This is a genomic window from Streptomyces sp. NPDC096193, assembly GCF_040302905.1.
GTDB lineage: Bacteria > Actinomycetota > Actinomycetes > Streptomycetales > Streptomycetaceae > Streptomyces.
The window spans coordinates 96537-210008 of sequence record NZ_JBEOSJ010000013.1; the positions used below are offsets into that span (position 1 = coordinate 96537).

General features: G+C 71.7%; 96 protein-coding genes, 1 other RNA gene and 5 pseudogenes (2 of these 102 running past the window's edge). 55 read left to right on the forward strand and 47 right to left on the reverse strand.

The genetic code is table 11. From position 1 onward, the window contains the following. The 3 genes from ABTX78_RS20135 to ABTX78_RS20145 all read left to right on the forward strand — a co-directional run. Positions 1–2149, forward strand: partial view of an acyl-CoA dehydrogenase family protein gene (locus ABTX78_RS20135; protein WP_352208133.1) — the 3' portion only. The gene continues 17 nt to the left of window position 1, outside the view; only the last 2149 of its 2166 coding nucleotides appear in the window; the start codon falls outside the window, past its left edge; the stop codon is at positions 2147–2149. Between the two features lie 11 nt (positions 2150–2160). After that, positions 2161–3351, forward strand: coding sequence for a thiolase C-terminal domain-containing protein (locus tag ABTX78_RS20140; protein WP_352208134.1), 1191 nt, complete (start codon positions 2161–2163; stop codon positions 3349–3351). Between the two features lie 95 nt (positions 3352–3446). Then, on the forward strand, positions 3447–4874 hold the full coding sequence (locus ABTX78_RS20145; protein ID WP_352208227.1) for an MFS transporter: 1428 nt from the start codon (positions 3447–3449) through the stop codon (positions 4872–4874). Between the two features lie 52 nt (positions 4875–4926). Here the strand turns inward: ABTX78_RS20145 and ABTX78_RS20150 are convergent, their stop codons facing one another. Then, positions 4927–5559, reverse strand: a complete 633-nt coding sequence (locus ABTX78_RS20150) for a response regulator (RefSeq protein ID WP_352208228.1) — start codon at positions 5557–5559, stop codon at positions 4927–4929. 470 nt (positions 5560–6029) lie between these two features. After that, complete coding sequence (locus ABTX78_RS20155) at positions 6030–6224, reverse strand: hypothetical protein (protein ID WP_352208135.1); 195 nt, start codon at positions 6222–6224, stop codon at positions 6030–6032. A 184-nt stretch (positions 6225–6408) separates the two neighbouring features. Between ABTX78_RS20155 and ABTX78_RS20160 the strand changes: the two are divergent. From ABTX78_RS20160 to ABTX78_RS20170, 3 genes and pseudogenes are all read left to right on the forward strand, one after another. Further along, positions 6409–6663 (forward strand): annotated as a pseudogene (locus ABTX78_RS20160) (hypothetical protein). After that, positions 6635–7150 (forward strand): DUF6879 family protein, encoded by a 516-nt coding sequence (locus ABTX78_RS20165; protein WP_352208136.1) that lies wholly within the window; start codon positions 6635–6637, stop codon positions 7148–7150. The pseudogene ABTX78_RS20160 and the gene ABTX78_RS20165 overlap by 29 nt, the downstream one beginning before the upstream one ends. A 14-nt stretch (positions 7151–7164) precedes the next feature. After that, positions 7165–8013, forward strand: coding sequence for a helix-turn-helix domain-containing protein (locus ABTX78_RS20170; protein WP_352208137.1), 849 nt, complete (start codon positions 7165–7167; stop codon positions 8011–8013). Between the two features lie 151 nt (positions 8014–8164). On the opposite strand, the gene ABTX78_RS20175 is transcribed toward ABTX78_RS20170, so the two are convergent. After that, the gene (locus ABTX78_RS20175) at positions 8165–9364 is read right to left on the reverse strand and encodes a sensor histidine kinase (protein ID WP_352208138.1); all 1200 of its coding nucleotides are present in this window, start codon (positions 9362–9364) and stop codon (positions 8165–8167) included. 403 nt (positions 9365–9767) lie between these two features. Between ABTX78_RS20175 and chsH3 the strand changes: the two genes are divergently transcribed. From chsH3 to ABTX78_RS20190, 3 genes are read left to right on the forward strand one after another with little or no spacing between them, the layout of a single operon-like run. Continuing rightward, positions 9768–10631 carry an enoyl-CoA hydratase ChsH3 gene (gene chsH3 / locus ABTX78_RS20180; protein ID WP_352208139.1) on the forward strand — a complete coding sequence of 288 codons (864 nt, stop codon included), beginning with the start codon at positions 9768–9770 and terminating at the stop codon, positions 10629–10631. Positions 10632–10663: 32 nt separating this feature from the next. Continuing rightward, positions 10664–11740, forward strand: coding sequence for a Zn-dependent alcohol dehydrogenase (locus ABTX78_RS20185; protein ID WP_352208140.1), 1077 nt, complete (start codon positions 10664–10666; stop codon positions 11738–11740). 33 nt (positions 11741–11773) lie between these two features. Then, complete coding sequence (locus ABTX78_RS20190) at positions 11774–12736, forward strand: 3-oxoacyl-ACP reductase (RefSeq protein WP_352208141.1); 963 nt, start codon at positions 11774–11776, stop codon at positions 12734–12736. A gap of 225 nt (positions 12737–12961) precedes the next feature. Here ABTX78_RS20190 and ABTX78_RS20195 read toward each other — a convergent pair whose 3' ends face one another. Together ABTX78_RS20195 and ABTX78_RS20200 are read right to left on the reverse strand one after the other, a co-directional pair. Further along, on the reverse strand, positions 12962–13120 hold the full coding sequence (locus tag ABTX78_RS20195; RefSeq protein ID WP_352208142.1) for a hypothetical protein: 159 nt from the start codon (positions 13118–13120) through the stop codon (positions 12962–12964). 75 nt (positions 13121–13195) lie between these two features. Then, positions 13196–14341, reverse strand: a complete 1146-nt coding sequence (locus ABTX78_RS20200) for a hypothetical protein (RefSeq protein ID WP_352208143.1) — start codon at positions 14339–14341, stop codon at positions 13196–13198. Positions 14342–14560: 219 nt separating this feature from the next. On the opposite strand from ABTX78_RS20200, the pseudogene ABTX78_RS20205 reads away from it, so the two are divergent. The 5 genes and pseudogenes from ABTX78_RS20205 to ABTX78_RS20225 all read left to right on the forward strand — a co-directional run bounded on the left by ABTX78_RS20205 (position 14561) and on the right by ABTX78_RS20225 (position 19576). After that, positions 14561–15594: pseudogene (locus ABTX78_RS20205) on the forward strand (ABC transporter substrate-binding protein). Positions 15595–15898: 304 nt separating this feature from the next. Then, positions 15899–16738, forward strand: coding sequence for a Nif3-like dinuclear metal center hexameric protein (locus tag ABTX78_RS20210; RefSeq protein ID WP_352208145.1), 840 nt, complete (start codon positions 15899–15901; stop codon positions 16736–16738). Then, positions 16735–17478, forward strand: a complete 744-nt coding sequence (locus tag ABTX78_RS20215) for a zinc ribbon domain-containing protein (protein WP_352208229.1) — start codon at positions 16735–16737, stop codon at positions 17476–17478. Before ABTX78_RS20210 ends, ABTX78_RS20215 begins: the two co-directional genes overlap by 4 nt. Beyond that, on the forward strand, positions 17478–18728 hold the full coding sequence (locus ABTX78_RS20220) for a bifunctional RNase H/acid phosphatase (protein ID WP_352208146.1): 1251 nt from the start codon (positions 17478–17480) through the stop codon (positions 18726–18728). Before ABTX78_RS20215 ends, ABTX78_RS20220 begins: the two co-directional genes overlap by 1 nt. Then, complete coding sequence (locus ABTX78_RS20225; protein ID WP_352208147.1) at positions 18725–19576, forward strand: GNAT family N-acetyltransferase; 852 nt, start codon at positions 18725–18727, stop codon at positions 19574–19576. The genes ABTX78_RS20220 and ABTX78_RS20225 overlap by 4 nt, the downstream gene beginning before the upstream one ends. Positions 19577–19785: 209 nt before the next feature. Here ABTX78_RS20225 and eda read toward each other — a convergent pair whose 3' ends face one another. Beyond that, positions 19786–20403 (reverse strand): bifunctional 4-hydroxy-2-oxoglutarate aldolase/2-dehydro-3-deoxy-phosphogluconate aldolase, encoded by a 618-nt coding sequence (gene eda, locus ABTX78_RS20230; RefSeq protein WP_352208148.1) that lies wholly within the window; start codon positions 20401–20403, stop codon positions 19786–19788. 105 nt (positions 20404–20508) lie between these two features. Continuing rightward, positions 20509–21309, reverse strand: coding sequence for a peroxide stress protein YaaA (yaaA, locus tag ABTX78_RS20235; protein ID WP_352208149.1), 801 nt, complete (start codon positions 21307–21309; stop codon positions 20509–20511). 102 nt (positions 21310–21411) lie between these two features. On the opposite strand from yaaA, the gene ABTX78_RS20240 reads away from it, so the two are divergent. After that, on the forward strand, positions 21412–22854 hold the full coding sequence (locus ABTX78_RS20240; RefSeq protein ID WP_352208150.1) for an RNB domain-containing ribonuclease: 1443 nt from the start codon (positions 21412–21414) through the stop codon (positions 22852–22854). On the opposite strand, the gene ABTX78_RS20245 is transcribed toward ABTX78_RS20240, so the two are convergent. Both ABTX78_RS20245 and ABTX78_RS20250 read right to left on the reverse strand, forming a co-directional pair. Continuing rightward, the gene (locus tag ABTX78_RS20245; protein ID WP_352208151.1) at positions 22799–23434 is read right to left on the reverse strand and encodes a hypothetical protein; all 636 of its coding nucleotides are present in this window, start codon (positions 23432–23434) and stop codon (positions 22799–22801) included. The two genes, ABTX78_RS20240 and ABTX78_RS20245, sit on opposite strands and share 56 nt — an antisense overlap. After that, the gene (locus ABTX78_RS20250; protein WP_352208152.1) at positions 23431–24213 is read right to left on the reverse strand and encodes a MerR family transcriptional regulator; all 783 of its coding nucleotides are present in this window, start codon (positions 24211–24213) and stop codon (positions 23431–23433) included. The genes ABTX78_RS20245 and ABTX78_RS20250 overlap by 4 nt, the downstream gene beginning before the upstream one ends. 161 nt (positions 24214–24374) lie before the next feature. On the opposite strand from ABTX78_RS20250, the gene rnpB reads away from it, so the two are divergent. Together rnpB and ABTX78_RS20260 are read left to right on the forward strand one after the other, a co-directional pair. Next, positions 24375–24784, forward strand: an RNA gene (rnpB, locus tag ABTX78_RS20255) — RNase P RNA component class A. A gap of 41 nt (positions 24785–24825) precedes the next feature. Then, positions 24826–25701 (forward strand): 3'-5' exonuclease family protein, encoded by an 876-nt coding sequence (locus ABTX78_RS20260; protein WP_352208153.1) that lies wholly within the window; start codon positions 24826–24828, stop codon positions 25699–25701. A gap of 38 nt (positions 25702–25739) precedes the next feature. Here ABTX78_RS20260 and ABTX78_RS20265 read toward each other — a convergent pair whose 3' ends face one another. Continuing rightward, a complete protein-coding gene (locus ABTX78_RS20265) occupies positions 25740–26078 on the reverse strand; it encodes a MazG-like family protein (RefSeq protein WP_352208154.1) in 339 nt (112 codons plus the stop codon). 166 nt (positions 26079–26244) lie between these two features. Between ABTX78_RS20265 and ABTX78_RS20270 the strand changes: the two genes are divergently transcribed. From ABTX78_RS20270 to ABTX78_RS20280, 3 genes are all read left to right on the forward strand, one after another. Beyond that, a complete protein-coding gene (locus ABTX78_RS20270) occupies positions 26245–26568 on the forward strand; it encodes a nuclear transport factor 2 family protein (RefSeq protein WP_352208155.1) in 324 nt (107 codons plus the stop codon). A gap of 200 nt (positions 26569–26768) precedes the next feature. Continuing rightward, complete coding sequence (locus ABTX78_RS20275) at positions 26769–27782, forward strand: aldo/keto reductase (RefSeq protein WP_502993908.1); 1014 nt, start codon at positions 26769–26771, stop codon at positions 27780–27782. Then, positions 27782–29065, forward strand: a complete 1284-nt coding sequence (locus ABTX78_RS20280; protein ID WP_352208156.1) for a cytochrome P450 — start codon at positions 27782–27784, stop codon at positions 29063–29065. The genes ABTX78_RS20275 and ABTX78_RS20280 overlap by 1 nt, the downstream gene beginning before the upstream one ends. Positions 29066–29244: 179 nt before the next feature. Here ABTX78_RS20280 and ABTX78_RS20285 read toward each other — a convergent pair whose 3' ends face one another. After that, entirely contained in the window at positions 29245–29997 is a 753-nt protein-coding gene (locus tag ABTX78_RS20285) for an SDR family oxidoreductase (protein ID WP_352208157.1), read from the reverse strand. Positions 29998–30130: 133 nt separating this feature from the next. Here ABTX78_RS20285 and ABTX78_RS20290 point away from each other — a divergent pair, with 133 nt between their 5' ends. After that, positions 30131–31753, forward strand: a complete 1623-nt coding sequence (locus tag ABTX78_RS20290) for an alkaline phosphatase D family protein (RefSeq protein WP_352208158.1) — start codon at positions 30131–30133, stop codon at positions 31751–31753. A gap of 7 nt (positions 31754–31760) precedes the next feature. Here the strand turns inward: ABTX78_RS20290 and ABTX78_RS20295 are convergent, their stop codons facing one another. Then, positions 31761–32750: a Gfo/Idh/MocA family protein gene (locus tag ABTX78_RS20295; protein WP_352208159.1), complete on the reverse strand. Its 990-nt coding sequence runs from the start codon at positions 32748–32750 to the stop codon at positions 31761–31763. Between the two features lie 79 nt (positions 32751–32829). Between ABTX78_RS20295 and ABTX78_RS20300 the strand changes: the two genes are divergently transcribed. Then, positions 32830–34161 (forward strand): Bcr/CflA family multidrug efflux MFS transporter, encoded by a 1332-nt coding sequence (locus ABTX78_RS20300; RefSeq protein WP_352208160.1) that lies wholly within the window; start codon positions 32830–32832, stop codon positions 34159–34161. A gap of 49 nt (positions 34162–34210) precedes the next feature. Here the strand turns inward: ABTX78_RS20300 and ABTX78_RS20305 are convergent, their stop codons facing one another. Further along, entirely contained in the window at positions 34211–35524 is a 1314-nt protein-coding gene (locus ABTX78_RS20305; RefSeq protein WP_352208161.1) for a hypothetical protein, read from the reverse strand. A 172-nt stretch (positions 35525–35696) separates the two neighbouring features. Between ABTX78_RS20305 and ABTX78_RS20310 the strand changes: the two genes are divergently transcribed. Further along, on the forward strand, positions 35697–36695 hold the full coding sequence (locus tag ABTX78_RS20310; RefSeq protein ID WP_352208162.1) for a small ribosomal subunit Rsm22 family protein: 999 nt from the start codon (positions 35697–35699) through the stop codon (positions 36693–36695). Between the two features lie 2 nt (positions 36696–36697). Here the strand turns inward: ABTX78_RS20310 and ddaH are convergent, their stop codons facing one another. After that, complete coding sequence (gene ddaH / locus ABTX78_RS20315; protein WP_352208163.1) at positions 36698–37522, reverse strand: dimethylargininase; 825 nt, start codon at positions 37520–37522, stop codon at positions 36698–36700. Between the two features lie 232 nt (positions 37523–37754). On the opposite strand from ddaH, the gene ABTX78_RS20320 reads away from it, so the two are divergent. After that, on the forward strand, positions 37755–38360 hold the full coding sequence (locus tag ABTX78_RS20320; RefSeq protein ID WP_352208164.1) for a TetR/AcrR family transcriptional regulator: 606 nt from the start codon (positions 37755–37757) through the stop codon (positions 38358–38360). A gap of 116 nt (positions 38361–38476) precedes the next feature. After that, positions 38477–39241, forward strand: a complete 765-nt coding sequence (locus ABTX78_RS20325; protein ID WP_352208165.1) for a bifunctional DNA primase/polymerase — start codon at positions 38477–38479, stop codon at positions 39239–39241. A gap of 91 nt (positions 39242–39332) precedes the next feature. Here the strand turns inward: ABTX78_RS20325 and ABTX78_RS20330 are convergent, their stop codons facing one another. The 7 genes from ABTX78_RS20330 to ABTX78_RS20360 all read right to left on the reverse strand — a co-directional run bounded on the left by ABTX78_RS20330 (position 39333) and on the right by ABTX78_RS20360 (position 47165). Further along, the gene (locus ABTX78_RS20330) at positions 39333–40277 is read right to left on the reverse strand and encodes an SCO2278 family lipoprotein (RefSeq protein WP_352208166.1); all 945 of its coding nucleotides are present in this window, start codon (positions 40275–40277) and stop codon (positions 39333–39335) included. Continuing rightward, on the reverse strand, positions 40195–41178 hold the full coding sequence (efeU, locus tag ABTX78_RS20335; protein ID WP_352208167.1) for an iron uptake transporter permease EfeU: 984 nt from the start codon (positions 41176–41178) through the stop codon (positions 40195–40197). Before efeU ends, ABTX78_RS20330 begins: the two co-directional genes overlap by 83 nt. 16 nt (positions 41179–41194) lie before the next feature. Continuing rightward, positions 41195–42493 (reverse strand): iron uptake transporter deferrochelatase/peroxidase subunit, encoded by a 1299-nt coding sequence (efeB, locus tag ABTX78_RS20340; protein ID WP_352208168.1) that lies wholly within the window; start codon positions 42491–42493, stop codon positions 41195–41197. A gap of 11 nt (positions 42494–42504) precedes the next feature. Further along, positions 42505–43644, reverse strand: a complete 1140-nt coding sequence (gene efeO / locus ABTX78_RS20345) for an iron uptake system protein EfeO (RefSeq protein WP_352208169.1) — start codon at positions 43642–43644, stop codon at positions 42505–42507. 184 nt (positions 43645–43828) lie between these two features. Then, positions 43829–44668, reverse strand: a complete 840-nt coding sequence (locus tag ABTX78_RS20350) for a heme ABC transporter ATP-binding protein (protein ID WP_352208170.1) — start codon at positions 44666–44668, stop codon at positions 43829–43831. Further along, positions 44665–45702, reverse strand: a complete 1038-nt coding sequence (locus ABTX78_RS20355; protein WP_352208231.1) for a FecCD family ABC transporter permease — start codon at positions 45700–45702, stop codon at positions 44665–44667. Before ABTX78_RS20355 ends, ABTX78_RS20350 begins: the two co-directional genes overlap by 4 nt. Positions 45703–46154: 452 nt before the next feature. After that, a complete protein-coding gene (locus tag ABTX78_RS20360; protein ID WP_352208171.1) occupies positions 46155–47165 on the reverse strand; it encodes a heme/hemin ABC transporter substrate-binding protein in 1011 nt (336 codons plus the stop codon). Positions 47166–47892: 727 nt separating this feature from the next. Here ABTX78_RS20360 and ABTX78_RS20365 point away from each other — a divergent pair. Then, positions 47893–48585 carry a PhzF family phenazine biosynthesis protein gene (locus ABTX78_RS20365; protein ID WP_352208172.1) on the forward strand — a complete coding sequence of 231 codons (693 nt, stop codon included), beginning with the start codon at positions 47893–47895 and terminating at the stop codon, positions 48583–48585. Here the strand turns inward: ABTX78_RS20365 and ABTX78_RS20370 are convergent. Beyond that, positions 48575–49225, reverse strand: a complete 651-nt coding sequence (locus ABTX78_RS20370) for a biliverdin-producing heme oxygenase (RefSeq protein WP_352208173.1) — start codon at positions 49223–49225, stop codon at positions 48575–48577. The two genes, ABTX78_RS20365 and ABTX78_RS20370, sit on opposite strands and share 11 nt — an antisense overlap. Before the next feature lie 121 nt (positions 49226–49346). Next, positions 49347–50204, reverse strand: coding sequence for a type I methionyl aminopeptidase (gene map / locus ABTX78_RS20375; protein WP_352208174.1), 858 nt, complete (start codon positions 50202–50204; stop codon positions 49347–49349). 88 nt (positions 50205–50292) lie between these two features. Between map and ABTX78_RS20380 the strand changes: the two genes are divergently transcribed. After that, on the forward strand, positions 50293–50514 hold the full coding sequence (locus ABTX78_RS20380; RefSeq protein WP_352208175.1) for a hypothetical protein: 222 nt from the start codon (positions 50293–50295) through the stop codon (positions 50512–50514). A 334-nt stretch (positions 50515–50848) separates the two neighbouring features. On the opposite strand, the gene ABTX78_RS20385 is transcribed toward ABTX78_RS20380, so the two are convergent. Both ABTX78_RS20385 and ABTX78_RS20390 read right to left on the reverse strand, forming a co-directional pair. Beyond that, on the reverse strand, positions 50849–52129 hold the full coding sequence (locus ABTX78_RS20385; protein WP_352208176.1) for an MFS transporter: 1281 nt from the start codon (positions 52127–52129) through the stop codon (positions 50849–50851). Between the two features lie 92 nt (positions 52130–52221). Next, the gene (locus ABTX78_RS20390; protein ID WP_352208177.1) at positions 52222–52827 is read right to left on the reverse strand and encodes a hypothetical protein; all 606 of its coding nucleotides are present in this window, start codon (positions 52825–52827) and stop codon (positions 52222–52224) included. Positions 52828–52923: 96 nt separating this feature from the next. On the opposite strand from ABTX78_RS20390, the gene npdG reads away from it, so the two are divergent. Both npdG and ABTX78_RS20400 read left to right on the forward strand, forming a co-directional pair. Next, positions 52924–53637: an NADPH-dependent F420 reductase gene (npdG, locus tag ABTX78_RS20395; RefSeq protein ID WP_313946682.1), complete on the forward strand. Its 714-nt coding sequence runs from the start codon at positions 52924–52926 to the stop codon at positions 53635–53637. Positions 53638–53700: 63 nt separating this feature from the next. After that, positions 53701–53877, forward strand: a complete 177-nt coding sequence (locus ABTX78_RS20400) for a hypothetical protein (RefSeq protein ID WP_352208178.1) — start codon at positions 53701–53703, stop codon at positions 53875–53877. Positions 53878–53943: 66 nt separating this feature from the next. Here the strand turns inward: ABTX78_RS20400 and ABTX78_RS20405 are convergent, their stop codons facing one another. Further along, positions 53944–54738, reverse strand: a complete 795-nt coding sequence (locus ABTX78_RS20405) for a site-2 protease family protein (protein WP_352208179.1) — start codon at positions 54736–54738, stop codon at positions 53944–53946. A 125-nt stretch (positions 54739–54863) separates the two neighbouring features. Between ABTX78_RS20405 and ABTX78_RS20410 the strand changes: the two genes are divergently transcribed. Continuing rightward, positions 54864–58226, forward strand: a complete 3363-nt coding sequence (locus ABTX78_RS20410; protein WP_352208180.1) for an AfsR/SARP family transcriptional regulator — start codon at positions 54864–54866, stop codon at positions 58224–58226. 27 nt (positions 58227–58253) lie between these two features. On the opposite strand, the gene ABTX78_RS20415 is transcribed toward ABTX78_RS20410, so the two are convergent. The 4 genes from ABTX78_RS20415 to panB all read right to left on the reverse strand — a co-directional run bounded on the left by ABTX78_RS20415 (position 58254) and on the right by panB (position 61570). After that, positions 58254–59102, reverse strand: coding sequence for an ABC transporter permease (locus ABTX78_RS20415; protein WP_502993910.1), 849 nt, complete (start codon positions 59100–59102; stop codon positions 58254–58256). Further along, positions 59099–60112 carry an ATP-binding cassette domain-containing protein gene (locus ABTX78_RS20420; RefSeq protein ID WP_352208181.1) on the reverse strand — a complete coding sequence of 338 codons (1014 nt, stop codon included), beginning with the start codon at positions 60110–60112 and terminating at the stop codon, positions 59099–59101. The genes ABTX78_RS20415 and ABTX78_RS20420 overlap by 4 nt, the downstream gene beginning before the upstream one ends. Before the next feature lie 89 nt (positions 60113–60201). Beyond that, positions 60202–60567 carry a cupin domain-containing protein gene (locus ABTX78_RS20425; protein WP_352208182.1) on the reverse strand — a complete coding sequence of 122 codons (366 nt, stop codon included), beginning with the start codon at positions 60565–60567 and terminating at the stop codon, positions 60202–60204. 142 nt (positions 60568–60709) lie between these two features. Continuing rightward, positions 60710–61570, reverse strand: a complete 861-nt coding sequence (panB, locus tag ABTX78_RS20430; RefSeq protein ID WP_352208183.1) for a 3-methyl-2-oxobutanoate hydroxymethyltransferase — start codon at positions 61568–61570, stop codon at positions 60710–60712. A 159-nt stretch (positions 61571–61729) separates the two neighbouring features. Between panB and ABTX78_RS20435 the strand changes: the two genes are divergently transcribed. From ABTX78_RS20435 to ABTX78_RS20450, 4 genes are all read left to right on the forward strand, one after another. Next, entirely contained in the window at positions 61730–63328 is a 1599-nt protein-coding gene (locus tag ABTX78_RS20435; RefSeq protein ID WP_352208184.1) for an MFS transporter, read from the forward strand. A 176-nt stretch (positions 63329–63504) separates the two neighbouring features. Continuing rightward, positions 63505–64191, forward strand: coding sequence for a TetR/AcrR family transcriptional regulator (locus tag ABTX78_RS20440; RefSeq protein ID WP_502993912.1), 687 nt, complete (start codon positions 63505–63507; stop codon positions 64189–64191). 196 nt (positions 64192–64387) lie between these two features. After that, the gene (locus tag ABTX78_RS20445) at positions 64388–65410 is read left to right on the forward strand and encodes an endonuclease/exonuclease/phosphatase family protein (protein ID WP_352208186.1); all 1023 of its coding nucleotides are present in this window, start codon (positions 64388–64390) and stop codon (positions 65408–65410) included. 128 nt (positions 65411–65538) lie between these two features. Next, positions 65539–66771: an MFS transporter gene (locus ABTX78_RS20450; RefSeq protein ID WP_352208187.1), complete on the forward strand. Its 1233-nt coding sequence runs from the start codon at positions 65539–65541 to the stop codon at positions 66769–66771. Here the strand turns inward: ABTX78_RS20450 and ABTX78_RS20455 are convergent. Further along, the gene (locus ABTX78_RS20455; protein WP_352208188.1) at positions 66740–68494 is read right to left on the reverse strand and encodes an NAD+ synthase; all 1755 of its coding nucleotides are present in this window, start codon (positions 68492–68494) and stop codon (positions 66740–66742) included. The two genes, ABTX78_RS20450 and ABTX78_RS20455, sit on opposite strands and share 32 nt — an antisense overlap. Before the next feature lie 266 nt (positions 68495–68760). On the opposite strand from ABTX78_RS20455, the gene ABTX78_RS20460 reads away from it, so the two are divergent. Both ABTX78_RS20460 and ABTX78_RS20465 read left to right on the forward strand, forming a co-directional pair. Further along, entirely contained in the window at positions 68761–69603 is an 843-nt protein-coding gene (locus ABTX78_RS20460) for an alpha/beta fold hydrolase (protein ID WP_352208189.1), read from the forward strand. Further along, a complete protein-coding gene (locus ABTX78_RS20465; protein ID WP_352208190.1) occupies positions 69591–70031 on the forward strand; it encodes a DUF5990 family protein in 441 nt (146 codons plus the stop codon). Before ABTX78_RS20460 ends, ABTX78_RS20465 begins: the two co-directional genes overlap by 13 nt. Positions 70032–70361: 330 nt before the next feature. Here the strand turns inward: ABTX78_RS20465 and ABTX78_RS20470 are convergent, their stop codons facing one another. From ABTX78_RS20470 to ABTX78_RS20480, 3 genes are read right to left on the reverse strand one after another with little or no spacing between them, the layout of a single operon-like run. Beyond that, positions 70362–71024 (reverse strand): DUF305 domain-containing protein, encoded by a 663-nt coding sequence (locus tag ABTX78_RS20470; RefSeq protein WP_352208191.1) that lies wholly within the window; start codon positions 71022–71024, stop codon positions 70362–70364. Positions 71025–71029: 5 nt separating this feature from the next. Then, the gene (locus tag ABTX78_RS20475; protein WP_352208192.1) at positions 71030–71671 is read right to left on the reverse strand and encodes a thioredoxin-like domain-containing protein; all 642 of its coding nucleotides are present in this window, start codon (positions 71669–71671) and stop codon (positions 71030–71032) included. A 58-nt stretch (positions 71672–71729) separates the two neighbouring features. After that, positions 71730–72077 (reverse strand): hypothetical protein, encoded by a 348-nt coding sequence (locus ABTX78_RS20480; RefSeq protein ID WP_352208193.1) that lies wholly within the window; start codon positions 72075–72077, stop codon positions 71730–71732. Between the two features lie 268 nt (positions 72078–72345). On the opposite strand from ABTX78_RS20480, the gene glnA2 reads away from it, so the two are divergent. From glnA2 to ABTX78_RS20525, 9 genes are all read left to right on the forward strand, one after another. Then, entirely contained in the window at positions 72346–73707 is a 1362-nt protein-coding gene (gene glnA2 / locus ABTX78_RS20485) for a gamma-glutamylpolyamine synthetase GlnA2 (RefSeq protein ID WP_352208194.1), read from the forward strand. Between the two features lie 72 nt (positions 73708–73779). Continuing rightward, positions 73780–73914: a hypothetical protein gene (locus ABTX78_RS20490; protein ID WP_352208195.1), complete on the forward strand. Its 135-nt coding sequence runs from the start codon at positions 73780–73782 to the stop codon at positions 73912–73914. A 24-nt stretch (positions 73915–73938) separates the two neighbouring features. Beyond that, entirely contained in the window at positions 73939–74445 is a 507-nt protein-coding gene (locus ABTX78_RS20495; RefSeq protein WP_352208196.1) for a hypothetical protein, read from the forward strand. A gap of 295 nt (positions 74446–74740) precedes the next feature. Beyond that, complete coding sequence (locus ABTX78_RS20500; RefSeq protein ID WP_313946699.1) at positions 74741–75082, forward strand: antibiotic biosynthesis monooxygenase family protein; 342 nt, start codon at positions 74741–74743, stop codon at positions 75080–75082. Continuing rightward, on the forward strand, positions 75079–75963 hold the full coding sequence (locus ABTX78_RS20505) for an NAD(P)-dependent oxidoreductase (protein ID WP_352208197.1): 885 nt from the start codon (positions 75079–75081) through the stop codon (positions 75961–75963). The genes ABTX78_RS20500 and ABTX78_RS20505 overlap by 4 nt, the downstream gene beginning before the upstream one ends. Beyond that, positions 75960–76952, forward strand: a complete 993-nt coding sequence (locus ABTX78_RS20510; RefSeq protein WP_352208198.1) for an amidohydrolase family protein — start codon at positions 75960–75962, stop codon at positions 76950–76952. The genes ABTX78_RS20505 and ABTX78_RS20510 overlap by 4 nt, the downstream gene beginning before the upstream one ends. Beyond that, positions 76949–78184 (forward strand): cytochrome P450 family protein, encoded by a 1236-nt coding sequence (locus ABTX78_RS20515; protein WP_352208199.1) that lies wholly within the window; start codon positions 76949–76951, stop codon positions 78182–78184. The genes ABTX78_RS20510 and ABTX78_RS20515 overlap by 4 nt, the downstream gene beginning before the upstream one ends. A gap of 131 nt (positions 78185–78315) precedes the next feature. After that, on the forward strand, positions 78316–78561 hold the full coding sequence (locus tag ABTX78_RS20520) for a hypothetical protein (protein ID WP_352208200.1): 246 nt from the start codon (positions 78316–78318) through the stop codon (positions 78559–78561). Positions 78562–78807: 246 nt separating this feature from the next. After that, positions 78808–79002, forward strand: a complete 195-nt coding sequence (locus tag ABTX78_RS20525; RefSeq protein WP_352208201.1) for an antitoxin — start codon at positions 78808–78810, stop codon at positions 79000–79002. Positions 79003–79272: 270 nt separating this feature from the next. Here ABTX78_RS20525 and ABTX78_RS20530 read toward each other — a convergent pair whose 3' ends face one another. Together ABTX78_RS20530 and ABTX78_RS20535 are read right to left on the reverse strand one after the other, a co-directional pair. Continuing rightward, a complete protein-coding gene (locus ABTX78_RS20530) occupies positions 79273–79707 on the reverse strand; it encodes a VOC family protein (RefSeq protein ID WP_352208202.1) in 435 nt (144 codons plus the stop codon). Positions 79708–79721: 14 nt separating this feature from the next. Further along, the gene (locus tag ABTX78_RS20535) at positions 79722–80234 is read right to left on the reverse strand and encodes a pyridoxamine 5'-phosphate oxidase family protein (protein WP_352208203.1); all 513 of its coding nucleotides are present in this window, start codon (positions 80232–80234) and stop codon (positions 79722–79724) included. Positions 80235–80520: 286 nt separating this feature from the next. On the opposite strand from ABTX78_RS20535, the gene ABTX78_RS20540 reads away from it, so the two are divergent. Further along, positions 80521–83508: a bifunctional [glutamine synthetase] adenylyltransferase/[glutamine synthetase]-adenylyl-L-tyrosine phosphorylase gene (locus ABTX78_RS20540; protein WP_352208204.1), complete on the forward strand. Its 2988-nt coding sequence runs from the start codon at positions 80521–80523 to the stop codon at positions 83506–83508. A gap of 136 nt (positions 83509–83644) precedes the next feature. Here ABTX78_RS20540 and ABTX78_RS20545 read toward each other — a convergent pair whose 3' ends face one another. The 3 genes from ABTX78_RS20545 to ABTX78_RS20555 all read right to left on the reverse strand — a co-directional run bounded on the left by ABTX78_RS20545 (position 83645) and on the right by ABTX78_RS20555 (position 87298). Continuing rightward, entirely contained in the window at positions 83645–84517 is an 873-nt protein-coding gene (locus tag ABTX78_RS20545) for a phosphatase PAP2 family protein (RefSeq protein ID WP_352208205.1), read from the reverse strand. Between the two features lie 86 nt (positions 84518–84603). Continuing rightward, a complete protein-coding gene (locus ABTX78_RS20550; RefSeq protein ID WP_352208206.1) occupies positions 84604–85635 on the reverse strand; it encodes a LacI family DNA-binding transcriptional regulator in 1032 nt (343 codons plus the stop codon). A 25-nt stretch (positions 85636–85660) separates the two neighbouring features. Further along, positions 85661–87298 carry a glycoside hydrolase family 13 protein gene (locus ABTX78_RS20555; protein ID WP_352208207.1) on the reverse strand — a complete coding sequence of 546 codons (1638 nt, stop codon included), beginning with the start codon at positions 87296–87298 and terminating at the stop codon, positions 85661–85663. A gap of 354 nt (positions 87299–87652) precedes the next feature. On the opposite strand from ABTX78_RS20555, the gene ABTX78_RS20560 reads away from it, so the two are divergent. The 8 genes and pseudogenes from ABTX78_RS20560 to ABTX78_RS20595 all read left to right on the forward strand — a co-directional run bounded on the left by ABTX78_RS20560 (position 87653) and on the right by ABTX78_RS20595 (position 102774). Next, positions 87653–88924, forward strand: coding sequence for an extracellular solute-binding protein (locus tag ABTX78_RS20560; RefSeq protein ID WP_352208208.1), 1272 nt, complete (start codon positions 87653–87655; stop codon positions 88922–88924). A 131-nt stretch (positions 88925–89055) separates the two neighbouring features. After that, positions 89056–90054: a carbohydrate ABC transporter permease gene (locus ABTX78_RS20565; protein WP_352208209.1), complete on the forward strand. Its 999-nt coding sequence runs from the start codon at positions 89056–89058 to the stop codon at positions 90052–90054. 63 nt (positions 90055–90117) lie between these two features. Next, positions 90118–91056 (forward strand): sugar ABC transporter permease, encoded by a 939-nt coding sequence (locus tag ABTX78_RS20570; RefSeq protein ID WP_352208210.1) that lies wholly within the window; start codon positions 90118–90120, stop codon positions 91054–91056. Positions 91057–91158: 102 nt separating this feature from the next. Then, positions 91159–92835, forward strand: a complete 1677-nt coding sequence (locus ABTX78_RS20575; protein ID WP_352208211.1) for a glycoside hydrolase family 13 protein — start codon at positions 91159–91161, stop codon at positions 92833–92835. Next, entirely contained in the window at positions 92820–93893 is a 1074-nt protein-coding gene (locus ABTX78_RS20580) for a LacI family DNA-binding transcriptional regulator (RefSeq protein ID WP_502993913.1), read from the forward strand. Before ABTX78_RS20575 ends, ABTX78_RS20580 begins: the two co-directional genes overlap by 16 nt. Before the next feature lie 357 nt (positions 93894–94250). Beyond that, positions 94251–95630 (forward strand): annotated as a pseudogene (locus ABTX78_RS20585) (alpha-amylase); the annotation flags it as partial. Positions 95631–95784: 154 nt separating this feature from the next. After that, a complete protein-coding gene (gene pulA / locus ABTX78_RS20590) occupies positions 95785–101109 on the forward strand; it encodes a pullulanase-type alpha-1,6-glucosidase (protein WP_352208213.1) in 5325 nt (1774 codons plus the stop codon). 69 nt (positions 101110–101178) lie between these two features. Further along, positions 101179–102774, forward strand: a complete 1596-nt coding sequence (locus tag ABTX78_RS20595) for a SpoIIE family protein phosphatase (RefSeq protein ID WP_352208214.1) — start codon at positions 101179–101181, stop codon at positions 102772–102774. A gap of 47 nt (positions 102775–102821) precedes the next feature. Here the strand turns inward: ABTX78_RS20595 and ABTX78_RS20600 are convergent, their stop codons facing one another. The 5 genes and pseudogenes from ABTX78_RS20600 to ABTX78_RS20615 all read right to left on the reverse strand — a co-directional run bounded on the left by ABTX78_RS20600 (position 102822) and on the right by ABTX78_RS20615 (position 109979). Further along, complete coding sequence (locus tag ABTX78_RS20600; protein ID WP_352208215.1) at positions 102822–103547, reverse strand: TetR/AcrR family transcriptional regulator; 726 nt, start codon at positions 103545–103547, stop codon at positions 102822–102824. A gap of 84 nt (positions 103548–103631) precedes the next feature. Further along, a pseudogene (locus tag ABTX78_RS36165) lies at positions 103632–103850 on the reverse strand (2Fe-2S iron-sulfur cluster-binding protein); the annotation flags it as partial. A 7-nt stretch (positions 103851–103857) separates the two neighbouring features. Next, positions 103858–104743, reverse strand: a pseudogene (locus ABTX78_RS20605) (metal-dependent hydrolase). A gap of 123 nt (positions 104744–104866) precedes the next feature. After that, positions 104867–106825 carry a hypothetical protein gene (locus ABTX78_RS20610; protein WP_352208216.1) on the reverse strand — a complete coding sequence of 653 codons (1959 nt, stop codon included), beginning with the start codon at positions 106823–106825 and terminating at the stop codon, positions 104867–104869. Positions 106826–106880: 55 nt separating this feature from the next. Beyond that, positions 106881–109979: an alpha-N-acetylglucosaminidase TIM-barrel domain-containing protein gene (locus tag ABTX78_RS20615; protein WP_352208217.1), complete on the reverse strand. Its 3099-nt coding sequence runs from the start codon at positions 109977–109979 to the stop codon at positions 106881–106883. Positions 109980–110081: 102 nt separating this feature from the next. On the opposite strand from ABTX78_RS20615, the gene ABTX78_RS20620 reads away from it, so the two are divergent. Continuing rightward, positions 110082–110567, forward strand: a complete 486-nt coding sequence (locus ABTX78_RS20620) for a hypothetical protein (RefSeq protein ID WP_352208218.1) — start codon at positions 110082–110084, stop codon at positions 110565–110567. 104 nt (positions 110568–110671) lie between these two features. Here the strand turns inward: ABTX78_RS20620 and ABTX78_RS20625 are convergent, their stop codons facing one another. The 3 genes from ABTX78_RS20625 to ABTX78_RS20635 all read right to left on the reverse strand — a co-directional run. Further along, the gene (locus ABTX78_RS20625; RefSeq protein WP_352208219.1) at positions 110672–112213 is read right to left on the reverse strand and encodes a DUF1996 domain-containing protein; all 1542 of its coding nucleotides are present in this window, start codon (positions 112211–112213) and stop codon (positions 110672–110674) included. A 167-nt stretch (positions 112214–112380) separates the two neighbouring features. Further along, entirely contained in the window at positions 112381–113028 is a 648-nt protein-coding gene (locus tag ABTX78_RS20630; protein ID WP_352208220.1) for a LuxR C-terminal-related transcriptional regulator, read from the reverse strand. Beyond that, a protein-coding gene (locus ABTX78_RS20635) for a sensor histidine kinase (RefSeq protein WP_352208221.1) crosses the window boundary here: on the reverse strand, positions 113013–113472 show its 3' portion. 809 nt of this gene lie beyond the right edge of the window; the window shows 460 of its 1269 coding nt (coding positions 810–1269); the start codon falls outside the window, past its right edge — the gene reads right to left on this strand; its stop codon occupies positions 113013–113015. The genes ABTX78_RS20630 and ABTX78_RS20635 overlap by 16 nt, the downstream gene beginning before the upstream one ends.

Here is a 113472-nt window from a genome sequence, read left to right on the forward strand (position 1 = left end):
GCACGAAGAACGGGAGTTGGCCGCATCCGTGCGCGGCTGGCTGGCGCGCGCCGTGCCACCCGGGGAGGTGCGCAAGCTGCTCGACGTGCCCTCCGGCGGACTCGGCAGGCCCGGGCACTGGGACGGCGCGGCGGGCCAGGGGCTCCTCGGTGTGCATCTGCCCGAGGAGCACGGCGGGGGCGGCGGCTCCCTGGTCGACCTGGCCGTCGTCCTGGAGGAGGCGGGCCGCGCCCTGCTCCCCGGGCCGTACGCGATGAACGCACTCGCCGCCGAAGTGCTCAGCCGCGCGGGCCGGCCCGAGCTCGTCCGCGCGCTCGCCGACGGCCGCCGCATCGCCTCCGTCGCCCTCGGCGCCGGCACCCTCACCGCCGTCCGGGCCGGCGACGGAACGCTGCGGCTGGACGGCTGTGCCCCGCCCGTCCTCGCCGGGGCGCAGGCAGACCTCCTGCTGCTCGCCGCAAAGTCGGGACAGGGCACGGTGTGGACGGCGGTGGACGCGCAGACCCTCGCCGTACGCGCCCACGACAGCGCCGACCCGACCCGGCCGACCGCCGAGGTGGCGGCGCACCACGTCCTCGTCCCGCGGCACCGCGTCCTGGACGTCCCCGGAGGGCTCGTGGGCGACCTCGCGGCCGTGCTTCTCGCGGCCGAGGCCTGCGGAGTGGCCTCCCGCGCCCTGGAGGCCGCCACCGAACACGCGGGCGTGCGCGAACAGTTCGGCCGGCCCATCGGGCAGTTCCAGGGGATCAAGCACCTGTGCGCCGACATGCTCATCCGCCTCGAACAGGCACGGGCCCTCACCTGGGACGCGGCCCGCGCCGCCCGGGACGAGCCCGAAGCGCTCGGGCTGGTCGCCGCGCTCGCCGCCGCCACCGCGCTGGACGCCGCGTACACCTGCGCCAAGGACTGCATCCAGATCCTCGGCGGCATCGGCTTCACCTGGGAGCACGACGCACACCTGTATCTGCGCCGCGCACTCGTGGCACGCCAGCTGCTCGGGCCGGGCGACACCCACCGGCAGCGGGCCGTGCGCCTGGCCATCGGCGGGGTACGGCGCGCGCTGCGCCTCGAACTGCCCGAAGAGGCACGGGCCCACCGCGACGAAGTACGCGCGGCGGTCGAGGCCGTCCGTGGACTCTCCCCGGCCGCCGCCCGCCGCGCCCTCGCCCCCACCGGCCTCGCCGCACCGCATCTGCCACCGCCGTACGGACGGGGCGCAGGACCGGTGCAGCAGCTCGCCGTGCAGCAGGAACTGGCCGACGCGGGCGTGGTGATCAGCGGACTGTCCGTCGCGGCCTGGGTGGTCCCCTCACTGCTCGCATACGGCACCGACGCCCAGAAGGAGCGCTATCTGCCGCCGACGCTGCGCGGTGACCTCCGGTGGTGCCAGCTCTTCAGCGAACCGGGAGCGGGATCCGACCTGGCGTCGCTGCGGACGAAGGCCGAGCGGGTCGACGGCGGCTGGCGCGTCACCGGCCAGAAGGTGTGGACGAGTGCCGCCGGGCGGGCCGACCACGGCATCCTGCTGGCACGTACGGACCCCACGGCGCCCAAGCACCGGGGCCTCACCTACTTCGTCGTCGACATGAAGAACACCGACGGCATCGACATCCGCCCGCTGAAGGAGATCACCGGTGACTCCCTCTTCAACGAGGTGTGGTTCGACGGCGCGTTGCTGCCGGACGACGCCGTCGTCGGTGCCGTGAACGACGGCTGGCGGGTCGCGCGCAACACCCTCGGCAACGAACGCGTCCACATGGCCGACCAGCTCACCTTCGACACCGGCCTCGAAGCCCTGCTGGCCCGCGCGTCCGGCCTCGACGACGCCTACCGCACCCGCATCGGTGCGCTGGCCGCCGAGGCGCACGCACTCGGCTGCCTCGCCCTGCGCACGACGATGCGGCAGGTGTCCGGACGCGAACCGGGCGCGGGCGCCTCCGTACGCAAACTCGTCCAGACCCTGCACCAGCAGAGGACCGCCGCACTGGCTCTGGAACTCCTCGGCCCCGACGGCTCGGTGTGCGAGGGGCCGGGGGAGGCGGCGGTGCGCGAACTGCTGATGTCGCGCTGCCTGACCATCGCCGGCGGCACCACACAGGTCCAGCTCAACGTCGTCGCCGAGCGCATCCTCGGCCTTCCCCGGGACTGAAGGAGCACGCTGTGAAGAGCTACATCGTCGGCGTCGGGATGACGACGTTCGAGAAGCCCGGCACCCGCGACCGGCAGTACTGGGACATGGCCCAGGAGTCGGGCGCCAAGGCCCTCGCCGATGCCGGGGTCGCCTACGAGGACGTCGAACAGGTCCCGGTCGGCCACTGCTTCCAGGCGTCGACCGCCGCCCAGCGCGCGGTCTACGCGATCGGGCTCACCGGCGTCCCCGTCTACAACGTCAACAACAACTGCGCCACCGGCTCCACGGCGCTGATGATGGCGCGGCAGTTCGTCGAGGGCGGCATCAGCGACTGCGTTCTCGCCCTCGGCTTCGAGAAGATGGCCCGCGGCGCGCTCGGGGCCGGGGCGGACGGCGGGGACTTCGCGTCGTCGCCCGTCGCACGGCACTACGGGATCATGGCAGCGGCCCACGGTTTCGAGGCGACACCGCCCACCGCACAGATCTTCGGCAACGCCGCACGGGAACACATGGAGCGCCACGGCACCACCGAACGGCAGCTCGCGGCCGTCGCCGCGAAGAACCACCGGCACTCCGCCGACAACCCCAACGCCCAGTTCCGGGACGTCTGGTCCACCGACGAGATCCTCGCCTCGCGCACCGTCCACCGCCCGCTGACCAAGCTCCAGTGCTCACCCACCTCGGACGGCGCGGCAGCGGCCGTGGTCGTCTCCGAGCGGTTCGTCGTCCGGCACGGACTGCACGGGAAGGCCGTGGAGATCGCGGGTCAGGCCATGACCACCGACACCGAGGAGTCCTTCGCCTCCGGCTCCTGCATCGACGTCGTGGGCAAGCCGATGTCCCGGGCCGCCGCCCTCCTCGCCTACGAGCGGTCCGGACTCGGGATCGAGGACGTCGACGTCGTCGAACTGCACGACTGTTTCTCCGTCAACGAACTGCTCACCTACGAGGCGCTCGGCATGTGCCCGGACGGCGAGTCCGGGAAGCTGGTGGAGAGCGGTGCGACCACCCACGGCGGGCGGTGGGTGGTGAATCCGTCCGGCGGGCTGATCTCCAAGGGGCACCCGCTGGGCGCCACCGGTCTCGCGCAGGCCGCCGAGCTGACCTGGCAACTGCGGGGCGAGGCGGGCGGACGCCAGGTCGAGGGGGCGAGGGTCGGGCTCGCCCACAACATCGGTCTGGGCGGGGCGGCGGTGGTCACCCTGCTGCGGAAGTCGTAGTCGCTTTCGGCTCCGGGCCCTAGGTCTCCCGGCACCTGGCGCGTACATCTTTGTCCGGATGTACGGGCCGCAGCTCGGCTGAGACCATGACGGCCATGGTCCACGCCCGCTCAGACGCCCCCGAATCCCTCATATCCACGCCCGCCGGGACCGCCCGCACCTGGCTGGTGCTGCTCACCGCGTGCGCCGGGCAGTTCCTCGTCGTGCTCGACGTGTCCGTCGTCAACGTCGCGCTGCCCTCGATGCGCGCCGACCTCGGGCTCTCCACCACCGGGCTCCAGTGGGTGCTCAACGCGTACTCCATCGCCTTCGCCGGCTTCATGCTGCTCGGCGGGCGGGCCGCTGACATCTTCGGCCGCAAGCGCACCTTCCTCGTCGGACTCGGCCTGTTCACCGCCGCGTCCCTGGCGGGCGGGCTCGCCGAGGAGGGCTGGCAGTTGCTCGCCGCGCGGGCGGTGCAGGGCCTGGGCGCGGCCGTGCTCGCCCCGGCGACCCTGACCATCGTGACGGCGGCCGTGCCGCCGGGGCCCGCCCGCACCCGGGCGATCGGCACCTGGTCGGCGGTCGGTGCCGCGGGCGGCGCCGCCGGCGGTCTCGTCGGGGGAGTCCTCACCGATCTGCTGTCCTGGCGCTGGGTGTTGCTGATCAACGTGCCGGTCGGAGCGCTGGTGCTGCTGGGCGCGGCCGTCTGGCTGACCGAGAGCAGGAACGGCGCGGCCCGCCGCCTCGACCTGCCGGGCGCGGTCCTCGTCACGGGCGGCCTCGCCTCGGTGGCGTACGGCATCGTGCAGACGGAGAAGTCGGGCTGGGCCGCTTCCGCCACTCTGCTGCCGCTGCTCGGCGGCCTGGCGCTCCTCGCGCTCTTCGTCGCCGTCGAGGCGCGGACCCGGGCGCCGCTGATGCCGCTGAAGGTGTTCCGGTCCCGGGCGGTCTCGGCCGCCAACGTGACCATGATGGTGTGCGGTTCGGCGTCCTTCTCCATGTGGTTCTTCATGACGGTGTACGCGCAGAACGTGCTGGGCTACACGCCGCTCGAAGCGGGCCTCGCGCTGATCCCCAGCTCGGTGAGCGTGATCGTCGGCTCCAAGCTCGCACCCCGCTTCATGGCGAAGGCGGGAGCCACCAACATCGCCGTCATCGGTGCGCTGATCGCCGCGACCGGCTTCGGCTGGCAGTCCATGATGACCGCCGACGGCAGCTATGCGACCTCCATCCTCGGACCCGGCATCCTGATGATGACGGGCGTCGGCCTCGCGGCCACCCCGCTCGCCGCCCTGGCCACCGCGGGTGCCGAGCCGGCGGACGCCGGTCTGGTCTCGGGCCTGATCAACACCTCGCGCACGATGGGCGGCGCGCTGGGCCTCGCCGTGCTGTCCACCGTCGCGGCGGCGCGCACCGGCGGCGGCACCGGGCCGAGTGAGCTGGCCGCGGGTTACGCGCTCGCCTTCCGTACGGGAGCGGGGGTGCTGCTGACCGGCGCGGTGCTGATGCTGCTCCTGCTGCCGCGCCGGACGGAGCCGTAGAGCAGCGGTCCACGCCCGCCGGAGTACGAACAGCCCCGGCATTCGGGGGAGTTCACAGCCAGCCCTGCCGGCGCGCCGCCCGCACCGCCTCCATGCGGTTGCGGGTGGCCGTCTTGCCGATCGCGGACGAGAGGTAGTTGCGGACGGTCGACTCCGACAGATGCAGGGCGCCCGCGATGTCGGCGACCGTCGCACCGTCCACCGACGCGTTGAGCACGTCCTGCTCCCGCGCGGTGAGCGGATTGGGCCCCGCGCTCAGCGCGGCGGCGGCGAGCACCGGGTCGACGACGGTTTCCCCGGTCAGCACCCGGCGGATCGCCGACGCCAGTTCCTCCACGGGCCCGTCCTTGACGAGGAATCCCGCCGCCCCGGCCTCCATCGCCCGCCGCAGATAGCCGGGCCGCGCGAACGTCGTCAGGATAAGCACCCTGCATTCGGGCACCTCGTCCCGCAGATCGGCCGCCGCGTCGAGCCCACTGCGCCCGGGCAACTCGATGTCCAGCAGCGCCACATCGGGCCGCCACTCCAGCGCCGCCCGTACGATCTCGTCGCCGCGGCCGACCTGGGCCACCACGTTCAGATCCGGCTCCATGCCCAGCAGCAGCGCGAGCGCGCCCCGCAGCATGCCCTGGTCCTCGGCGAGAAGCACGCGGACGGACTTGGACGGACGGTGGTCCCGCGGCATCTCTTCCACGGATCACAGGGTAGGTCCGCCGGCCGGTTGAGGCGTGCTCGAAAGGGCCACGGACATGCGAAAACCCCGCCCGGCGGGTGGCAGGACGGGGCGTGGTCGTCATCGGACTCCGGTCAGGGGCTGCGATCACGAGGCGCGCCCGAGCGCCCCGACGGGTATACGGATGCCTGCCGAACGGGACGGATACATGTCGGGGAACGGGTCCCGCGCCGTTTGCACCCGCCCCGACCCTGTGTGCCGGCGTCATCGCGGGAGATGCGGGGATTCCCGGACAGGCCGGACGGTGTCCGCCGGCACAAGCCACTCCCGGCCCCCGCCCTCGGGGCCCATGAACGCCGTGGCCTGCTTCCGCCGTGCGCTCGGCAGCTCGGCTGGATCCTCCCATTCCAGGTCCACGGCGCGCAGGATTCCGATCCGGCCCGCGCTGTCCTTTACGCGGCGACCGATGTCATCCGGGCCGATCATCGCGGGCAGCAGTTCAGGTGCTGGTAAGTGACCGTGTCCGGCTGCGCAGGCCGGCGCTGTGTCCCTCGGCGGCAGCGTTCGAGTGGCTCGATCGGCTTGCGGCAGGCGGGGCAGGTCTCGCCCGCCGGGGCGTAGGTCGTGTACTCCCACTGCCGCGCGTCCGTGTCGCTCTCCTGCGTTCCGGCGGCCATGTCGTCGTCCCCTCGGTGCGGTCGTCGCTTGCCGGCGACGCTAGGAGGCCGGTCGGCGGGGCCTCCAGCAGATTGCACGGGTTTGCACGGCAATTCCTCCTGCCGATAGGGCTATTGACTCGGTATCCGCTGTTCAGCACGGTTGGTGCAAGCCACGCAATCAACCCGGACCAGGGAGTCAGCCATGGCCGTAGAGTTCGTAGGCATCGACCCGAACACCGACCGTGATCACTGCCCGACGGTGTAGGCGGACGCGGAAGCTCAGGAGATCTTGTTGCAAGGCTGGAAGCCGGGCAGCGAGACTCAGGCCCAGTGCGAGGCGAGCAGCCCCGCGAACGGGCCGGTTCCCGACAACGAGGCGATCATCAGGATTCCGGCCCGCATGATTCCGATGATCCGGGAGGCGTGCGATGCCATCGAGCGTGCCCAGCTTCGCTGAGCTGCTCAGCCAGTGCGAGCGGTCCGCCGTACACCTGGAGATGCGTGACTCGTACGCGTCCACCGACCGTTTCGATGCGTGGAAGCGTGGTGAGCGCATCAACTGGGACGACCGCGACTCCTGGTGGCATCCGTACGACCAGTTGATCACTGACACCGTGGCTCGGGGCGTGTCGATCCATCGTGCCCGGATCGTCTCCGAACCCGTGACGGAGTACATCCGGTGGGAGCACTACGTCACCCATGCCAACATCGTGGCGGGCGAGCTCGTTCGATGGCTGCCGCGTCGTCAGGCGACGGACATCGCTCTCCCCGGTAACGACTTCTGGCTCTTCGACGACAAGCTCCTACGCGTGCACCACTTCTCCGGCGACGGCGCGGTGGTCGAGGACGAGATCATCGATGACCCGGCGACGGTGAACCTCTGTGCATCGGCCTTCGACGCGGTGTGGGACCGGGCGATCCCGCACGACGTGTACGCGATCTGAGGACAGCCGGCTCCATGACCCCCCACCCCTCGTCGAGCGTCCAACAAGCCCGCGAGGCACTGGCGGGCCGGCTGCGCGAGATCCGCCGGGATGCCGGAATCACCGGGCGGGAGCTGGCTGTCAGACTGCGGTGGTCGGACTCGAAGGTGTCGCGCATCGGCAACGCGAAGACGCCGCCGTCCGACGCGGACATTCGGGCCTGGTGCCGGGCCTGTGGCGCCGACGGCCAGGCGCCGGATCTGATCGAGGCGAACAGGCAGTCCGCGGACGCCCATGTCCAGTGGAGACGGTTCCAACGCGGCGGTCTGCGGCACGTGCAGGCGTCGACCGAGAGCCTTTATCAACGCACTCGCCTGTTCCGGGTCTACGTATCCGACGTGATCCCCGGGTTTCTCCAGACCCAGGGCTACGCGACGGCGCTCTTGACGTCCATCGCGGACTTCCGGGGCACACCCGACGACGTGAGCGAGGCCGTCAAGGTCCGCATGAGGCGGAACGCGGTGCTCGACAACGCGGCGCACCGGTTCTCCTTCGTCCTGGAGGAATCGGTGCTGCGCCATCGGCTGTCCACCGTCGAGACGATGGCGGCGCAGCTCGGCCACCTGCTGACAGTCATGGATCTCCAGAACGTGGCTGTGGGCGTCATCCCGTTCACAGCCCAGCGAACCATCTGGCCCATGCCGACCTTCACGATCTTCGACGACACGAGGGTCCACGCGGACACGCTGGACGCTGCGTCCACACTGACGCAGCCGAACCAAGTCGACCTGTACGCAGCGGCCTTTGAGCGGCTGTCCCGCGGGGCGGTGAGGGGAGCTGCAGCGCGTTCTCTCGTGACGTCCGCCTTGACGTCTCTTGGCTGACTCGCCGATCCGTCATCGTATGTCCGACCTGCGCGAACGATTCCTGTGACGCACCCGGCCCTGGGCCTGGACGCGGCCCTGCGGTGAGGCGCGGCCGTGCGTGGGGCGCAACCCTGTCCGGCACGCGCCCTGGCCCTGGACGCGGCCCGGGTCAGAGCGCGGGTGCCGGGCTCGCGGCCTGCGCCGGGAGTCGGGCGTGGACGCGGAAACCCGCACCCGCCGGGCCCGCCTCCAGAGTGCCGCCCACCGCGGCCAGGCGTTCGGCCAGTCCCCTGAGCCCGGTGCCCTCCGTCTCCGCGAGGATGTCGACGGGGGCGCCGATGCCGTCGTCGGCGATCGTCAGCTCGCCCCCCTCCGGCCCCGCGGTGAGAGTGATCTCGCAGGTGGTCGCGCCGCTGTGGCGTACGGCGTTGGTCACCGCCTCCCGCACCACCCAGCCGAGCAGCGCCGCGGTCTCCGGTTCCGGCAAAGGCCCCGACTGGCGCACCACCGCCTCGACGCCGGCCGCGCTCAGCGCCGAGCGGGCCCGGTCCAGTTCGGCTCCGAAGCTGCCCCGGCGATAGCCCGTCACCGCCTCGCGGATCTCGGTCAGCGCCTGGCGGCCCACCGACTCGATGTCCGCGATCTGCGCCAGCGCCGCGTCCATGTCCCGTGGTCCCAGCCGCCTCGCGGCCTCCGACTTCACCACGATCACCGACAGCGTGTGACCGAGCAGATCGTGCAGATCGCGGGAGAAGCGCAGCCGCTCCTTCTCCACGGCGATGCGGGCCAGTTCCTGCCGGGTCTCGCGCAGTTCCCGCACGGTCTCGGACAGGGCGAGGATCGCCGCGGTCACCATCCCCGAGACGAGGGTCCCGTACGCGACGCCGATCGCGCCCCAGCCGTCCCGCAGCCCCGCCACCAGACCGGCGGCGACCGTCAGCGCGAGCACCACCACGCCGACCCGGGGCCCGCGCATCACGGCACCCGTCGCCAGGCCCAGCAGGGGGAAGAAGTACAGCCACTCGCCGCCGTAGCCCCCCGCCAGCGCGAAGGTGACCGCCCCCAGCGCGAGGAGCAGCAGGCGGGTCGTCGCCGTCTCCCGCACCCGTCCGTCGAAGGCGCGGAAGACGAGGGCGATGTAGAGCGAGTTGAAGATCAGCACTCCGACGGCACCGATCCAGGGATTGGGCGTCTCGCCGCGCACGAGGTTGGCGATGGCCCCCATCCCCATCAGCAGCCAGGGCAGCATGGTGAATCCGCTCGGCGGACCGATGCCGTCCCGTGCCGGCCCGCACCGCTGTGACGGCCGCCGCTGCCGGAGGCCGATCCTGGGGCGTGTGCCGCACTCGCCGTCCGCTGTCTTCGTCATACGGACGACGCTACGGAGGGGACGCGCTTCCCGGCAGACACAGGTGTACGGACCCGGCGGTGACAAATGTCCCGGGCGCGGGCGTCGCCTCGACGCAGAGCAGACGCAGGCGCTCACGCGGACGCGGATGCCGGCCGAGCGCGGTCCCCGACTCCGCCCCGGCGACCTGAGGCGCCATGCTCTCCTGTGCCCCGCTCGCAGCTCCTGACGAACCATCAATTCCCTTCGCCCGTCCGGTGCCCGCGCTCTTCACATGTCCTGTGGCCTGCGTTATACATAGGGGCCACCGGCCCTAGAACGCGTTCTAGAACGGTGCGCCGGGCCGGTCCCGCGCGACCTCGGTGCGGCCGACGGTGCGGACGGCCGTGCCGAGGTCTTCCCCTCCTCAAGGAGCCAGAGCCTCATGCCCATCGATCCCGCAAAGGCCGTCGCCGCGGAGCCCCGCAGCGCCGAGATCACCTGGGACCGCAAGGACGTCCAGCTCTACCACCTCGGCCTCGGCGCCGGCACTCCCGCGACCGACCCCGCCGAGCTGCGCTACACCCTGGAGTCGAGGCTGCACGTCCTGCCGAGCTTCGCCACCGTCGCGGGCGCGGGCAAGGGCGTCGTCGGCGGGCTCACCGGACCCGGCCTCGACATCGACCTGGCGTCCGTCCTGCACGGCGGACAGACCGTCCGGCTGCACCGGCCGATTCCGTCCGCCGGCACGGCCCTCTCCACGACACGTGTGGCTGCCGTGTACGACAAGGGCAAGGCGGCGGTCCTCGTCCTGCGCACCGAGGCGGCCGACGACGACGGCCCGCTGTGGACGAACGACTCGCAGATCTTCGTCCGCGGCGAAGGCGGGTTCGGCGGCGAGAGAGGACCCTCGTCCCGCACCGAACTCCCGGCGTCCGAACCGGACAAGACCGTCGAGAAGCCGATCCGCGAGGACCAGGCCCTGCTGTATCGCCTGTCCGGCGACCTCAACCCCCTGCACGCGGACCCGGAGTTCGCCGCTCGCGCCGGATTCGACCGCCCCATCCTGCACGGCCTGTGTTCGTACGGCATGGCGCTCAAGGCCGTCGTCGACACCCTGCTCGACGGGGACGTGACCCGGGTCCGCTCCTGCACCACGCGCTTCGCCGGGATCGTCTTCCCCGGCGAGACCCTGCGCATCAGGATGTGGCGCCGCACCGAGGGCACCGAAGACATCCGGGTGTCGGTCACGGCCGTCGAGCGCGACGACGCTCCCGTACTGGCCGACACCACCGTCGAGCTCGACTGACCGGACACGACACGAACCGAGGGAGCCGCACCGTGCGCGCAGCCGTACTGCACGAGACAGGGCAGGACAAGCTCGAAGTACTCGACGACGTCGAGGCGGTGGGCTTCGGCCCCGGCAAGGTCAGGATCCGGATCCGGGCGACCGGGCTCTGCCACTCCGACATCTCCGCGATGAACGGGGTCCTGCCGCAGCCCGCGCCGTTCGTCCCCGGCCACGAGGGCGCCGGCGAGATCGTCGACGCCGGCGACGGAGTGGGCGCGCTGAAGCAGGGCGACCGCGTGCTGCTGTGCTGGCTGCCCGCCTGCGGAGTCTGTCCCTCCTGCAAGCGCGGACAGACCGAACTGTGCCTCGCGGGCTTCCTGAACGCGGGCACCCCCAACTTCAAGCGTCCCGGCGGCGATGTCTTCGGCTTCGCCGGGACCGGCACCTTCACCGAGGAGGTCGTCGTCGACGCTGCCTGCGCGGTGCCGATACCCGATGACGTGCCGTTCGACATCGCCGCCCTCATCGGCTGCGGAGTGACCACCGGACTCGGCGCGGCGATCAACACCGCCGATGTGGAGGCCGGTTCGTCGGTCGCCGTCATCGGCTGCGGCGGCGTCGGCATCTCCGCCATCCAGGGCGCGCGGCTCAAGGGAGCGGCACAGATCGTCGCGGTCGACCCGGTCGCCACCCGGCGTGAGGCGGCCTTGCGGTTCGGCGCCACGGAAGCGGTCTCGCCCGACGAACTCGGCGACGCCAAACAGCGGATCACCGCGGGTGAGGGCTTCGACTACGTCTTCGAGGTCGTCGGCAAGTCGGCCACCGCACGCACGGCCTACGAGACGACCCGGCGCGGCGGCACCCTGTGCATCGTCGGCGCGGGCGCCATGGACGACTTCCTCCAGCTCAACATGTTCGAGCTGTTCTTCGACGAGAAGCGCATCCTGCCGTCGATGTACGGCGGCGGGGACGTGCTCACCTCCTACGAGCGGGCGATCGCGCTGTGGCGGGCGGGCCGTATCGACCTCGAAGGGCTGATCACGCACCGGGTGCCGCTCGCGGAGATCAACGACGCACTGGCCCAGATGCGTACCGGTGAGGCGCTGCGCACCTGCATCGAGATCTGACACCGCCGGTACCCCCTACGGGAAAGGAACCCGATGTCTCTGCCACTCGACGGCCTGTCCGCGATCGTCACCGGTGCGGCCCGCGGGCTCGGCCGCGCGGAGGCGCTCGAACTGGCCCGCCTCGGCGCGGGCCTCGTCGTCAATGACTACGGACGCCCGGGCCGGGACGGCTCCGGGGAGGGCTCGGCGACCCCGGCGGAGGAGGTCGCCGAGGAGATCCGCGCGGCGGGAGGGTCGGCCGTCGCGCACCACGGCGACATCGCCGACTTCGACCGGGCCCGCGACCTGGTCGACCTGGCGGTCGCCACGTACGGGAAGCTGGACATCCTGGTCAACAACGCGGGCATCCTGCGGGACCGGATGATCTTCTCGATGTCCGAGGGCGAATGGGACTCGGTGATCCGCGTCCATCTCAAGGGCCACTTCAACATGACCCACTTCGCCTCGGTCCACTGGCGCACACGCTCCAAGTCCGCGGGTGCCCCCGTCTACGGGCGGATCGTCAACACCTCTTCGGAGGCGTTCCTCGCGGGCTCCGCCGGCCAGCCGAACTATGCGGCGGCAAAGGGGGGCATCGTCGGCCTGACCACGTCGTCCGCGCTGGCCCTCGCCAAGTACGGGGTCACGGCGAACGCGATCTGCCCGCGCGCCAGGACGCGGATGACCCAGGACGTCTTCGCGGGCTTCGAGGAGCCGCAGGACGGCGGGCTCGACCCGCTGGCGCCGGAGCATGTGGCACCGCTGGTCGGCTATCTCGCGTCACCGGCGGCGGCCGGGGTCAGCGGTCAGCTGCTCGTCGTGCACGGCGGGATGGTGGCGGTCGTGGAACGCCCCAAGGTCTCGGCGAAGTTCGACACCACGAAGGAGAGCTTCAGCTTCGACGAGCTGGACGCGCTGCTGACGCCGTTCTACGCGGAACGCGGCGCGCACGAGACGTTCGCGGCGACGGAGGTGCTGGGCCTCAAACGCGGCCGGACCGGCCAGAATCTGTCCTGAGGCGTTCCGGCCGGGCAAGCGCATCCGGCGGGCAGGCCCATCCGGCCGGGCAGGCGCATCCGGCCGGGCAGGCGCATCCCGCCGGGTGCCGTGCTCGTACACGCTGCGGCCACACCTGCCCTGCTCACACGTGCCGTGCTCATTCATGCATGCCGTGCTCGTACGCCGACGGGGAACGCGGCCCCGCCGGCGTACGGGGCACGAGGGGCGCAGGCCCCCGAAGGTTCAGTGCGTGCGGCCGTCCTGCTCGGGGCGGCGGTGCTTGCCGTGCGCGGGAGACGCGTAGTCCTCCGTGCGCGCCGCACCCCCTCGATGCTTACCGGCACCCCCGGCCTTCGCCTCCTGCGAACGCGGGTCGGTGGTGTCGGTTCGGGCTTCAGACATGTGGGACATTCCCCCGTTGAGATCGCTGACATACGTGTCCGGCCGGTGCGGTGTCACCCACACCGGCCGCAGAGTTTATCCAGGGCCCAGGCGGCCGGTGAGAGGCGCCTGCTGCAAAGGAACCGGCTTGCACGCAACGGGAGTCCCGGAGCCGCCGGATGGTTCCCCACCTGCGTGTTCAGCGTGTGCCGGTTCGGTGACCACCTCGTGCGCGAAAACCTCCGAGGCGTCGATCCTCGCCAGCGCGCAGGTCACCGTCCCGGTTGTGTACGGCAGTTGCAGCACGCCCTCCCGGCTCCACATTCCCGAGCCCGCCAGCCACCCTTCCGGCGCGGCCAGTTGATGCAGCCGCCGGCCCGCGGGACGCCAGATGCCGAGCCAGCTCCCCGCCGCGCCGTCGACGCGCAGCCCCACCGCACAGCTCTCCGGCATCAGCACCTGCCCCGGCTGCACGGCGAACGGCGTCACCGCGCAGTCGGCGAGCCGCAGGCAGTCGGGGAAGCGCACCGGGCGCAGGCTGCCGAGGACACCCCATCCCAGCCGGTCGTGTCCCGCCGCGTCGGACCGGATCAGCAGCAGGCCGCTGTCGGGGTCCGCCAGCATCAGCCGGTCGTTGCTGTCCTCGGTGATCTGGAGGAGTGGTGTCACCTCACCGCCACGCCCCAGGTCCACCGCGACCGCCTTCACCGGCGATCCGGACTGCTGCCGGTCCAGGGCGAGCATCCGTCCCGTGCGGTCCAGCCAGACGCCGCCGGTGCAGCGGCCCGTCACCTCGGCGACATGCTCCGGGCCGAAGGCGCCGCCCGCCACCAGCCAGATCGCGGTCGAGTGCTCACCGGGCGCGAGGGCGTAGGCGCAGCTGCCGTCCGGCGACGGCGGAAGCATCGTCAGCTCGTCCGTCTCGACGCCGCCGAGCGGGAGTTCACCCGTCCCGGGGCCGGTCGGGTACAGCAGCGAGAAGGCGTGCCGGTCCTCCACCCGCCGCCGGATGAGCACCCGCCCGTCGCTCAGCGGGTGCACGTCCGTGTCGCGTTCCTCGGGCTGGTCCAGGGGCAGCGGCACGGCGTAGGGCTCGGGTCCGTCGAGCGTCCAGCGCTCGGGGTACAGGGCCTCTCCCACGCCGGCCAGCCGGGCGGCGTAGGAACCGTCCACCGCGATCGTGATTCCCGTACTCCCCACCGCACCGTCCTCCGGAGCGGTCTCGATGGCACAGGCTGTCATCGGCACTTCACCTCCGGTCACGAAGCTAGGTTTCGTACGTCCTGCCGAACAACACGAGACCTGCGTCTTCACACATAAGGGTGTTGATGCAACGGTTCTGCTGAGGTGGGCGAGGTGAGTGTGCTCGGCGGGCACCCCGGTGGTGCGGGAGCCATGGCATCCGCGGAAACGGCCGCGCTTGAAGTCGGGTAACCCTCAGTACCGGATCTGGAGCACGACATGTCCCTCCGCCGCCGCGGCACAGCGGCAGCCGTCGCCTGCGCCGCCGCGCTCACCCTCGCCGCCTGCGGAAGCGGTGACACCGCGGGGAGCCCGTCCGGCAAGGCGACGCCGAGGGCAAGAAGGACGTCGCCCAGGGCGGCAAGGGCTTCGGCGACGCCGCGACGAAGACGGCCGCGACGGGGACGGACGCGAAGCCGGGCCAGTTCCCGCGCACCATCACCCACGCCCTCGGAAAGACCGAACTCAAGGCCGCTCCCAAGCGGGTCGTGGTCCTCGACGTCGGCGAGCTCGACAACGTTGCCTCGCTGGGCGTCGAGCCGGTCGGCTACGCCCCCACCGAGGGCGACGAGGGCATCCCGGCCTACCTGAAGAAGGTGGCCGGCAGCCCCGCGAACGTGGGCACGATCAACAGCCTCAACCTGGAGGCGATCGCGGGCCTCAAGCCCGATCTGATCCTCGGCAGCCAGCTGCGCGCCGCGGACAAGTACAAGGAGCTCTCGCAGATCGCCCCGACCGTCTTCTCCATCCGCCCGGGCTTCACCTGGAAGGAGAACTACCTCCTCAACGCCTCGGCGCTGGACAGGACGGCCGCCGCGAAGGAGAAGCTCGCCGCGTACGAGAAGAAGGCCGACCAGCTCGGCACCGACGTCGGCGCGACGAAGCCCACCGTCTCGATGGTTCGCCACATGCCCGGCAAGTTCCGGCTGTACGCCCAGGCCTCCTTCATCGGCACGATCCTGAAGGACACCGGCCTCCAGCGGCCCGAGAACCAGCGGATCGAGGACCTCGCCGTCGAGATCAGCCCCGAGAAGATCGACGAGGCCGACGCCGACTGGATCTTCATCGGCGTCTACGGCGACCAGAAGACGACCAAGCGGGACACCGCCCGGTCGAACCCGCTGTGGAAGAGCCTCGGGGCGGTCAAGGCCGGCCGGGCCAAGGACGTACCGGATGAGACGTCGTATCTCGGTCTCGGTGTGACCGCCGCCGACCGCGTGCCGGACGATCTGCGCGGCTTCCTCGTCCCATAGGGCCCGTCGTTGGGATCTCGGCGGGCGCGCGGCGGCACACACCCCCGTAGCCATTCGGGCACGGGAGACCCCGCACCCCGTAGCCCCGGCACGGGCGGAGCCGCCACCGCGTCGGGTCCTTCCTCCGCCCTGCGATCACCCGCACCGGACCCTCCCCCTACGCCCAGTGGGCGTGGGGGGACCCCGCTCGCCGGCCCTGCCCGATCCGAACGACAGACCCCGGGTCCGCTCCGGGACGGAGCCCGGGAGGCTCGTGGCCGGATGCCCAGCTCGGCGGGGCGCCGAGCGCGGGTAACCTGTTTGCGTGCCCCGTCTGTCTGAAGTCATCACCGCGCTCGACGTCCTCTGGCCTCCCGAGCGTGCGGAGGAGTGGGACGCGGTCGGTACGGTCTGCGGCGACCCCGGTGCGGAGGTCCGACGCGTGCTGTTCGCCGTCGACCCCGTCCAGGAAGTCGCCGACGAGGCGATCGGGCTCGGCGCCCAGCTGATCGTCACCCATCACCCGCTCTATATGCGCGGGACCACGACGGTGGCGGTCGGCCATTTCAAGGGCCGGGTCGTGCACACGCTGATCAAGAACGACATCGCACTGCACGTCGCGCACACCAACGCGGACACCGCCGACCCCGGTGTCTCCGACGCCCTCGCCGGCGCGCTCGACCTCCGCGTCGTCGGGCCCCTGGTGCCGGACCCGACGGACACCTCGGGCCGCCGGGGCCTCGGCCGCGTCTGCGAGCTCGACCACCCCGAGACGCTCGGCGCGTTCGCCGAACGGGCGGCCAAGAGGCTGCCCGGCACCGCCCAGGGCATCCGCGTCGCGGGCGACCCGGACGCGACCGTGCGTACGGTCGCGGTGAGCGGCGGCTCCGGCGACAGCCTCTTCGACGCCGTCCGCGCCGCGGGCGTGGACGCCTTTCTCACCTCCGACCTCCGACACCACCCGGTGTCCGAGGCCACCCAGCAGTCCCCTCTCGGACTGGTGGACGCCGCGCACTGGGCCACCGAGTGGCCCTGGTGCGAACAGGCCGCCGCCCAGCTCGACGAGATCTCCGACCGGCACGGATGGGACCTGCGGGTCCACGTGTCGCGCACGGTCACCGATCCCTGGACCTCCCAACACTCTTCTCCTGGAGCCCCCAACTGAACGCCGCGCCCGCCGACCAGATCCGACTTCTCGACGTCCAGGCCCTCGACGCCCGTCTGTCGCGGCTCGCGCACCGGCGCAGGTCGCTGCCCGAGCACGCCGAGATCGAGTCGCTCACCAAGGACCTCACGCAGCTGCGCGACCTGCTGGTCGCCGCGCAGACCGAGGAGAGCGACACCGCCCGCGAGCAGACCAAGGCGGAGCAGGACGTCGACCAGGTCCGCCAGCGTGCCGTCCGTGACCAGCAGCGCCTGGACTCGGGCGCGGTCACCTCGCCCAAGGACCTGGAGAACCTCCAGCGCGAGATCGTCTCCCTCGCCAAGCGCCAGGGCGACCTGGAGGACGTCGTCCTCGAGGTCATGGAGCGCCGGGAGTCCGCGCAGGAACGTGTCGCCGAACTGACCGAGCGGGTCTCCTCCGTGCAGGCCAAGGCCGACGACGCGACCGCCCGCCGGGACGCGGCCGAGCAGGAACTCGACGCCGAGACCGCGACGCTGACCAAGGAGCGCGAGGTCCTGTCGGCCACCGTGCCCGCCGACCTGCTGAAGCTGTACGAGAAGCTCCGCGTCCAGCAGGGCGGGGTGGGCGCCGCCCGCCTCTTCCAGCGTCGTTGCGAGGGCTGCCAGCTCGAACTGAACATCACCGAGGTCAACGAGGTGCGCGCCGCGTCCCCCGACACGGTGCTGCGCTGCGAGAACTGCCGCCGCATCCTGGTCCGCACCTCCGAGTCGGGTCTCTGATGCCGCGGTTCGTCGTCGAGGCGGACGGTGGCTCCCGGGGCAACCCCGGCCCGGCGGGTTACGGCGCTGTCGTCATCGACGCCGCCAGCGGTGAGACGCTCGCCGAGGCCGCCGAGTACATCGGCGTCGCGACGAACAACGTCGCCGAGTACAAGGGCCTCGTCGCCGGGCTGAAGGCCGCGTACGCTCTCGCGCCCGACGCGGCCGTCCACGTGCGGATGGACTCCAAGCTCGTCGTCGAGCAGATGTCCGGGCGCTGGAAGATCAAGCACCCCGACATGAAGCCGCTGGCCGCCGAGGCGGCCAGGGTCTTCCCCGCGGCCCAGGTGACGTACGAGTGGATCCCGCGCGAGAAGAACAAGCACGCGGACCGGCTCGCCAACGAGGCGATGGACGCGGGCAAGCAGGGCAGGCAGTGGGAGCCGTCCCGCTCCACCGCCGAGCTCGCCACGCGGGACGACAGGGCGGCCCGGGTCGTCGGTGACGCGGCGGCGGGGGCGGCGAAGGCGCGTGCCGCGCTGTCCGGGGGCGGCCGGGGTGATGCCGGGCTCCTCCCGGGCACCGAGAGTGCCGGTGAGTCCGGTCCGACGGCCGAGAAGCCCGCGTCGCAGGGCTGGGGCGCCGACCTCGGCACTCCCACCACCTTCGTCCTGCTGCGGCACGGTGAGACCGCCCTCACGCCGGAGAAGCGCTTCTCCGGCAGCGGCGACCACGAACTCTCGCCCGCCGGTCTGCGCCAGGCCGAAGCGGCCGCCGCGTCCCTCGCCGCCCGCGGCACGATCCAGGAGATCGTCAGCTCCCCGCTGAAGCGCTGCCGGCAGACCGCGGAAGCGGTCGCGGCCCGGCTCGGCCTCGACGTCCGTATCGAGGACGGTCTGCGCGAGACGGACTTCGGCGCCTGGGAGGGCCTCACCTTCGGTGAGGTGCAGGAGCGCTACGGCGACGACCTCTCGGCCTGGCTCGCCTCGGCGAAGGCGGCCCCGACCGGCGGCGGCGAGAGTTTCGCGACCGTCACACGCCGCGTCGCCGCGACCCGCGACACGATCCTGACGCAGTCGGGGGGCCGAACGGTCCTGGTGGTCACCCATGTCACCCCGATCAAGACGCTGGTCCGGCTGGCGCTGGGCGCACCGCCGGAGTCCTTGTTCCGGATGGAGCTCTCGGCGGCCTCCCTGTCGGCGGTCGCCTACTACGCGGACGGCAACGCGTCCCTGCGGCTGCTCAACGACACGTCCCACCTGCGCGCGTGACCTGGCAGCTCACCGGCGACGCCGAGGAGTTCCAGCGCGTCGCGGGCCCGTACCTGGCGGCCGACCCCGTCGGCACCACCGCGCTGATCACCGTCAGCGAGACGGTCCGGCTGCACGGCCCGTCGGTGTACGGGGCCGGCGGCCCGCCGCCCCGCTTCGGCTGGTGGCGAAAGGACCCCTCGGCCCCGGTCGAGGCCGCCTTCCTCCAGACCCCTCCGCACGCACCGGTGTTCGGGACCCTCGACCCGTCGCACGCCCGGTCGCTGGCCCGGGTGCTGCGAGCGGCCGGCGACGCTGTGCCGGTCAGCGGGGTGAAGGGCGCGGACGGCGGTGCGCAGGCGTTCGCCGACGAGTGGGCCGGACCCGGCTCCTGGTCGGTCGCCTCCCGGCTGCGGCTGTTCCGGCTGGGGGAGCTGACCCCGCCCGAGCCCCCCGGCCGTGCCCGGCGGGCCTCGGCCGGCGATGTGCCGCTGGTCGCCGCCTGGATGCGCGGTTTCGCCGCCGACATCGGCGGTGACGCGGACGCCGACCAGGCGGCCCACGCCGCCCGCCGGATCGCCGACGGCTGTCTGTGGCTGTGGGAGGTCGAGGGGCGGCCCGTCTCCATGGCGTCCCGGTCCCCGGTACTGGTGGGCCAGTCGCGCGTCTCGCCCGTCTACACGCCGGCCGGGTTCCGCGGCCGGGGTTACGCCGGAGCCGTGACCGCGGCGGTCAGCCGGGCGGCCATCGCGGACGGGGCCGAACTGGTCCTGCTCTTCGCCGATGTGGACAACCCGACGAGCAGCGCCCTGTATCAGCGCATCGGCTACCGGCCCGTCCGGGACCACGTCGACCTGGCGTTCCGCTAGTTCCGCTGGGTCGTGTCCGCGAAGTCTCGTCCGGTTCCGCGCCCTGCACGCCCTCCCGTAGCCCTTCGGGCACGGGGGCCCCATGCCGCTTCGCCGATACGCCCGATCAGCTGGCTACGAGGGTGCACCGGCGCCTTGCGATCGCACATCGGACGCCGCGAACCCCGCCCTCCGGGCGGACGACGATCCGTTGCGGACACTCCGGGCCCTCAGTCGCGCAGCGCGGCGGCCCCGGCGGCCAGCGCCTCGACACGGCCCCAGTCCTTCGCGGCGATCGCGTCCGCCGGAAGCATCCATGTGCCGCCCACGCAGCCGACGTTCGGCAGCGCCAGATAGGAGGGCGCCGAGGCGAGCGAGATGCCGCCGGTCGGGCAGAAGCGGGCCTGCGGGAGCGGCCCGGCGAGGGACCGCAGATACGCCGTCCCGCCCGCGGCCTCGGCCGGGAAGAACTTCATCTCGTCGACCCCGCGCTCCAGCAGCGCCACCACCTCCGAGGTGGTGGAGACGCCCGGCAGGAACGGCACACCGGACCGCTGCATCGCGTCCAGCAGGGTCTGCGTCCAGCCCGGGCTCACCAGGAACCGGGCCCCGGCCGCCACCGCCGCGTCCACGCCGTCCGCGGAGATCACCGTCCCCGCACCGACGACCGCCTCCGGCACCTCGGCGGCGATCGCGCGGATGGCGTCCAGCGCGGCGGGCGTCCGCAGCGTCACCTCGATCGCGGGCAGTCCGCCCGCCACGAGTGCCCGCGCGAGCGGTACGGCATCGGCGGCGTCCTCGATGACGACGACGGGAACGACGGGCGCGAGGTCCAGCACGGAGGTCATGGCGTCATCCTGCCCCGATGCCCACATCCTGCGCAACGAGCATTGCGCAGGATGCAATGCGACGGGATGGGCGACCCGACGCCGCACGATGGACCCGACGCCGACTCAGTGGATCTGCGTGACCACCACGTCCAGCGACCACGGCCGGCCCGCCCGCGCGGGAGGCTCGGCCTCCACCACGTACCCCAGGTCCCGCAGCGCCTCCACCAGCTCGCCCGGGCCCTTCGGCCTGGCACCGGTCACCAGCAGGTCCCGCACCAGCCGGCCCTTCGTGGCCTTGTTGAAGTGGCTGACCACCGACCGCTTCTCGACCCCGTCGACCAGCTGCGAGTGCAGCACCCGCACCGTCGCCGTACGCCCGGCCACCTCCCCCTTCGGCCTCCACGCCGCCGCGTAGGCGGACGAGCGCAGATCGAGCACGAGTCCGCTGCCCGCCACCTCCGGCAGCACGGAGTCCATGGGCGCGCGCCAGTGCGTCCCGAGCGCGCCGAGACCCGGCAGCCGCACGCCCATCGAGCAGCGGTACGGGGGAACCCGGTCGCCGATCCGCACCGCGCCCCACAGCCCCGAGAAGACCAGCAGCGACGCGCGTGCCCGGCGCCGGGCGTCCGGCTCCAGCGTCCCGAGCCCCAGGGCGTCGTACAGCACACCGGTGTACAGCTCGCCCGCCGGCCGGGCCCCCGCGGTCCTCAGCTCCACGTTCTTCGCGATCTCACCGCGCAGGCCCTCGCTCAGCCCGAGGACCTCCCGCGCCTTGTCCTCGTCGGCCGCGCACAGCTCGACGAGCTCGTCCAGCACCGCGGCGCGGGCGCCGGCCAGACCGGGCAGCGACAGCGACTCGGGCTTCAGCGGAGCCCCGCGACCGGAAGCGGCCTTGCCTTCCGACGGCGGCAACAGCACGAGCACAGCAGGTCTCCTTCGTACGTACGGGGGCGGGGGGTGCGGCCCCCGCGCCAGCCTACGGTCATCCGGGGTGCCGTCCGTCGCCCACCGCCATACGCTCGGTCCATGCCCCGCCGCCCTCTGCACACCACCGGCGCAGCCGAGGCTCCGCTGCGGGCCGCACTGCGCGAGCTGCGCATCACCCTCGGCGTCCCGGGCGAGTTCCCGCCCGAGGTGCTCGCGGAGGCGGAGTCGGCCGCCGCGGCGCCCGCGCTGCCGGACACCGACGCGACCGACCTCCCCCTGTTCACGCTCGACCCCCCGGACTCGGCCGACCTGGACCAGGCGATGCATCTCGCCCGCCGGCGCGACGGCTTCCGGGTGCACTACGCCATCGCCGACGTCGCCGCCTTCGTGAAACCCGGCGGCGCGCTGGACACGGAGGCCCACCGCCGCGTCCAGACCCTGTACTTCCCCGACGGCAAGGTGCCGCTGCACCCCGCCGTGCTCTCCGAGGGCGCGGCCAGCCTGCTGCCCGGGCGGAGCGTGCCCGCCCTGCTGTGGCGGATCGACCTCGACGCCGAGGGCCGCGCCGTCGCCACCGACGTGCGCAGGGCGCTCGTCCGCAGCCGGGCGAAGCTGGACTACGAAGGGGCGCAGCGGCAGATCGACGACGGCACCGCCGAGGAACCGCTCGCCCTGCTGAAGGACATCGGTCTGCTGCGCGAGGAGCTGGAACGCGAACGCGGCGGGATCTCCCTCGGCGTCCCCGAACAGGAGATCACCGAGCGGAACGGCGCCTACTTCCTCCACTACCGCGCCCCGCGGCCTGCCGACGGCTGGAACGCCCAGATCTCCCTGCTCACCGGCATGGCCGCCGCCGACCTCATGACCGCGTCCGGCACCGGCATCCTGCGCACCCTGCCCACCGCACCCGACGGAGCGGTGGCACGGCTGCGCCGATCCGCGAGGGCCCTGCACATCGACTGGCCCCACCATGTCTCGTACGCGGACGTCGTACGGTCCCTCGACCCGGGCAACGCCTCGCACGCGGCTTTTCTGCACGAGTGCACCACCCTGCTGCGCGGCGCCGGCTACACCGTCTTCACCGGCGGCGAACTGCCCTCGCCCGCCGTCCACGCGGCCGTCGCCGCCGTCTACACGCACTGCACCGCACCGCTGCGCAGACTCGTGGACCGCTATGCCGGCGAGCTGTGTCTGGCCATCAGCGCAGGGCAGGGAGTGCCGGAGTGGGTGCTCGCCGCCTTGGACGACCTGCCCCGGGAGATGGCGGACGGCGGTCGGCGGGCCAACACCGTGGAACGCGAGTGCGTCGACATCATCGAGGCTGCCCTGCTGAAGGACCGGATCGGCGAGGTCTTCGAGGGCGTCGTGGTGGATGTGAAGGAGCACGAACCGGCCGTCGGCACCCTCCAGGTGGAGGACCCGGCGGTGGTGGCCAGGGTCGAGGGCGGTGGTCCGCTGCCGCTCGGCGAGCGGCTGCGGGTGCGGCTCACCCAGGCCGAACCGGGCTCGGCGAAGGTGCGGTTCGCTCCGGCGCCGGCCTGAGCGCGGCCACCAGCGCCCTGGGGTCGTCGGCGTTGAACCGGACGGTGTGCGCGGTGCCCACCCTGCCGAGCGGCCGGACGAAGGTGACGGGTGCGTCCAGCCGTACGGTCACGGTCGTCTGCCCGCCGACGGCCAGTTCCAGTGTGCCGTCGTCGCGGGCCATTCCCCGGCTGCCGTCCGGATAGCGGCGCTCGACACCGGCCAGGACGATCCGGTCCGCTGGAATCCGCAGGTCGAACAGGGCCCCGTAGCGGATGCGCAGTGATCCGTCCGCCTCCACCACATGCGGCCGGGTGACACAGGCCGCATGGAAGCCGATCAGCTGGATCACGCCGTACACATCGATGAACAGAGTGATGGCGTGCACCAGCGGCCAGGGGATCAGCACCGCGAGGGCCACCGTCTCGACGATCGCCACGAAGACGAATCCGTACAGCATCGCGGTCTGCGGCTCGGTGTACTTGGCGGCGTACCGGGCCGTCCGCACCCCCTCCCGCCGGCGCAGCACCCACAGCGCCAGGCTGTGCAGGGCGCGCACCTCGTGCACGGCCAGACGGCGGACCACGGTAGCGGATCTCATCGAAGCTCCTCGGCACGGGCGGACAGGGTGGCGAGCATCCGCCGTACGACGGCGGCCTGCGCGGGCGAGAAGTCGGCGAGGAACGCCTCGCCGAAAGAGCCCTTGCTCTCGTCGAAGCCCTCGCCGCTCTCGCTCATCAGCGCGATCAGCTCGTCGGGCATACAGGCGGCGAGTTCCTCGCCGAGCGGCCGGACGCGGGGGTCGTCGCCGTCCGCGTCGGCGAGTCCGTCGAGGCGTTCGTACAGCTCCTGCACCCGGGCGGAGAATTCGGCGTCGTCGGCGAGCGGTTGCATGGCGGCGAACAGCCGGTCCCGGTCCTTCGGCTCGACCATGGTGTCCAGCAGGGCCAGGTGGGCCCGGTCCTTGGCGGCGGCGGGGGAGTCGGTGGCGGCGAGCGAGCCGAGCAGCCGGGCCAGTTCGGGTGAGACCGGCCCCTCCGTGGGCAGTGTGCCGTCCTTCGCCTGCCGGATCAGCAAGGCGAGACGCGCGCGCCGCTCGGCGATGGCGCTCTCCTGATGCGCCAGATCGGCGTCGAGCTCCGCCAGCACTTCGGCGAGTTCGCGGCCGGCGTCGTCGGCGAGCACGTCGCGGACCTCGGCCAGCCCGAGACCGAGCTCGGTGAGCCGGCGGACACGGGCGAGCAGCACGGCGTGCTGGAGCCCGTAGTCGCGGTAGCCGTTGGGCCGGCGTTCGGGCTCGGGCAGCAGGCCGAGATGGTGGTAGTGGCGGACGGTACGGGGGGTGACGCCCGCGAGTGCGGCGATCTCTCCGATCCTCATGCGGCCAGTAGAAACCATGACGTTGCGGCAGGGTCAAGCCTCACCCGCGACGCCCTCTCCGCCGCTCTCGGGGCCGGGTCCCGGCCGCGGCCGCGGGCCGGGCCGGCGGCTCCACGGCGTTCCCGTCCGCCGGTGCCGGGTACCATGGTCGCCACGGCAGACGAGCCGGGCGGACGGCCGCGTGAGGATCTTCGATCCTCCCGAGGAACGTCCGGGCTCCACAGGGCAAGGTGGTGGCTAACGGCCACCCGGGGTGACCCGCGGGACAGTGCCACAGAAAACAGACCGCCGGGGACCTCGGTCCTCGGTAAGGGTGAAACGGTGGTGTAAGAGACCACCAGTGCCCAGGGTGACCTGGGCAGCTAGGTAAACCCCACCTGGAGCAAGGTCAAGAGGGAGCGCCTGTAGCGATACGAGGTGCTCCTGCGCGGACGATCGAGGGCTGCCCGCCCGAGTCCGCGGGTAGACCGCACGAGGCCGGCGGCAACGCCGGCCCTAGATGGATGGCCGTCTCCCCGGCCGCCGCGAGGCGACCGGGCGACAGAACCCGGCGTACAGCCCGACTCGTCTGCCGCCTCCGCGGGGGGAGCTGCGACAAGCGAAGGCGGCCCCGTGAACACGACGGCGCGGACGAACCACTACGAGGGCCCGTGCGCCGTGTGCGGCGGGACCGTTCGGGCGGAAGCCGGTGTCGTCCTGCCCGGGAGCCACGGCGGCTGGGAGGTCTACCACCCCGAGCACGCCCGCGAGCCGGGTCCGCCGCCCCGCGGCACGCACCCCGGCTGGCACCGCCGCCGTCTGATGTCCCTCGACATCGCGGCGACCGGACCGCGCACAGGCGTCGACCGCATCCTCGCCGTCGCCCTGCGCCTCTCGGACGGTCCCGGCCGGGACTGGCTGGTCGACCCCGGGCCGGGGCTCGCCCTCGATCCGCGGACCACGCACGGCATCACCCTGGACCGGGCCCGTGCGGACGGCTTCCCGCCGGCGCAGGCCCTGGACGAGGCCGCCGAAGCGGTCGCCGCGCATCTGGCCACCAGGGAACTGCTGGTGGTCTGGCACGCGCCGTACGTCCTGACCTTCGTGGAGTCCGAACTGCTGCGCCACGGGCTGCGACCGCTCGCCGAGCGCTGTCCGGCGGGGCTGTTCCCGCTCTGCGACCCGCTGGTCGTCGACCGCCACGTCGACCGGTACCGCAGCGGCGGCCGCTCCCTGCGCAAGCTCACCGCCTGGTACGGCGTCCCGCACGAGAACCCGGGCGACCCGGGCAGCGACGCGCAGGCCGCGCTGGTGCTGGCCGAGGTGCTCGGCGCCTGTCATCCCTCGCTGGGGCGGCTGTCGCGTACGGCGCTGCACCACGAGCAGACGTTGTGGCGGGAGCGCCAGGCGAGCGACGCGGAGGCGTACCACCCGGAGAGGAAGCAGGACCATCGCTGGCCGCTGGCCACGGTCGAGGCGCTGCCGTGGGAGCCCCCGCCGGCCGGCTGAGGCATCCCGGGCCCGACAGTCCTGGTGTGCGACCTCGGTCAGGCAGCGAGGGAACGGTCCGCGACCTTGCGCAGATGCGCGGCGAACACCTCGGGTGCGTCCGGGGTCAGCGTGCGCAGGGCGACCATGGCCGTGAGGACCACGTCGCACAGCTCGGACTCGACGTCCCGCCATGTGTGGGTGTGGCCCTTGCGGGGATTCTGGCCGGTTGCGCCGACCACCGCCTGGGCGACCTCGCCCACCTCCTCCGAGAGCTTCAGTATGCGCAGCAGCACCTCCTGTTGCGCGGGAAGGGTCCGGTTCTCGTCCAGCCAGGTGTTGAGGCGGTCGACCGTGTCCCAGATGGGGTCGAGCGTGGCGTCCAGGGTGTGGTCCATGCGCGCAAGCCTCCCACGCCGCGGGGCCCCGCAGGGGGCGCGCGGGTGGAGCAGGCCGACAGGTGGGGGCGGACGTGGGGGTGTAGGCATGGAGAGGACCGCGCCCCGGCGCACATCGGTACCGATACGGGCCGAGGGCCCTGCCCCGCACCCGAAGGAGACCTCCGTGACCATCCCCGTGGACAAGCTCACCGAACCCGCCGTCCGCGCCTTCGTCGGCGCCCTCAACTCCGGTGACCGGCAGACCTTCCGGGCCACTCTCGCACCCGGGGCGACGATGTCCGACGACGGCAACGACCGTGACATCGACGAGTGGACGGGGCGTGAGGTCTTCGACTCGCGCGGTCACATGGAGGTCGAGTCGCAGTCGGCGGACGGGCTCTCCCTCGTCGCCCGCTATCGCAATGACACCTGGGGCGAGATGCGGACGTCGTGGAGGTTCAGCGTGGAGGGCGGCAGGGTCGCGCGCTTCGAGACCGGCCAGGCCTGAGCGCGGTACCGGCCGGCGGTACCGACCATGTCGGGCCGGTCGGGTACCGACCATGTCGGGCCGGTCGGGTACCGGGCACCTCGGGCCGGTCAGCCGCTCGTCCGCAGGTCGACGAGGCACGGCTTGCCCCGGGTGCCCGCCCGCCCCGGCGGTCGCGGGCCTTGTCCTGGTGTGCACTCCAACTCGTAGTCTCCTGCGCCATGGACGCAATGCGCACGACCGGCACCAGGACACTGGGACGCGCCGGCGGGATCGAGGTCAGCGCGCTGGGGTTCGGGTGCTGGGCCATCGGCGGTGAATGGCAGGACGGCGGGGGCAACCCGCTCGGGTGGGGAGCGGTCGACGACGAGGAGTCCGTCGCCGCCGTACGCCGCGCCCTGGACCTGGGCGTCACCTTCTTCGACACGGCCGACACCTACGGCGCGGGGCACAGCGAACGGGTGCTCGGCCGGGCTCTCGCGGGCCGCCGGGACGAGGTGGTGCTCGCGACCAAGTGGGGCAACCGTTTCGACGAGGCGACGCGCACCCTGACCGGGAGTGACACCGATCCCGGGTACGTACGCCGCGCGCTCACCGGCTCCCTCACCCGGCTCGGCACTGACCGGGTCGACCTCTATCAGCTGCACCTCTCCGACGCGCCGCTCGACGTGGCTGCCGAACTGCGGGACGTCTGCGAGGACTTGGTCGCCGAGGGGCTGATCCGGGCGTACGCCTGGAGCACCGACGACCCGGAGCGTGCCGCCCTCTTCGCCGAGGGCCCGCACTGCGCGGCCGTGCAGCACGCCTGCAACGTGCTGGAGGACGCGCCGGCGATGCTCGCTCTTTGCGAGGAACGCGGTCTGGCAAGCATCAACCGCAGCCCGCTCGCCATGGGACTGCTCACCGGGAAGCACGGCTCCGGCAGCCGCGGCGCCGCGGGTGACATCCGGGCGACACCGCCGTCCTGGCTGCGCTGGTTCGGCGCGGGCGGGGTTCCCGATCCCGAGTGGCTGGCGCGGGTCGACGCCGTACGCGACATCCTCACCTCCGGCGGCCGCACCCTCGCCCAGGGGGCGCTCGGCTGGCTGTGGGCGCGCAGCGCACGGACCGTGCCGATCCCCGGGTTCCGGACCGTCGCCCAGGCGGAGGAGAACGCCGGGGCGCTGGAGCACGGCCCGCTGAGGCCGGAGCAGATGGACGAGATCGACAGGCTCCTCTCCCGCACACAGGATTGATGGCAGGATTGACGGGCCGTCAGATCTGTGGGTTCCTCGGGATGTACCGCCACTGCGACGACATCCCGGGGAGCCCGGTCATGATCGACCTGCTCGAAGACACGTGGGCGCGCGAGGTACCGCACCGGCAGTTCGCCCGGTTGCGCCGCGAGGACCCGGTGCACTGGCACGAAGTCCCGGGCAACCAGGGCTTCTTCGCGCTCACCCGGCACGAGGACATCGTCGCCGCGAGCCGTGACCCCGAGCTGTGGTCGGTGGAGCTCGGCTCGTTCTTCATCCGGGACCAGACCCCCGAGGCGCTGGAGAGCCTGGGCCTCACCCTCGTCGGGATGGACCCGCCCAAGCACACCCGCTACCGGCGCCTGGTGAGCTCGGCGTTCTCGCCGCGCATGGTCCGCAAGCTCACCGACGACATCCAGCGGCGGGCGGAGGCGCTGGCGTCGACGGTGTCGGCGAAGGGGCACGAGGCGGAGTTCGTCGAGGAGATGGCGGCCCGCCTCCCGTTGCAGATCATCTGCGAGATGATCGGCGTCCCGGCCGCGGACGAGGATCGCATCTTCGACTGGAGCAACCGGATGGTCGGCCATCAGGACCCGGACTTCCGTACGTCCCCCGAGGACGGTCAGAACGCGGCCGCGGAGATCTACGCCTACTGCGACGACCTGGCGGCCGTCCGCCGCGGGTCACCGCGCGACGACATCATGAGCGCGCTGGTCCACGCGGAGGTCGAGGGGGAGCGGCTGAGCACCCACGAGATCGACATGTTCTTCGTTACGCTCGTCGTGGCGGGCAACGAGACCACCCGCAACCTGCTGGCGGGCACGATGCTCACCCTCGTCGAACAGCCTGCGGCACGCGCCAAGTTGGCGTCGGCGATCGACGACGACGGGCTGTGGGCGACGGCGACGGAGGAGTTCCTGCGCTGGAACGGCTCGATCCACAACTTCCGGCGTACGGCGACCCGCGACACCGAGGTGCGCGGCGTGCCGGTCAAGGCGGGGCAGAAGGCGGTGTTGTACTACACCTCCGCCAACCGGGACGAGGCCGTCTTCGAGGAGCCGGACACCTTCGACATCCGCCGGACCCCGAACGAGCATCTGACCTTCGGCGGCGGCGGACCGCACTTCTGCCTCGGAGCGGGCCTGGCAAGGAGCCAGATCAAGGCCCTGACGCGGGAGCTGCTGCGCCGGCACACGGAGGTGGAGCTGACGGGGGAGCCGCGGCGGATGCGGTCGGACTTCATCAACGGGATCAAGTACCTGCCGGTGCGGTTCGGGGGGTGAGCCCTGGGAGCGACCGCGGCTTCGGCCCCGACGCGGCGGCGTTGCGCCGGAGCGCCCGCGCCTGAACGCCCCGCCTCGGCGAGTGCGGCACCCGGGCCCGAAGTGCCCGGCCGCGCCCGAACCACCCGCGCCCGGAGCACCCGCACCCGTACCCCCGAGCACCCAACCGCCCCGCCCCCTCAGCCCCGCCCGATGTACGGCATCGCCGTCGCCATCACCGTCGCGAACTGCACGTTCGCGGCGAGCGGCAGCTCCGCCATGTGGAGCACCGTCCGCGCCACGTCCGCCGCGTCCATCACCGGTTCCACGACCACCTCGCCGTTCGCCTGGAGGATCCCCGACTGCATGCGCTGCGTCATCTCGGTGGCCGCGTTGCCGATGTCGATCTGGCCGCAGGCGATGGAGTGGGCGCGGCCGTCGAGCGACAAAGATTTCGTCAGACCGGTCATCGCGTGCTTCGTCGCGGTGTAGGGGGCGGAGTTCGGGCGCGGGACGTGCGCCGAGATCGAGCCGTTGTTGATGATCCGCCCGCCCCGCGGGGACTGGTCCTTCATCACCCGGAACGCGGCCTGTGCGCACAGGAACGCGCCGGTGAGATTGACGTCCACCACCGTGCGCCAGTCCTCGTACGAGAGGTCCTCGAAACGGACGCCCCGGGGGCCCGACACCCCCGCGTTGTTGAAGAGCAGGTCGACACGCCCGAAATGCTGACAAACCGTGGCAAAGAGCGTGGTGACATCGGGCGGTGACGTCACATCAGTGGGAACACACAGGACATTCCCACCCGCCAGCGACGCCGTTTCCTCCAGAGCCTCAGCCCTTCTGCCCGCCACCGCGACCGACCATCCCGCCTCGGCCAGCGTCAGCGCGACGCTCCGGCCGATGCCGGAACCCGCTCCCGTTACCACCGCAGTCCTCGTCACAGCGTTCATGGACGCGCAGCGTAGCCGCGTACCTGTACGGGGAACTCATCCGACCGACATACGGATGTTGTGTACTCGACAACGCAGAGTCGTCAGCCCCTACTCCAATGCGGAAGGACAACAGCCGTCATGGGAGGGGCACATGAGACCCGCATCGCACGCACCCGAGCTCCGGGCCGCCGCCCAGCACATCGGCCGCCGCAGGTTTCTCACCGTGACCGGTGCCGCCGCGGCGCTCGCGTTCGCCGTCGACCTGCCCGGTACCGCCCACGCAGCCGCACTGGACTCCAGGAAAATCACCGAGGATCCCTTCACGCTGGGCGTCGCTTCCGGGGACCCGCAGCCCGGCTCCGTCCTGCTGTGGACCCGTCTCGCCCCCCGCCCCTACGAGCCCGACGGCGGTCTGCCCCGCGGCACCTTCACCGTGCGCTGGGAGATCGCCCACGACTCCCGTTTCGCGCGCATCGCGCGGCGGGGTTCGGTCACCGCCCACCCCGAGTTCCACCACAGCGTGCACGTCGAGGCCGGCGGGCTCGACAACGACCGTCCCTACTACTACCGCTTCCGCACCGGGACCTGGATCAGCCCGGTCGGCCGCACCCGCACGGCACCCGCCCGCTCCGCGCGCATCGCCGAGCTGAAGATCGCCGCGGTGTCCTGCCAGGCGTACCACGACGGCTACTTCACCGCGTACCGGCACCTCGCCGAGGAGGAGCTGGACGCCGTGTTCCACCTCGGCGACTACCTCTACGAGTACGCCGTGAACGCCGTCGGCGGGGCCCGCAACTACACCGACCGCCGGCTGCCCGCCCACTTCAACCGGGAGACGGTCACGCTCGAGGACTACCGGATGCGCTACGGCCTCTACAAGTCGGACCCCGACCTGAAGGCCGCCCATGCCGCGCACCCCTTCGTCCTGACGTGGGACGACCACGAGACCGAGAACAACTACGCCGACGAGACACCCGAGAACGACGTCCCGCCGGAGGAGTTCCTGCTCCGCCGCGCCGCCGCCTACCGGGCGTACTGGGAGAACCAGCCGCTGCGCAGGCCCCAGCAGCCCAAGGGGCCCGACATGCAGCTCTACCGCCGGCTGCACTTCGGCCGGCTCGCCCAGTTCGACATCCTCGACACCCGCCAGTACCGCTCCGACCAGGCGTACGGCGACGGCTGGAAGGTGCCGGGGCCGGAGTCCGAGGACCCCTCGCGCACCCTCACCGGTGCGACGCAGGAGCGGTGGCTCATCGACGGCTGGAAGCGGTCCGGATCCCGCTGGAACGTCGTGCCCCAGCAGGTCACGTTCGCCCGGCGCCGGGATGTCCCCACCGCCGCCTACAAGCTCAGCATGGACGCCTGGGACGGCTACCCCGCGTCCCGTCAGCGGGTTCTCGCCGGCGCGGAGACCGCCGGCATCGAGAACCTGATGGTCCTCACCGGCGACGTGCACGTCGGCTACGGCTTCGATCTCAAGAAGGACTGGGCCGACCCCGCGTCCCGCACCCTCGGCACCGAGATCGTCGCCACGTCCATCAGCAGCGGCAAGGACGGCGCCGACAAGCCCGCCAACTGGGACAGCTTCACCCAGGCGAACCCGCACATGAAGTTCTACAACGGCCGTCGCGGCTATGTGACGGTCACCTACGGCGAGCGTCAGGCCCGGGCGGACTTCAAGACGGTCGCCGCCGTCACCACCCCGGGCGCGCCGCTCACCACGGCGGCGTCGTTCGTCACCGAGGCCGGCAATCCGGGCCTCACCCCCGTGTGACGCTCTCTCACCCCGCATCGCCGGGATAGCGGACGCCGATGCGGTCCCGTACCGCATCGAGCGTCCGCATCACGGCGAGCGTGCCCTCCAACGGCACCAGCGGCGACTGCTTCTCGCCGGCCCGCAGACAGCGCATCACCTCGGCCGCCTCGTGCCGGAACGGATGCGGGTCGACCGGAACCGAGAACTCCCGCGGCTGTTCGCCGTCCCGGTGCAGGACGAACCGCTCGGGATGGAAGAAGCCGCGCGGAAACTCGACGCGGCCCTTCGTGCCGGTCACCGACGCCCTCATCGGGGTGTCCGCCACGATCGAGCACGACAGCAGCGCGGACGCGCCCGACTCCCAGCCCAGCAGCATGCCCGTGTTCAGGTCCACGCCCTCGGGTGCGAGGAGCGCATGCGCCTCGACGCGGTCCGGCTCGCCGAGCAGCAGCTGTGCGAACGACACCGGATAGACGCCGAGATCGAGCAGCGCGCCGCCGCCGAGCGCCGGATCACGCAGCCGGTGGCCGGCGTCGAACGGACCAGCGAGCCCGAAGTCGGCGGACACGGAGCGGATGTCACCGATCGTGCCGTCGGCCACCAGCTCGACGAGCCGGCGCATCAGGGGATGGCAGTACATCCACATGCCCTCCATCAGGAACAGCCCGCGCTCGGTGGCGAGGTCGACGAGCTCCCCGGCCTCGGCCGCGTCGAGCGTGAACGCCTTCTCGCACAACACCGCCTTTCCGGCCGCCAGACAGAGCCCCGCGGCCGCCCGGTGCGCGGAGTGCGGGGTGGCGACGTACACCACATCGACGTCCTCGTCGGCGGCGAGAGAGGCCCAGTCGCCGTACGCCCGGGGGATGCCGAAACGGTCGGCGAAGGCCCGCGCGGACGCCTCGCTGCGGGACGCCACCGCCACCACCTCGGCATCCGGCATCTGTTGCAGATCAGCCGTGAACGCGGCGGCCATGCCGCCCGTCGCCAGTACGCCCCATCGCGTGATTCCGCTCATTCCATCCCCGCTTGAAAAGGACTCGACCACTCCGGACGAGCTGAGAGCATAGGGAGGGATTCAACAACATGGAGAGCCAATGCCGAAGCCGGAGACCGGCCAGGACCGTACAGAAGGACACATACCGGCCGCCGCCCCGGCGACGGCGCCTGCTCCCAGGGGACCCGTCGCTCCCGTGGCGCACGACGCGGTCGCCGCCGCGCGCCGCGTCGGCCTCCTCGTCACCCTCGTCCTCGGCGGACTCACCGCCCTGCCGCCGCTCTCCATGGACATGTACCTCCCGGCGCTGCCCGCGGTCACCGACTCCCTGAGCGCGCCCGCGGCGACCGTCCAGCTGACCCTGACCGCCTGCATCGCGGGCATGGCGTTCGGCCAGCTCGTCGTCGGCCCGATGAGCGACCGGTGGGGACGCCGCAGACCGCTGCTGACCGGCATGATCGTGTACGTCGTGGCCACCGCGATCTGCGCCACGGCCTCCTCCGTCCAACTGCTCATCGGCTTCCGGCTGCTCCAGGGCCTCGCGGGCGCCGCCGGCATCGTCATCGCCCGAGCGGTGGTCCGCGATCTGTACGACGGCGTCGAGATGGCCCGGTTCTTCTCCACCCTGATGCTCATATCCGGCGTCGCCCCGATCATCGCGCCGCTCATCGGCGGCCAGGTGCTCCGGGTCACCGACTGGCGCGGCATCTTCGTCGTGCTCACCGGCGTCGGCATCCTGCTCACCCTCGTGGTGGTGAGGTGGCTGCCCGAGACGCTGGCCCCCGAGCGGCGCCACAGCGGTGGCGTGGGGGAGACCCTGCGCACCGTGCGGTCGCTGCTCGGCGACCGTGTCTTCAGCGGCTACATGCTCACCGGCGGGCTCTCCTTCGCGGCCCTGTTCTCCTACGTCGCGGCCTCGCCTTTCGTCGTTCAGGAGATCTACGGCGCGTCCCCGCAGACCTTCAGCCTGCTCTTCGGCGTCAACTCCGTCGGCCTCATCGCGGTCGGCCAGATCAACGGCAGGGTGCTGGTGGGCCGGGTCAGTCTGGACAAGGCTCTCGGCTTCGGTCTGGGCGTGATCACCCTGGCCGCGACCGGGCTGCTGCTGATGACCTCCGGCGTCTTCGGCAGGGCGAGCCTGTTCGCCGTGGCCGTGGGACTCTTCGTGCTGATGTCCGCGATGGGTCTCGCGATGCCGAACACCAACGCCCTCGCTCTGATGCGCACTCCGCACGCCGCCGGCTCCGCCTCCGCACTGCTCGGCACCTCCGCGTTCCTGCTCGGCGCGGTCGCCTCACCCCTCGTCGGGATCGCCGGCGAGGCGACGGCCGTCCCGATGGCCGCGGTCCAACTGACCTGCGCGCTCGGCGCGGTGGGCTGCTTCCTCGGGCTGTGCCGGCCGTGGCAGCGCCGCGCCGAAGCGTTCGCCTGAGCCGCGGGCGACCCGTCACCCGCCGCGATTCGGGGCGTACGGGCGCGAGTCAGGGCGTACGGGCCGGATGGCCGCTCAGCCGGGGCCGATCTTGGGCGTCCGTCCAGGCGAAGAGGCCCACGCCGGCGGTCTCCGCGCCCGGCAGCCGGACCCCGGAAGCCAGCGGCCGCGGCACCCCCGACGCCAGGTCCAGTGCGATGGGCGTGCCGCCGCCCGCCAGCGCGTCCGCCGGGCCGCGGGCGCTCGTCGCGCCGTACGCGAGACCGGCATCCGTCACGGTCGTCAGCGTCAGCGGCTTGGAGCCGTCGGACTCCTCGAAGCAGTAGCCCTTGCGCCGTTCCAGGTCGAAGGCGAGGTTCCCGGCCACCAGAAAGCCGCCGGCGGGCGCGAGTACCGCCTGCGGGTACTCACCCGGCTCGATCGCCGGCCGCCGGCACCGCACCTGGACCAGCGGCCTGCCGGACGCCGAATCGTGCACCACCCAGATGTCGTGCGTGGCCGTGTCCTCGGTGCCCTTGGCGGGGCGCCACAAGGCGAGCAGCCGGCCGGGCACCACGGATGTCGGCACCCCCGAGGCACGGTCGCTGCCCGCCGGGGCCACATCGCGGCTGTACCAGCCCCCGCGGACCCAGAAGCCCGACTCGCCGCTCAGCAGCAGCCCCTGGGCGGTCAGGGCGCGCACCTCGGTCAGCCGGCGGCACCCCGCGCAGCCCTTCGGGTGACCGAACGATGTCTCGGGCACCTGTGTCACCGCGCCGGTCGCGGGATCGACCACGGCGCTGCGGGTGCGCCCGTCTCCGACGAGGATGCCGGGACCGCTGCCGGACACCGTCGGCGCGGTCGCCCACGGGATCTCCACCCGTCGCCGGGCGCCGTCGTCGGCGCCGTACACATCGAGCACGACGAAGGTGCCGGCCGTCGTCAGCGTGTCCTCGCCCGCCCGGCCGAACGTCCAGGTCACGAAGTACTCGCGGCCGTCCCGGGCCACGGACAGCAGCCGGGGGAGCGGACCGTCGGAGGCGGGCGGACGCCAGGGGCGGCCGGTCCAGCCGGCCCGGCCGGTGGTCGCGTCCAGGGACCGCAGCCGGAAGCGGTCGCCGCCCGTGCGCTCCAGATAGCCGATCCGGCCGGCCTTCCGCGCGATCGCGTACTCGGCCGATGCCATGGCGATCTCCCAGCCGGGCTTCGGGTCGTACCCGGCGGGCACGGTGAGCCGGGGCTGCGGAGCGGCGGAGTGCCGGGCGGTACCGCGGGGCTTGTCCTCCCCGGTCCCGTCCTCGCCGCCGCGCATGCTCAGTGCGAGGAGCAGCGCCAGTGCGATCACCCCGGCCACCAGAGCCAACCGCACGACCCAATGTCTCATGGTCCCCCCGGAAGCGACGCCTCACGTTCCGTGTGCGGCGAGGGCCACAGCGTAGCAACCGCCCCTGCGGCCCCAGCAGTTCGCTCCCGTACGCGGGGCGGTGGCCCGGCGGTGCCCGGGGCCACACGCCGACCGCCCAGTGCCCCGACCGGGCAGCCCCTAGAATTGCTCGGTGAACGCCACCCTTCCCACCGCGGACGCCCTGCGCAGCGCACTCGCCGGCCTGCTGGGCGGGCTGCCGCCCTCGCAGGCCGCGCAGGCCGTCGACCGGCTGATCGCCAACTACCGTGGGACGACGCCGACCGACGCCCCCGTACTGCGCGACCGTTCCGACGTCGCCGCCTACGCCGCGTACCGGATGCCCGCGACCTTCGAGGCCGTACGGTCCGCGCTCGGCGCCCTGCGCCACGCGGCGCCCGGGTGGACCCCGGCCACCCACACCGACATCGGCGGCGGCACGGGCGCGGCGACCTGGGCCGTGGCCGAGGCCTGGGAGGACGAGGCACCGCGCACCACGGTGCTGGACTGGGCGGAGCCGGCGCTGGAGCTGGGGCGGGAGCTGGCCGCGGCCTCGGGTGTGCCCGCGCTGCGCGCCGCCCGCTGGGAGCGCTCACGGATCAGTGCGTCGCTCCGGCTGGAGAGCAGTGATCTCGTCACGGTCTCCTACGTCCTCAAGGAACTCACCGAAGCGGACCGGGCCGCCGTGGTCACCGAGGCGGCGCGCACCGCGCAGGCCGTGGTGATCGTCGAGCCCGGCACCCCGGACGGCTACGCCCGGATCATCGAGGCCCGCGACCGGCTCATCGGCGCGGGACTGACCGTGGCGGCGCCCTGCCCGCACAGCGGGGACTGCCCGATCGTCCCGGGCACGGACTGGTGCCACTTCGCGGCCCGCGTCAGCCGCTCCTCACTGCACCGGCAGGTGAAGGGCGGCTCCCTGCCGTACGAGGACGAGAAGTTCAGCTATGTCGCGGCCACCCGTTTCCCGCCGGAGCCGGCACCGTCGCGGATCGTCCGCAAGCCGCAGATCCGCAAGGGCCTGGTGCTGCTCGACCTCTGCGAGCCGGAGGGGGCCCTGACCCGTACGACGACGACCAAGCGCCACGGCGAGCTCTACAGGGCCGCACGGGATGCGGCGTGGGGCGACGCCTGGCCGCCCCACACCGGCTGATCTCAGGGCCGCAGCTCCTGTGTGCAGCACTTCACGCTGCCACCGCCCTTGAGGAGTTCACCCAGATCCATGCCCAGGGGTTCGAATCCGCGGTCCCGCAACGCCTCGTAGAGGCCCACCGCCGCCTGCGGCAGCAGCACATGGCGCCCGTCGCTCACCGCGTTCAGACCGAGCGCGGCGGCGTCCTGTTCCTCGGCGATCAGCGCGTCGGGGAACAGCCGTTCCAGGACCTTGCGGCTGCCCGGGGAGAACGCGCCCGGGTAGTACATGATCTCGTCGGCCGCGTCGTCCAGCACACTCAGCGCGGTGTCCAGGTGGTAGTAGCGCGGATCGACCAGCTCCAGCCCGATCACGGGCCGGCCGAAGAACTCCTGCGCCTCGTCGTGCGAGAGCGGACTGGAGCGGAACCCGCGGCCCGCCAGCACATAGGAGGAGGTGACCGCGAAGTCCCCCTCGCCCTCGTTGATGTGCAGCGGTTCGTGGATCTCGGTGTAGCCGGCCGAGCGGAACCACGCGAGGTGGGCGGCCGCCTCGGCCTCGCGTTCCGGGTGGGCGAACCGGGCGCCCAGCACCCGGTCGTCGATGACGGTCGCGCCGTTCGCGGCGTAGACCATGTCGGGCAGGTCGGGCTGCGGTTCCAGCAGCTCGACGGTGTGGCCGAGCGCGCGGTAGCGGTCGCGCAGGTCCTCCCACTGGGCCAGGGCCAGCGGCAGGTCGACCGGTTTCGCCGGATCCATCCATGGGTTGATGGAATACGTCACCTTGAAGTGCACGGGTGGGCACATGAGATAGCGACGCGGCGATGCGTCACGAAGCGATGAGCGCAATGAGGGCTCCTCACGAACGAACAGGGCACGCGGTCTGCGTGCAGCCATGGTGCGGCCTAACCGGCCGCCGCGCAGGAGATCGACCTCGTGATTCACCGATTTGTGAGAGAAGCGCAGGCCGGCGTACTCCGCGGCGTCATGCGAACCGGCGAATCGAGACGATCCGTATCGGTTTGCTGTGGCCGCTGCCGCTCCCGGCAGGGCTTCCCGGGAGCGGCATTAGATTGACGGGATGACCGACACCAAGGCGCCCGACGCCGGCCGCCGCAGCGAACGCTCCCGCCGCGCGATCTACGAGGCCGCCCTCGCCCTCGTCACCGAGGAGGGCTACACCCGCACCACCATCGAGGGCATCGCGGCCCGGGCCGGCGTGGGCAAGCAGACGATCTACCGCTGGTGGCCCTCGAAGTCGGCCGTGCTCCTCGAAGCCTTTCTCGACCTGGCCGAGCAGGCGGCCGCCGGGGAGACCGAGATCCCCGACACGGGCGACCTCGCGACCGACCTCAAGCTCGTGCTGCGCGCCACCGTGGACGAGATGAACAACCCCGCCTACGACGGACCCGCCCGCGCGCTCGCCGCCGAGGGCGTGATCGACCCGGTGCTCGGGGCCCGGTTCGTCGAGAAGCTCCTCGACCCCCAGATGGAGCTCTACGCGACCCGGCTGCGTTCCGCCGAGGACGCGGGCCAGGTACGGGCCGGGACCGACCTGCGGATCGCGCTGGAACTCCTGGTCGGACCGCTCACCCACCGCTGGCTGCTGCGCACGCTGCCCCTCACCCACGCGTACGCGGACACCGTCGTCGACTACGCCCTGAACGGTCTCGCACCCCGCGGCTGACCCCCCGCGGAATGCCCGGGGCCACCCCCCGGTTGGGGACTGTGGCCACCCGGGGAGCAGGATGGTGGGACCATGGCAGAGTCCGCCGGTGCCGAGTACGAGGTGTGAGGGGATAGATGGGCGACGGTAAAGGCCGCTACCGCGGCACGGAGAACAGGCTCCCCCGCGAGAGCCGGCTGCCCCAGTGGCTGCGCCGGCGCCCCCGCGACACCGAGCCGGACGACTCACGCCGCGAGTCACTTCTCCTGGCCGCCGCCGGCGCCGGACTGCCGCTCGCGCCCGCCGCGTATCCCGTCGCGTACCGCTGTTCCTGCGACCGCATCGGCTGTCCCACGCCCGCCATGCACCCCGTCTCCTTCGCCTGGCAGACCCAGTCCACGACCGACCGCGCCCAGATCGAGCGGTGGGCGCAGGGCCAGCCCGAGGCGAACTTCATCACCGCGACCGGCATGGTCCACGACGTCCTCGACGTCCCGCTGGAAGCCGGGCTCAGCGCACTGGAACGCCTCCTGGAGCAGGGCATCGACGTCGGTCCGGTCGCCGAGTCCGGCGGCACGGGCGGCGACGGCCGGCTGCTGTTCTTCACCGCCACCCGCGGTACGCCCGAGGACGAGGACGAGTGGTGGCCGTGCGAGCTGGACTGCCACCCCGAGACGATGGACGAGCACCCGGGGCTGCGCTGGCACTGCCGGGGCAGCTATGTGCTCGTACCGCCCGCCCGGCTTCCCGGGGATCTGGGAGTGCACTGGGTACGCGGACCGGAGCATCCGCTGCCGGACCCGCTGACCCTGCTGGAGACGCTCACCGACGCGTGCGCGCGCTACGCGGGTGACGACGAGGAACTGAACCGGCACACGCCGGCCTGGCCCCTGGGCCGCTAGGTCGCTTGCTGGGTCCCGTCGGCCGCCGGGCTGCGTCCCGGAGCCTGTCGTCCGGCTCGGGCCCGACGCCGCCGGGCCCGAACCCGCCTGCCTAGGACCCCTTCGCCGAGGTCAGACCCGTCAGCCGCCCGAGGACGTCGACCTTGCCGACGCCGGAGGCCGGGATCGCCACCGCCTGGCTCGACACCCGCTCCTTGGTGATCGTCTGCCGCACCTCGCCGGTGAGCAGCGCCTTGACGTCCGGGTGCACCCTCAGGCGCACACCCTTCGCCGCGGTCTGCCGTTCGTAGTTGCGCACGGTGAAGAAGACCAGCGCCCCGCCGTCCCGCGTCGCGAGCCCCAGCGGCGCGAAGTCACCGCTGTCCAGCGGCTGGTCGATGTACTGCGTGGACATGCCCGGCAGGTTCTCCTCCTTCTGGCGCGAGGCACGCCAGTCGGAGGTGTGGGGTCCGTCCTTGAAGTTGTCCGGCTGCCCGCTCTGCATGTACGAGGCGTAGTCCCCGCTCAGATCGCGCGGAGCGACCGCCAGCTCACCGCTGTCCACGGCGACCGGTTCGGCATAGCCGTCCTGGTCCGTCTTCAGCTCCGGTATGCGGCCGGGGGTGAGAATGGTCAGATACGTCGCCTTCCACACCTCGGCCGGACCGTTGCGCACGAAGATCAGCACCCAGCGGTTGTCCTCGCTGCCCCGGTCCCGGTCGCGGTTGGAGTCGACGTCGGCCAGGAAGAAGCGCGGCCAGCCTGCCTTCTTGGGAATCGTGATCTTCGGGTCCGTGAGCTCCAGCGGCACGTGCCGCGGATTGCCGTCCGGGTAGTTGACGCTGCGCGCCTTCAACCCGGCCTGGTTGATGGCTCCGAGCGCACCGGTCACCCGGCCCGCGTCCAGGGCCGGGTCGTACGCCTTGTCGGCGGCGTTGTAGGCGGCGGTGAACTGCTTGACGGCCTCGACGGCCTCAGCCTTCGTCACCGACGGAACGATCTCCCGCTCCCCGTGCACCGTCACGCACCCGCTCGCCGTCAGGGCCAGCGCCGTCATCGCCACGAGGCCCGTCGCCGCCCGTCGCGGCCCTGTCACCCGAATCGGCCTTCTCATCGGCTGCCTTCTGCTCCTCGACCCCCACTGACCGTCCGAACCCTACCGGGGCGAGGAAGAGCCCGAGTGCCGGGACCAGATACAGGGCCCACACCACGGTCTGGAGAACGGTCGGATCCGGCTGGAAGTTGAAGACGCCCTTCAGCAGCGTCCCGTACCAGCTGTCGGGCGGAATCGTCGTACTGATGTCGAAGGCCTTGTTCGCCAGACCGCCGAGGAAACGGGCTTCCTGCAGGTCATGGACGCCGTACGCGAGGACACCCGCGGCCACGACCACCAGCATGCCGCCGGTCCACGTGAAGAACCGCGCCAGATTGATCCGTACGGCGCCGCGATAGAAGAGCCAGCCGAGCAGGACGGCCGTGGCGATACCGAGGAGCACGCCCGTCAACGGGCCCTGCGAGCCCGCCTCGTCGGTGGCCGCACGTACCGAGGCCCAGACGAACAGCGCCGTCTCCAGGCCCTCGCGCCCCACCGCCAGGAACGCGGTGGCGACCAGGGCCCCGGTGCCCATCTGCAGGGCGGCGTCCAGTTTGCCGTGCAGCTCGGCCCTCAGATGCCGTGCGGTGCGCTTCATCCAGAAGACCATCCAGGTCACCAGGCACACCGCGACGATCGACAGCGAACCGCCGAGCAGTTCCTGCGCCTCGAACGTCAGCTCCTGCGAGCCGTATTCGAGGGCGAAGCCGAAACCGAGCGACAGGGCGACCGCGACGCCGATGCCGGTCCAGATCGGCCGCAGCGCGTCCCGTCTGCCGGTCTTGACCACGTACGCGATGAGGATGCAGACGACGAGGCTCGCCTCCAGGCCCTCGCGCAGGCCGATCAGATAGTTGCCGAACACGCCCGGTCCCTTCTGGTCATGAGAACAGCGCCCGTCCCCACCAGTCGTCCTTGTCCCGGACGCCCGGCGGGATCGCGAACAGCGCCGAACCCACGTGCTGGATGTACTCGTTGAGGTCGTCGCGGGCGAGCGAGCGCTGCACCGGGACGAACCCCTTGTCGACGTCGCGCTGGTACGCGAGGAAGAACAGCCCCGCGTCCAGGCGGCCGAGACCGTCCGTCCCGTCGGTGAAGGAGTAGCCGCGGCGCAGCATCTTCGCCCCGCCGTTGGAGTCCGGGTGTGCGAGCCGCACATGCGAGGTGGGCAGCATCGCCGGCAGGAACGGCTCGTCGCGCTCCTCGGCCTTGCCGACGGGAGCGCCCTTGCCCTTGTCCCGGCCGAAGATGTCCTCCTGCTCCTGGAGGGAGGTGCGGTCCCAGGTCTCGACGTTCATCCGGATCCGGCGGGCGACCAGGTAGGAGCCGCCGGCCAGCCACGCCGGACCGTCCTTCTGCGACACCCACACATGCTTCTCGAGCGCCGCGCCGTCCGTCCCCGCGATGTTGCGGGTGCCGTCCTTGAACCCGAAGAGGTTGCGGGGCGTCTGCGCATCTGGGGTCGTCGACGACGTCTTGCCGAAGCCCAGCTGCGACCAGCGCACCGCGACCTTGCCGAAGCCGATCCGGGCGAGGTTGCGGATGGCGTGCACCGCGACCTGGGGATCGTCGGCGCAGGCCTGGACGCACAGATCGCCACCGCTGCGCGCCGGGTCGAGGTTGTCGCCGGAGAACTTCGGCAGCTCCGCCAGGCCCTTCGGCCGGTGGCCCTCGAGTCCGAAGCGGTCCTTGGCGAACAGCCCGGGGCCGAAGCCCACGGTCAGCGTCAGCCGGGACGGCTTGAGGCCCAGTGCCTCGCCGGTGTCGTCCGGCGGCGCCTCGGGGAGACCGCCGAACGCGCCCTCGCCGACGGCCAGTCCGGCGGTCATCCGCTCCGCGGCCCGCGTCCAGTCCTTCAGCAACTGCACCAGCTCGGCGCGGTCCTTCGTCTTCACGTCGAAGGCCGCGAAATGCAGCCGGTCCTGCACGGCGGTGGCGACACCGGCCTGGTGCGCCCCGTGGAAGGGCACGGCCGCACCGGCTCCGGCGGCGGGCACGGCATCGTCCCCGCCGCCCATCGCGGCCACCGTGCCGCCGGCCGCCGCGGCGCCGAGCGCGAGGCCCGCACCGCCCCAGCCGAGCAGCGCACGGCGGGACGGCGTCGCGGTGCCTGTGCCGGGCTGCCGGGGTCCGGCGGCCTCCGGCGCCGCGCCGGTCTGCTGGTCGTCAGAAGCCGACATCTCCGGTCCCCCTACTTGACCACGGCGGCGGCGAGCTTCGACAGCGGCTCGGCGAGGGCGTTGACGCCGTCGCTGAGCTCCTTGCGCTGGTCCTTGCCGACGGTGTCGTACGAGGCGAAGTCGTAACCGGTCTTGTCCTTGCGGTACTTGTCGAGCAGCGTGTTCAGCGCGGCGAACTGCTTGTCGAGCTCGGCCACCAGCTTCGGGTCGTTCTTGGCGGCGACGGGCTTGAGCAGGTCGTACGAGGTCTGCGCACCCTCGACGTTGGCCTTGAAGTCCACCAGGTCGGTGTGGCTGTAGCGCTCCTCCTCACCGGTGACCTTGCCGGTGGCGACCTCGTCGAGCAGCTCCTTGGCGCCGTTGGCCATGGAGGTCGGTGTGATCTCGGCCGTGCCGACCTTCTTCTGCCAGACCGTGAGGTCCTTGATGAGGGTGTCGGCGAGCACGGTGTCCTCGGGGCCGAGCTTCTTGTCCTGCCACAGGGACTTCTCCAGGCGGTGCCAGCCGGTCCACTTCTGGCCCTTCTCGACACCGTCCTCGCGCAGGTCGACTTTGGGGTCGATGTCGCCGAAGGACTCGGCGACCGGCTCGGTGCGCTCCCAGCCGATACGGGAGTCGGCGTACGCCTTCTTCGCCGCCTCGATGTCACCGGCCTTGACGGCGTCGGTGAACACCTTCGCCTTGGGCAGCGTCTCGTCGGCCTGCGCCTGCACGTACTTGCGGTAGCCGGCGACCGCGGCGTCCATCTCCGGGCTGCGCCGGGCGACCTTGCCGCCCGTCGCGGTGACCTTCTGGCGGATGCCGTCGCCCTTCATGCCGGGCTTGCAGGCGATCTCGTACGAACCGGACTTCACCTCGGCGGTGAGCCGGGCCTTGGTGCCGGGGCCTATGTTCTCGCGCTCGGTGACGATCCGGTCGTCGGGGAACAGGATGTAGACCTCGGTGACCTTGCCGCCCTTGTTCTCGATGTCGAGCTGGACGTGCCCGGCGGGGAACTCCTTCTTCGACACCTCGCAGGAATCGTCCTTCGCGGTGACCTGGACGGTGCCGTCGCCGCCGGCCGCGTTGTCGGCCTTCTCGGCGCAGCCCGTGACGGCGGCCAGAGCGGCCGCGGCCGCGGTGGCAGTGGCGACGGAAAGACGGACTCGCATACGGACTCCATGCGGCAAGAGGCCCGGCGCAGACGGGCTGAGGGTGGGTGAGGCGAACCTAACTTAACCGGCCCTTACCTCTCCCGTACCCGGCCGGGCAGTGATCTGTGACTCATGGCGTACGTCCGGAAACGGAGGGGTCACAAGGTGTTCAAGAGAACCCCATGGCTTGGTCAAGCCGCGGTCAACCGGTCCGTTGCGGAAGCACCACGGGGACGCCGGAGCGAGGGTGCGGAAACACCTCGACGGGCTGCCGGTAGACCCGGCTCAGCAGGACGTCGTCGAAGATTTCGGCGGGCGGTCCCTCGGCCGCGAGCCGGCCCTCGTGCAGCACGGCGACCCGGTGGGCGTACGCGGCGGCGAGACCGAGGTCGTGCAGCACGACGACCACGGCGTCACCGGCGGCGGCACGCTCCCGGCAGATGCGCAGCACCAGCTCCTGGTGGCGCAGGTCGAGGGCGGCCGTCGGTTCGTCGAGCAGCAGCAGCGGGGCCCCCTGGGCCAGGACGCGGGCGAGGGCGACCCGGGCGCGTTCACCGCCGGAGAGCGCGGAGAAGGGGCGGGCCGCGAAGCCGCCGACCTCCGTGACGGCCATCGCCTCGGCGACGGCCGCGTCGTCCTGCTCCTGGAGCGCGGTCCCGGCCCAGGGCGCGCGCCCCATCCGTACGACGTCCTCCACCAGGAAGGGGAAGGAGAGCGCGGCGGCCTGGGGCAGCACGGCGCGGCGCAGGGCGAGTTCGGGAGCGGTCCAGCCGCCGGCCGGCCGGCCCGCGATGTTCACCGAGCCGCCGTCGGCGGGCAGATCGGCGGCGAGCGCGGCGAAGAGGGTCGACTTCCCGGCGCCGTTCGGACCGACCAGGGCCAGTACCTCGCCCGCGTGTGCGGACAGCTCGACCCCGGTGAGCACCTCACGGCCGCCGAGGCGGACATGGAGGTCCCGGGCCTCGGCGACGACGGAACCGATTTCGGGACGCGCGGGCAGTTCCCGCCGGCGCACACCGAACAGACGGGTCACGGACCTCATGCCCAACCACCTTGCCTGCGACGGGTCCTGAGCAGCAGCCAGAAGAAGAACGGGCTGCCGAAGAGCGCGGTGAGCACACCGAGGGGGAGTTCGGCGGGCTCGGCGACGGTGCGTGCCGCGAGGTCTCCCGCCACGAGCATCAGCGCGCCGCCGAGGGCGCTGCCGGGCACCAGGAAGCGGTGGCCGGGTCCGTGCGCCATCCGCAGCAGATGCGGGACGAGCAGTCCGACGAAGGTGATGATCCCGGCGACGGCGACCGCGGCCGCGGTGAACAGGGCGACGACGAGCACGAGGACGATCCGCAGCCGCTCGACGTCGATGCCGAGATGCCGTGCCGGCCGCTCGCCGAGGGCGAGCAGGTCCAGCTTCCGTGCGTACAGGGGCGCCACGGCAAGACCGAGAAGCGCGCACGGCAGCACAGCGAGCACCTTGGGCCAGGTGGCCTGGGAGAGCGAACCCAGCTGCCAGAAGGTGATCTGGGTGATCTGGGCGTTGTCCGCGAAGAAGATGAACAGGCCGATGAGGGCACCGGCGAAGGCGTTGACGGCGATGCCGGTCAGGATGAGCGTGACGACCTCGCTCCGCCCTCCCGAGCGGGACATCGCGTACACGAGGAGCACGGTCACGAGGCCGGCGACGAACGCGCAGGCGGTGACGGTCCAGTTGCCGAGAAAGCTCAGGCCGAGCGCGATGGACGCGACGGCGCCGACGGCCGCGCCGGACGAGATGCCGATGATGCCGGGCTCGGCGAGCGGATTGCCGAAGACGCCCTGCATCAGGGCTCCCGCGCAGCCCAGGGACGCGCCGACGAGGAGCGCGAGGACGACCCGGGGAAGACGGACGTTCCACAGCACGCTCTCGCCGACCCGGTCGAGCGGGTGCCCGCCGAGCCCGGCGCGGTGCTGCACCGAGGCGATGACATCGGTGACGGGAATGTCGTACGCGCCGTAGGCGGCGGACACCAGGGCCAGGACGAGGACGCTCGCCAGAAGCCCGCCGGTGAGCAACCCGGCCCCGGTACGGGTGCGGACCAGGGGGACGGCGTCGGGCGGGCTTTTCGGGGTTAACCGGTCGGGAACGTTCCGGGAGTCCTCCGCGGCCGCACGGCTCTGGTGTGCCGCGGGGCGCTCGGGGACGTCATGGGTCTGGTGTGCTTCGGGGCTCTCCGGGACGTTACGGGTCTCGTGTGCCTCAGGGACCCCTGGGACGTCATGGGTCTCGTGTGACCCGGGGCTCTCCGGGACGTCAGTGCTCTCGTGCCCCGCAGGGCTCTCCGGGACCTCTCGGGTCTCGTGCGCCTCGGGGCCCTCATGGCTCTCGGGGTTCTCGGCGCCCTCAGCGCCGCTCGGTCGGTGCCGGTCCCGGTCCCGGTCCCGGTCTTGGTCTCGGTCCCGGTCCCGGTCCCGGTCTTGGTCTCGGTCCCGGTCTTGGTCTCGGTCCCGCTCGCGCGGGCGGGCGGGGGAGTGGTCCGCGTGCGTGGCCATCGTCACCGGCCGCCCGGGTGGAGCTGGTCCACGAGAGACCGGAGAACCCGGTCGGTGCGCGGCCCGTAGTTCAGCAGGACACTGTCGTCGACGCTCACCACGCGGCGGTCCATCCCGGCCGGGGTCTGGGCCACCCCGGGGATCTTGACCAGACCGTCGATGCCGCCGACCGACCGCAGACCGTCCGTCATCACGAGCAGGGCGTCGGGCGCGGCCTTCGCAAGGGCCTCGGCGGTGACGGGGGTGAAGTCCTTCGCCGGCCCCGACTCCTTCCCGGCGTCCACAGCGCCCGCCGCCTCCAGCAGCGAGGTGGCCCCGGACTCGGCGCCGCCGATGAGGTAGACCGACGCCGAGCCCCGCAGGTAGAGGAAGGCGACGCGGGGCCGCTTGCCCTCGGCGGGCTTCGGAACGCCCTTCTGCACGGCCGCGATCCTTTGTGCGGTACGGGCGTTGAGCTGGTCCCCGGCAGCCTTGACCCCCAGCGCGCCGGCCACCGCGTCGATCCGGGTCCGGACGTCGGCGAGGCTCTTGGGCGCCTTGACGACGACGAGCGGGATGCCCGCGGCGCGTATCTGGGCGATGGACTCGGCCGGGCCGGTCGTCGAGTCGGCGAGGACGAGGGTCGGCTTCAGGGACAGCACGCTCTCGGCGGAGACGTCGTGTCCCCGGGTCACCAGCGGCAGCGCGCGGGCCTGTTCGAAGGTCGCGGTGACGTCACGCGCCACCACCTGCCTGCCCAGACCGAGCGTGAAGACGATCTCGCTGAGCCCACCGGAGAGCGGCACGATCCGGTCCGCGGCGGAGACGGTGACGCTCTTGCCGTCTGCCGAGCGCACGGTGGCCGGGAGTTCGGGCTTCGGTGTCGCGGCGAGCGGCTCGATCCGGCCGGCGGCCACAGCGGTCTTCGGCTTTCCCGTGGCGTCGGGGGACTCGTCGCCACCGCCGCAGCCGGTCGCCGTCAGGGCGAGGGCGAGCACCGAGAGGAGAGCACCTGCCAGGCGAGGTGTGCGCACCGGGACACCTTTCTCTTGTTCGCTGTCTAAGACGGTTGCCGCGGGCAGTCTGCCATGGCTGGGCGGGGAGTTGGCCGATGTTTCGGGTGGTGGGCTCTTTTGATCCACCCGGATCGGCCGAGCGGCGTCGAGGCCGCGGTGGACGGCACCCGGGGCACCCCGGTGGCCGGCGTCAGCACCCAGGACCGGGAGACCGGCAAGGTCGCCCCCCCCACCAGAACCTGGGCATAGCCTCGCCGACCGTTCCGGCCGCGTGCTCACGGTGCGGGCGAGACGTGGTGAAGCCGACCGGCGTACCGGCGAAGCTCACGGATAAGGGCACCAAGACGTACGGCGGCATGTACCCGGCCGCTGAGGAGCGCGGCACCCGCTCACGGTCGCGGTCTCCCTCGACGAGGACGCCGAACTGCCCGAGGGCTCCGGCGGCACGCGCGGCTCCGTCGGTTCCGCGGGCGGTTCGGCGGAGGGCGGCTCGGCCGGTACGGCCATCGGGGGCGGCACTGTCGGGGGCACGGGCGGTGCCCTGGCCTCCACCGGCTCCGAGGTCCCGGCGACCGCGCCGCAGCCGCCTCCGCGGGAACCGCGGTGGCGGGCGTGGCAGTCGTCTTCTCGATCGGGGCGCCGGGCGGCGGCCCGCACCTGACGCACGGGTCCCGAGTCACCGCGCCGCTCCGGAGACCGTCGCCGCCGGTGCGGCCCTGTCGTACCGGGATGCTTGAATGCCGGGGTGAACGAACTCGACGTACTGGACGTGCTCCACGTCTTCTGCGGGGCCGAGGGGGACCACGGCAACGCCCTGGGTGTCGTCCGCGACGCCCGGGCCTTTCCCGACCCGGCGTCCCGGCAGGCGCTCGCGGCCGAACTGGGCTTCAGCGAGACCGTGTTCGTCGACGACCCCGAGCGCGGGGTCGTGGACATCTACACCCCCGGCCTCCGGCTCCCGTTCGCCGGGCACCCGCTCGTCGGAGCGGCCTGGCTGCTCGACCTGGAGGCGGTGAACCCGCCCGCGGGCGAGGTGTGGGCGCGCAGCGACGGCGAGTTCACCTGGATCACCGCCCGCGCCGAATGGGCTCCGCCGCGCATGCTGCGGCAGTACGCCTCACCGGCCGAGGTGGACGCGCTGCCCGCGCCGCCGCCCGGTGAGGGCTGGCTCTACGCCTGGGCCTGGGAGGACGAGGCCGCGGGCCGGGTCCGGGCCCGCGCCTTCCCCCGGCGGGACGACGGCATCGTGGAGGACGAGGCGACCGGCGCCGCGGCCCTGCTGCTCACCGACCGCCTCGGCCGCGCGCTGAACATCACGCAGGGCCGAGGGTCGCAGATTCTGACGGCCCCCGGCCCCGATGGCACGATCGAGATCGGCGGGCGGGTGCGCCTCGCGACGCCCGCGCCGGCCGCCCGTCGTATCCCGCTCATGCGCTGAGCGGGAACTCCTCGCCCAGCTCGCGGAAGACGGCTCCGTTGAAGTCGAAGGCCCGCTTGCACTCCTCGACGATGCGCTTCTTCTCCAGCTCGTCGGCGTTCACCGCGTCCAGCAGTTCGCGGTAGCCGCGCTTGAAGGCGGCCGGGTTGTCGATCTGCTCGAAGACGTAGAACCGGACCCCGTCGCCCTTGCGCGCGAAGCCCCAGGTCTTCTCGGCGCGGTCGCGGATGATCTGTCCGCCGGACAGGTCCCCGAGGTAGCGGGTGTAGTGGTGCGCGATGTACCCGGCGGGCCAGGTACGGGCGCACTCCTCGACCCGCGCGGCGTACGCCGCGGTCGCCGGCAGCGGAGCGGCGCCCGCGCGCCAGTCAGGGCCGCGCAGATGCGCGAGATCGCGCTCCAGCGCGGCGGTACGCATCAGCTCCGGGCGGATGAAGGGCCCCGCCACCGGATCGTCCTCGAGCGCGCCCGCGGCACCTTCCAGCGCCCGGTACACGAACCAGAGCTGCTCGGTGTAGCGCGCGTAGGCCTCGACGCCCAGCCGGCCGCCGAGCAGATCGCTCATGAAGGGCGAGGTCTCGGCCTCGGTGTGCTGCTCGTGCGAGGCAACACGGATGAGTGTCGAGAATGGCGTGTCCAACGCGGACCTCCGGGGGACCGATGGGGGCGGGAACCGGTGACGATTCGATCCTGCTGCTCAGGCATACCTCAGTCAATTGGTTCCCGACGGCCTGTCGGTAAAACGCTACCCCCGAACGGCGTCAGGGCAACGTGAGAATCTCGGCGCCGCTCTCCGTCACCACCAGCGTGTGCTCGAACTGCGCGGTCCGCTTGCGGTCCTTGGTCACCACGGTCCAGCCGTCGTCCCACATGTCGTACTCGTGGGTACCGAGCGTGAGCATCGGCTCGATGGTGAACGTCATGCCCGGCTGCATCACGGTCGTGGCGTGCTGGGCGTCGTAGTGCGGAATGATCAGCCCGGAGTGGAACGAGGAATTGATCCCGTGGCCGGTGAAGTCACGGACCACGCCATAGCCGAAGCGCTTGGCGTACGACTCGATGACCCGCCCGATGACATTGACCTGGCGGCCCGGCTTCACGGCCTTGATGGCCCGGTTCAGGGACTCCCGGGTCCGCTCCACGAGCAGTCGCGACTCCTCGTCGACGTCACCGCACAGGTAGGTGGCGTTGTTGTCGCCGTGCACACCATTGATGTACGCCGTGACGTCGAGGTTCACGATGTCGCCGTCGCGCAGGACGGTGGAGTCGGGGATCCCGTGGCAGATCACCTCGTTGACCGAGGAGCACAGCGACTTGGGGAAGCCGCGGTAGCCGAGCGTGGAGGGATAGGCGCCGTGGTCGCACATGAACTCGTGCGCGACGCGGTCCAGTTCGTCGGTGGTCACGCCGGGGGAGATGTGCTTGGCGGCCTCCTCCATCGCCTGCGCGGCGATACGGCCCGCGATGCGCATCCGCTCGACGGTGTCGGCGTCCTGCACCTCCGGCCCGGTGTACGGGGTCGGTGCGGGTTTTCCGACGTACTCGGGGCGCCGGATGGAGCCGGGGACGGAGCGGATGGGGGAGAGCTCGCCTGGTACGAGCAGCGACTGGCCAGACATGCCGCGAGTCTAACCGGGGCCCCGGCCCGCCCCCCGGGCGTAGGGGGACGTCCTTGGGGCAGCATGGCGTCAGAGGAAGGAGCCGACGATGGCCCTGTTCAAGAAGCGTACGGCCGGCAAACCGGGCGAGTGGTTCTACTGTCTGGAGCACAAGAAAGTCGAGGAGGGCCCGGATTGCCCCGGGAAGGACCGCTTCGGCCCGTACGCGAGCCGCGAGGAGGCGACCCACGCGATGGAGACGGCGCGCGAGAAGAACCTCGAATGGGAGAACGACCCACGCTGGCACGACGCACCACGGGGCGAGCAGTAGGCGCCGTGGGCGCGGGCCCGCCCCCTGGCGGTGCGCGCCGTGCGCAGGCGGGGGAGCCTGCGGGGACGCTCCCGCCGGGCGGTGCGGGGCGGATGCCCGGGGGCTGGTGGCCGCACCCGCCGATCGCCTGAGTGGCGGGCCTGCCCAGCTCTGCGGAGTCCGGAGCGCGGGACGCCTCAAGCACCGACCCGCGCCCGGCCGCCCGCCGCCGCGCAGCGCGGGACGCCTCAAGCACCGCCCCGCGCCCGGCCGCCCGCCGCCGCGCAGCGCGGGACGCCTCAAGCACCGCCCCGCCCCCGCCCGCCTGCCCCCCGCCCCGCGCGGAGACGAGAGCTCACGCCTTCGTCAGCGCCTCCTGCTGTGCGCGGCGGCGCGTCGCGTCCTCGTCCGTCGAGGCGTCGTACGTGATCAGCTTCGGGAGTACCGCGGCCAGCAGGCCCACCGAGGCCACGCAGGCCACACCGCCGGACCAGATCGCCGCTCGTGTGCCCGTCCAGCCCGCCATCGCGCCCGCGCGCACCTGGCCCAGCTGCGGGCCGATGCTGTAGGACAGCACCTCTATCCCCGCGAGCCGTCCCCGCAGCTCCTCAGGGGTCGTCTGGTTCCAGATCGTCGAGCGGCCGAGGCCGCTGAGCATGTCGCCCGCGCCCGCGAACGCCAGGCACAGCAGTACCAGCCATACGTTCGAGAACCATCCCGCCGCCGCGATCGCCAGTCCCCACGCGGTCGCGCCGAACACCACCAACAGGCCGTGCCGCCGCACGTGCGACGTCCAGCCGCTCGTCATGCTCAGGGCCAGCGAGCCCACCGACCCCGCCGCGTACATCAGGCCGAGCGACCACTCCGCGTCCAGATCGTCCGCCAGGAAGGGGAAGATCGTGTTCGGGAAGGCGAAGAACATCGCGGCCAGGTCGATCGCGTACGTCCCCAGCAGCACCGGGCGGGACCACGCATAGCGCGCGCCCTCCGCGATGCCCCTCAGCGACGGCTTCTGGGCGTCGTGCGCCGCCGGGGCCGGTGCCAGGCGCAGGCAGAGCACCACGGACACCGCGAACCCGGCGACCGTGACGCCGTACGCCGTGGCATGGCCCGCGTAGGCCACCACCAGACCCGCCAGCGCGGGCCCCGCGATCGCGCCCAGCTGATAGCGCAGGGCGTTCAGCGCGGCCGCCGCCGTCAGCTGGTCGTGCGGGACGATACGGGCCATCAGCGAGTCGAGCGCCGGGCGTTGCAGACCGGCCAGTGCCGAGACACCCGCCGCGACCAGGTACAGCGGCCACAGCATCGGGTCCGGCAGCATCGCGTTCACCAGCAGCACGACCGCCAGCACGCCGAGACCGGCCTCCGTGCCGAGGATCAGCTTCCTGCGGTCGGCCGAGTCCGCGAGCGCCCCGCCGTAGAGGCCGAACACCACCAGCGGCACCAGCTCCACCGCGCCCATCACGCCCACCGCGAGCGGCGATCCGGTCATGTCCTTGATCTGGAGCGGCAGGGCGATCATCGCCATGAAGCTGCCGAAGTACGTGACCACGCCCTGCACCCACAGGAGGCGGAAGTCGGGGGATGAGCGCCACGGCGAGAGGTCGGGCAGCAGCGCGGAGAGCTTGGAGGTCACAGGAGGTCATGCTCCCGGCGGCCGGTAGCCTGCGGCAACCGCATTTCCCCGGGGAACGCGTACCACCGGCGGGTTTCCTGAAGGAAGGCGGGCTACCAGCGAGGCGGCGGCGGTGAGGTCAGCTGGTCGGCGAGCCGCGAGAGCCGGTCCCGCAGGCTCCGCCGGCCGCGCGCCACCGGCAGACTGTTCTCCCCGGCCGCCGCGCTCACCAGATGCTGCACGGTGTCCAGATCGACCTCGTCCGCGACCGCCGCCACCGTCAGCGCCTCGTGCGCGAGCCCGTGCACCTCCGGGTCCCCGCCGTCCAGCGCCAGCACCGTCGCCCCGGCCCGCCGCGCGTCGTGCACCCGCTCCAGCAGCTCCGCCTCCGGCTGCCCCGGCGCGACCACCAGCAGTGTCTCGCCCCGGCGCGCCGCCTCCAGCCGGCCGAGCCCCACCGCCAGCTGCGGCGGGTCCCCGGGCCGCACCCGGTGGCGTACCAGCGTCGGCGTCAGTTCCGGCTGCCCCGACCAGGCGGCCTCGTCGACCAGATGCGCCGCGAGATGCCAGGGCTCGTACGCCTCGGTCCCCACCAGGAGCAGCCCACCGCCCTGCGGGACCACCGACGACCGCAGGACCCCGGCGAAGCGCCGGGTCGCCGCCGGCCACTCGGTACCCGCCAGGACTTCGCGCAGCAGCGCGACGCGTACGGCATCCATGGCCCCGCATCCTGCCCGACACCCCGCCCCCGGCGGGCGGGCTTCGGTGCGGCTCACCCGTTCGTGCGCCCGATACCAGCAAGTAAGGTCGGCTGCATGACTTCTACTGACAACGCAGGCACGGCGCCGAAGCCCGCGGCCAAGGACCCCTGGGACCTCCCCGACGTGTCCGGCCTGGTCGTCGGCGTGCTCGGCGGTACCGGGGACCAGGGGCGCGGGCTCGCCTACCGCCTCGCCCGGGCCGGGCAGAAGGTGATCATCGGCTCCCGCGCGGCGGAGCGCGCCGAGACCGCCGCCGCCGAACTGGGCCTCGGCGTCGAGGGCGCGGACAACGCCGAGTGCGCGCGGCGCAGCGACGTGGTGATCGTGGCGGTGCCGTGGGACGGGCACGCCAAGACCCTCGAGACCCTCCAGAAGGAGCTCGCGGGCAAGCTGGTCGTCGACTGCGTCAACCCGCTCGGCTTCGACAAGAAGGGCGCCTACGCGCTCAAGCCGGAGGAGGGCAGCGCCGCGGAGCAGGCCGCCGCCCTGCTGCCGGACTCCCGGGTGACCGCCGCCTTCCACCATCTGTCCGCGGTGCTGCTCCAGGACGAGTCGATCGAGGAGATCGACACCGATGTGATGGTGCTGGGCGAGTCGCGCGAGGACACCGACATCGTGCAGGCGATCGCCGCACGCATCCCCGGGATGCGCGGAGTGTTCGCCGGCCGGCTGCGCAACGCCCACCAGGTCGAGTCGCTGGTCGCCAACCTGATCTCGGTGAACCGGCGCTACAAGGCGCACGCCGGGCTGCGCGTCACCGACGTGTAGTCGCGCGCGGGGCATGGGGGACACTGGGCGGGACGAATCACCCCCCGACAGGAGCCGTACCCCATGCCCCGCCTCGCTCTCTACGCCCTCATCTTCTGCGTGCTCGCCGTCGTGGCGGCCGTGGTCTCGTTCGTGCAGGGCAGCTGGTTCGGGATCCTCTGGGTGCTGATCGCCGGCCTCACCTCGAACATGGCCTGGTACTACTTCCGCCGTGCCAAGGCGGAGCGCGCCGCCCGCTGACCCGCGGTCGCCCGCCCCGCGGCCGCCGGCGCCCCTGCCCCGGTCGCGCACGCCGCCCCGCTTCCGTCACGCCGGGCAGGCCTCGGGCGCCGCCTGCCAGAAGCGGTAGTACTCCAGCCCGCAGCCCGGGAGCCCCGTCTCGACGCCGAGCCCGCGCAGGATCGCGTCGACCGAATCGAAGAACAGCCCGTTCACCTCGGGGATGAACAGCAGGCCGAACACGGCGATCAGTCCGAACGGCGCGAACGGCTCCACCTGCCGGCGGATCTTGTACGAGAGCCAGGGCTCGATCACGCCGTAGCCGTCGAGGCCCGGCACCGGCAGGAAGTTCAGGATCGCCGCGGAGACCTGGAGCAGCGCGAGGAACCCCAGCGCGTACTGGAACACCGGCGGCACGCCGTCCAGCGCGTCCAGCCAGAACGGGGCGGTGCAGACGACCGCGAACAGGACGTTCGTCAGCGGCCCCGCGGCCGAGATCAGGCTGTGCTTCCAGCGGCCGTTGATGCGGTTGCGCTCGATGAAGACCGCGCCGCCGGGCAGACCGATACCGCCCATGATCACGAACAGCACCGGCAGCACGATGCTGAGCAGCGCATGGGTGTAGGCGAGGGGGTTGAGGGTGAGATACCCCTTCGTCCCTATGGAGATGTCGCCGCTGTGCAGCGCGGTACGGGCGTGCGCGTACTCGTGAAGACAGAGTGAGACGACCCAGGCCGAGGTGACGAAGAGGAACACCGCGAGGCCCGTGCTCGCGGAGAACTCCGTCCACACCGCCCAGCCGGTCACCGCCATCACGGCGACGATGCCGAGGAAGACGGGACTGATGCCCCGGCCGCTGTGGCGGGAGGTGGCGGTGGTCATGGGTGCGGCTCCTGGGGATGCGTGGGCGTGCGGTCGACCGTACCGGGGACGGACACAGAACGTTCCGCCGAGGCCCGAGGGTTCCTGCTGCACAGCTCCGCGGGCGGGGCAGGGACAATGGGCGGGTGCGCTTCTCGCTACTCGGCACCACTCAGGCATGGCACGACGACGGAACACCCGTCGCGCTCGGCGGTGCGCGGCTGCGGACGCTGCTGACCGTCCTGGCGCTGCGGCCCGGTCGTACGGTCCCCGTCGCCACCCTGGTGGACGAGGTGTGGGACGGCGATCCGCCGGGGGACGCGGTCGGCGCGGTCCAGGCGCTCGTGGGCCGGCTGCGCCGGGTGCTGGGCCGCGACGCGGTCGCCTCGCCCGAGGGCGGCGGCTACCGGCTGTGCGCCGACGGGGACGACGTGGACCTGCACCGCTTCGACCGGCTGGCGGGTGAGGGGGCGCGGGCGCTGGAACACGGAGACCCGGTCAAGGCCGCGGCCCTCCTCGACGACGCCCTCGCGCTGTGGCAGGACCCGGTGCTCGCCGACCTGCCCGCCCGTGCGGCCGAGACGGCCCGCTGGCAGTCCCGCCGCCTGGACGCCCGGCGCACCCGCCTCGCGACGGCGCTGGCCCTCGGCCGAGCCGAGGAGGCGCTGCCGGAGCTGGTGGCGCTCTGCGAGGACCACCCGATCGACGAATCGCTCCAGGCGCTGCGGCTGCGCGCCCTGCGGGCCACGGGCCGCCCGGCGGAGGCACTGGCCGCGTACGAGACGGTCCGCAGATCCCTCGCCGACCGTCTCGGCGCCGACCCGGGCCCCGAACTGCGGTCCCTGCACGCGGAATTGCTCGCGGATCGGGGCGCTCCCGAAACTCCCGGGCACACCGCAGCCCCAGGGCGGCCGGACGCGGACGGTACGGACGCCGGACCCCTGCGCGAGGCGGGGAACCTCCGCGCACGGCTCACCTCCTTCGTCGGCCGCGACGCCGACATCGGCGCCATCCGCCAGGACCTCGGTGCCGCCCGGCTCGTCACCCTCCTCGGGCCCGGCGGGGCCGGGAAGACACGGCTCTCGCAGGAGGCCGCCGAGCATGCCGCGCCGCACATGGCGTGGCCCGACGGCGTCTGGATGGCCGAACTCGCCCCCGTCGACGACCCCGACAACGTGCCGGACGCCGTTCTCACCGCTCTCGGCGCGCGCGAGACCGTGCTGCGCGGCGCCGGTGCGGAGGAGCTGCGGGCCGCCGAGCGGCACGGCGACGATCCGCTCGTCCGGCTCGTCGAGCACTGCTCGCACCGCCGCATGCTGTTGCTCCTCGACAACTGCGAGCATGTGATCGGAGCCGCCGCGGTGCTCGCCGAGCGGCTGCTCCAGAACTGCCCGGGCCTCACGGTGCTCGCCACCAGCCGGGAACCCCTCGGTGTTCCGGGCGAGTTGCTGCGGCCGGTGGACCCGCTGCCCGACCCGATGGCCCTGCGGCTCTTCGCGGACCGCGGCACGGCCGCCCGCCCGGGCTTCCGGATCGAGGACGACCGGGCGGCGGCCGCGGAGATCTGCCACCGCCTCGACGGACTGCCGCTGGCCATCGAACTCGCCGCGGCCCGCCTCCGTATGCTCACCCCACGGCAGATCGCCGACCGTCTCGACGACCGGTTCCGGCTGCTGACCGGCGGCAGCCGCACCGTCCTGCCCCGCCAGCAGACCCTGCGCGCCGTCGTCGACTGGTCCTGGGACCTGCTCGACGACGCCGAACGGACCGTCCTGCGGCGGCTGTCGGTCTTCGCGGGCGGCTGCGACCTGGCTGCCGCCGAAGCGGTCTGCGCCGACCCGGAGGACGCCGTTGCGGACGCCGCCCGGCCCGGCGCCCGCCCGTCCCACCCCGGTGACGTGGCCGACAACCTCGGATCCCTCATCGACAAGTCGCTCGTCGTCGCCGCCCCCGCCCCGGACGGCCTGATGCGCTACCGGCTCCTGGAGACCGTCGGGGAGTACGCCGCCGAGCGTCTCGACGAGGCCGGTGAGCGGGCCGCCGTGGAGCGCCGCCATCTCGTCCACTACCGGGAGGTGGCCCGGACGACGGACCCGCTCCTGCGCGGCCCGGACCAGCGTGCCGCCATCGACCTCTTCGAGCGCGAGTACGAGAATCTGCGCACCGCCATGCGCCGGGCCGTCGCCGCCCGTGACGAACAGGAGGCGCTGCACCTCGTCCTCTCGCTGGCCTGGTACTGGCAGATGCGGGACCTGCGTTCGGAGGCCCGGCACTGGTCCTCCGTGGCCGGTGCGCTCGGCCCGGATCCGTTCCTGCCGCCGGCCGAGGCCGCGCCCCCGGTCTTCGAGCGGTTCACGGACGCTCCGCCGCCCATGGGGCCCGAACTGCTCCAGGAGGCCCGGCGCTGCGTCGCGCTCATGCGCATGGTCTTCATGAACCACGACCTCGACGCGTGGACGACCCCCGAGGCCATGGACTGGCTGCGCAGCGTCACCCGGGTCTACGCCCCCGGCCTCCCGCAGACCTGCCGCTCGCCCGCCTCGCTGTGGTTCTACGCCGTGCTGATGACCGGTGACATCAACAGCCTGAAGACGTTGATGGACGAGACCGTCAGCGCCTGCCGTGCCTACGGCTACGAGTGGGAGCTCGCCGCCGCGCTCCAGAACCGCGCCAACCTCCTTGCCAACCGCACCCATTGGGCCGGTGACGCGACCCGTGACGCGGACGAGTCGCTGGAGATCTTCGTCCGGCTCGGTGACGCCTGGGGCGCGGCCGAGTCCCTCTCCGCGCGTGGCGAGGCCCAGGAGCGGCGCGGCGAGTACCCGGGCGCGGCCGAGGACTTCCGCGCGGCCATCGGCTACGCCGAACGGATCGGCGCCCAGGCGCAGGTGGCGGTCCTGCGGTGCCGGCTCGCGGGGATCATGATGGAGATCGGCGAGGGGGAGCGCGGCGAGCGGATCATCCGGGAGGTCCTCGCCGAGAACCGCGGCCTGGAGAACGAGTCGAGAGCCGTGGCCCGGCTCTTTCTCGCCCTGCGGCTCGGCAGCACCGGCCGCAGCGAGGAGGCCCGGGTCGAGATCGGTCTGCTCATGGAGCAGTTCCGCTCGAACACCCTGGCCATCTTCGAGGGCATGGTGATCGGATACGTGGCCTGGCTCGATCTCGTCGACGGCTTCCACTCCAAGGCGGTGGAGGGCTCGCGCCTGGCGCTGGAACGGGCACGCGACCCGCTGAGCATGATGGTCGCCCCGCAACTGGTCTCCACGCATCTGGTGACGGCCGCCCGGGCGGTCGCCCTGGACCGGCCGGAACGGTCGGCTGACGCCGCCAGGGTGCTCGCGGTGGCCGACGCCCAGCTGCCGCCCCGTCACTTCGCGGTCCTGCACGAGCGGGAGAACCGCGCCGAATGCGAGACGGTCCTGCGCGGACACCTCGGCGACGAGCGCTACGAGAGCGCCTACGCCGAGGGCGACGGCCTCACGCTGGACGAGGCCGCCGCCCTGATCTGACCCGCCGGCCGCACCGGGCCGCCGGGCTCAGGTCTTCTTGCGGAACTTGGCGACCGCGAGCGGCGCCGTCACCACCGTGATGGCGGCGGCCCAGGCGAGCGTCATCCACACCGAGTGGGCGACCGCACCGCCGTTGATCAGCGCCCGTGCCGCGTCCGCGAGGTTGGACAGCGGGTTGTAGTCGGTGAAGCTCTCCAGCCAGCCTGGCATCGTCGTCGGCGGGGCGAAGATCGACGACCCGAACTGGAGCGGCATCAGAACGAGCATGGCCACTCCCTGGACGGCCTGGGCCGTCTTCATGGTGAGACCGAGCAGAATGAAGATCCACATCAGTGAGGCGCCGAAGACCGTGGAGAGACCGATCGCCGCGAGCAGGTGCAGCACCGAGGTCTTGATCTCCAGGCCGAGCGCGAAGCCCATGCCGAGCAGGATCGTGGTCGCGACCAGCATCCGGCCGACCTCGACGACGATCTTGGCGATGAGCACCGAGGACCGTGCGATGGGCATGGACCGGAACCGGTCCATCACGCCCTTCTTGAAGTCGTCGTTGACACCGGTGCCGACGGCCATGGCGATGTTCATGCCCATCATGGCCATCAGGCCGGGGATCACGTAGTTGACGTACGCGTCCTGGTTGCCCTTGCCGGAGATCGCGCCGCCGAAGACGTACACGAACAGCAGGGTGAAGATGATCGGCATGAGCACGGCGTCGAACATCGACTCCGGGTCCTGCTTGATCTGGAGCGCGTTGCGGCGCACCAGCGCGCCGATGTGGCGCAGATTGCCGCGCAGGCCGATCCGGCCCTCGCCGGCCGGCGCCGCGGGGCGTCGGGCGGGCGCCTCGGTGGACGCGGGGGTGGCGGTTGCCGTGCTCACGCGGCGACCTCCTCTTCGGTCGTCTCGGACACGGACGTCTTCTCGCCCGTGATGGCCAGGAACACCTCGTCGAGGCTGGGCAGATGGGTGCCGATGTGCGCGATGCCGAAGCCGTGCGAACCCATCAGGCCGACGACGGCGGTCAGTTGGGCGTCGCTGAGGATCGGCACGTACAGCAGGCCCTCGTCGGGCACGACCGTGGCGCCGGAGACGCCGTCGAGTCCGGCCTCGGCGAGGACCCGCGCCATCGCGGGCAGCTGAGCGGTGTCGGACGGCCGGATCTGCAGGGTGCGTCCGCCGACCTTGGCCTTGAGTTCGTCCACCCGGCCGTTGGCGATGACCCGCCCCTTGTCGATGACCGTGAGCTCGTTGGCGAGCTGCTCGGCCTCTTCCATGTACTGGGTGGTCAGCAGGACGGTCGCCCCCTCCGCGACCATCCGCTGGACCTCGTCCCAGACCTCGTTGCGCGTCCGGGGGTCGAGTCCGGTCGTCGGCTCGTCCAGATAGAGCACGGCCGGCTGCCCGATCATCGAGGCGGCGAGGTCGAGACGCCGGCGCATACCGCCGGAGTACTGCATCGCGGGCCGCTTCGCCGCGTCGGTGAGCGAGAAGCGCTCCAGCATCTCGTCGGCGCGCTGCCGGGCGGCCCTGCGCGGCAGATCGAGCAGCCGCCCGATCATGTAGAGGTTCTCCCAGCCGGACAGCTTCTCGTCGACCGAGGCGTACTGACCGGTGAGTCCGATGGTGCGCCGCAGCTGCCGCGGCTGCTTCACCACGTCGTAGCCCGCCACGATCGCGGTGCCGGCGTCCGGGGTGACGAGGGTGGAGAGGCAGCGTACGAGTGTGGTCTTGCCGGCGCCGTTGGGGCCGAGCACACCGAGCACGGTGCCCTCGCGGACCTCCAGGTCCACCCCGTCCAGCGCCTTGGTCTCGCCGTAGTGCTTGACCAGCCCCCGCACCTCGACGGCGTTGTCCTTGCCGCCGTCGGGGTTCTTGTCGATTCGCGTCATGGCGCCAATAATGCGGGGTCCCACCGACAAGCGGCCGACAGGTCACCGACAGAACGCTCGTGCTCCGCCGACATCAGCGGATGTGCGGGTCAGGAAGGCTTGGCGTAGTCCCCGAAGCCGATCCAGTCGATCACGACACAGGGCTCGTCGCCGAGCACCCAGGCGTCGTGGCCGGGTTCGACGGCGAAGAACTCGCCGGGCGCCGCCTCTCCCGTCTCGCCGTCGTCCATGACGATCTTCATCCGGCCGCTGACGACGTAGCCGGCGTGGGCGGCCTCGCAGCTCTTGGTGCCGGCGAGGGGCGCCACATGCTGGGACCACTGCCAGCCCGGTTCGAACACGGCCCGGCCGACGGGTCCGTGCGCTGTGGTGACCAACTGGAGTTTTCCCTTGCCGTCCTCGAACGGTCGGGTCTCGTCTGCGGAGTCGAAGCTCTTGTGCGTGATGCCGGTCATGGTCATCCGCCTCCTGGCGGCGAACGAAAGGGGCCCCGAGTCCGTCTTCCAGGCTACGCCGGGAGCGTCCCAGGGGTCCCGTACACACCGACAGCCCGCCGACGGGGGAAGATCGGCGGGCTGTCGTCTGTGCCGGGAGTGGCTAGTGGAAGGTGTGCTCTTCCTGCGGGAACGCACCGCCGACGACGTCGTCCGCGAAGGCCTTCGCGGCGTCGCCGAGCGTCCGGCGCAGGTCGGCGTACTGCTTGGTGAAGCGCGGCACCTTGCCGCCCGTGAGGCCCGCCATGTCCGTCCAGACGAGGACCTGGGCGTCCGTGTCGGGACCGGCGCCGATGCCGATCGTGGGGATGTGCAGGGAACGGGTGACCTCGGCGGCCAGCTCCGCGGGGACCAGTTCGAGGACGACCGCGAAGGCGCCGGCGTCCTGGGCGGCCTTGGCGTCGCGCAGCAGCCGGTGGGCGGCCTCGTCGCCGCGGCCCTGTACCCGGTAGCCCATGGTGTTCACGGACTGCGGGGTCAGGCCCAGGTGGGACATCACGGGGATGCCGGACTGGACGATCAGCTCGGTCTGCGGCAGCGAGCGCTCGCCGCCCTCCAGCTTGACCGCGCCGACGCCCGCCTCCTTGACCAGCCGGGTGGCGTTGCGCAGGGCCTGGACGGGCCCCTCCTGGTACGAACCGAACGGGAGGTCGCCGACGACGAGGGCGCGGCTGGTGCCCCGGACGACCGCCGCGGAGAGCAGGGTCATCTCGTCCATGGTGACCGGAACGGTGGTGTCGTAGCCGAGGTGGGTGTTGCCCATGGAGTCGCCGACGAGCATCACGGGGATACCGGCCTCGTCGAAGACGGAGGCGATCATCGCGTCGTAGGCGGTCAGCATGGGCCACTTCTCGCCGCGTTCCTTGGCGGCGGAGATGTCGTGGACCGTGATGCGGCGAGTGCCCTTGCCGCCGTACAGCGCCTTGCTGCTGTCGGTGGGCTTCTGGGCAGCCTGAAGCGTCATGGCTAACGGCTCCTTCGTCATCTCGAGGCACCCTGACGGCGTCCCCGGATCTGCTCCATGGTGGCACCTCGTGCCGCCGGGACGGAAGGGGAGGGGGCCGGTCGGGTGTCGGCCCGCTATTCGAGACGTTTTCGTATTGAAATGGGATATTCTGCGCCGATGGCCACACCGTCGGGTCGTGTCGCACCCTCTGTCCCCGAGACCGTCCACCGTCGACGCTGGGCGATCCTCACCGTCCTGACGTTCAGCATGCTCATCGTGGTGCTGGACAACTCGATCCTGAATGTGGCGGTCAAGACGATCGCCACCCCCGCGCCCACGGGCATCGGCGCCACCCAGAGCGAGCTGGAGTGGGCGATCAACGCCTACACGCTCGTCTTCGCCGGCCTCCTGTTCACCGCCGGCCTGGTCGGCGACCGGCTCGGGCGCAAGAACGTGCTGCTCCTCGGCGTCCTGGTCTTCGGCACGGGCTCCGCGCTCGCCGCCTTCTCCGGTACCCCCTCGGAACTCATCGTCTACCGGGCGATCATGGGTCTCGGCGCCGCCTTTGTGATGCCCGCCACGCTCGCCGTCCTGATGAACGTCTTCGAGCGCGACGAGCAGGCCCGGGCGATGGGGATCTGGACGGGCAGCGTGGGCGTCGCCATCGCCATCGGCCCGTTCACCGGCGGAGTGCTCCTGGAGCACTTCTGGTGGGGTTCGATCTTCCTGATCAACGTCCCCGTCGTGATCGTCGCGCTGGTCACGATGGCGATCCTGGTGCCCGACTCCAAGGACCCGAATCCCGGCCGTCTCGACCCCGTCGGTGTGCTGCTGTCCATCGTCGGTCTGGTGCTGCTGGTCTACGGCATCATCCGCGGCGGCGAGCTCGCCGACTTCACCACGGCCTCCGTGCTGCTCCCGGTGGTCGGCGGCCTCGTCGTGCTGGTCGGCTTCGTCCTGTACGAGAAGCGCATCGACCATCCCGCGCTGGACATCTCCTGCTTCGCCAAGCCGGCCTTCTCCGCGGCGATCGCCGCCATGGCACTGGTCTTCTTCGCCGTGATGGGCGTGACGTTCTTCTCCGCCTTCTATCTCCAGAGCATCCGCGGCTACAGCCCGCTGCACGCCGGCATGCTCGTCCTGCCGCTCGCCGTCGCCCAGGTGGTCTTCGCCCCCCGCGCCCGCCTCGTCGTCGACCGGTTCGGCGCCCGGCCCGTCTGTGCCGTCGGCATGGTGATGGTCGCGGCCGGACTCGCGGCCTTCGTGTTCTTCGACGCGTCCACGCCCCTGTGGGTCGTCGAGTTCATGCTGTTCGTCCAGGGCGTCGGAATGGCCCACATCATGCCGCCGGTCACCCTGTCGGTGATGCAGGCGCTGCCCCGCGAGAAGGCCGGCTCCGGCTCCGCGGTCAACAACACCTTCCGCCAGGTCGGCGGAGCGCTCGGCGTCGCCGTACTCGGCTCGCTGCTGTCCACGCGCTACCGCAGCGAGATCGAGGAGCATCTGCTGAGCGTTCCGGTGGACGCGCGCAGCGCGGCCGGGGAATCGATCGAGGCCACCCTCGGCGTGGCGGAGAAGATGGGCCCGGCGGGCAAGGCGCTCGTCGGCCCGGCGCAGGAAGCCTTCCTCGACGCCATGCATCTCACAGCGGCCTGTGCGGCGATCGTGGCCGTCGCCGGAGCGGTCGTCGTGGCGCTCTTCCTGCCGGGCAGGGCCCCGGCCAGGCCGGCGCCCGAGCCCGACGCGCTGCCCGAGCGGGAGGGCGCCGGACGCTGACCCGTGGCCCGGCGACGAACAGACGACAGCCGCGGCGAACCCGGCGATGAGCCGGGAGGCAAACGGCCGGCGCCGACGAACAGACGACAGCCGCGGCGACGCACCGGGCGGCCGGCGACGAACCGGTGGGCGAACGGGCGGTTGCGGCGGTGACGACGGTGAGAGGCGGTGCGGAGATGCCCGTGCAGGACGACCGGGCGCGCCCCGGCCGGGCGGCCCCCGGCCCCGCGCGCGCCGCGAGCCACGCCGAACCCCCCACCGCCGGCGGCCCCACGCCGGTGGTCCGCCGCGGCCGGCCGCGCAGCGAGGCTGCCGAACGGTCGATCGTCGAGGCCGTGATGAGCCTGCTGGAGGAGGGCCTGCCGCTCTCCGAACTCTCCGTCGACCGCATCGCCCGTACCGCCGGCGTCGGCAAGGCCACCGTCTACCGCCGCTGGGAGGGCAAGGAGGCGCTGTTCGTCGACGTCGTCCGCTCCATCGAGCCGGTGGACCCGCCGCTGCCAGGCACGTCGGTACGGGACGACCTGGTCGCGATGCTGGAGACCGTGCGCCGGCGCGGACTCGCCAAACGGGACTCGGCCCTGCTGCACAACGTCTTCGCCCAGATGCAGAGTTACCCCCGGCTCTGGGACATGTACCACCGCACCTCGCTGGCACCCCGGCGCCGCCAGATGGACGAAGTGCTGCGCCGGGGCGTCGAGATGGGCGAGATCCGCGACGACATCGACGTCGATCTGCTGGGCGACCTGTTCCTCGGCCCGATGCTCGTACGGACCGTGCTGCGGCCGGACGGGACACCGGGCGAGGGCAGCGCGGAACAGATAGTCGACGCGGTGCTCGCGGGGGTCCGCGGGCCCGTGTGACACGCCGCGCCGAGGAGTTGCCGGAAGTGTGCGTGTTCTGTCACAGCGCCCCAACCTGGCCCGATACCAGGAACCCCGCGTGCCCGGCTGTCGTCTCCGAAACAGTACGGCCGCCCCGGGGCGGCAGGGACAGTACCGTCATCGCCTAGTGTCGACGCCGAGGCTGGTGTGACGGCAAGGCAGTGAGGACAGCTCCATGGTGCAGGCGTACAAGACGGAGACCGGGAACGGCGGCCCGGGGGACCGGTTCACCTCATCCCGGGCCCGGCGCCTGCTGGAGCGCTGGCGGGGGGACAGCGGCATCTGGCGGCGCGGTCTTCTCCTCGCGTCCTGCGCCGTGGTGATCGCGCTGCTGATGATCCTGCACGCGCAGATGCCCAACAGGATCGGGAACCTCGGCAGTCTCGCGGAGACGTTTCTCCCGTGGCTGGGCGTCTTCATCCCGGTGATCCTCGTCGCCGCCGTGTGGCGGCGTTCGGCCACCGCGCTGATCGCGCTGCTGCTCCCGACCATCGTGTGGCTGAACCTCTTCGGCGGGCTGCTGACCGACAAGTCGGTCACCGGCGGCGATCTGACGGTCGCCACGCACAACGTGAACGCGGACAATCCGGACCCCGGGGGCACCGCCCAGGAGGTGGCCGCCTCGGGCGCGGACGTCGTCGCCCTCCAGGAACTGCCCCAGGGGCAGGTCTCCACCTACGAGGCAGCGCTCGCGGGGACGTACAAGTACCACTCGGTGCAGGGCACGGTCGGCCTGTGGAGCAAGTACCCCATGAGCGACACCGCGCCCGTCGACATCAACATGGGCTGGACGCGCGCGATGCGCTCCACCGTGCAGACCCCGCAGGGCGCGGTCGCGGTGTACGTGGCCCACATGCCCTCGGTACGGGTGAAACTGAACGCCGGCTTCACCGCCAACCAGCGTGACAACAGCGCCGACGCGCTCGGCGAGGCGATCGCCCGCGAGCCGGTCGCCAGGGTCGTGCTCCTCGGCGACCTCAACGGGACGATGAACGACCGCTCGCTGAAGGCCATCACCTCGCAGATGCGCTCCACCCAGGGCGCGGCGGGAGACGGCTTCGGCTTCAGCTGGCCGGCGTCGTTCCCGATGGCGCGGATCGACCAGATCATGGTGCGGGGGATCGACCCGGTCTCGTCGTGGACGCTGCCGAAGACGGACAGCGACCACCTGCCGATCGCGGCGCGGGTCACCTTCTGACCGCGGTCCGAGGGCCCGCAGGTCTCTTCGGGCCCTCGGACCGAAACCCGGCGTTCACTCCGGGGGAACCGGCGCGTGAGACCCTTTGTTCAGTAAAGGAACTTACGCGTTGTGAAAGGTCCACCCCCATGCCCCTGGCGCTGCTCGCGCTTGCCGTCTCCGCCTTCGGCATCGGCACCACAGAATTCGTCATGATGGGCCTGCTGCCCAACGTCGCCGACGACCTCGGCACGTCCGTCCCCACCGCGGGACATCTCGTCTCCGCGTACGCGATCGGCGTCGTCCTCGGCGCGCCCCTGCTCACCGCCCTCGGCTCACGCGTCCCGCGCAAGAAGATGCTCCTGCTCCTGATGGCGCTCTTCGTCGTCGGCAACCTCGCCTCCGCGCTCGCCCCCGGTTACGGCTGGCTGGTCGCGGGCCGGGTGCTCGCCGGGCTTCCGCACGGTGCGTTCTTCGGTGTCGGCGCTGTCGTCGCCGCGCGGCTGGTCGCCGACGGGCGGCAGGCGCGGGCCGTGGCCACGATGTTCCTCGGCCTCACCGTCGCCAACATCGTCGGCGTTCCCGCCGCCACCCTGCTCGGGCAGCACCTCGGCTGGCGCGCCACCTTCCTCGTGGTCACCGCGATCGGCCTGGTCGCCATGGTGGCGCTCGCCCGGCTCGTCCCGCTGATACCCATGGACGATCATCAGAGCCTCGGCCGGGAGATGCGCGCCCTCGGCAACCGCCAGGTGCTCCTCGGCCTGCTCACCGCCGTCTTCGGCTTCGCGGGCGTCTTCGCCGTCTACTCGTACCTGGCCTCGATGACCACCGAGGTCATGGGATTCGGGGAGTCCTCCGTCACCCTCGTCCTCGCGCTGTTCGGGATCGGCATGACGCTCGGCGCGCTCGCCGCGGGACCGCTCACCGACCGGGCGCTGCGCCCCACGCTGTACGGATCGCTCGCCGCACTCGCGATCGTGCTGGTCGCCTTCCGCTTCACCGTGCACCACCAGGCGGCCGCCCTCGTCACCGTCGTCGTCCTCGGCGCGGTCGGGTTCATGACCACGACCCCGCTGCAGATGCTGGTGATGAACAAGGCCAAGGACGCCCCGACGCTGGCCTCCGCCTCCAACCACTCCGCGTTCAACCTGGCCAACGCGGGCGGCGCCTGGCTCGGTGGCACGGCCATCGCGGCGGGCTGGGGCTGGACGTCCCCGATGCTGGTCGGCGCCGTGCTCGCGGTGGCCGGACTGGGCATCGCCGCCACCGCCGGACTGCTGGACCGTACGGCGAAGGGGAGCTCCCGCGTCATCGCCGCGGGAAGCCCCCCTCCGTCCGGACAGCGCGACGTCAGCCGGTCGTCTCGCGCCAGCGGTTCGTGATCGGCAGCCGCCGGTCCTTGCCGAAGCCCTTCGCCGAGATCTTGGTGCCCGGCGGGTACTGGCGTCGCTTGTACTCCGCCGTGTCCACCATCCGCAGCGTCTTCGCGACCAACTCCTCGTCGAAACCGGCCGCCACGATGGCGTCCTTGCCCTGGTCCCGGTCCACGTACATGGCGAGGATCCCGTCCAGCACGTCGTAGTCCGGCAGCGAGTCGGTGTCGACCTGTCCGGGCCGCAGCTCGGCACTCGGCGGCTTGCTGATCGAGGCCTCCGGGATCGGCGGCACCTGACCGCGCTCCTCGGCGGCGCGGTTGCGCCACCGCGCCAGCCGGAAGACGGTCGTCTTGTAGACGTCCTTGATCGGTCCGTACGCGCCGACCGAGTCGCCGTACAGCGTCGAATACCCCACCGCCAGCTCGGACTTGTTGCCCGGCGCGAGCACGATGTGGCCCTCCTGGTTGGACAGGGCCATCAGCATCGTGCCGCGCAGCCGTGACTGGAGGTTCTCCTCGGCGAGGCCGGTGAGGGTGAGCGAGCCCATGTACGCGTCGAACATCGGCTCGATCGACACCGTCCGGAAGTTGAGCCCCGTGCGGCGGGCCAGTTCGGCCGCGTCGCCTTTGGAGTGGTCCGAGGAGTACTTCGACGGCATCGAGACGCCGTACACGTTCTGCGCGCCGAGCGCGTCGCAGGCGATCGCGGCGACGAGCGCCGAGTCGATACCGCCCGACAGCCCGACCAGCACCGAACGGAACCCGTTCTTGGCGGCGTACGCGCGCAGGCCCACGACCAGCGCCGAGTACACCTCCTCGTCGTCTTCCAGGCGCTCGGCGTAGCCGCCCGGCACCTCCGCCTCGTACGCGGGCAGCGGCTCCTCGGAGATGACGACGTGGTCGATCCGCAACCCGTCGTCCACCACCCCCGACGGCACCTCGCCCGCGGCCGGCAGCTCCAGGTCGAGAACGACGCAGCCCTCCGAGAACTGCGGTGCACGCGCGACGACTTCACCCCGCGCGTCGACCACGATCGAGTCACCGTCGAAGACCAGCTCGTCCTGCCCGCCGATCATCGCGAGGTACGCCGTGGTGCAGCCGGCCTCCTGGGCGCGCTTGCGCACCAGTTCCAGGCGGGTGTCGTCCTTGTTCTGCTCGTACGGCGAGGCGTTGATGGACACCAGCAGCCCGGCGCCGGCGGAACGCGTGGCGGGCACCCGCCCGCCGTCCTGCCAGAGGTCCTCGCAGATCGCCAGCGCGACGTCGACGCCGTGCACCCGGATCAGCGGCATCGTGTCGCCGGGCATGAAGTAGCGGAACTCGTCGAAGACGCCGTAGTTGGGCAGATGGTGCTTGGCGAACGTCAGCACCACCTCGCCCCGGTGCAGCACGGCGGCGGCGTTCCGCGGCGCCCCCGCCGGCTGACCGTACTTCGGCTGGGCGTGCTCGGCGCGGTCGAGGAAGCCGAGGATCACGGGCAGTTCGCCGAAGCCCTCGTCGTCGAGCCGCACGGCGAGTGCCCGCACGGCGGCCCGGGAGGCTTCCACGAAGGACGACCGCAGGGCCAGGTCCTCCACGGGGTAGCCGGTCAGCACCATCTCGGGGAAGGCGACGAGGTGCGCCCCCTGCTCGGCGGAGTGCCGGGTCCAGTGCACGATCGCCTCGGCGTTACCGGTGAGGTCGCCGACGGTCGAGTCGATCTGATTCAGAGCGAGACGTAGTTGAGGCACGCGGCCCAGTGTAATCGTCTCTCTGACGCGATGTCCTGTGGGAGGACGACATGTGCCGTCGCGCGCGCGTGAGGTGCCACAACTGCCGTCGTGGGGCACCTATCGCACCCGTTCCCATGCCCGAACCGGCTTCTTCGGCGTGCCGCACCCGGAACGTTGATCACGACACCAGGCCCGGCCCCGGGGGCCGGCCGGCCGCCGCGCGTGGCAGGCTGGCGGGAAACGCACGTGCCGTCATGGGCAGGGGCGGGGAGAGGCGGGGCGCAGTGACGTTCGTACGGGTGGGCGGGGTGGCGCACCATGTGGTCGTCGAGGGCAGCGGCCCGGTCTGCGTCCTGAGCGCCGGCCTCGCCATGAGCTGGTTCGACTGGGACGCGGTCGTGCCCCTCCTCGCACCGCACCGCACGGTCGTCCGCTTCGACCGGCCGGGCCACGGGCTCAGCGCCCCCGCCACCGTGCCGCCCTCGGCCTCCGGTGAGGCCCACCGCATCGCGGGCCTGCTCGACGCGCTCGGGGCCGACGGGCCGGTGACGGTGGTGGGCCATTCGATCGCCGGCTTCCATGCCGAGGCCTTCGCCCGGCTCCACCCCGCCCGTACGGCGGCCGTCGTCCTCGTCGACTCCAGCGTCGAGGAGGGTGCGCGCCCGCCGGCCGCGCCCGCCGTCCGTGCCGCCGTCACCGGCGCGGTCGGCAGGGCGCTGGGAGCCCTCGGCGCACCGGCCGCCCTCGGCCCGCCGACCCGGCGCGCGGCCGTGCGTCTGTCCCGCACGGGCGGCGGCGACCCGGCACCCGCGGACCTCGTACGGCGCTGCTACGGCACCTCGCGCGTGCTGCGCGGTGCGCTGCTGGAGAACACCCACTACCGCGCGGTCGCCGCCGAACTCCTCGACCTGCGCGAGCGGTACGCACTGCCGGAGGTACCGGTCACCGTGCTCGCCGCCGACGCCGCGGGGAGCCGGTGGACGGCGCGGCAGCGGGCGTTCGCCGAACTGCTCGGCGCCCGGTTCCAGGAGGTCGCGGCCGGTCATCTGCTGATGCTCGACCGGCCGGACGCGGTGGCCGCGGCCGTACTGGGCACTGATCAGGAGGCCTCGGCATGGCACGGCTGACCCTGCGGATCACGGGCCGCGAGCTGCCCGGCAGCGTGTGCGGCGACTACCGCGACGTCCATGTGGGCATCCAACGCGGCCGTGAGCCGGACCAGTTGGTGCGGGCCGACGCGGCCGAGGCGGTGTTCGACATCCCGGTCGAGACGGTCGAGGCCGCCGACGGATCGGCCGACTTCCGTGGCCCCTGTGTCCAGGGGCGGCGCGGGGAGCGCTTCGTCTATCTGACCTGGGGCGAGCTTCCGGACGGCGGTGAGTTCTCGATGTTCCGCCGGGCGAAGGTCTTCCTCGCCGATCTGCCGCAGGGGGCGGCCGCCGGTGGCACGGCGGAGACCGTGCTGGGCCTGACGGACAGCTGCGGAATGCCGCTCTGCGCGGCGGCCCGCCCGCCCCGGATCACCTGGCGGCTGACGGGGGCGGACGGCCGCTGAGGCTCACCGGGACGGCGCGCGGTGACGCGTGGCGGGGGTACGGGCGCGGTTGGCGCCCGCGGTGACGCGTGACGCGTGGGTACGGGCGGCGGTTGCGGCCGGACCGGCCTGCCGCGGACCTGCTGCGGCCCGGCCGGTCGGAACCGGACCGGGCGGGCCCTTACCCGAATCGGCCCGAGGAGGATCCGTACCGAACCGGCCGGGAGGCGGGCCCTTACCCGAACCGGCCGGGAGGCGGATCCGTACCGAACCCGCCCGCGCAGCCGGCCCGTACGCGAATCCACTCGCGCGGCCGACCCGTACAGGACCCGCTCCCCGCGCATTGGGCGCTCAGGACCGGGCGTCCGCGCCCCGCTTGTGCAGCAGGTCCACCATCAGGGCGACCTCCGACTCCTGCGCGGCGACCATGCCCTCCGCGAGGTCCCGTTCCGCACCGACCGTGCACAGCTCCACACAGCCCTTGGCCATGGAGATCCCACCGTTGTGGTGGACGATCATCAGCTGGAGATACTCGATCTCGGCCTGCTTGCCCACGGCCTTGTCCAGCCGTTCCACTTCCGCCTTCGTCGCCATGCCCGGCATCAGCGAGCCGTCCTCGGCCTGATGACCGGAACCGCCGTGGCCGCCATGGCCACCCTTCGCGTCGCCGACCATCCAGGCCATCGGCTCGCTGTCCGGCGCGACCTTCGGGAGGCCCCACAGGTCCAGCCAGCCCAGCATCATGCCGCGCTGGTTGGCCTGGGTGTTGGCGATGTCGTACGCGAGCCGGCGGACCTCGTCGTCCTGCGTACCGTCGCGCACGATGAACGACATCTCCACCGCCTGCTGGTGATGGACCGCCATGTCGCGCGCGAACCCGGCGTCCGCCGAATTCGCCGTCGGCGCCGCGGCCGTGGCGGAGTCACCACCACCCGCGGAGGCCACCGTGGCGGCCCCCGCGAACAGCAGCGCCAGGACGACCGCCACGACGGCCGCCCAGTGCGTACGGGTCATACGGATCACTTGCCACCCAGACCGTTGGTGCACGCGGCGCCCGGCTCGGGCGTCTGCGGGCCCTGCACGTACTTGGTGAAGAACTGGCTCACGCGCTTGTCGCTCGCGCTGTCGACGGTGACCTGCTTGCCCCACGCGGAGATCATGATGGCGCCCGCCTGGTCCTTGACCGGGCTCATCATCGAGTACGGCGTCTTCTTCACCTTGTCGGCGAGCTTGCTCACCTCACCGGCCGGGGCCTTGTCGTTGTACGTCACCCACACGGCGCCGTGCTCCAGCGAGTGCACCGCGTTCACGTCGGGGACCGGCTCCGTGTAGACGTCGCCGTTGCAGTTCATCCAGACCTGGTTGTGGTCACCGCCGACCGGCGGCTTCATGGGGTAGCTGACGGCCTTGGTGACGTGGTTGCGCCCGAGCTTCTTGGCGTCCCAGGACTTCTCGCCGGCGACCGGCTCCTTCGCCTCGGCGACCTGCTGGTCCTTCTTCTCGGACTCCTTGTTGAGGACGAAGACGCCGAAGCCGACCAGGCCGGCCACGACGACACCGCTGATGGCGATCGTGATGATGCGCCCGCGGCGCTCGCGCGCCTGCTCGGCGCGGCGCATCTCCTCTATTCGGGCCCGGCGGTCGTTGGTGCGGGAAGCCATGATGTGTCGTCCTTCGTCAATGAAGTGATCGGCGGGGGCGGGGGAGATGCGGGACGACTCAGGTCCGCAGCACCTGAAGGACGTGCAGGCTCGGAGCGCGGGGCAGCGCGGTGGCATGGGGAGGCCGGGCCGTGCCGGCCGGGCGGTCCAGCCGCGGCAGCTGTTCCCCGGTGTCCAGCGGCGGGTCGAGCGGCGGGGCGGTGAGTACGGCGGGGCTGACCATGGGCAGCAGCCCGCAGGCGCCGTTGTCGTACGGGCACGAGTACGCGGCCACCGTCGTGTCCAACGCCGTGCCGTGGTGGTCGGCCGACGCGCTCGGGCAGATGAAGAGCGCGCCGAGCAGCGTCGCCACGGCACCCAGCAGTGCCACGGGACGCATGGTGCGCGTGAGCCGAGGGCCCCCCATGGCCGCGATCGTAGCGAGCGGGGCGGCGCGCCGGAACGGGGGCTCCGTTCCCGGCCCCCGCGACCGGCCGCTTCCGGCCTCCGTGGCGGCCCTTCGGGCGCGGTCGCGGCCCGCGGAACACGCCCATCACAGGTGAGAGGGGACTCAGGGTCGTCTCCCGGTGTGCCCTGACCCACAATGGGCTCAGCCCGGGTTCGCAACCTGCCTGAAACCCATGGGTGGGATGCTCGCGGTAGCAGGCGGCTTGACCAGCAAGGATTGGGTTGACATGGATAAGCAGCAGGAATTCGTGCTCCGTACGCTCGAGGAGCGCGACATCCGCTTCGTACGCCTGTGGTTCACCGACGTACTCGGCTTCCTGAAGTCGGTCGCGGTGGCCCCGGCCGAGCTGGAACAGGCCTTCGACGAAGGCATCGGCTTCGACGGCTCCGCGATCGAGGGCTTCGCGCGCGTCTACGAGTCCGACATGATCGCCAAGCCTGATCCGAGCACCTTCCAGATCCTGCCCTGGCGCGCGGAGGCCCCCGGGACCGCCAGGATGTTCTGCGACATCCTGATGCCCGACGGCTCCCCGTCCTTCGCGGACCCGCGCTTCGTCCTCAAGCGGATCCTCGCGCGGACCTCGGACCTCGGCTTCACCTTCTACACGCATCCCGAGATCGAGTTCTACCTGCTGAAGGACAAGCCGCTCGACGGGTCGCGCCCGGTGCCCGCGGACAACTCCGGCTACTTCGACCACACCCCCCAGAACGTCGGCATGGACTTCCGCCGACAGGCGATCACGATGCTCGAATCCATGGGCATCTCGGTCGAGTTCAGCCACCACGAGGGCGCGCCGGGCCAGCAGGAGATCGATCTGCGGTACGCGGACGCGCTCTCAACGGCGGACAACATCATGACCTTCCGGCTGGTCATGAAGCAGGTCGCGCTGGAGCAGGGCGTGCAGGCGACCTTCATGCCGAAGCCGTTCAGCGAATACCCGGGCTCGGGCATGCACACCCACCTCTCGCTCTTCGAGGGCGACCGGAACGCCTTCTACGAGTCGGGCTCCGAGTACCAGCTCTCCAAGGTCGGCCGGTCCTTCATCGCGGGCCTGCTCACGCACGCGGCGGAGATCTCGGCCGTCACCAACCAGTGGGTCAACTCCTACAAGCGCATCTGGGGCGGCTCCGCCCGCAGCGCGGGCGCGGGCGGCGAAGCGCCCTCGTACATCTGCTGGGGCCACAACAACCGCTCGGCCCTGATCCGCGTCCCGATGTACAAGCCGGGCAAGACGGGCTCGGCCCGCGTGGAGGTCCGCTCGATCGACTCCGGCGCGAACCCGTACCTGACGTACGCGGTGCTGCTGGCGGCGGGCCTGAAGGGCATCGAGGAGGGCTACGAACTCCCGGCCGGCGCGGACGACGACGTGTGGGCGCTCTCGGACGCGGAACGCCGCGCGATGGGCATCGAACCGCTGCCGCAGAATCTGGGCGAGGCGATCTCGCTGATGGAACGCAGCGAACTGGTGGCGGAGACGCTGGGGGAGCATGTGTTCGACTTCTTCCTGCGCAACAAGAAGCAGGAGTGGGAGGAGTACCGCAGCGAGGTCACGGCCTTCGAACTGCGGAAGAACCTGCCGGTGCTGTAGGTGCGGGGCGGTTTCCCGTCCGTGAGTCGGCTCCGGGCCGGTGGCGTGATGCCACCGGCCCGGAGCCGTTCCGTGTCCCACCCGACCGGCGATCTCGACCCGTCCGACCAGCGAGGACCATCCGTGCACACGACCATCAGCGCGTTCACGCTCGCGTACCGGAAGGAGAAGCCGTCCGCCGGGCGGCGCACGACGACCGGCCGGTAGGGCACCTCGCCCGGGTTCGGCGGGATGCGGGTCGTGTTTCCGGCGGGCCCGGACGTGCCGAACGCGATCGTCACGGAGGTGGGCAGCAGTCTGATCCCCACGGCCACCTTCGAGAACCGGGGCGTCCACACGGACGTCGTGTCGATGCCGACCCTGAACCGCGCGACGCTCCGCGTCGGCGACGGGCTCGTGCGGATGAGCCGGAACCGGTGGGCGCCGACGCACCGGGGGCGCTGCCTGCACATGCGGTATCTGGGTGACACGTACCGGCTCACGGCGATCGACCGCCGGGCGTACACGCTGTCCCGGCAGGCCGACGCCGAGGACCCCGGTGTCGTCGTCACGGTGCGGCAGTCGGGCCTCGGAAACGGCAGGAAGGTCACCGTGCAGGCGGCCGGGCGGGTGCTGCCCGCGGATGTCTCCCTGGCGGTGCTCTTCGCAGGAGTCGACCGGTCCGTCCTCACGCGGCGTGGCGCCGTGCGGGCCGGGATCTCGAGGGTCTTCCAGCTCTGGGCCGAGTCACAGGCCTGAGCACGGCTCTGCCGGCAGCGCTTCCCTCCTCCCGGATCCGGCGCCCGGGACCCCTCGGCGACCGGCCTTCTCCGCCACTCGAATGGCCCCATCGCGCCACCCCGTGAGCAGCCGTCCACGCTCCGTACCAGGAACGCCTGCACAGGGGCGACTTCTGCCCTCACCCGTACGGGCGACGCGTCGTGGGAGGTGCGGTGGCCCCATGGCGCCCTGCCCGCGGTGGAGTTGCAGCGGCGCTGGGCCCATGAGTCGGTAGGAGGCGTGTCCCAGCAGAGCTCACCCACCAGGAGGAGATATGGGCACCGTGCAGAACGGCCATTCGGCCGACAGGCTTTCCGTCGTCTTCGCCGTCCAGGTAACCGAGGGCTGTGAGGAAGGGTTTCTGGAGATGTACGACCAGATCCGGAAGTCCGTCGCCCGCACTCCCGGTCACATCATCGACCGTCTCGGAGAACCCGTGGAGGAGGGCTCCCGTCAGTGGGTCATCACCAGCGAGTGGGAGACCCCTGAGGCCTTCTTCGCCTGGCAGCAGAGCGACGAGCACCAGGAGATGGTGGCTCCGCTGCGCAAGTGGGTCGACTCGACCCAGTCGCTGCGCTTCCGCGTCGTCAAGGAGACCGCGGAGGTGAAGTCATGACGCCCACCCAAGGACCCGTCGCCGTGCTCGGACTCGGCACGATGGGCGCCGGCCTGGCCGGTCGCCTGCTCGACCAGGGCGTACAGGTGCGCGTGTGGAACCGCACCCCGGAGCGCGCCGAGCCGCTCACCAAGGCCGGTGCCGTCGCCGCGGCCCGGCCGATAGAAGCCGTCGAGGGCACGAGCGCGACGATATGCACCGTGGCCGACGGCGAGGCACTCGGCGCGGTGCTGCGGGGACCCGACGGGGTCCTGGCCCGGGGGTCCTACCCCGGAGCCATCATCTGTGCGAGCACCGTCTCCCCGGACGAGGTCGTCCGCCTCGCGGGCGACGAGCCCTCCGTGCTGGACGTCGGCATGCTGGGCAACCGCGACCACGCGCGCAGCGGCGACCTGCGGCTGTTCGTCGGCGGTGAGGAGCGGGTCTTCACCGCGGGCCGGCCGCTGCTCGACATGCTGGGCAAGGAGGTCGTCCACCTCGGCGCACTCGGCTCGGGCATGCGCATGAAGCTGCTCCTCAACCTGCTGATGGGCATCGAGGTCCAGGCGATGGCCGAGGCCGCCGAGCTGGCAGCCGTCTCCGGACTCGACCGGCAGCAGGTCCTCGCGACCATCGCGGGCAGCGGTTTCGCCTCGCCGGTCATGGCCTTCAAGTCCAAGCGCCTGGCCGCCGGGCGCTACGACAAGCCGGACTTCCGGCTGCGTCTGATGGCCAAGGACCTCACGCTCGCCACCGAGCAGGCCGCGGCCGCCGGGCTGCACCTGCCGCTCACCGCCGCTGCCGCGGAGACCCATCTCCGCGCCACCGAGCAGGGCCTCGGCGACGAGGACTGCGCCGCGGTGACCCGTGCGATCGTGCCGGACACGGGAGTCGGCGCATGATCATCGACATCCACGGGCACCTGTCCCCGCCCGAAGCCGCGCAGCGCTTCCCGATGCCTCCCGCCCTGACCGACGTCGACGGCATGCTCGCCGCCCGCGCCGAGGCCGGGATCGACCTCACCATCATCGGCAGCCCCGTCGGGGCCGGCGCGATGGCACGGGTCCCGGGCGTCGACAACTACGCCCAGCCGAGGGACCGGCTGCGCAGCTTCCACGCCTGGATGTCGGGTTTGATCGCCTCGTTCCCGGACCAGTTGCGCGGATACGTGTACGCCAACCCGTTCGGCGACGACGACCATCTGGAGGGTGTCAGGGAGACGCTGGCGGACCCCGCCTTCGTCGGCCTGATCACCACCTCCAGCGTCCACGGCGAGCTGCTCGGCTCGCCCCGGGCCGACTCCTTCTTTGCGCTGGCCGCGGAGGCGGGAGTGCCGGTCATGGTGCACGCCCCGGCCGAACCCATCGGCACGGAGCACGTCCAGAACATGGGCTTCGTCGAGCAGATCGGCCGCTTCGGCGACCTGACCGTGGGCATGGCGATGCTGGCCTTCGCCGGGTGGCTGGAGAAGTACCCGGATCTGCGGCTCATCGGCGCCACCGGCGGCGGCGCGATGGCGCTGCTGACGGATCGTCTCCAGACGGCGGCGCGGCCCCGGCACTGGGGCCCGCCCGCCGGGGCGCCGGGCGGAAAGCCGGCCGCGGCCGGCGGACCGCCCATGGAGCCCGCCGTCGCGCCCGCCGCCGACCCGGGCGCTGCCCTCCAGCGGATGTACGTCGACACCAGTCCTCTCAGCGCGGCGCACCTGAGCCTCAACGCGGAGGTCCTGGGGCCCGAACGGATGCTGTTCGGTACCGACTCGCCGCCGATGGCGATGCCGCTGACGGAGTGGGTCCGCATGATCGAGAAGCTGCCGGTCGACAAAGCGGCCCAGCAGCGCATCCTCGGCGGCAACGCCGAGGCCCTCTTCGACCTCAGGAGTCGTCCGTGACCACCACGCAAGACCCCGCCGCCGCAGCCGAGCGGTGCACTCCCGAGTTCCGGCGGAACCCGCACCCGGTCTATGAACATCTGCGGGACAACCAGCCCGTCTGTCCGATGAAGCCGCCGCACGGCATCGACACGTACCTCATCACGCGGTACGAGGACGCCCGGGCCGCTCTGTCGGATCCGCGGCTGAGCAAGGACATGTACGGCGCCATGGACGCGTACCGGAGAATCTTCGGCGACTCGTCGGTGGCGCTGGACGACCACATGCTCAACGCCGACGCGCCCAAGCACACCCGGCTGCGCAAGCTGGTCAACTCGGGGTTCACCCCCCGCCGTGTGGAGGCGCTGCGGCCGAAGATCCAGGCCATCACCGACATGCTGCTGGACGCGTGCCCGAAGCGGGAGGCGTTCGACCTGCTTCCCGCCTTCGCGTTCCCGCTGCCCATCACGGTGATCTGCGAACTTCTCGGTGTACCGGAGGACGAGCGGTCGGACGTCCAGACCTGGTCCACGACCGTGGCCCAGACCGGCTTCAGCGAGGAGTCCAAGCGCGCGCAGCAGCAGGCGGAGGAGAACCTTCACCGCTACTTCTCGGACCTCATCGCGCGCAAGCGCAGCCACCCCGAGGAGGACCTGCTCAGTGCCCTCACCGAGGCGCGGGACAAGGACGGCGGCCTCACCGAGAACGAGCTCGTCTCCACGGCGTTCCTGCTGATGTTCGCGGGTCACAAGACGACCGCGTACCTCATCGGCAACGCGGTCCAGCATCTTCTCTCCCACCCCGCACAGCTGCGCGCCGTGCAGGACGACCCGGAGCTCATGGGCCGGGCGGTGGAGGAAGTGCTGCGCTACGACGGCTCGGTGGAGAGCGCGACGTTCCGCTTCGCCACCGAGGACGTGGAGATGTCGGGGACGCGGATCCCGAAGGGGTCGCTCGTGCAGATCGCGATCACCTCGGCCAACCGCGACCCGCGGAAGTTCGACGCCCCGGACGAGTTCGACGTGTCCCGGCCCGGGAACGCGCAGAACGCCCACCTGGGGTTCGGCAACGGCAGCCACTACTGCCTCGGAGCGCCGCTGGCCCGGATGGAGACGCAGATGGCCCTCACGAGCCTGCTCGGCCGTTTCCCGCGGCTGGCCTTCGCCGACCCGGCGCAGGAGCCGGCCTGGCTCCAGGTTCCGTTTCCGGCCTTCCGCGGCCTCTCGGCACTGCCGGTCGTGCTGGAGCCGTAGCGGTCACCACGGCGCCGCCGTCCGCTGTCCCGGCCCACGGGCCGCTTTCGGGACAGCGGACGGCGGCGTTCACTCTTCCCGGGTGACGCGTCGGCCCTTGCCGGTGCGCTCCCGAGGAGCACACTGACGTCATGGCCCTCCCCAGAACGCACCACTGCCCGGCCTGCTCGGACACTGCGGCGCAGGAACCGGTCCTCCATGAAGACCTCGTCGTCGGCGCGCCACTGTCGATGGAGGACCTCACCGACGCACAGCGCCTCCACCGCTTCGCGCTCAAATACGCCCACGACGGCTGCCACGTCACGGAAGTGCGCCGGGTCCCGCACGACAACCTGAGCGGCTACGCCTGGTCGGTGCGCTTCACCGCGGGACCCTGACCGGCCTCACCGGTCCCGCTCGTTGTTGATCCGCGCTGTCTGTTCCGCGGGTCGGTGTGGGTCCACGGCCAGGGCCTGCGCGGCCGCTGCCGCCCGGTTGCGGCCGCGCCTTCCTCGGCGACCGGCGTGGCGCCCACCAGGGCAGATCCTGTCCTGGTGGGGCGCTCCGACCCTGTCGGGATGCGAACCCGGCGGTGTGCGGTGACCCTGGAAGAGCGGGGGGCAACGCGGCGAAAGGGATGACCCATGTCCGTGATGGACAAGCTCAAGCAGATGCTCAAGGGCCACGAGGACCAGACCGGCAAGGGTGTGGACAAGGCCGGTGACATGGTCGACGACAAGACCCAGGGCAAGTACAGCGGTCATGTCGACACGGCGCAGGACCGGATGAAGGACCAGTTCCGCTCCGACCGTGACCAGGGCGGTCCGCCTCGGACCTGACCGCAGGCGGACCAGTTCCGCTCCGACCGTGACCAGGGCGGTCCGCCTCGGACCTGACCGCAGGCCGGTCCTCCTCCACGTCACTCACGGCCGGACGGCCCGGCGCTCAGCGCCGGAGCCGCCCGGCCGTCGGCACGCCAGCAGGGACAGTCCGGCCGTCGGCACGCCAGCAGGGACAGTCCGGCCGTCGGCACGCCAGCAGGGACAGTCCGGCCGTCGGCACGCAAGCAGGGCAGTCGGCATGCAGGGCGTCGGCGGCGCGAGGGCCCCTCAGCGCTCCGAGAGCGGCGCCGGTGCCTCCTGGACCACCCAGCCGTTGCCGTCCGGGTCCCTGAAGAACATGAACGCGTTCCACGTTTCCCCGCGGCCCTCCTCCCAGGAGCCGCTCGCGCCGACGTGCTGCACATTGCTCACCTCGACGCCCCGATCCAGCAGTTCCGCGTGCGCCTGGTAGATGTCGGTCACGCACAGCTGGAGCCCCTGGACCGAGCCGGGTGCCATGTCGTGCTGGCCCGGGGCCGGCGGGAGGCCGCTGGAGAGGGCGATCGAGCAGCGGGAACCCGGCGGGGTCAGCTGGACGATCCGCATGCCCGGGCCGATCTCGGTGTCGGTGTCGACCGAGAAACCGCAGGTGTCCTCGTAGAAGGCCCGGGACCGGTCCAGGTCCGCGACCGGGAGGATGACGACTTCGAGTGTCCATTCCATCGGTGCCGTTCCCTTCACTGGGTGAACTGCCACCGCGTCTGGCCATAGGGGCTCTTGGCGAACCCGAAGGCCGTACGCGGCTCCACACGGAAGACCAGGGCTGTCCCGCCGTCGCCCACGAAGGCGCCGTCATGGACCTCGAAGGTCCAGTCCGCACCGTACTTCTCGACATACGCACCGGCGAGCGCACGCAGCCGCGCCTCGTCGCTCACGGTGGCCGCGGTGCCCTCCAGCACCAGGTCGTAGCCCTCGTTCAGGGCGTTCGCGCCGGTGGTGAGGACCACTTCCCGATTCTCCCGGAGGTTCTTGGCCTTGCGCTCGTCGGGACCGGTGCAGAAGTGCAGTCCGCCGTCGTGCCACACCGCGATCAGCGGGGTGACGTGCGGACGGCCGTCCGGGCGTACGGTCGACAGCCAGAAGACCTCCGCGGTCCTCAGGCGGTCGACGGCCTCCGACCAGTCCGAGGCGGTGGACTTCTCCTCGCTGTAGCGGGCGTCGAGTTCGGTCACGGGGCTCTTGGCAACCATGGCGCGGTCCTCTCGGGTCGGATGCGTGTCAGCCCTACGGGCTCACGCACTGATGACGGCCCGCCCAGTGGTGGAGGGCCGACGCAGTGGTGACTGCGAGCCGCGCCCGTTCTCATCGGTCGGGCGCGTCGGGCGCGTCGGGCGCGTCGGTTAGGTCAGGTGCGTCAGGTGGGTCGGGCGGCTGGACGGGCCCTCGACGGGTCCCCCGCGGCCCCCGGCGGCTACGCTCGAATCCGGACCTTGATCGGATGCTCGACAGCTCTTACGCACGACAGGAGACCGCGGGATGACGGTGCCGGGGCGCAGAAGCAGTACGTTCACCCGACTGCTGCGGCACGGCTTCACCGACCCCGGCCAGGCCGAGCGGTTCCTCGAACTCCCCGACATGGCATCCGTACGGACCGACCCCGTGCTCCTGGAAGCGCTCGGCGCGGTCGCCGACCCCGACCTGGCACTGCGCAGCCTCGTACGGCTGGTGGAGGGACAGGAACCGCCCGACCGCCGGGTCCTGCTCGACACCCTGGTCAGCGCGAAGCCCCTGCGCGACCGGCTGCTCGGGGTGCTGGGCGCGTCCGAGGCGCTCGGCGACCACCTGGCCCGGCACCCGGACGACTGGCGGGCGCTGGCCACGTACGAGTCGGCGGACCTGCACCCGGGCGTCGAGGAGTTCGAGCGGTGTCTCGCCGCCGCGGCCGACCCGGTGACGCTGCGGGTCGCCTACCGGCGCTGTCTGCTGTCCATCGCGGCCCGTGACGTGTGCGGGACGACCGATGTCGCGCAGACCGCCGCCGAACTGGCCGACCTCGCCACCGCCACCCTGCGCGCCGCGCTCGCCATCGCCCGCAGCGCCGCCCCCGCCGACGCGGCCCAGTGCCGCCTCGCCGTCATCGCGATGGGCAAGTGCGGCGGCCACGAGCTCAATTACGTCTCCGACGTGGACGTGATCTTCGTGGGGGAGCCGGCCGACGGCGCCGACGAGAGCAAGGCGATGCAAGCCGCGACCCGGCTGGCCTCCCACCTCATGCGGATCTGCTCCGAGACCACCGTCGAGGGCACGATCTGGCCGGTGGACGCCAATCTGCGCCCCGAGGGCCGCAACGGGCCCCTGGTGCGGACCCTGTCCAGCCATCTCGCGTACTACCAGCGCTGGGCCAAGACGTGGGAGTTCCAGGCGCTGCTCAAGGCCCGGCCCGTCGCCGGTGATCCGTCCCTCGGGGAGGACTACATCGAGGCCGTCTCGCCGCTGGTGTGGCAGGCCGCGGAACGGGAGAACTTCGTCCCCGACGTGCAGAAGATGCGCCGCCGGGTCGTCGACAACATCCCGGTCGCCGAGGTGGAGCGCGAGCTCAAGCTCGGCCCCGGCGGACTGCGGGACGTCGAGTTCGCCGTGCAGTTGCTCCAGTTGGTGCACGGGCGCAGCGACGCCACCCTGCACAGCGGCAGCACCCTGGAGGCCCTTCAGGCGCTGGCGGCGGGGGGATACGTCGGCCGGGTGGACGCGGCGCAGCTGGACGAGGCGTACCGCTTCCTGCGCGCCATGGAGCACCGGATCCAGCTGTACCGGTTGCGGCGTACGCATCTGGTGCCCGATCAGGAGGCCGATCTGCGGCGCCTGGGGCGTTCGCTGGGGATGCGCACCGACCCGGTCGCCGAGCTCAACAAGGAGTGGCGGCGGCACGCCTCGGTCGTGCGCCGGCTGCACGAGAAGATCTTCTACCGGCCCCTGCTCGACGCCGTCGCCCAGCTCACCCCCGGCGAGACCCGGCTCAGCCCGAAGGCGGCGGGGCAGCGGCTGGAGGCGCTCGGCTACGGGGACCCGGCCGCAGCGCTGCGGCATCTGGAAGCCCTCGCCTCCGGAGTCACCCGCAAGGCGGCGATCCAGCGGACCCTGCTGCCGGTCCTGCTGGGCTGGTTCGCCGACTCGGCCGACCCGGACGCGGGGCTGCTGAACTTCCGCAAGGTGTCCGACGCGCTCGGCAAGACGCCCTGGTACCTACGGCTGCTGCGGGACGAGGGGGCGGCGGCGGAGAATCTGGCGCGTGTGCTCTCCGCCGGACGGCTCGCGCCCGACCTGCTGCTGCGGGCGCCGGAGGCGGTCGCCATCCTCGGTGACCCGGAGGGCCTGAAGCCGCGCGGGCGCGACCATCTGGAACAGGAGATCCTGGCGGCCGTCGGGCGTGCGGACACCGCGGAGGGCGCGGTCGCCGCGGCCCGCGGTGTCCGACGGAGGGAGCTGTTCCGCACCACGGCCGCCGACCTCATCGCCTCGTACGGCACCGAGGACAGCCCCGCCGAGACGGACACAGGTGCGCTGGCCGACCAGATCGGGGGCGCCGTCACCGACCTGAACGCGGCGACGATCGCCGGCGCGCTCCGGGCGGCCGTACGACAGAAGTGGGGCGACGAACTGCCCACCCGGTTCGCGGTCATCGGCATGGGGCGCTTCGGCGGGCACGAGATGAGTTACGGCTCCGACGCCGATCTGCTCTTCGTGCACGAACCCCGCGAGGGCGTGGACGAGCAGGAAGCCGCCCGGGCCGCGAACGCCGTGGTCTCGGAGATCCGGCGGCTCCTCCAACTGCCCACGGCCGACCCGCCGTTGCTGATCGACGCGGATCTGCGCCCGGAAGGCAAGAGCGGGCCGATGGTCCGCACGCTGGGCTCCTACGACGCGTACTACCGCCGGTGGGCGCTGGTGTGGGAGAGCCAGGCGCTGCTGCGGGCCGAGCCGATGGCGGGCGACCGGGAGCTCGGCGCCCGCTTCATCGAGCTGGTCGACCCGCTGCGCTACCCGGCGGAGGGCCTCGGGGACGACGCGGTACGCGAGATCCGCCGGCTGAAGGCGCGGATGGAGTCCGAACGGCTGCCGAGGGGCGCGGACCCCACGCTGCACACGAAGCTCGGGCGCGGCGGTCTGAGCGATGTCGAATGGACGGTCCAGCTGTTGCAGATGCAGCACGGCTGGGCGGAGCCGGGGCTGCGGACGACCCGCACCCGCGAGGCGCTGGCCGCGGCGCACGCGGCGGGCCTGATCGGCACGGAGGACGCGCAGATCCTCGACGAGGCCTGGGTCCTCGCGGCCCGCGTCCGCAACGCCGTGATGCTGGTCCGCGGCCGCGCCGGCGACACCTTCCCCTCGGAGAGCCGCGAGCTGGCTGCCGTGGGCCGGTACTTGGGCTACGGCCCGGGGCACGTGGGCGACATGCTCGACGACTACCGGCGGATCACACGACGGGCGCGCGCGGTCGTGGAGGTGCTGTTCTACGGCGCGTGAGCGGTTGCGGCGGCCCGCCGTCGCGGCTGCGGTGCCGGGTCCCGCGACGGGCCGGGCCCTGGTCCCGCGTGCGGCTGGGGCGCCGGCACCGCGTGCGGCTGTGCAGGCGGGACCCGCCGACCCGCGACCGGCCCGGTCAGGCCCGGGCGGGGAGGAGGCTCTTGCGGCTGCCGCTCTCCGGCAGGCGGGGCAGCCGGTGCGGCGCCGCGCCGAACCAGACGTACGAGAGCGCGAAGCCGAAGACCAGACAGATCATGCCGCCGACCGCGTCCAGCCAGAAGTGGTTCGCCGTCGCGACGATGACGACGAGTGTCGCCGTCGGGTACAGCAGGCCCAGGATCCGTGCCCACGGGGCCGTTGCCACCGCGCAGATGATGAGGCCGCACCACAGCGACCAGCCGATGTGCATCGACGGCATCGCGGCGTACTGGTTCGACATGTTCTTCAGGTTGCCCGAGGCCATCGAGCCCCAGGTGTGATGGACCAGCACGGTGTCCACGAAGTCCTGGTTGCCCATCAACCGAGGGGGTGCGAGCGGATACAGGTAGTAACCGACCAGGGCCACACCCGTCGTCGCGAACAGGGCGAGGCGGGCGGCCGCGTACCGCCCCGGATGCCATCGGTACAGCCACACGAGCACACCGATCGTCACGATGAAGTGCAGCGTCGCGTAGTAGTAGTTCATCGAGACGATCAGCCATGTCACCGAATTCACGGCATGGTTGACCGACTGCTCGACCGCTATGCCGAGTGTCTGCTCGACGCGCCAGATCCAGTCGGCGTTGTGCAGGGCCTGCGTCTTCTGTTCCGGCACGGCGTTGCGGATCAGCGAGTACGTCCAGTAACTGACCGCGATCAGCAGGACTTCGAACCAGATCCGGGGCCGGCGCGGCGACCGGAGAGTCTGCAGCCGGGTACGCCGGACATGCGGCGTTTCGGCGACCTCGTCCGTCATGGGTGACGGGGCGGCCGTCCGGCCTTCCAAACTCTTCACGGTCGTTTCACCCATGGGACGAGAGTCTGCCAGATGCGCGCCCACCGACCGATCATCCCTCGGTCTGGTTCCCCTCGCACCCGGTCCGACTCAGGGAGGAGTCAGCCCCGGAGCGCGGCTCCGGGTCCCGACGCCGTAGACCCGCGAACCACCAGCTCAGGCATGAAGATGAACTCGCTGTGCGGTGCGGGGGTGCCCCCGATCTCCTCCAGCAGGGTCCGGACGGCCGCCTGTCCCATGGCCTGCACGGGCTGCCGGATCGTGGTCAGCGGCGGATCCGTGAACGCTATGAGCGGGGAGTCGTCGAAACCCACCACCGAGACGTCGCGCGGCACCTCCAGGCCCAGCCCGCGGGCGGCCCGGATCGCGCCGAGCGCCATCATGTCGCTCGCGCACACCACGGCGGTGCACCCCTCCCCGATCAGGGCGCCGGCCGCGGCCTGACCGCCTTCGAGGGTGTAGAGCGAGTGCTGGATGAGCTCTTCCGATTCCTCGGGGGCGAGCCCGAGTTGGATTTCCATGGCCTGCTGGAAACCCTCGATCTTCCGCAGCACGGGAACGAACCGCTTCGGGCCGACCGCCAGGCCGATCCGGGTGTGGCCGAGCGAGGCGAGGTGGGTCACGGCCAGCTGCATCGCCGCCCGGTCGTCCGGCGAGACGAAGGGAGCCTTCACCCTGGGCGAGAAGCCGCCCAGAAGGACATAGGGCACACCCTGTCCGCGCAACTGGTCGTAGCGCTGCATGTCCGCGGTCGTGTCCGCGTGCAGTCCCGAGACGAAGATGATGCCGGACACGCCCCGGTCGACCAGCATCTCGGTGAGCTCGTCCTCGGTGGAGCCGCCCGGTGTCTGGGTGGCCAGGACGGGGGTGTACCCCTGCCGGGTCAGGGCCTGGCCGATGACCTGGGCAAGGGCCGGGAAGATCGGGTTGTCGAGCTCGGGGGTTATCAGACCGACCAGTCCGGCGCTGCGCTGGCGCAGACGCACCGGGCGCTCGTATCCGAGCACGTCGAGCGCGGCGAGTACGGATTCGCGGGTGGCCGCGGCCACACCGGGCTTGCCGTTGAGCACGCGGCTGACTGTGGCTTCGCTGACCCCCGCCTGGGCTGCGATGTCGGCAAGCCGTGCGGTCACAGGATTGGACTGTACCGGGCGCACGTCAGATTGCCCACCACGCACAGGAATCAGCCGGAATACGGGCTGTGTCGTCCGGCTGCTCCATGGCGTCGGAGGAGATCAGCAGCCGTCCCGGCGTGGGGAGTTCGACCGCCGACGCGGTGGTGTTGAGGGTGCAGACCAGGCCGTTTCGGGCCAGTACGAGCACCCCGTCGGGACCCGGCAGCCACCGCATCGGGCCGCCCGGCAGCTGACGGCGCAGGGCGAGGGCCGAGCGGTAGAGCTCCAGCGTCGACTGCGGGTCGCCGGCCTGGGAAGCCACCGAGAGTGCGCCCCACTCGGCGGGCTGCGGGAGCCAGCTGCCGCCTACGCCGAAACCGTACGACGGCCCCTCCGCGGTCCACGGGATCGGCACCCGGCAGCCGTCACGGAAGCCGTCCTGCCCGGCCGCGCGGAAGAACGCCGGGTCCTGCCGCACCTCGCTCGGCAGGTCGGTGACCTCGGGGAGTCCGAGCTCCTCGCCCTGGTAGATGTACGTCGAGCCGGGCAGCGCGAGCATCAGCAGCGCCGCCGCGCGGGCGCGGCGCAGTCCCTGGACGCCGCCGCCGTAGCGGGTGGGGTGGCGGACCACGTCGTGGTTGGAGAGCACCCAGGTGGTGGGCGCTCCGACCGACGCGGTGGCGGCCAGCGACTCGTCGATCACGCTGCGCATCGCCGCCGGCTCCCACGGGCACCGCAGGAACTGGAAGTTGAAGGCCTGGTGCAGCTCGTCGGGGCGGACGTACAGCGCCAGCCGGTCCGGGCTGGGCGCCCAGGCCTCGGCGACCCCGATCCGCTCGCCCGGGTAGGAGTCGAGCAGTCTGCGCCAGCCGCGGTGGATCTCGTGGACCCCGTCCTGGTCGAAGAACGGCAGTGTCTGCGAGCCGATCAGGCTGGCCTGTTCCCCGTGGCCGATGTCCGGCATCCCGGCGGCCTTGACCATGCCGTGGGCGACGTCGATGCGGAAGCCGTCCACACCGAGGTCCAGCCAGAAGCGCAGGACCGAGTCGAACTCCTCGTGCACCTCCTGGTTGTCCCAGTTGAGGTCGGGCTGCTCGGGCGCGAAGAGGTGCAGGTACCAGGCGCCGTCGGGGGTGCGGGTCCAGGCCGGGCCGCCGAAGACGGACTCCCAGTCGTTCGGCGGCAGCTCGCCGTGCGCGCCCCTGCCGGGCCGGAAGTGGTAGCGCCGGCGGGGGCCCTCCCGGTCGGGGTCGGCGAGCGCGGCCGAAAACCACGGGTGCTGGTCCGAGGTGTGGTTCGGGACGACGTCCACGATCACCCGCAGACCCAGCTCGTGGGCGGTGCGCACCAGATCGTCGGCGTCGGCGAGATCGCCGAAGAGCGGGTCGACGGCCCGGTAGTCGGCGACGTCGTAGCCGCCGTCGGCCTGGGGGGAGGCATAGAAGGGGGTGAGCCACACGGCGTCGACGCCCAGCTCGGCCAGGTACGGCAGGCGCTCGGTGGCGCCGCGCAGATCGCCGATGCCGTCGCCGTCGCTGTCGGCGAAGGAACGGACGTACACCTGGTAGATGACGGCATCGCGCCACCAGTCGCGGCCCTCGCTGGAAGAGCTTGCAGGGCTCTGTCCCTCGGCTGCCGTCGGCGCGGGCAGGCCGACTGCGGGAGCGAGTTCGTGGGTCATGAGTGGGTCCCTCTCGTACGGTCCGGAGGCGGGGGGACGTACAACCAACGAGGTCAACGTGGGTGTCGGGCGCTTGGTGACGTGGTCGGGGACCAAAATATCAGCTCTGCAAGATCTTGCGAAAGTGATTGCGGGGGCGCGCGGAAGCGGTCGGGGCGGCCACCGTCAAGCGATGCAACGGCAACTCTCCGGACACGTGGATGTAACGATCCTCCACCCTTGCAGAAAATTGCCGCAAGGTCTTTCCGCTTCCTTTCATCCTTGTTACGTTCCTGCCGAACCCGGCGCCGCGAGGGAGCGGTCGGCGGGAGGCCCCCGGCCTCCGCCATCTCGGGCATCTCTGAAGGAGTTCACATGCGGCGTGGCATAGCGGCCACCGCGCTGGTAGCGGCACTGGCACTGGCAGCGACGGCGTGCGGCGGGGACGACAGCGGCGACAAGGCCGGCGGCCCGGTCACCCTGACCTGGTGGGACACGTCCAACGCGACGAACGAGGCGCCGACGTACAAGGCGATGATCGCCGAGTTCGAGAAGGCCAACAAGGACATCAAGGTCAAGTACGTCAACGTCCCGTTCGACCAGGCGCAGAACAAGTTCCAGACCGCGGCCGGCAGCAAGGGCGCGCCGGACATCGTCCGCGCCGAGGTCGGCTGGACCGCCTCCTGGGCCAAGTCGCAGTTCCTCGCCCCCCTCGACGGAACGGACGCCCTCAAGAACACCGAGGACATCACTCCCTCGCTCCTCAAGCAGGCCCAGTACGAAGGAAAGACCTACGGCGCCCCCTTCGTCACCGACTCCCTCGGCCTGATGTGGAACAAGGAGATCCTGAAGAAGGCCGGCTACGACAAGGCGCCCGCCACCTGGGACGAGGTCAAGGCCGTCGCCAAGGCGGTCAAGGAGAAGGTCAAGGTCGACGGCTTCACGCTGCGCGCCGACGCCTACTTCGAGCTGCCCTTCCTCTTCGGCGAGGGCACCGACATGGTCGACGCCGAGGCCAAGAAGATCACGATCAACTCGCCCGAGGCCGTCAGGGCCGTGGACGCGAGCAAGGACCTCCTCAAGTCTCCGGGCGTCTCCAAGCTCGACGTGACCGCCGACTCGTACGCCCACATGATGGACGCGTTCAACACCGGCAAGGTCGCGATGATCCTCCAGGGTCCCTGGGAGCTCACCAACATCTACAAGGGTGCCGCGTTCAAGGACAAGGCGAACCTCGGCATCTCCGGCGTCCCGGCCGGCACCACCGGCAAAGCCGGCGCCCCGACCGGCGGCCACAACCTCTCCGTGTACGCCGGCTCCGACAAGGCGCACCAGGCCGCGGCCCAGAAGTTCGTCGGCTTCATGACCTCGGGCGAGACCCAGGCCAAGATCGCGCTGAAGAACGGCACGCTGCCGACCCGTACCTCCGCCTACACCGCCGAGGTCAAGGCCACCCCGGGCATCACCGAGTTCCAGGCGATCCTCGCCGGCTCCGCCCGCCCGCGTCCCGAACTGCCCGAGTACAGCTCGCTCTTCGCCGACCTGGGCACCAACCTCACGGCGATCCTGCAGGGCAAGGTGAGCACGCAGAAGGGTCTCGACACCACCGCCGAGTCCTACAAGAAGCTGCTCAAGGACTTCTCCTAAGGCCGTCGGCCGTCCGGACCGGCCCCCGGCAGGGGGCGGGGCCGGACGGCCGCCTGTCGTGGTGCGGCCCGGACGGGGCCGTGCCACCACGCCGTACACCCTGCTGAGAATCTGTCGTAAAGGTGTCGAAGATGACCGTCGCCGTCGAGGGCGGAAGCGATAAGACCCGGCGTGGCGCTGGGCAGCGTCCCGGGCCGATCAGCCGTATCAGGCAGTCGTACAACCGGAACTGGTACGCCTGGGCCATGGTCGCCCCCGTGGTGGCGGTCATCGGCGTCCTGGTGCTCTACCCCCTGGCCCGCGGCATCTATCTGTCGCTGACCGATGCCAACAGCCAGAACGTCGGCCGGACCATCGGCGTCAACGAGATCCCCGACAGCTTCTCGTGGGTGGGCCTCGACAACTACACGGAGATCCTCTCCGGCGGCGACCACCAGTTCTGGCCCCACTTCACCTGGACGATCGTCTGGACCGTCGTCTGTGTGGCCCTGCACTACGGCATCGGCATGGGGCTCGCCCTGATGCTGAACCGCAAGCTCCGCGGCCGCACCTTCTACCGCATGGTCCTGATCCTGCCGTGGGCCGTGCCCACCTTCGTCACCGTCTTCGCCTGGCGGCTGATCCTCGCCGACGACGGCGGCGTCCTCAACATGGTGCTGGAGTGGGCGCATCTGCCCACCCCGGCGTGGCTGAGCGACCCGTTCTGGCAGAAGACCGCCGCCATCATGGTCAACACCTGGGTCGGCGTCCCCTTCATGATGGTCTCGCTGCTGGGCGGTCTGCAGTCGATCCCGCCCGAGCTCTACGAGGCCGCCGAGGTCGACGGGGCCACCCCCTGGCAGCGGTTCCGCTTCGTGACGCTCCCGGGTCTGCGCTCGGTCAGCAGCACGGTCGTCCTGCTCGGCGTCATCTGGACCTTCAACCAGTTCGTCGTCATCTTCCTGCTGTTCGGCAACAACTCGGGCACCGACGCCCAGATCCTCGTCACCTGGGCGTACCGCCTCGGCTTCGGACAGGACCCGCGCGACTACGCGGGCTCCGCCGCCTACGGCGTCATCATCCTGTCGATGCTCATCGTCTTCGCCTCCTTCTACCGGCGCTGGCTGGCCCGCAACGAGAAGGCCGTCTGACGGTCCGTACCCGGCCAACGGGCCATCAGAAGCAGTCCTGACGAAAGAGAGGGGAGCGACCCCATGAGCACCACAGCAGATCTCCCGGCCGCGGGACCGGCCGCCGAATCCACCGCCACCGCCGCCGCCGTCCCGCCGCGCGGACGCGCCGCGGGCAGGCGCCCGCTGAAGCGCGGCGAGCGTCCCCGCTCGGCGTCCGTGCTGATCCACAGCGCGCTGATCCTGGCGAGCTTCATCGCCGCGTTCCCGATCGGCTGGATCGCCTGGATCTCCCTCGGTCCCGACAAGAGCGACTTCCTGCACCCCGGCGACATCGCCGGCAAGATCAGCTTCGAGAACTACACGACGGTCCTCAGCGACACGTCGTTCCTCCAGTGGTTCGTCAACTCGCTGATCGTCGCGCTCGGTACATGCCTGCTCGGCGTCTTCATCGCCGCCAGCTCGGGCTACGCCGTCTCCCGGATGCGCTTCCCCGGCCACCGGCAGCTGATGTGGACCTTCCTGGTCACGCAGATGTTCCCGGTCGCCATCCTGATGGTGCCGCTCTACAACATCCTGGCCGACCTCGGCCTGCTCGACACCTACTGGGCGCTGATCCTCGTCTACTGCACCACGGCGATCCCGTACTGCGCCTGGCTGCTCAAGGGGTACTTCGACACCATCCCCGCGGAGATCGACGAGGCCGGCCGGATCGACGGACTCACCCCGTTCGGCACCTTCTACCGGCTGATCCTGCCGCTCGCGCGGCCGGGCCTCGCGGTGGCGGCGTTCTATACCTTCCTCACCGCCTGGGCCGAGGTCGCCTACGCGTCGGTCTTCATGCTCAGCGACGACAAGTACACCCTCGCCATCGGCCTGACCACCTTCATCAGCGAGCACGACACCCAGTGGGACCTGATGGCCGCGACCTCCGTCCTCATCGCCATCCCCGCCTCGCTGTTCTTCTACCTGGTCCAGCGGCACCTGGTCACCGGCCTCACCGCCGGCGCCGCCAAGTCCTGACCCCCCCCACGATCCGGGGCGCCCGGCCGCCTGACCGGCCGGGCGCCCCTGCTGCCTGACGTTTCGCCCCCATCGCTGCACCGAGCCTCAGAGGGATCGAGAATGACCCAGTACCTGGCTGACGCCCATCACGCCGCCAAGACGACCGCGCCCGGCGCGGACTGGTGGAGAGACGCCGTCATCTACCAGGTGTACCCCCGCAGCTTCGCCGACGGGAACGGCGACGGCATGGGCGACCTTCCCGGCATCCGCAGCCGCTTGCCGTATCTGAGGGAACTCGGCGTCGACGCCGTGTGGCTGAGTCCCTTCTACGCGTCGCCGCAGGCGGACGCCGGTTACGACGTCGCCGACTACCGCGCCATCGACCCGATGTTCGGCACGCTCCTCGACGCCGACGCGCTGATCAGGGACGCCCACGAGCTCGGGCTGCGGATCATCGTCGACCTGGTGCCCAACCACTCCTCGGACACCCACGAGTGGTTCAAGCGTGCGCTGAAGGAGGGCCCGGGGTCGGCTCTGCGGGAGCGCTACCACTTCCGTCCCGGCAAGGGCGACGACGGCGAACTCCCGCCCAACGACTGGGAGTCCATCTTCGGCGGCCCCGCGTGGACCCGTACCGAGAACCCCGACAGCACGCCCGGCGACTGGTATCTGCACCTCTTCGCGCCCGAGCAGCCCGACTTCAACTGGGAACACCCCGCCGTCGCGGACGAGTTCCGCTCGATCCTGCGCTTCTGGCTCGACATGGGCGTCGACGGCTTCCGGATCGACGTCGCCCACGGTCTGGTCAAGGCCGAGGGCCTGCCCGACCTTGGCGGCGGCGACCAGCTGAAGCTGCTCGGAAACAGCGACGACGGCACGCCCTTCTTCGACCAGGACGGCGTCCACGAGATCTACCGCAGCTGGCGCACGATCCTGGACGAGTACCCCGGCGACCGCATCGCCGTGGCCGAGGCCTGGACCCCCACCGTGGAGCGCACCGCCAACTACGTACGCCCCGACGAGCTCCACCAGGCCTTCAACTTCCAGTACCTGGGCACCCATTGGGACGCCTCCGAGCTGCGCCGGGTCATCGACCAGTCGCTGGACGCCATGCGGCCCGTCGGCGCCCCGGCGACCTGGGTGCTCTCCAACCACGACGTGACCCGGCACGCCACCCGTTTCGCCGGTCCGCCCGCCGGCACCCAGATCCGCGAGGCAGGCGACCGCGAACTGGGGCTGCGGCGGGCCCGTGCCGCCACCCTGCTGATGCTGGCGCTGCCCGGCTCCGCCTACGTCTACCAGGGCGAGGAACTCGGCCTCCCCGACGTCACCGACCTGCCCGACGAGGTCCGCCAGGACCCCGCCTTCGGCCGCAGCGAGGGCCAGGACGGTTTCCGCGACGGCTGCCGGGTGCCGATCCCGTGGAACGCGGAGGGGCCGTCGTACGGTTTCGGCGAGGGCGGCAGCTGGCTTCCCCAGCCGGACAGTTGGGCGGCGCTGAGCGTCGAGGCGCAGAGCGGTGACCCCGACTCGACGCTGGAGCTGTACCGCAGCGCTCTCGCGGCGCGGCGCGAGCACCCGGCGCTGGGTGCGGGCGACGCGGTCGAGTGGCTGGACGCGCCCGAGGGCGTGCTCGCCTTCCGCAGGGAGGGCGGCTTCGTCTGCACCGTCAACACGACGGGCACGGCCGTGCGCATACCGGCCCCCGGCCGGGTCCTGCTCGCCAACGGCGCCGTGCGGATGACCGACGGCGAGGCCGTACTGCCCGCGGACACCACCGCCTGGTGGGCGGTGTGACGATTCCTCCGTCGCGGGGCGGCGCCGTCCAGACCGGCGCCGCCGCCCCGCGGCTCGCGGACATCGCGGCGCAGGCGTCGGTCAGCGAGGCGACCGCCAGCCGGGTCATGAACGGCAAGCCGGGTGTGGCGAGCGGCACACGGCAGCGGGTGCTCGCCGCGCTCGACGTGCTCGGATACGAGAGGCCCGTACGGCTGCGGCAGCGCAGCGCGGGCCTCGTCGGGCTGCTCACGCCCGAACTCACCAACCCGATCTTCCCCGCCTTCGCCCAGGCTCTGGAGCAGGTGCTGGCCGGGCACGGCTACACGCCGGTGCTCTGCACGCAACTGCCGGGCGGCGCCACCGAGGAGGAGCTCGTCGAGCAGCTCCAGGAGAGCGGTGTAAACGGCATCGTGTTCCTGTCCGGGCAGCACTCCGACACCTCGGCGGACCATTCACGCTACGCCGAACTCGCGGCCCGGGGAGTCCCGTTCGTCCTCATCAACGGCCAGAGCGAGCACATCAGCGCGCCGTGCGTCTCCTGCGACGACCGGGCGGCGATGCGGACGGCCGTGAACCATCTGGCCGAACTGGGGCACGAGCGGATCGGCCTCGCGATCGGGCCTGTGCGCTATGTGCCGGCGCGGCGCAAGACCGAGGGCTTCCTGGACGGGCTCGTGTCCCTCCTCGGCTACACCCGCGCGGCGGCCGAACAGCTGGTGGAGCGCTCGCTGTTCAGCGTCGAGGGCGGCCATGCGGCGGCCGGTGCGCTGCTGGAGAAGGACTGCACCGCCGTCGTCTGCGGCAGTGACATGATGGCCCTCGGCGTGATCCGGGCGGCCCGCGAGCGCGGGCTCCATGTGCCGTACGACCTCTCGGTGGTCGGCTTCGACGACTCACGGCTGGTGGCGTTCACCGACCCGCCGCTGACGACGATCCGCCAGCCGGTGAAGGCGATGGCGGCGGCCGCGGTCGGCGCGCTGCTGGAGGAACTCCAGGGAAGTCCGGTGCAGAGCACGGAATATGTGTTCCAGCCCGAACTCGTGGTCCGGGGCAGCACCGCGCAGGCGCGCCGGTAAGGCTTCTTCGAGGGCCCGTTCGGCTCACTGTGCGGACGGGCGCGTGACCGGGCCGGCCCGCCGGGCGCGTGGGGTCCGGACAGGCCGGCCCCCCGGCCGACCGGCCCGGAGTCATGGCTGAAAACTAACACCGCTGCAAGTCTTGCGAAAGAGCTTGCAGTTGGGAAACCGCAAGATTTCCACGGTGCAACACCGGTGTGTCCAAAGGGTTGACCGCGGACCGGCGGAATCGTACGGTCGCGACCGCAATAACTTTCTGCTGCCTTGCAGCAAGAACCCTCACAGGCCTTACGGGCACGGCGCGTTGCCGGACAAGGCTTCTCCGTCACCCGCACCTCCCCCCATGCAGGAGGAACAATGGCCGGCAGACCTCTGGCCGCGGCACTCGCCCTGGTGGCGTGTGCGGCGGTGAGTGTGGTTGCACCGGCGGGCACCGCGCAGGCGGCACCGCCGGGGGACAAGGACGTCACGGCTGTCCTTTTCGAATGGAAGTACGCGTCGGTCGCCACCGCGTGCAGCGGCACCCTGGGCCCGGCCGGCTACGGCTACGTCCAGGTCTCCCCGCCGCAGGAGCACATCCAGGGCGGCCAGTGGTGGACCTCGTACCAGCCCGTCAGCTACAAGATCGCCGGGCGGCTCGGCGACCGCGCCTCGTTCGCCGCGATGGTCAACACCTGTCACGCCGCCGGGGTCAAGGTCGTCGTCGACGCGGTGATCAACCACATGGCGGCGGCGGACGGCACCGGCACCGGCGGCTCGTCGTACACGAAGTACACCTACCCCGGGATCTGGTCCGGCGCCGACATGGACGACTGCCGGGCCCACATCACCAACTACCAGGACCGCGGCAATGTCCAGAACTGCGAGCTGGTGGGACTCGCCGATCTCGACACCGGCGAGGACTACGTCCGCGGACGCATCGCCACCTATCTCAACGACCTGCTCTCGCTCGGCGTCGACGGCTTCCGCATCGACGCGGCGAAGCACATGCCGGCGGCGGACCTCGCCAACATCAAGTCCCGGCTGAGCAAGCCGTCCGTGTACTGGAAGCAGGAAGCCATCTTCGGCGCGGGCGAGGCCGTCTCGCCGAGCGAGTACCTCGGCAACGGCGACGTCCAGGAGTTCCGTTACGCCCGCGACCTCAAGCGCGTCTTCACCAACGAGAACCTCGCCTATCTGAAGAACTACGGCGAGGGCTGGGGCTACATGGAGTCGGGCAGGTCGGCGGTCTTCGTCGACAACCACGACACCGAGCGCGGCGGCGACACTCTCAGCTACAAGGACGGTGCCGACTACACGCTGGGACACGTCTTCATGCTGGCCTGGCCCTACGGCTCCCCGGACGTGCACTCCGGCTACGAGTTCTCCGACCGGGACGCCGGCCCGCCGAACGGCGGGACGGTGAACGCGTGCTGGCAGGACGGCTGGAAGTGCCAGCACGCCTGGCCGGAGATCGCGTCGATGGTCGCCCTCCGGAACGTGGCCCGCGGACAGGCCGTCACCAACTGGTGGGACAACGGCGGCGACCAGATCGCCTTCGGGCGCGGCTCCAAGGCGTACGTGGCCATCAACCACGAGACGGGGTCGCTGACCCGGACGTTCCAGACGTCGCTGCCCGCGGGCGGTTACTGCGATGTCCAGTCCAGGCGCGCGGTCACGGTGAACGGCTCCGGCCAGTTCACCGCGACGCTCGGCCCCGACACCGCGGTGGCGCTGCACACGGGCGCCCGCAGCTGCGGCTGACAGGCGCACAGCCGCACCCGACGGGCATCCGAGCCGGATCCCTTTCGCCGCGCGCCGGCACAGCAAGCCCCCACGGGCGGGCCCCGCACATCCCGGGCCCGCCCGCGGGGCGGCACCGCGCGCGCAGGACTACCCAAGGAGAACAACCGTGTTCCGAACCGGACGACCGCGCAGAGCCGTCGTCGGCATCGTCGGGGCGCTGTGCGCCGCGCTCGTACCCGCCGCGCCGGTCGCGGCCGAAACCAGGGCCCCCGGCCCACCGTCCGACGCCCGGCTCGCCGCTGAACCGTCCCGGCACGACCTGACCCGCGAGCAGTTCTACTTCGTGCTGCCCGACCGGTTCGCCAACGGCGATCCCGCCAACGACCGCGGCGGCCTCCGGGGAGGCCGGCTCGACACCGGGTACGACCCGGCCGACAAGGGGTTCTACCAGGGCGGTGACCTCAAGGGCCTGACGAAGAAGCTCGACTACATCAAGGGCCTCGGCACCACCGGGATCTGGCTCGCGCCCATCTTCAAGAACAGGCCCGTCCAGGGGGAGGGGAAGGATGCCTCCGCCGGGTACCACGGGTACTGGATCACCGACTTCACCCAGGTCGACCCGCACTTCGGGACCAACAAGGACCTGGAGACCCTCATCGACAAGGCCCATGCCAAGGGCATGAAGGTCTTCTTCGACGTCATCACCAACCACACCGCCGACACCGTCGACTACGCCGAGAAGAAGTACGGCTACCGCCCCAAGGGCGCGTATCCCTACCTCGACGCGTCCGGCCGTCCCTTCGACGACCGGTCCGGCGTCCCCGCGGTGAACGCGGACTCCTTCCCGTACACCCCGGTCACCCGCGACAACACCGCGGCGAAGGTGCCGAGTTGGCTCAACGACCCCACGATGTACCACAACCGCGGCGACTCCACCTTCGCCGGTGAGAGCTCCGAGTACGGGGACTTCTCCGGGCTCGACGACCTGTGGACCGAACGGCCCGAGGTCGTCACCGGCATGGAGCGGATCTACCAGAAGTGGGTCCGCGACTTCGACATCGACGGCTTCCGCATCGACACCGTCAAACACGTCGACATGGACTTCTGGACCCAGTGGGCGACCGCGCTCGACGCGTACGCGGCGAAGCAGGGCCGGGACGACTTCTTCATGTTCGGCGAGGTCTTCTCCGCGGACACCGCGGTCACCTCGCCGTACGTCACCCGCGGCCGGCTCGACGCCACCCTCGACTTCCCCTTCCAGGACGCGGCACGCGCCTACGCCTCCCAAGGCGCCCCCGCGGAGCGGCTCGCGAAGGTGTTCGCCGACGACTACCGCTACACCACCGACAAGGCCAACGCCTATGAGCAGGTGACCTTCCTCGGCAACCACGACATGGGCCGCGTCGGGACGTTCCTGAAGCAGGACAACCCGGCGGCGGACGATGCCGAACTGCTCGGCCGGGCCCGGCTCTCCAACGAGCTGATGTTCCTCTCCCGGGGCAACCCGGTGATCTACTACGGCGACGAGCAGGGCTTCACCGGAGCGGGCGGCGACAAGGACGCACGCCAGACGCTCTTCGCCTCCAGGACACCCGACTACCTGGACGACGACCAGCTCGGCACGGACCGTACGCACGCCTCGGACGCCTACGACACCGGGCAACCGCTGTACCGCTCGATCGCCGCGCTCTCCCGGCTCATCAGGACCCACCCGGCGCTGCGGGACGGCGTCCAGCAGCAGCGCTACGCCGAGGGGTCCGTGTACGCCTTCTCCCGCACCGACCCCCGGCAGAGGGCGGAGTACCTGGTCGCCGTCAACAACGGCACGGCGCCGAAGACGGTCGAGGTGACCACCGGCTCGGCGAACACCGCCTTCCGCGGCATCCACGGAAGCTCCGCCAGCACCCGTAGCGACGCCGCCCGCAAGGTCACCGTCACCGTGCCCGCGCTGTCGTCCGTCGTGCTGCGGGCCGAAACGCCGCAGCCCACGCCGGCCGCGAAACCCGTGATCAGCCTGAAGGCACCGGCAGCCGGAGCCACCGGCACGGTCGAGATCGCCGCCGCCGCCGACGGCGGGCAGCTCGCCCGTGTCGTCTTCGCCGCGCAGGTCGGCAACGGCCCGTGGCGCACCCTCGGCTCCGCCGACCACGCCCCGTACAAGGTCACCCAGCACATCGAGACCACCGTGCCCGCCGGAACAGCCCTGCGCTACAAGGCGGTCGTGGTGGACGCCGCGGGCCGCACCGCGAGCGCGCTCGCCTCGACGACCGCCGGCCAGGCGCCGCCGCCCGAGAAGCCCGGCGCGGTGGACCGTGACCACGCGGTCGTCCACTACCAGCGGCCCGACGGCGACTACGACGGGTGGCAGCTGAAGTCCGGCTCCACCACCGCCGCCTTCACCGGCCGCGACGCCTACGGCGCCTTCGCCTGGATCAAGCTCGACGACGGCGCCTCGACGCTCCCGTACACCGTGGAGAAGAACGGCACGGCGGACGGCCCGCAGCGGACGGTCGACCTGGCCCGCACCGGCGAGGTGTGGATCGCCCAGGGCAAGGACGCCCAGGCGGACCGGGCCCCCGACGGCGCGTACCCGCCGCAGGACAAGACCAAGGCCGTCCTGCACTACCACCGCCCGGACGGCGACTACGACGGCTGGGGGCTGCACACCTGGACCGGTGCCGCGAACCCCACCGACTGGTCCGAGCCCCTCCGGCCCGTGCGCACGGACGCCTACGGCGCGACCTTCGAGGTGCCGCTCGCCGCGGGCGCCGGATCGCTCAGCTACATCCTCCACAAGGGTGACCAGAAGGACCTGCCCACCGACCAGTCGCTGGACCTCGCGACGTACAGCAACGAGGTCTGGCTGCTCGCCGGACAGCCGAAGTACCTCCTTCCGCAGACCGGCGGGGCACCCTCGCTCGACCTCGGGACGTCCGAGGCCCAGTGGATCGACCGGAACACCGTCGTCTGGAAGGTGAACGCGACCGAGGCGACCAGCCAGCAGCTCGTCTACGCCGAGAAGGGTGGCATCTCCGTCGTCGACGGCGCGCTGAGCGACGAGGGCCGCTGGCTGCGGCTCGGCGCGTCCGCGCTCACCGACGCGCAGAAGGCCAGGTTCCCGCACCTCAAGGACTATCCGGCCTTCACCGTCGACCCGCGCGACCGGGACCGTGTGCGCGACGCCCTGCGCGGACAGGTCATCGCGACCCAGCGGTCCGCCGGAGGGGCGCTCCTGGCCGCCACCGGTGTGCAGACCGCGGGAATCCTGGATGACCTGTACGCGCCCGCGGCCACCGAGGCGGCCCTCGGGCCGGTCTTCCGCCGCGGCGCCCCCTCCCTGTCCCTCTGGGCTCCGACCGCGCGCTCCGTCTCCCTCGAACTCGACGGCAGGAGCGTCCCGATGCGACGGGACGACACCTCCGGCGTCTGGTCGGTCACCGGCAAGAAATCCTGGACCGGCAAGCCCTACCGGTACGCCGTCACCGTCTGGGCGCCCAGCGTCCAGAAGCTGGTCAACAACAAGGTCACCGACCCCTACTCCACCGCCCTGACCACCGACTCCGCCCGCAGCCTCCTCGTCGACCTCGCCGACCCCGAGCTCGCCCCGGCCGGCTGGCGCACCCTGAAGAAGCCGGCGGCCGTCCCCCTGCGCAACGCGCAGATCCAGGAACTGCACGTCCGTGACTTCTCGGTCGCGGACCGCACCTCACGGCACCCGGGCCAGTACCTCGCCTTCACCGACCGCGCATCGGCCGGGATGAGGCACCTGTCGTCCCTGGCCGCCAGCGGTACCTCCTACGTCCACCTCCTGCCGGCCTTCGACATCGGCACGATCCCCGAGCGCAGGGCCGACCGGACGAAGCCCGGCTGCGACCTGGAGGTGTATGCGCCGGACTCGGAGGAGCAGCAGGCCTGCGTCGCCGCGGCAGCCGCCAAGGACGCCTACAACTGGGGCTACGACCCCCTGCACTACAGCGTGCCGGAGGGTTCGTACGCCTCCGACCCCGAAGGCACCCGACGCACGGTCGAGTTCCGGAAGATGGTCCAGGCCCTCAACGGGACCGGACTGCGCACGGTCATGGACGTCGTCTACAACCACACCGTGGCGAGCGGCCAGGCCGACAAGTCCGTACTCGACAGGATCGTGCCCGGCTACTACCAGCGCCTGCTGGCGGACGGCACCGTGGCCACCTCCACCTGCTGCGCCAACACCGCGCCGGAGAACGCCATGATGGGCAAGCTGGTGGTGGACTCCGTCGTCACCTGGGCGAAGGAGTACAAGGTCGACGGCTTCCGCTTCGACCTGATGGGACACCACCCGAAGGCCAACATCCTCGCCGTCCGCAAGGCGCTCGACGCTCTCACCCCGGCACGCGACGGCGTGGACGGAAGGAAGATCGTCCTGTACGGAGAGGGCTGGAACTTCGGCGAGATCGCCGACGACGCCCGGTTCGTCCAGGCGACGCAGAAGAACATGGCCGGCACCGGCATCGCGACGTTCTCCGACCGGGCCCGTGACGCGGTCCGCGGCGGCGGGCCGTTCGACGAGGACCCGGGTGTGCAGGGCTTCGCCTCCGGACTGTTCACCGACCCCAACTCCTCGCCCGCCAACGGCACCGAGGCCCAGCAGAGGGCCCGGCTGCTCCACTACCAGGACCTGATCAAGGTCGGCCTCACCGGCAACTTGGCCGAGTACACCTTCACCGACAGCGCCGGCCGCCGCGTCAAGGGCTCCGAGGTCGACTACAACGGTGCTCCCGCCGGGTACGCGGCCGCCCCCGGCGACGCACTGGCCTACGCCGACGCCCACGACAACGAATCGCTGTACGACGCCCTCGCCTTCAAGCTCCCCGCCGCCACCTCACCCGGCGACCGGGCGCGGATGCAGGTGCTGGCGATGGCCACCGCGGCACTCTCCCAGGGCCCCGCGCTCACCCAGGCCGGCACGGACCTGCTGCGCTCCAAGTCGCTGGACCGCAACTCCTACGACAGCGGCGACTGGTTCAACGCCATCCACTGGGACTGCCGGGACGGCAACGGCTTCGGCCGCGGACTCCCGCCCGCGGCCGACAACCGGTCCAAGTGGCCCTACGCCAAGCCGCTGCTGACCGCCCCCGCTCTCACCATGGGCTGCCCGCAGATCACCGGAGCCTCGGCCGCCTACCGCGATCTGCTCACCATCCGCACCACCGAGAAAGCGTTCGGTCTCGGCACCGCCGAGCAGGTCCGGTCCGCGGTCTCCTTCCCGCTGTCCGGCAAGGACGAGACGCCCGGCGTGATCACCATGCGGGCGGGTGACCTGGTCGTGGTCTTCAACGCCACTCCGCAGCGCCGGACCCAGCGGATCGAGGCCCTGACCGGCGCCCTGTACGCCCTGCATCCCGTCCAGGCGACCGGCGCCGACGCCGTGACCAAGGGGTCCGCCTACGAAAGGAGTTCGGGCACCTTCTCGGTACCCGGGCGAACAGTCGCCGTCTTCACCCGGAGCTGAACCGATCGCGCTAGCGTAGTGGACCGACTACGGAGAGGAACCATCTCCCCGGTTCGACGGGAGCGCACGATGAACGAAGCGGACGGCGCCACGGTCCTGGTCGTCGACGACCTCGAGGCCAACCGCTATGCCATGGGTGCCGTACTGCGCCGAGCGGGACACCTGGTCGTGCCGTCCGCGTGTGCCGGCGACGCCCTGATCGAGCTGGATGCCCGGCTCAGGTCAGGTGCGTTGCCGGACGCGGCGCTGGTCGACGTCGGGCTGCCGGACATGAGCGGTTTCGAGCTCTGCCGCCGTATCAAGGCGCATCCGGAGATCGCCGCCATTCCGGTGGTGCACTTCAGCGCCGCGGCCGTCACTCCGCGCGACCGCACCCGCGGTCTCGACTCCGGAGCGGAGGCCTATCTCACGACCCCCGTCGAACCCGAGGAGATCGAGGCGGTCGTCCGCGCGGCCCTGCGCGGCGCCCGTTCCCTGCACGACGCCGAGGCCCAGGCGGACCGGCTGAACCGGCTGGCCGCCGTCACCACCGAACTGCACTGTGCCCACGGCCCGCAGGAACTGGCCGACCTCGCCGCCGGCGCGGTCGGCTCGCTCACCGGCGGCCCCGCGGCGGCCTTCGTGTTCGGGGTCGACGAAACCCTGCACGCGGGCAGCCTGCTGCGGTACGGAAGCCTGCCGGGCGTCGAGGAACGAGCCGTGGTGGCCCGGCTGATGGAGCAGTGCGCGGAGGGCCGCACCGGAGTGCGGCCCCTCGTCATACCGCCACCGCTGTGGCCCGCCGGGTTCTTCCGCCCCGAAGCCCCCGACGGCGCGGCCCTGCTGCTCGCCCGCAGCGGCCCCGACCAGCCGCCGGTCTGCCTGGCGTACCCGGCCGGCCCCCGCCCCGATCCGCATACCGCCCTGCTGCTGCGACGCCTCGCGCACGCCACCGCGCTCAGGGCGCGTACGCTGCGCACCGCCGCCGAGCAACGCCATGTCGCCCTCACCCTCCAGCGCAGCTTCCTGCCCCAGAAGCCGCCCGCCCTGCCGGGCGCGGAGCTGGCCCTGCGCTACGTCCCCGCCTCACGCAACGCCGAGATCGGCGGCGACTTCTACGTGGCCCTCGCCACCGCCGACGGACTCCTCGTCGGTGTCGGCGACGTCGTCGGCCACTCCCTCGACGCGGCCACCGTGATGGTCGAACTGCGCCACGCGCTGCGGGCGTACGCCACCGACGAGACCGATCCGGCCGTCCTGCTGCACCGGCTCGACCGCATGCTCCAGCGCTACCACCCGGATGCGACCGCGACGGTCTGTCTCGCCCTGATCGACCCGGCCACCGGACGCACTCGTATCGCCAACGGCGGTCACATCCGCCCGCTGATCGTCGACGGCACCGGCGACGCCCGCTACGCGGAGGTGTCGGGCCCGCTCCTCGGCCTGGGGCTGATGCGCCCGCGGCCCGGGGAGGTCCGGCTCGCCGCCGGTGAGCGGTTGTTGATGGTCACCGACGGTCTGATCGAGACCCGGGGGACCGATCTCGCGGTGTCGATGGACCGGCTGCGCCACGCGGCCTGCCAGGCGCCGCCGGGTGTCGAGGCGTTGTGCGACTCCCTGCTCGACCGCTTCGGCACCCGTGAGGACGACGTGGCGCTGCTGGCCCTGCGGATGACCGGTCTCTGACCGGGACCGTGCGGCCGGGGCCGGGGCCGTATGCGTCGGGTGCGGTCCTACGGCCGGCGCTGGGACGGCACCGTGCCCATGAGCGACGGCGCCAGCGTCATGAGCCGGCCCACCAGATCGCCGAAGGGACCCTGGGCGGGCTCGTCCCTCAGGACGCCGATCAGGATGCCGGCCATCTCCTCGTCGTAGGCCGCGCTCACCGCGCACAGAGCCGCGAAGTCGTGCACGAGCTGCAACTCCAGCTCGGCGCGCGGGATCCGGCGTCCGTCCAGCCAGATCAGCGCCGTCGACTCCGCGAGGGAGACCCAGGAGCGGACGACCAACGCGAGCCGTGCGGGCGGGCGGTGGACGCCGAGGTGCGCGAGGATCTGCTCGTACGCGGCCTGCCGCACCTCGTCGATCATCGCGTTGGTGGTGCTCGATCCGACGGCGGGACCACCGCGCATCAGCGCGGAGAAGCCCGGCCCGTGCTCCTCGACGAAATCGAAGAAGCGGCGCATCACCCGCAGCAGCCGCGCACCGAGCGGCCCCTCGTGCGGTTCCAGGAACCGGCCGGCCAGCTCGTCGGCCGCGCGCCGCAGCGCGGCCTCGTACAGGCTCTGCTTGCCGGGGAAGTAGTGGTAGACGAGAGGTCGCGAGATTCCCGCGGCCGCGGCTATCTCGTCGATCGACACCTCGTCGGGGGAGCGGGCGCTGAAGAGCTCCAGCGCCACACCGATCAGCTGCTGCCTGCGCTCCTCGACGCCCATCCTGCGGCGTACCCCGGTCGTCATGCCGACAGCCTACCGACCGCACCGGCGAGCACCTGTTCCCGTGGTGTCTTGGGAGATCTCCCCTCAGGTCGCCACGGCAGGCTTCTAGAGGTCAAAGACCAGCCGTCCGCCGTGGCAGCGCGAGACACAGATGAGCATCGAGTCCTCCCGTTCGCCGTCGGTCAGCAGTTCGTCGCGGTGGTCGATCTCGCCCGCCAGGTCGCGCTGTTGGCAGGTGCCGCAGAAGCCCTGCTCGCAGGAGTACGAGACGTCCCGCACCTCGGCGCGGACCGCCGCCGGCACCGACTGGCCCGCGGGGCGGGGTGCCATCTCAGTGACCTCCGTTCGCAGCCGGGGACGCGGCGAGACAGGCGGCGGCCTGCGCCGTGCTGCCCTCCTGCGACGGGTGGGTAGCTGCGGTTCGGACAGCGGGGGACGGAGCGCAGCATCGCGGACGTCGACGGCAGGACCCCCTGCCGTCCCGCACGGACGAACTGCGGAAGGCTCGCCCGGCCGTTCCGGAGTGAGGGGTCGTTCTCCATGAAGAAGCGCGCACCGCGCTGCCACAGGAACACCAGCGCGGAGAACGCCGTCGCCCAGGTGCGTACCCGGCGCCGGTAGCCGCCGTCGACATGCAGGAACAGCTCGAAGGCCACCGAACGGTGCTCGACCTCCTCGGCGCCGTGCCGGCGCTGCAGATCCAGCATCGTGGCGTCGGCGCCGCGGCGGTCCAGCTCGTCCGCGTTGAGCACCCAGTTGCCGAGGAAGGCGGTGTAGTGCTCGATCGCCGCGATGAGGGCGACCCGTTCCATCAGCCACCACTCACGGGCCCTGCCGGGCGGCAGGGTGCGGTCGCCGAGCAGCTTCTCGAAGAGCCAGTCCACCTGCGCGGTGTACGGCGTCGGATCCAGTCCGAGCTTCTTCAGATGCGGCAGGACCTCGTCGTGCGCCTGGGAGTGCATCGCCTCCTGACCGATGAAGCCGATGACGTCCGCGCGCAGTTCCTCGTCCGTGATGTACGGCAGGACCTGCTGGTAGACGTGCACGAACCAGCGCTCGCCGGCCGGCAGGAGGAGGTGCGGCACATTGATGGTGTGGGTCGCGAACGGGTCACCGGGGACCCAGTGCAGCGGGGTCTCCTGCCAGTCGAAGGAGACCTTGCGGGCCTTGAGCGCCATCCGCTCCGAAGCCTCCGGCGCAGGCTGCGTATGAGACATGGCGTCAATGTGCTGACGGGTAAGTTCCGGCGACAGGGGTGTGGACCCGATGTCCGGCCCGCGCGAGGTGACACGGGCCCGCCCCGGGGAGGGCGTTTCTGACGCACCCCCCGGAGCGCCCGGTCAGTGCAGCGCGCCCACCCGGTTCCCGTCCGACAGCACGCCGTTGAGCTCCGCCCGCGCACCCGCCTTCGCGCGCACCGCCAGCAGCCGGCCCGTGGCGCTGCCGTCCACCCCGCCCGACGTGGCGAGCGAGGCGAACTGCCCACTGCCCGCCGCCAGGACGTACCAACTGCCCGCGCGCGACTTCCACAGCACCCCGGCCAGCACCTTCGGGTCCCGTACCCCGCAAGCCGGCGAGTCCTCGGCCCGAGCGGCGATCGCGCCCGGCGCGCCGGGCGACGTCCCGGGCGCGTGGAACTGGGCCATGACCCGGCTGCCCGGCCCCCGCCATGTCTCCGCCCGCGTACACAGCCAGGCCGCCGTGCCGTTCGACTCGGGCAGCGACTGCTGGGCGTACTGCCACAGATTGACGCTGCGGACGCCGTGCGAGGCGACTCCCGGCAGCAGACAGGCCGTTCGCGCCCACGCGGCACGCTCCACCGCGCCGCCGAGGTCCTTGGGGGCCGACGGGGCGCCGTAGGTGAGACGGGCCGGCGTCAGCTCGCCGAGGTCGGTCAGCAGCCGGTCGGCCGTACCGTCGCGGAGCTCCAGCACGTCCCAGGAGCGGCAGTCCCGCGCCTGTGCCGGACTCGGCAGCGGGCTCGTCAGGCCCTCCTTGTCCCGGCGCAGCGGCCGCGCCCCGCCCTCCGGGGTGAGCAGGTCCCGTACGGACGTGGTCCGCACCCAGGGTGCCGTCAGATAGCGGACGTTGCCGTCGGTGCGGCCGGCCACCAGGGCGCTCGCCGACGCGGAGTCGGCGTCGTCCGTACGCGCGAAGTCGAGCGCCACCCCGCCGGTGCCCTCCTTCGGCTCGGCGTACCGCACCACCCGCAGTCCGTCGTGCAGCAGCACCACCCGCGCCCGGTCCACCACTCCCGCGTACAGCAGCTGCGGCGGGCCCATCGGCGGGCCCGGTGGGGTGGCGGGCGTGGCAGAGGTCTGGACGGTGCTGCCGGGCCTGGCCCAGACGGCGAGCGCCCGGCGCAGCAGGGCGTCGTCGCCGGTGAGCCCGCCCCGGGCCGGCCAGACCGAGAAGTCCCTGCGGGCGGAGTACTGCCACGCCGTGGGGGAGACCCGCACCAGCCGGCCGGGATCGAGGGCCGCCTCGGCGGAGGGGTTCCGGGCGTACGCCGGCGCGGCTGCACCGTCCGGGCCCCAGCCCTCGCCCGGCAGACCGAGCAGCGCCCCGCACACCGCGAGCGCGGCGGCCGCTACCAGCGCCGCCTTCGCGTGCTGGCGGCGGCGCATCAGATCGGTGGGACGTGCCTGGAGCGAACACGGGTCGAACTCGGCGGAGTCGAGCAGCGCCGGGTCGCTCCCGGCCATGCCGTCGGCCTCCACGAGTGCCGCGTGCGGATCGGCCACCCCGGCGTCGGTGAGCACCTGGCGTACGTCGGCGTCCGGCAGGCCTTCCAGCGCCCGCAGGACGTACGCGGCCCGGCCGGGGCCGGACAGCGCCGACAGCCGCTGGTCCAGGGCGAGTTCGTCGGCGCCGCCGGAGCGCGGGAAGACCCGCAGTCCCCATACGTGGGGCAGCAGCGGCGGCAACTGCGCCCGCTTCGGCCGGGCGAACCGCCGCAGCGGCAGCCCGGCGTCGAGCGCCTGGCGCAGCACTCGTCCCCGGACGTAGAGATAGCCGGGGTCGGCGGCGTTCTCGGGCCCGCCAGCCGCGCGGTCGGCCGCGGTGCCGCCGGCGTCCGCGGGGACGGTCCGACCGCGCGGCAGCGAGCGCTGCGCGAGCGCGTGCGCGGTCAGCACACGGCGGTTGCGGCCGAGAGTGGGCGGCAGCACCAGATAGGCGATCCGGACGAGACGGGGATAGTGCTCGACCAGCGCCGCCTCGGCCTGGTCGAGCTCCACCCGGCCGGCCGGAGCGGGCGACGGCGGGGCAGGCGGGGTGACGACATCCTGTGGGCGCACGTTCAGCAGAACGAGCGAATGGTCGTATGGTCACCGCCCCGGCGGTCGGACGCCCTCAGCGGAGCGACCATCCGCTGAACCGCACCGTGCCCCGAGCCCCGCTGCCACCGTTCATGGCCGTCATGAACAGCCCCACGTCCTGCACGGCGGCAGCCCCGGGCACGGACACCGTGGCGACGGTCCGCCATGTCGTACCGCCGTCCGTCGAGCTGGCGCCCGTGAAGGACGTGCCCGTGCCCCGGGTCAGCCGCAGCAGCACCGGGGCGCGGTCACCCGTCACGCGCCGGTAGGTGTCCAGCGTCCCGTCGCCGTTGGTGTCGTAGGAGAGGGCGACGCCCTGGGAGGGGGTGACGGCCAGGTTGAGGAAGCCGGTGTCGCCGGGGGTGGCCAGGCTGTTGCGGACGACGATGCCGGCGCGGGCCCACGACGCGGTGTTGTCCTGGGCGTCGACCCGGAGCAGCACGCTCCTGCCCGGCGTCAGCGCGCCCTCCCGGTAGGCGGTGCCGAACTGCGCGGTGCCCCGCCACAGGTCGTTGCCCGCGCCGTTGACCGCGAACCGGTCCTCCAACTGCCCGAACACGGCCGCGTTGCTGGTGAAGGTGCGCCACTCCGGGCCGAGGGGCGCGGCGACATGCAGGGCTCTCTCGCGGGTGACGGCGACCCGCTCCTCGCCGCGCGGCCCGTACCGTGTGCGCAGCTCGTAGGGCAGGGCGCGCAGCGGCTCGGTGAGCGGTTCCGGCGGCGCCGTCACCCGCCAGCCGACGGAGCCGGTCCCGCCCGCCGGTACACCGGGCAGCCAGGTGACGCCCTGCGGTTCGGCGGTGAGGCCGGACAGATCGAGGTCGACGCGGCCGGTGGCGCGCAGCCCGTTGAGGTTGCGGAAGGCGGCCGTGACCGTGCCCTCGCTGCCGGGCGTGAAGGCCGGCGGGTCCACCGACACCTCGACGACGCCCTGGTAGGGGGCCGTGGCCAGGGTGTCGTGGACGCGGCGGGCGGTGCGATACGCGTCGCCCGTGGGCCGGACAGGATGCGGCCGGCGGTCCCGGGTCCAGGCATCCTCGGCCGGGTACCAGTCGAACGGCGTGGGCGCGCGGCCCTCCGCCATCGCGGTGGCCACCTCGTCCAGATAGGCCTCCCACTGCGGGAGATGGACTTCGTTGATCAGCCCGTGCCAGTCGCGGTTGGCGTAGTTGCTGAGCTGGGCGGCGGCCGGACGGTCCGCCCAGGTGGTGATCAGGGCGCGGGCGGTGCGTTCCAGCTCCACCGCCTCACCGGCACTGGTGGCCAGCCGTTTGGCGTCCTCCAGCCAGGGCCCGAGCAGGAAGGCACGATGGCAGCCGGCCATGGTGTCGCTCAGCCGCATCAGCCTCAGCCACAGCGAGGACAGCGCCCGGAAGGTGTCCACGTCCCCGTGCAGATACGCGGCACGCAGCGGCAGCTGGAGAGTGCGCGAGCGGTTGGCGAGCGCCTGGCGGGCGACATCGGTCAGGTCGTGGCGGTAGGCGTCCGTGTCGCGCAGCCCGGGCCGCACGTCCAGCAGCGCCGCGAACGCCCGGTCGAAGGCGGCCGGGTCGAAGGCCGTCCCGACGGCCGCGGTCATTCCCGGCCGACGGCAGAACAGCGAGTCGTACGGCCGTCCGTCCGTGCTCGTGAGCTGGTACGCGGTCGTGGCGAGCGTGCCGAGGGCGGCGCGCGCCGCGGGGTCGTCGCCGCCGTAGCGGAAGCGGCTGTACTCCTCGAACCACGCCCGCCGGTCGATGCGCTCCCGCCGCCATGCCAGCTCGCTGAACAGCTCCAGCGCGGCCGGGTCGCGCTCGGCCGCCTCCGGCATGTAGGCGGTGCCGACGAGCGCGCTGCCGGGCTTGTCGCGCCAGGCGGTGAACTTGGCCGTCCAGCGGTCGGTGTTGGCGCCGATCGTCGTCCGGCCGCCGAAGTTGGGGATGGTGCCGAAGGCGTACGGCGCCCCGCCCCACTCCGTCTCCCGGTCGGTCACCGTGTCCAGGTCGGAGAGTCCGTCGACGATCAGCATCCGCCCGGTGTCGACGGCGTCCAGCAGGGCGGGCCGCGGATTGGACTGCCAGCCGAGGATCACCCAGGTCGCGCCCGGATGCGCGGTCTGCAGCGACTTCTCCACGGCCCGGGCCGCGTCGGCCACCGGTACGTCCCCGGCGCTTCCGCCCTCGTGCAGCAGATCCATCTTGAAGTGGGCTGCTGCGCCGAACAGTTCGGCCTGGTGCCGATAGAATGCGGCGGCGACCTCGGTGAAGGCCGTGGTGCGGGGGTCGAGCCAGTCGGGGCGCCGCAGTCCGTTCCAGGTCCCCTGCGGCACGACCCGGGCGCCGGGGTTGCGGGCGACGAAACCGTCGGGGACCGTCCCGAAGTAGCCGGGCAGCACCGGGTGCATGCCCAGCTCGCGCATCCGGTCCGCGATCCGGCGGCCGAGGCCGGCGCGGCGGTCGAGGAGCGCCTGCGAGAGCGGGCCGCCGTACTCGCTCATGTTCTGCAGCAGCCACCACGGCTGGTGGGAGGGGGCGGGCAGCCAGGTGCGGGCCTCGGTGTCGGAGTAGCCGAAGTCCATGAGCAGCCGGTGGTAGACGGCCTCCTGCCCGGGGGTCACCAGCACCTCGTTGCAGCCGTGCAGGGCGAGGACGTCGAGGAGGCGCTCCCAGCGTGCCCAGTCGGCGTAGGGCGCGGTGTAGCCGTCGTGGGTGTCGTTGTACGCGAACCGGTGCGGGACGGTCGCCGACCGCTCCAGCGGACGGCCGGGGGCCGGCAGCCGGTGCGGCAGTGCGGGGTTGCTGCCCGACCAGGAGATGTGCGCCCGGCAGACGTACTTGAGATACCAGTGCACGCCGGTGAGCAGGACGGCGCCGGAGGTGCCCGTGACCTCGACACGGCCGGTGGAGCCGGTCACCCGGAAGCGCTCGGGGCCGTCGAGGAGCCGCAGCGAGAACTGGTCGGCATGGCGGGGGAGCAGCCGCCGCAGAGCCGCGTACGCCGCGGCCGGGCCGGAGGGCTCCGCCCCGCGCAGAAGGGCGGCGGGCGGTGCGGCGGGCAGTGGTGCGGCGGCGGCCGGGGCCTGGCCGGCGAGGGCGGCACCTGCACCGAGCACCCCCGCGGTGCCCAGCACGGTACGTCTCGACAGCTCGAACATCAGCAATCCTCCGTGTTGCCCACGTCACAAGCGGTGCGTGCGTGGCGCAGGTTACCCGCCGTTCGACTCCCCGGATCGGTGGTGAAGGGGCACGATGGCCGGATGCGGACGAGTACGAGGACAGGCGCGAGGCGTACAGCCCGCGCGGCACTGGCAGTTCTGGCCCTGACCGTGGCCACGGCGTGCGGATCTTCCGGCGACGGTGACGGGCGTGGCGACGAGAAGGTTCCGAAGACGGCGACCGGAACGCTCGAACAGATCGCGGCGAAGGCCGAGTGCAAACCGAACATCCAGACGAATGCGAAAGAGCTGCGGCAGGCGAACTGCACCACGGGTGACGGCAAGTACGTGCTGGCCACCTTCGCCACCGACCGCGGCCAGCGCGAATGGCTGAACGAGGCCAACGACTACGGCGGCTCCTACCTCGTGGGCCGCAAGTGGATCGCCGTCGGCGACGCGAAGGTCGTCACCGCACTGCGCGGCCGGCTCGGCGGTTCGGTGGAGACCGGCGTCCAGCACGGCTCCGGCGGAGGAAGCGGCGAGCCCAGCAAGGACCACTCGGGGCACACCGGGCACCACGGCGGCTGAGCCCGCGCGGCCGCGCGGCAGCGGCAGGGGGGCCGGACACAGGAAACGGCCCCCCTGTTCAGGGGGGCCGTTCCGGCCGGTCCGGGTGGGTCACCCGGGCAGGGTCACTGGCACTTCTGGCCGTTGTTGATGCAGTCCACGAGCTCGTCCATCACGTTGTCGTCGAAGACGTTGATGAAGTCGCCGTGGTCCGTGATCGGCTTGTGCAGCTGCTCGGGGAAGGAGTCGACCGCGAAACCCGGGCCCGGAGGCACGTCGTACACGATCCGCTGCACCAGCTGGGGAATCGCCTGGAAGCCGTCACCGCACTCGCCGTCCTCGTTCGCAAACGCCACGTGGGTGCGGTGATTGGCACTGTCGATGTTCTGACCGTCCCAGCAGCTCTGGAACTTGAAGGAACGCACCACCTGGCTGCCCTCGGGGCAGATCGGGTACTTGTCCTTCAACTGGCGGTCCTCGAATCCCGTGCAGCTCCAGGAGGCATTGGCATTCGCGTCACCATTGGTGAACGCCTTGGCGTCACCGGTGATGATGCGCAGGAAGCGCGGCATCGCGGTGACCTTGCTGACCGGGCTGCCGACGAAGTTCAGCGTGACCTCGGAAGGCTGCTGGATCTCACCGACGTTCTGGTCCTTGCCGCCGCCGTCCGCATTGGCGTCGTTCTCGTTCTGGCCGTTCTGCAGACGCAGCACCGGCCAGTAATAGGTCGACTTGTCACCCTGGTTCTGGCAGGTGGTGTCGCCATTGGCGAGATCGTCGTCGCTCGCGAAAGCGTCGTTCGCCTGGTTGCCGACGTAGTCGTGCATATGGTGCGCGCCATTGGCGACACCGGGGGCGACGATGACGTTGTCCGGATTGAACTTGCCGTTCTCGTTCACACCGCAGTCGGTGGCGAAGGAGCCCGTGGAGGCGTCATTGCCCTGCTGCGGCTGATCGACGTTCGGCTCGACGGACTGGATGTCGACGAAGTCGTCGTCCTGGGGGCCGTTGCCGGCCTGGCCGCCGTTGTCCTGTCCGCCGTCCTGTCCGCCGTTGTCCTGACCCTGGTCCTGTCCGCCGTTGCCCTGGTCCTGACCGCCGTCCTGGCCCTGGTCCTGTCCGCCGTCCTGGCCTTGGTCCTGATTGCCGTCCTGGTTGTCTCCCTGGTTCTGGCCGTCGCCCTGGTCGTTGCCGTCATCACGCAGCGAACAGGGAGCGAGGTTCTCCATCCCCTGCGGCCTGTCGCCACCTCGGCCGATGGCGGTCGCGATCCGGTCGATGCTCGCCTGACGCTTGTCCTTCAGAGGATTGAGAATCGCGTTCTCCGCCAACCGCGGATCACGCTGAATCTGTTCCTTCTGATCGGCGAACTTCTGGTACGCGTCCGTGATCTGGCTGTCGATCGCCGCCAGTTCACGGTCGACTTCTCCGCGTGCCTGCCTGGGCATGTCACGGGGAAGTTCGTTGGCGACCTCGGGGCAGTCAATGGTGGACACCTGTCGACCGGTATTCTCGGCCCGCTGCGTTCGCGGACCGGATGACCAGCCTTCACCCGCGGATGCGTAGAAGTTGACCGCCACTAGCCCACCCCCGCCCAGGATCAGAGCGGCCGAGGCGACGATCGCCCGGTTCGCCAGCGTTGAGCGTTTTCTCGTATTGCGTCCCATGGAACTCCTCTGCTTCGTTGCCGGGTGTGGGTTTGGGGGGTCCCGGCAGAGGGAGAAGCGCAACGTTCCATACGGGTGGGGCTCATGGGGTGTTCAAAGCGATCCGGGATTCGTAGAAATCTCCATTGCCGAATCCGGCATACCGAGCGGAAGGAGGGCGGCCCCCCTCAGCCGTGGTCGAGGTAGGCCAGAACGGCGAGGACGCGGCGGTTGTCGTCGTCCGAGACCGGAAGCCCCAGCTTGGCGAAGATGTTGGAGGTGTGCTTGGCCACCGCCCGCTCCGTGACCACGAGTTGACCGGCGATCGCCGCATTGGACCGGCCCTGCGCCATCAGCTCCATGACCTCCCGCTCCCGTGGGGTCAGACCGCCCATCGGCTCGTCCCGGGCCCTGCGGCTGAGTAGTTGGGAGATCACCTGCGGGTCCATCGCGGTACCGCCCGCCGCGACCCGCCGTACCGCGTCGATGAACTGCTCCGCGTCGAACACCCGGTCCTTCAGGAGGTAGCCGACCCCGCCGTTGCCGTCGGCCAACAACTCCCGCGCGTACAACTGCTCCACATGCTGGGAGAGCACCAGCACCGGCAGCCCGGGCCTCGCCCGGCGCGCCGCCAGAGCGCACTGGAGCCCCTCGTCCGTGTGGGACGGCGGCAGCCGGACGTCGACGACCGCGACGTCCGGTTCCAGCTCCGCGAGTGCCTTGGACAGTTCGGGCCCGCTCTCCACCGCGGCCAGGATCTCGAAGCCGAACGCCTCGAGCATGCGCACCAGACCGTCGCGCAGCAGGAACAGGTCTTCGGCTAGAACAACTCGCAAGGGATCTCCATGGTGACCATGGTCGGGCCGCCTGCGGGACTGCTGACGGCGAGTACTCCGTCGAATGTACCGAGTCGCCGTTCGATACCGCTGAGACCGGATCCGGCCCCGATCCGCGCCCCGCCGCCGCCGTTGTCGGTGACGGCGATCCGCAGGGAACCGTCCGCGTACGACACGTCGATCCACAGCCGGTCCGCCTCCGCGTGCTTGACCGCGTTCGTCAGGGCCTCGCTGACCGCGAAGTACGCGGCGGACTCCACCGGTGCGTCCGCGCGGCCCGGCAGATCCACGTCCACCTCGGCCGGCACCGGCAGCCGCAGCGCGAGCGCCTTCACCGCGTCGCCCAGCCCGCGTTCGGCGAGCACCGGTGGGTGGATGCCGCGGACCAGGTCGCGCAGCTCGGTCAGCGCCTCCGCGGAGGACTCCCGGGCCTTGGAGATGAGC

Bases quoted from the DNA above. Each gene is read 5' to 3' on its own strand.
- ABTX78_RS20145 (WP_352208227.1), top strand. From the start codon at position 3,447: ATGGTCCACGCCCGCTCAGACGCCCCCGAATCCCTCATATCCACGCCC.
- ABTX78_RS20150 (WP_352208228.1), bottom strand. From the start codon at position 5,559: ATGCCGCGGGACCACCGTCCGTCCAAGTCCGTCCGCGTGCTTCTCGCC.
- ABTX78_RS20155 (WP_352208135.1), bottom strand. From the start codon at position 6,224: ATGGCCGCCGGAACGCAGGAGAGCGACACGGACGCGCGGCAGTGGGAG.
- ABTX78_RS20165 (WP_352208136.1), top strand. From the start codon at position 6,635: ATGCCATCGAGCGTGCCCAGCTTCGCTGAGCTGCTCAGCCAGTGCGAG.
- ABTX78_RS20170 (WP_352208137.1), top strand. From the start codon at position 7,165: ATGACCCCCCACCCCTCGTCGAGCGTCCAACAAGCCCGCGAGGCACTG.
- ABTX78_RS20175 (WP_352208138.1), bottom strand. From the start codon at position 9,364: ATGACGAAGACAGCGGACGGCGAGTGCGGCACACGCCCCAGGATCGGC.
- chsH3 (WP_352208139.1), top strand. From the start codon at position 9,768: ATGCCCATCGATCCCGCAAAGGCCGTCGCCGCGGAGCCCCGCAGCGCC.
- ABTX78_RS20190 (WP_352208141.1), top strand. From the start codon at position 11,774: ATGTCTCTGCCACTCGACGGCCTGTCCGCGATCGTCACCGGTGCGGCC.
- ABTX78_RS20195 (WP_352208142.1), bottom strand. From the start codon at position 13,120: ATGTCTGAAGCCCGAACCGACACCACCGACCCGCGTTCGCAGGAGGCG.
- ABTX78_RS20200 (WP_352208143.1), bottom strand. From the start codon at position 14,341: ATGACAGCCTGTGCCATCGAGACCGCTCCGGAGGACGGTGCGGTGGGG.
- ABTX78_RS20220 (WP_352208146.1), top strand. From the start codon at position 17,478: ATGCCGCGGTTCGTCGTCGAGGCGGACGGTGGCTCCCGGGGCAACCCC.
- eda (WP_352208148.1), bottom strand. From the start codon at position 20,403: ATGACCTCCGTGCTGGACCTCGCGCCCGTCGTTCCCGTCGTCGTCATC.
- ABTX78_RS20240 (WP_352208150.1), top strand. From the start codon at position 21,412: ATGCCCCGCCGCCCTCTGCACACCACCGGCGCAGCCGAGGCTCCGCTG.
- ABTX78_RS20245 (WP_352208151.1), bottom strand. From the start codon at position 23,434: ATGAGATCCGCTACCGTGGTCCGCCGTCTGGCCGTGCACGAGGTGCGC.
- ABTX78_RS20250 (WP_352208152.1), bottom strand. From the start codon at position 24,213: ATGAGGATCGGAGAGATCGCCGCACTCGCGGGCGTCACCCCCCGTACC.
- ABTX78_RS20265 (WP_352208154.1), bottom strand. From the start codon at position 26,078: ATGGACCACACCCTGGACGCCACGCTCGACCCCATCTGGGACACGGTC.
- ABTX78_RS20275 (WP_502993908.1), top strand. From the start codon at position 26,769: ATGGACGCAATGCGCACGACCGGCACCAGGACACTGGGACGCGCCGGC.
- ABTX78_RS20280 (WP_352208156.1), top strand. From the start codon at position 27,782: ATGGCAGGATTGACGGGCCGTCAGATCTGTGGGTTCCTCGGGATGTAC.
- ABTX78_RS20285 (WP_352208157.1), bottom strand. From the start codon at position 29,997: ATGAACGCTGTGACGAGGACTGCGGTGGTAACGGGAGCGGGTTCCGGC.
- ABTX78_RS20290 (WP_352208158.1), top strand. From the start codon at position 30,131: ATGAGACCCGCATCGCACGCACCCGAGCTCCGGGCCGCCGCCCAGCAC.
- ABTX78_RS20295 (WP_352208159.1), bottom strand. From the start codon at position 32,750: ATGAGCGGAATCACGCGATGGGGCGTACTGGCGACGGGCGGCATGGCC.
- ABTX78_RS20300 (WP_352208160.1), top strand. From the start codon at position 32,830: ATGCCGAAGCCGGAGACCGGCCAGGACCGTACAGAAGGACACATACCG.
- ABTX78_RS20305 (WP_352208161.1), bottom strand. From the start codon at position 35,524: ATGAGACATTGGGTCGTGCGGTTGGCTCTGGTGGCCGGGGTGATCGCA.
- ABTX78_RS20320 (WP_352208164.1), top strand. From the start codon at position 37,755: ATGACCGACACCAAGGCGCCCGACGCCGGCCGCCGCAGCGAACGCTCC.
- ABTX78_RS20325 (WP_352208165.1), top strand. From the start codon at position 38,477: ATGGGCGACGGTAAAGGCCGCTACCGCGGCACGGAGAACAGGCTCCCC.
- ABTX78_RS20330 (WP_352208166.1), bottom strand. From the start codon at position 40,277: ATGACGGCGCTGGCCCTGACGGCGAGCGGGTGCGTGACGGTGCACGGG.
- efeB (WP_352208168.1), bottom strand. From the start codon at position 42,493: ATGTCGGCTTCTGACGACCAGCAGACCGGCGCGGCGCCGGAGGCCGCC.
- efeO (WP_352208169.1), bottom strand. From the start codon at position 43,644: ATGCGAGTCCGTCTTTCCGTCGCCACTGCCACCGCGGCCGCGGCCGCT.
- ABTX78_RS20350 (WP_352208170.1), bottom strand. From the start codon at position 44,668: ATGAGGTCCGTGACCCGTCTGTTCGGTGTGCGCCGGCGGGAACTGCCC.
- map (WP_352208174.1), bottom strand. From the start codon at position 50,204: ATGTCTGGCCAGTCGCTGCTCGTACCAGGCGAGCTCTCCCCCATCCGC.
- ABTX78_RS20380 (WP_352208175.1), top strand. From the start codon at position 50,293: ATGGCCCTGTTCAAGAAGCGTACGGCCGGCAAACCGGGCGAGTGGTTC.
- ABTX78_RS20390 (WP_352208177.1), bottom strand. From the start codon at position 52,827: ATGGATGCCGTACGCGTCGCGCTGCTGCGCGAAGTCCTGGCGGGTACC.
- npdG (WP_313946682.1), top strand. From the start codon at position 52,924: ATGACTTCTACTGACAACGCAGGCACGGCGCCGAAGCCCGCGGCCAAG.
- ABTX78_RS20400 (WP_352208178.1), top strand. From the start codon at position 53,701: ATGCCCCGCCTCGCTCTCTACGCCCTCATCTTCTGCGTGCTCGCCGTC.
- ABTX78_RS20405 (WP_352208179.1), bottom strand. From the start codon at position 54,738: ATGACCACCGCCACCTCCCGCCACAGCGGCCGGGGCATCAGTCCCGTC.
- ABTX78_RS20420 (WP_352208181.1), bottom strand. From the start codon at position 60,112: ATGACGCGAATCGACAAGAACCCCGACGGCGGCAAGGACAACGCCGTC.
- ABTX78_RS20425 (WP_352208182.1), bottom strand. From the start codon at position 60,567: ATGACCGGCATCACGCACAAGAGCTTCGACTCCGCAGACGAGACCCGA.
- panB (WP_352208183.1), bottom strand. From the start codon at position 61,570: ATGACGCTTCAGGCTGCCCAGAAGCCCACCGACAGCAGCAAGGCGCTG.
- ABTX78_RS20435 (WP_352208184.1), top strand. From the start codon at position 61,730: ATGGCCACACCGTCGGGTCGTGTCGCACCCTCTGTCCCCGAGACCGTC.
- ABTX78_RS20440 (WP_502993912.1), top strand. From the start codon at position 63,505: ATGCCCGTGCAGGACGACCGGGCGCGCCCCGGCCGGGCGGCCCCCGGC.
- ABTX78_RS20445 (WP_352208186.1), top strand. From the start codon at position 64,388: ATGGTGCAGGCGTACAAGACGGAGACCGGGAACGGCGGCCCGGGGGAC.
- ABTX78_RS20450 (WP_352208187.1), top strand. From the start codon at position 65,539: ATGCCCCTGGCGCTGCTCGCGCTTGCCGTCTCCGCCTTCGGCATCGGC.
- ABTX78_RS20465 (WP_352208190.1), top strand. From the start codon at position 69,591: ATGGCACGGCTGACCCTGCGGATCACGGGCCGCGAGCTGCCCGGCAGC.
- ABTX78_RS20470 (WP_352208191.1), bottom strand. From the start codon at position 71,024: ATGACCCGTACGCACTGGGCGGCCGTCGTGGCGGTCGTCCTGGCGCTG.
- ABTX78_RS20475 (WP_352208192.1), bottom strand. From the start codon at position 71,671: ATGGCTTCCCGCACCAACGACCGCCGGGCCCGAATAGAGGAGATGCGC.
- ABTX78_RS20480 (WP_352208193.1), bottom strand. From the start codon at position 72,077: ATGGGGGGCCCTCGGCTCACGCGCACCATGCGTCCCGTGGCACTGCTG.
- glnA2 (WP_352208194.1), top strand. From the start codon at position 72,346: ATGGATAAGCAGCAGGAATTCGTGCTCCGTACGCTCGAGGAGCGCGAC.
- ABTX78_RS20495 (WP_352208196.1), top strand. From the start codon at position 73,939: ATGCGGGTCGTGTTTCCGGCGGGCCCGGACGTGCCGAACGCGATCGTC.
- ABTX78_RS20500 (WP_313946699.1), top strand. From the start codon at position 74,741: ATGGGCACCGTGCAGAACGGCCATTCGGCCGACAGGCTTTCCGTCGTC.
- ABTX78_RS20505 (WP_352208197.1), top strand. From the start codon at position 75,079: ATGACGCCCACCCAAGGACCCGTCGCCGTGCTCGGACTCGGCACGATG.
- ABTX78_RS20510 (WP_352208198.1), top strand. From the start codon at position 75,960: ATGATCATCGACATCCACGGGCACCTGTCCCCGCCCGAAGCCGCGCAG.
- ABTX78_RS20520 (WP_352208200.1), top strand. From the start codon at position 78,316: ATGGCCCTCCCCAGAACGCACCACTGCCCGGCCTGCTCGGACACTGCG.
- ABTX78_RS20525 (WP_352208201.1), top strand. From the start codon at position 78,808: ATGTCCGTGATGGACAAGCTCAAGCAGATGCTCAAGGGCCACGAGGAC.
- ABTX78_RS20530 (WP_352208202.1), bottom strand. From the start codon at position 79,707: ATGGAATGGACACTCGAAGTCGTCATCCTCCCGGTCGCGGACCTGGAC.
- ABTX78_RS20535 (WP_352208203.1), bottom strand. From the start codon at position 80,234: ATGGTTGCCAAGAGCCCCGTGACCGAACTCGACGCCCGCTACAGCGAG.
- ABTX78_RS20540 (WP_352208204.1), top strand. From the start codon at position 80,521: ATGACGGTGCCGGGGCGCAGAAGCAGTACGTTCACCCGACTGCTGCGG.
- ABTX78_RS20545 (WP_352208205.1), bottom strand. From the start codon at position 84,517: ATGGGTGAAACGACCGTGAAGAGTTTGGAAGGCCGGACGGCCGCCCCG.
- ABTX78_RS20555 (WP_352208207.1), bottom strand. From the start codon at position 87,298: ATGACCCACGAACTCGCTCCCGCAGTCGGCCTGCCCGCGCCGACGGCA.
- ABTX78_RS20560 (WP_352208208.1), top strand. From the start codon at position 87,653: ATGCGGCGTGGCATAGCGGCCACCGCGCTGGTAGCGGCACTGGCACTG.
- ABTX78_RS20565 (WP_352208209.1), top strand. From the start codon at position 89,056: ATGACCGTCGCCGTCGAGGGCGGAAGCGATAAGACCCGGCGTGGCGCT.
- ABTX78_RS20570 (WP_352208210.1), top strand. From the start codon at position 90,118: ATGAGCACCACAGCAGATCTCCCGGCCGCGGGACCGGCCGCCGAATCC.
- ABTX78_RS20575 (WP_352208211.1), top strand. From the start codon at position 91,159: ATGACCCAGTACCTGGCTGACGCCCATCACGCCGCCAAGACGACCGCG.
- ABTX78_RS20595 (WP_352208214.1), top strand. From the start codon at position 101,179: ATGAACGAAGCGGACGGCGCCACGGTCCTGGTCGTCGACGACCTCGAG.
- ABTX78_RS20600 (WP_352208215.1), bottom strand. From the start codon at position 103,547: ATGACGACCGGGGTACGCCGCAGGATGGGCGTCGAGGAGCGCAGGCAG.
- ABTX78_RS20615 (WP_352208217.1), bottom strand. From the start codon at position 109,979: ATGTTCGAGCTGTCGAGACGTACCGTGCTGGGCACCGCGGGGGTGCTC.
- ABTX78_RS20620 (WP_352208218.1), top strand. From the start codon at position 110,082: ATGCGGACGAGTACGAGGACAGGCGCGAGGCGTACAGCCCGCGCGGCA.
- ABTX78_RS20625 (WP_352208219.1), bottom strand. From the start codon at position 112,213: ATGGGACGCAATACGAGAAAACGCTCAACGCTGGCGAACCGGGCGATC.